We start from the raw sequence: 89,018 nt of genomic DNA, 5'->3' as shown, positions 1-89,018 counted from the left end.
TTGAGATAACCTCTCTTTTTAAAGAGGGGTTAGGGGAGATTAATGAAAAGGGTGTTTGATTTATCTGAATGAAAAGACTGTTAAAAATCATCCTTTTTATACATATGCGACATGCGGTTATGTTTAGTCTTTAAATATTCTTCATTGAAAGGATTCAGGCCAACAGTCAGCGGTACGCGGTCAAGCACATTAATGCCTAAATCAGTCAGCGCCTTAATTTTCAGCGGATTGTTGGTAATTAAGCGCACTTCTTTGATTTGAAGGTGCTCCAGCATAATGCTGCACATATCGTATTTGCGCGCATCCGCAGGCAGGTTCAGCATTAAATTTGCATCCACTGTGTCGTGGCCTTGATCTTGCAGGGCATAAGCGCGGATTTTATTGGTTAAGCCAATGCCGCGGCCTTCTTGGCGCAAATATAGAATAACGCCTTGGCCAGCTTCATTAATCAGCTGCTGAGTGGCTTGCAGCTGCGGGCCGCAGTCACATTTTAAAGAAGCAAAAGCATCACCAGTTAAACATTCAGAGTGAATACGGACCAAAACGGGGCCTTCTGGCGGATTTTCTAAACCTTTTGAAAGTGCAACGTGTTCTTCACCAGTCTTAGGATCTTGAAATACTGAAATCTTAAATTCGCCAAATGCGGTTGGTAATCTTGAAGTAGCAACAAATTCTATAGGCACAGTCAAACCCAGACTTTTAGATTGTAAATTGGTTAAAGTATAGCGTAATGCTTGGACATTGGTAGAATTGCATTGATGATTTTATGCAGAACATTTTCTTTTTTGTAGAAAGCGCACAATAATAGTTGATAAATAGTCAGATTATTCAGGATAATCTCCTACACTCAACAAAACACCCGATTTTGAGTCAGACTCAAAATTGCATCGCTAGAAATATGGCTGATTGAAGGTGATACAATCTGATCTTATGATCGGATATCCATTTGACCTAGCTTAGGATTTGCCAGGCTTTAGAAGGCTTTGCCATATTATGCTGTATACAGAAATACCGTCTCACCGCCCAATTACATCACTGCTGGATCGTATTGATCATCCGCAGCAGCTCCGTTTGCTCGAACGCAATCAGCTTGAGCAGGTGGCGGATGAGTTGCGTCAATTTATTTTATATGCGGTAGGGCAGAGCGGCGGGCACTTCGGCGCGAATCTTGGGGTGATTGAACTCACTGTTGCTCTGCACTACAGCTTTAACACACCGGCAGACCGCTTAATTTGGGATGTCGGCCATCAGGCCTATCCGCATAAAGCATTGACGGGCCGCCGTGAACAGCTGGTGACGATCCGCGCAAAAGATGGCTTGGCAGCTTTCCCTGCACGGGAAGAGTCTGAGTTTGATACCTTTGGTGTAGGCCATTCTTCAACGGCTATTTCTGCGGGTTTAGGCATGGCTTTAGCGCGCCGTTATCAAAAAGATCCTTGTGAAGTTGTTGCAATTATTGGCGACGGCGCAATGACAGCAGGCATGGCTTTTGAAGCGATGAATGATGCGGTGGCTCACAATGCCGATTTAATTGTTGTCTTAAATGATAATGATATGTCGATTTCTCAAAGCACAGGCGGTTTTGCCAAGCATCTGGCGGCCATTTGGGGCAAGGGCGAATCGATTAATATTTCAGATGACGGCGAAGCCTATGTGCAGCCGCATCCTGAATGGACTTATAACTCGCGTTTGCACAGCGCAGCCACTGATGCGGCAGATAACGTATTTAAAGCCATTGGCTTTGACTATTTTGGCCCATTTGACGGTCACAATGTTGAACAGCTGGCGCAAGTTTTTGAAGCGGTTAAAAAACGTAAAGGCCCGCGTTTAGTACATGTTTATACCAAAAAGGGTAAGGGTTTTGCGCCTGCAGAAGCAGATCAGATCAAGTACCACGCGATCAGCAAAATAAATGCAGCGCCTGCAGCATCTGCTGCGCCTAAATACTCAGATGTATTTGGTGAGTGGTTATGTGATGAGGCGGCGCAAGATCAGCGCTTGCTGGCAATCACGCCTGCGATGTGTGAAGGCTCGGGTATGGTGAAGTTTGCTCAAACTTATCCAGAACGTTATTTTGATGTGGCCATCGCAGAGCAGCACGCTGTAACTTTAGCCGCAGGCATGGCTTGTGAAGGCCTGAAGCCGGTTGTTGCCATTTATTCAACATTCTTGCAGCGCGGTTATGACCAGCTCATTCATGATGTTGCTTTGCAAAATCTGGATGTGACTTTTGGCATCGACCGTGCAGGCTTAGTTGGTGAAGATGGCCCAACGCATGCTGGGGCTTATGATTATGCCTATATGCGCACCATTCCAAATATGGTGATCATGGCGCCGAAAGATGAAAATGAATGCCGCCAAATGCTGCACACTGCATATTTATATAAAGGTCCAGCAGCTGTCCGTTACCCTCGCGGCAATGGTTTAGGTGTGGCAATGCAAAGCCAATTGACTGAAATGAATATTGGTGAAGCAGAAGTGCTGGCTGAGCTGAATGCGGAGCAAGGCGAGTTTATTTCGATATTGGCATTTGGCAGCCGTGTACAGCAGGCTTTAGATGCAGCAAAAGCTTTTGCGCAGCAGCATGATATTGCTGTTCGTGTCGTGAATATGCGTTATGTTAAACCTTTGGATGAAGCATTGCTGAGCCAAATTGCAGACAGCACCGCATTATTTGTAACGGTTGAAGAGCATGCGGTCATGGGCGGTGCGGGCAGTGCGGTAAACGAATACTTAGCCAAGGCCGGAATTGTCAAACCCATGCTGAATTTGGGTTTAAGTGATGAGTTCCTGCATCAAGCCTCGCATGCCCAAATGCTTCAGCTGGCTGGACTGGATGCGCAAGGCATTGAAAAATCAGTAACTCATGCGTGGCAGAAAGTAATTCATATAGTGTCATAAACACTGAATTAACTTTAGAAACATTTTTTTCCCTAAAAGCCCATATATTTGCTAAAATATATGGGCTTTTATGCATTATTCTTTATCAGTATCTTCAAATTTGTAGTGGGTGTTCAATGGAACCTATGGTGGTGATGGCTGCGCGTGCGGCTCAATTAGTTGGTCAAGAGCTTTTAAAAGCGCATCAAAATCGTCATAAACTCGATTTGCAAGTTGAAGAAAAAGGCATCGATGGCCCTGTTACGCGTGTAGACCGCTACATCGAACAGCTTGCGATCGAAACGCTTCGTAAAAGCTATAAAAACCACAGCTTCCTTGGTGAAGAGTTTGGCTACCAAGAAGGTAAAGGTCACGATGCAGATTGGTGCTGGGTGATCGATCCGCTTGACGGCACTTTAAACTTTATTAATGGTTTCCCGCATTTCTGCGTATCAATCGCAGTTCAGCATAAAGGTGTAACTCAGCACGGCGTTATTTATGACCCTGTAAAAGATGAGCTGTTCTCTGCAAGCCGCGGCCGCGGTGCAATGCTGAACCAGCGCCGTATCCGTGTAAACGTTAAAGACAATCTAAGCAATACATTTATGGGTGTAGGCCATGCCTTCCGTAAAATCCGTAATGGCGAAGTTGTGTCTTATGCAAAAAATCACTTTGACTCTCTATTGAACGTAACTGAAGCTGGCGCACAATACCGCCGTGCAGGTTCTGCTGCATTAGATTTGGCTTATGTTGCTGCTGGCCGTTTAGATGGCTATTTCGAACTTGGCTTAAAGCCTTGGGACATTGCGGCTGGCGAGTTAATTGTGAAAGAAGCGGGCGGTACAGTTGTTGATGCGCGCGGCGGCTCAGACTCTATGGAGAACGGTCAAGTGATTGCATGCTCTATGAAAATGCTGAAACCGTTAATGCAAGCTGTAGTTCCAGCATGGGGCGAAGCTGCTAAATAATTCATCTCAAATTTGAGTGAAATGACCAAATGTTAAAAAAAGCCTTCAATAGAAGGCTTTTTTTGCAGATAAAAAACGTTGAAAGCCCCAGTTTATAAGCATTTATTATTTTTTTTAGGTGAATCTGAGTAAATTAGATGACTTTTCAAAAGATTCTGCTATAATCCGCCCACGCACTAAATTTCGTTCATTACCTGAACACTTTCTTTTCTATATTGTGTATGCGCGTCCGGTCCAAAGAGAGGACATTATTTCGCGCCCCACCCAATCGCTTAAGCGATTCCTTCAGGTTGCGGCTGTAATCATTTGTGCGTTATACGCATCGTCGTTCTCGGATCGCCGCTGATTCTATATTTTCAGCGATTATTGCTGTGCCGCTTTTTGCCGATGTCCAATAGACCATATATTTAATGGAGCACCCACATTAGGGTGAATATCTCTATGAGCAAAACTTTTGCTGATTTTTCTTTAGACGAGTCGCTACAAAAAGCACTTGAATCTCTTGGTTTTACTAATCCTACTCCAGTTCAGGAACAATCTATTCCTGCAGCTTTAGAAGGTAAAGACCTGCTTGTATCTAGCCAGACTGGTTCTGGTAAAACTGCTGCTTTCTTACTCCCTACGTTAAATGCTTTAGCTGGCCAAGAAACTCTTGTTCCATTTAAAGAGCGCATGAAAGCGGTAACTCAGCCGAATATCCTTGTAATTTCACCTACACGTGAACTTGCGCAGCAAGTATGCCAAGACGCAATTGCATTTGTTCGCCACATGAAAGGCGTGCGTGTTGCTGCGATCATGGGCGGCATGCCATTCGGTAAACAAATCCAGCAATTAAAAGGCGCGCAAGTTGTTGTTGCAACGCCAGGCCGTTTGCTTGACCTTGTTAACCGCCGTCAAATCAAATTAGACAATGTTGATTCTCTAATTGTTGACGAAGCAGACCGCATGCTTGACCTAGGCTTCTCTGAAGACCTGGAAGCGATTAGCGATCTTGCTGCGAACCGTAAGCAAACATTGATGTTCTCTGCAACATTTGCGCCGCGTATCATTACACTTGCAGAACGCATGATGAATGATCCTGAGCGTATTGCAATTGAAACAGGCCACTCTACAAACACAGACATCACTCAGACTTTGCACTGGACTGATGGCTTCGAACACAAGAAAAAACTTCTTACTCACTGGTTGAGCGAAGAAGATCTTGATCAAGCAGTTGTATTTGCTTCTACTCAAGAAGATACAGATATGCTGGCTGAAGAACTTGCAGAAGCAGGCCACTCAGTTGTAGCGCTTCACGGTGCGATGCCGCAAACTGTACGTAACCGCCGTTTACGCAGCATCCGTGAAGGCCGTGCAAAAATCTTAGTTGCAACTGACGTTGCAGCGCGCGGTCTAGACGTACCGACTATTTCTCACGTAATTAACTTCGGTCTTCCAATGAAGAACGAAGACTACGTACACCGTATTGGCCGTACTGGCCGTGCTGGCCGTACTGGTAAAGCGATTACTTTGGCGACTTACCGTGAACGCGGCAAGATCCGTGCGCTAGAAGATTACCTAGATGCTCGTTTAGAAGTATCTGAAATTGAAGGCCTTGAGCCATCTCCACCTCCAGCGCGCGGCAGCCGTGATGGCGGTCGTGGTCGCCGTGATGGCGGTCGTGGCGGTTTTGGCGGTGGTCGTCGTGATGGCGGTCGTCGTTTTGAAGGTGAATCAAACTTCAAACGCCGTGAAGGCGGTTTTGGTGACCGTCCGCAACGTTCTTTCGAAGATCGTCCACGCCGTGAGTTCAATGGTGAAGACCGTCCGCGCCGCGAATTCAACAATGACCGTCCACGCCGTGAATTCAATGGTGAAGACCGTCCGCGCCGCGAATTCAACAATGACCGTCCACGCCGTGAATTTAATGGTGAAGACCGTCCGCGCCGCGAGTTCAACAATGACCGTCCACGTCGTGAATTCAATGGTGAAGACCGTCCGCGCCGTGAATTCAACAATGACCGTCCACGTCGCGAAGGCGGCTTCGGTGATCGTCCTCGTTTTGACAATAATGATGACAACCGCGGTAACCGCGTAGATTACAAGCCGCGCCGTGAAGGTTCTTTCGGTGACCGTCCTAAGCGTGATTTTGGCGACCGTCCAGCGCGCCGTGAAGGTGGCTTTGGCGACCGTCCGCAGCGTTCTTTCGGTGATGACCGTCCAAAACGTTCTTTTGGCGATGACCGTCCAAAACGCACTTTTGGTGAAGACCGTCCACGCCGTGAAGGCGGAGACCGCGGCCGTAAATTCAATGATTAATTGAATTTCGTCTGAAATTGTAAAAACCGGTGCTTGCACCGGTTTTTTATTTGCATATTTCCAGTAAAATGTGTCATAAGTCATATTTTAAATACTAACTGATAAATATGTATAAACTAGAATCTAAATTCATGCATGGTTCATGGTCTGAGGTGCTGATGCCTTATATTGGTTTGCTGCTGCTGCTGAGCAACATCATCTATTATTGCTATAATTATTGGAGCTGATGCTGCAAATATTTGGTGTTTTCTATTTTTATTTATAAAAATTACAAAGTTAAAAGAATAAATTTAAAACACATTACAGTCAGAGGTAACATTCTGCAGCTGAATCCTTTATAGTATGCGTGCTGAAAAAATGCAGGAATAAGCTCAGCTATGAATAATCAAACACCTCTTGGGGCTCAATCACTGATTGAGGTGAAAAACCTGAGCTTTAAACGGGGCGAGCGGGTCATTTACGATAATGTCAGTTTAAACATTCGCCGTGGGCAGATCACTGCCATTATGGGGCCTTCTGGCACAGGGAAAACGACACTGCTGCGCTTAATTGGCGGTCAGCTGGTGCCAGATGCCGGTGAAGTGCTTTTGGATGGCAAAAATATTGGCAAGATGTCACGCCACGAATTATTTGCAGCTCGTGCCCGCATGGGGATGCTGTTTCAGAGCGGCGCGCTGTTTACAGATATGAGCGTATATGAAAATGTCGCTTTTCCAATACGTGCGCACACCAAGCTTCCTGAGCATTTAATTTCAGAACTGGTTTCTTTAAAGCTTGAATCTGTTGGCTTGCGCGGTACAGAACAATTTATGCCTGCAGAGCTGTCAGGCGGGATGAACCGCCGTGTCGCATTGGCGCGTGCGATTGCCTTAGACCCAGAATTGATCATGTACGATGAGCCCTTTGCAGGCCAAGACCCGATTGTGATGGGGGTATTAACGCGCCTGATCCGCTCATTGCGTGAAGCTTTGGATTTAACCACGATTATTGTGTCGCATGACGTTGCTGAAACCCTGTCTATTGCTGATTATATTTATGTGGTTGCAGAAGGAAAAGTACAAGGTGAGGGCACACCTGCAGAACTGCGTGAACATGCATCGCCGTTTGTGCGCCAATTCCTGACGGGTTCTGTGGAAGGGCCGGTAGATTATCAATTCAGCCATCAGCCTTATTTGAATCAAGAGGTTCGTTCATGAATGCAATTGCCGCATTAGGTAGACGCGTTATTGAGCGTGTTCAGGGCATTGGTACAGCATTTATTATGCTGCTGCAAATTTTATGCTCACTGCCGACTTGGCTTGGCGTAAAGCTGTTTACTTATCAGATGTACCGTGTCGGTGTGCTGTCATTATTAATTATTAGTGTTTCTGGCTTATTCATTGGTTCGGTGCTTGGCCTGCAGATGTACAGTATTTTATCCACGTTCGGCAGTGAAGCGATGCTGGGTACAGCTGTTGCGCTGACATTGCTGCGTGAGCTTGCGCCAGTGGTTGCTGCCTTACTGTTTGCTGGCCGCGCCGGTTCTGCTTTGACTGCGGAAATTGGCTTAATGAAAGCCACTGAGCAGCTCTCCAGTATGGAAATGATTGGTGTTGATCCCTTAAAGCGCGTGATTTCACCGCGCTTATGGGCGGGTATTGTCAGTCTGCCGATGCTGTCGGTAATATTCGCAGCCGTTGGGATTATGGGCGGCAAGCTGGTGGGTGTTGATTTTCTGGGGGCAGATGAAGGCTCGTACTGGAGCGGCATTCAAAGCAGCGTACAGTTTTATAAAGATGTGCTGAACGGCACAATTATTAAGAGTTTTGTTTTTGCATTGATCTGTACTTGGATTGCGGTCTATCAGGGCTATGCCTGTGAGCCGACATCTGAAGGTATTGCAACAGCAACAACACGTACAGTGGTGTATTCATCACTTTGTGTTTTAGGTTTTGATTTCGTGTTGACTGCGGTCATGTTTGGAGGTGTTTAATGAAATCACGTGCAAGTGAGCTGGCAGTCGGCGTATTTGTAATCCTGTTTGGGATTGCATTATTTTTTATTGCAATGCGTGTCAGCGGTTTGGTTGGGTCAAATTTAAATGACCAATATCAAATGACCGCGACTTTTGACAATGTAAACGGTTTAAAGCCGCGCGCCAAAGTAACCATGAGCGGTGTGAAAATCGGTCAAGTCGAGAATATTACGCTTGATCCAGTTACCCGTTTGGCAACTGTATCTTTCGCCTTAGACGGCAAGCTGACAACTTTTAATGCAGAACAGCTGAAAGAAGTTGAGAAAAATGCTTTAGAAGAGCTGCGTTACAGTTCTGAGTTTACTGCAGCAGATGCAGCGCAACAAAAAGAAATGGAAAAGCAACTGTTGGCTAACATGAAGTCCATCACCAGTATTGATGAAGATGCTTATATCATGGTTGCAACCAATGGCTTGCTGGGTGAGAAGTATTTGAAAATCGTGCCAGGCGGCGGCTTGAACTATGTGAAGCGCGGTGAAAGTATTGGCAACACACAAGGCACGATGGATCTTGAAGATTTAATCAGTAAATTTATTACTGGCGGCGCAGGTAAATCTGGTGATGGTTCAGCGGCTGAACAGCCTGCCGAAGGTGAAACAGCAGATGAAGAAGTTTCATTTGCTGAGTAATTTAAAGAGGATAACCGTAGTGAATACTTTATTTAAACAGACGCTGACTGCTGGTATTTTATCGACCATGATTGCAGGCGCTGCGTTTGCGGCGCCGGATGAAGCGCCTCCAGCTTTTGTGAAAAAAGTAGCAGATGGGCTAATCATGCGCTTAAAAGCGGATCATGCAAAATTGCAGAATAATCCTGCGGCAGTAAAAGCCATTGTGCGTCAAAACCTAGACCCTTATGTTGATGCGCCAGCTTTTGCCCGCATTGTGATGGGGACATATGCGACCAATCAATACAGCACTGCGGCGCAGCGCGCTAAGTTTGAGGCAAACTTCCGTGAAACGCTGATTGAAAACTATGGTTCGGCATTCGCTAAATTTACCAATCAGACTTATACCATCCGTCCTTATAAAGCGACGGGCAGCAAGAACCCTGTGGTGACTATCGACTTTAATAATAATGGCGAGAAAATTCCAGTGTCTTTCCAGCTGGCTGATAAAGGTTCACAATGGAAAATCCGCAACATTAACGTGTCAGGCATTGATCTGGGCTTACAGTTCCGCAACCAGTTTACAGCGACTGTAAAACGTAATGGCGGCAATTTGGATAAAGCAATCGCAAACTTCAAGCCTGATGCTGAAGCTGCGGTTGAAAAGAAAAAATAAAGCAGGATAGGCATGATTCAGTTCACTGAACAGGAACTGCGGGTTTCTGGGAAAATTGATTACAGCAATGCTGAGCAATTTTATGCAGCAGGCTTAAAAGAAATTCAGCGGCAGCAGCAGTTTCCGCTGACCGTGAATTTATCTGAGCTTGAGCATGGAAGCACTTTGGCGCTGGCAGTATTGGTGCGCTGGCTGCGTCAGACACCCAATGCTCAAGGTCTGCAGTTCAAAGCGGTGCCTGAAAAAATGATGAAGATTATTCAGTCCTGCCATTTGGAGCATGATTTAAAAATCATCTGAAATCGAATGCAATAAAAAAGCGCCTGATGGCGCTTTTTTATTGGGGTAAACTCCTCCCTTTGATAAAGGGAGGCTGGGAGGGATTTTATCAAATCCATTTTTTCCATCTGAAGTAAATGAGCGGGCCAATTAAGAAGGCGATTAAAATAAAACTGACCACCATAAAGCTTGTTGTGCCGTGCGCAAAAGGCAGAACATCGGTGTTCATGCCGTAAATACTGGCAATCAGCATCGGCGGGGCAAGCATGCTTGGCAAAATGGAGAATCGGCGGATCGTGTCATTTTGTTCGGTGTTAATAAAGCCTGATGTGGTATCGAGTAAGAATCGCACTTTTTGGAATAAGAAGGCATCGTGTTCGACCAGTGAGCGCACATCTTCACTCAGCTCGCGGATGTCTGCATCATATATATGGCTGCCCAAGGCGCGCGGACGCGACAAGAAAGTGAGTACACGGCGCAAGTCAATCAGACAAAGCTGCGCTTTTCCCAGCATGTCTTCTAATTGTGCTAAGCGGGTAATCATGTCATCCAGATCTAAAATCATTTCGCGATGACGGTTGTTCAATACTTCTGTGGAATACTTTTCCAAGTCCTTGTGGATATCTTCCAAGATATCCGCAAGTTCATCTAATTTTGCTTCCAGCAGGCCAAGCAGAATCCAAGTGGGTTCTTTATAGTCAATTTCATAGTCATTGCGGCGGGCGCGGGCGCGAAAAGCGCGGAATGCTACGAGCTTTTCGCCGCGCAGGGTAAACAGGCGCTCTTTATGTAAAATAAAGGCAACCGTTTGTACTGTCGCTAGAATGCTGGAACTTTCTTCTGTTTCGGTATCGACCTGAAAGTTTTTATTTTTCGTTAAAAAATATGTGCTGATATGCAAAATGCCGTCATCATCACGGTAGAATCGTGCCGAAGATGAAATATCTTCTAATGATTTTAGCGTAGGCATGTTTTGGCCATAGGCATCTAAAATCCATTGCTGCTCTTCTTGTGAGGGCGCAATCAGATCCAGCCAGACCAACTCAGGATGAAGATCAAAATCGCCATTAATAGTGGCGTCTTCTAAGCTACCGCGCTCTGTGGCGTAAAAGGCTTCAAGCATGCCGTCTTTTTCTCCCTTGCGCAGTAAGTGTGATTGAATGCGTGTATTTTAGACAAGGATTTTAAGAAATACACTGCTCGAATGTTTATTTTATTAAAAAAACACCGCGAAGTTTAGTTTAGCGGTGTGACAGATTAATAACAGGGCGGTAAATGATGAAATCTATAGCAATATTTTGCGGTTCGGCTTTAGGAACAGATCCAATTTTTGCAGAAACGGCGCAAATCGTAGGTCAGCAGCTGGCTGAAAATCGGATCACGCTGGTTTATGGCGGCGGCCGTTCAGGCCTAATGGGTATTGTGGCAGACAGCGCTTTGCAGGCAGGCGGTCAAGTCATTGGCGTGATTCCTAAACAGCTGGTTGACCGTGAACTGGCGCATCCAAATTTAACCGAATTGTATGTTGTGGAAAATATGCATGAGCGTAAGACGAAGATGTCGGAGCTTTCTGATGGGTTTGTCGCTATTCCAGGCGGTGCAGGTACGCTAGAGGAAATTTTTGAGCAATGGACATGGGCGCAGCTGGGCATTCATTTAAAGCCTTGTGCATTTTTAAATGTCGAAGGCTTTTATGATGATTTGCTGAAGTTTATTCATTTCACGGCAGAAAAAGGCTTTACCCAAAGCAGATTTAGCCAAAGCTTAATTTGTTCTGCTAGTTTCTCAGAAATTTTGATTCAACTGCAAAGTTATACAGCGCCGCAGCCGAAATGGGGCATGGCGGCTGATCAGCAGGATTTGGTGAAGTAAAGATGAAAGTGATTACAGTGGCCGCGGGGATTGTGCTGAATGAACAGCAGCAGATGCTGGTGGTGCGTAAGCGTAATACCGCTTGCTTCATGCAAGTAGGCGGTAAACTTGAACCGAATGAGCTGCCAGAGCAGACGATTGTGCGGGAAATTGCTGAAGAAATTGGCTGTCAGGCTGAAATTCTGCATTATTTAGGGCGTTTTGAAACCCAGACTGCGAACGAGCCGGATCATCTGCTGGTGAGCTATGTTTATCATGTGGCGTTGGATCGCATGCCTGAGGTGCAGGCAGAGATTGCAGAAATGCGCTGGGTCGATTTAGATGACCAAGATACACTGCTTGCACCGCTGACGCGTGAAGTGGTGATTCCTTGGATTCAGCAGCAGTCTGCGGCTGTATAAAAGAAGCTTTAGCTTCTGTCGGCAGTTTTAAATCTGAGCAGCTGCCAAGCAAACAGCATGTACTTCTTGGCAGCCCAATTGCTCTAAACAATTTTTTAGAGCGTGAATGGAACTGCCAGTGGTCACGACATCATCCACGATCAGCACTTTGCGGTAACGTAAATTTGACGGCGGCGCCAATTGAAACTGTTGCTGAATATCTTCAATTCGTTCAAAACGGCTGAGCCCTTTTTGTGAGTGCTGTTTTAAGCGTTCCACTGGCTGCCAGATGGGTAGCTGCAAATGTTTTGACAGTGCTTTTGCCAGCAGCAGTGACTGATTGTAGCCGCGTTCGCATAAGCGCTCTGTGGAAATCGGCATTGGTACTATGGCTTGTACTTTAGGGTATTTCAGTGTTTGCAAGATACCTGAAAGTAAAGGTGTGTAATGCAGCTGCTGTTCGTATTTGAACTGGTGAATAATACGGTCGAGCGGATATGCATAGTCACAGGCAGCCAATATCTGCATTTCCTGACGCTGCACGCTTTGTCTCTGCCATGGCAGGTTTTGCCAGCAATCTAGGCAAACATGATGCTGATGCTGTGTATCTGCATGGCAAAGCTGGCAGGGCTGAAAACTGCGGAAAAAGCCCGCTGCCTGCTGCAGCAGTGTTTTAGACATAGGCATATCTCGGCGCTTCCGGCAGCCAGCGTTTCAGCAAGGCTTCTGCATTTTTAGGATGTTCTTTTAATATTTGCTGCGCAGCATAATGCGCTTGATTCAGCAGATGATCATCGCGTTCTAATTTAGCTACACGAAAGCCCATATCGCCTGTTTGCTTGGTGCCAAGCAGTTCACCGGGACCGCGTATTTCTAAATCTTTTTCCGCAATCATAAAGCCGTCATTGGTTTCACGCATGATACGTAAGCGTTCCTGCCCATTTTGCGACAGCGGGTTTTTATACAGCAGGGCACAGAAGCTGGCTTTTGCACCGCGTCCCACGCGCCCCCGCAGCTGATGCAGCTGAGATAAGCCTAGACGCTCTGCATTTTCAATTACCATGATGGATGCATTTGGGACATCCACACCCACTTCAATCACCGTAGTGGCTATCAGCAATTGCAGTTCATTGTCCTTAAACTGCTGCATTACAGCCTGCTTTTCATCGGCTTTCATTTTTCCATGCACCAGTCCGATATTCAGCTCGGGGAAGCGTTCTTTAATTTCGGTAAAGGTGGCTTCAGCAGCTTGCGCATCTAAAGTTTCGGACTGTTCGACCAAGGTGCAGACCCAATAGGCCTGTTTGCCTTCGGCGCAGTTGGTGGCAATGCGCTGCAGCACTTCTTCACGGCGGTCGAGCGGTATCGTCACAGTTTGAATTGGCGTACGGCCGGGCGGCAGTTCATCAATCACTGAGGTGTCTAAATCGCCATAAGCCGACATCGCTAGTGTGCGGGGAATAGGCGTGGCGGTCATCACCAGCTGATGCGGCGTCATGCCATTTAAGCCCTTATTGCGCAGCGCCAAACGCTGATCGACCCCAAAACGGTGCTGCTCATCAATAATCACTAGACCAAGTTTGGCAAAGGCGACATTGTCCTGAAACAGCGCATGGGTGCCGACCACTAAATTTGCGCTGCCATCCAGAATGCTTAGCTCGGCTGCGGCGCGGGCTTTGCCTTTTTGCTTGCCGGAGAGCCAAGACACGGTCAGGCCCAAAGGCTCAAACCATTTTTTAAAATTCAAATAATGCTGTTCAGCCAAAATTTCAGTGGGCGCCATCAGCGCCACCTGCCAGCCTTCTTCTAGGGCATGGCAGGCAGCCACGCCTGCCACCAAGGTTTTGCCCGCGCCGACATCGCCCTGCACTAGGCGCAGCATGGGTTTGTTCTGTTTTAAATCTTTGGCAATTTCTTTGGATACCCGTTTTTGCGCGCCTGTCATTTCAAAGGGCAGGCTGCTAAGCAGAGCTTTGGTGAAGGTCTTACTTGGGCTGAATGAAGGCGCTTCAATCTGCTGTATATAGGCGCGGCGGGTCAACAGGCTGACTTGATGCGCAACCAGTTCTTCAAAAATCAAACGCTGCTGGGCAGGGTGTGAGCCTTGCGTCAGCTGCAGCATATTGGCGTTTACAGGTGGATGATGAATATAGTCCAGCGCTTGTTTCAGCGCATAGCCGTTAGTCAGTTTTTGCGGCAACAGTTCAGGCAGATGATCGCTGTGATTTTCTAAAGCCTGCTTTACATATTCACGCAGTTTAGGCTGAGTCAGTCCATCAGTTGCAGGGTAAATGGCAGTCAGCTGTGTTTGCGGCAGCGGCGTATGTTCAGTGATCAGCTGCAGCTCAGGGTGGTACATCTCCAAGCCGCGTGCGCCGACACGCACTTCGCCAAAGATACGCAGGCGGGCGCCCATTTTCGCGCGGTCGGTAATGCCTTTATAAATGTGATAAAAACGTAAGGTAACTTTGCCTGTATCATCATCCAGCAGCACGGCCATCGATTTGCGTTTTCCTGGCGGAAAGTCGACACTTTTGACAATGCCTTCGAGCAAATAGCTGCGGCCAACGGTCAGCTGATTCATGGGTATAATAGTGCTGCGGTCTTCATAGTCACGCGGCAAATGAAACAGTAAGTCGTCGGTATTGAAAATATTCAGTTTTTCAAGCAATGCGGCAGCAGCGTTTCCTACGCCTTGCAGTTGGTGAACGGCAGCCATTTCCCCTCATGATGTTTTGGACAGATGTTAAGTCTGTGATTAGGTGCTAAATGCATATTTTATTTATAGGTTATGGTAAAACATCTCAGCGCGCTGCAAAACTGTTATTTGAGCAGGGCCACCAAATTACCACAATCAGCCGCAGCCCGAAAACCGATGTGTATGCCAATCATCTGATTCAGGATGTGCGTCAGCTGGATTTAAGCGCTATTGCGCCTGTAGATGCCGTTTATGTGCTGCTTGCGCCCGCACGTAACAGCAGTTTGAGTCCATTGCAGGCTTATCAGCAGACCTATGTGGATACTGTCCAGCCGATTATTCAGGCTTTAAAAAATCATCCGGTTCAAAAAATCATGGTGGTGTCTTCGACGCGGGTCTATGGTGAAAATGCAGGGGAGCGCGTGGATGATGACACCGTGCCAAACCCTATAGATGAACAAGGCAGGCTGCTGCTGCAGATGGAGCAGCTGTATCAAACTGCTTTTCCTGCAGCATGCGTGATTGTCCGTCCGACAGGGATTTATGGCGGATCATCTGCCCGAATGCAGAAGCTGGCAGAGACGACTAAAAGCTGCCTAAATATTCATTGGGCAAACCGCATTCACATTGATGATCTTGCAAGGTTCTTAGTGCACCTGCTTCACGTGGAACATGCAGAAAAATCATATATTTGCAGTAATAATAAGCCAGAACCATTGCATGAGCGGATTTTGGCAATTCAACGCTCATTAAGTTTGCCCGAGCTGGTGCTGGAAAGCGGCAGTGAAACGGGGAAACGGATTTTTGCGGAGCGGATGGTGGCGTGCGGGTTTGTGCTGAAACATGATGGCTGCTAGAAAGATCTTGCAGTACATGAGTTCAGTTGCCATTTTCGCGGCTGCACGATTTTATACTTTATGATGGCGATCATTAACTGATTGAGTACTGTGCAACTCTAAAGTGTAAAAAAGTGACTTTAAAAGCCAATGCTTTAAAGTGAGTATGCTTTTTGAGCGCCTGTTTAATTTAAATATTTGTTGTTATAGCAAATGATAAAACATGTATTTATTTATAAAATTATATTTTTAAGTGATTTTTTGAAAACCGGTTTTTTAAGCGTATTACAAGGAAAGCATCATGAGCCATCGTATTTTTTATTGTTTAAGCGTATTGGGGCTATTGAGCCTCAGTCATTTAAGCCATGCTAATCCAACCAATGGTTATTGCCAATCGGTAGATCCAAGTGTTTGCGGGTGGGGTGGAAATAGTGCTCCTGTGCAGCGGTATTGGTATGCGGCGATTGCTTATGATCCTGATACTCAGATATGGGGGTATGCTTATGCAACAAATCCTGATTTAGCCAAACTAACGGCAACAAAAACATGCAGGGAGATTGAGACAGAAGAACCAAGAAGCTTTTTGGCTAAACGCACATCATGTGGAAAAAAAGTTGCAAGCGCCATTGGGTATACAACGCAGGATGCACCAATAGTAGTGACGAAGGGGGAACTTGAAAATGGCAAAATACAAATGAATTTAAGATATGGCAAAGGCGGCCAGCACAATTTTTGGGGGCAGAGAGCATATTCTGAGCAGAATATTAAAGATGCTGCAATGGATGCCTGTATCAATAAGTATAAATTGTCGAATTGTAAAATTGTTTATGAGAGAAATTTATCTGTGATTGTTAATTAAGCTGTGATTGACAGCATATCCCCTTGGATCTGCTGTTATATGGGTAATAAAAAAAGCGGCTTTAAAATAAGCCGCTTTTCAAAGCAGTCCGGATACATTTATTTCAAGATTATTTTTCTTTATTTCAAATATTTATCTGATTATCATAAAGATAAGTTTTTGAATCATAAGTATTGTGTTTATTGCTGATGATGCAAATTAAGAGGCATAAAAGACTTCATTGCAATACAAAGTATTTGAGTTAACACATACATGATGTCTTTGGCGATAATGTTTAACCGAATGGAGCAATCATGAGCGATGTTTTAAAGAAAATACCGACGCTCACATTCTGGGCTGCCTGTGTGGTCAGTGCTGCCAATATTGTTGCAGCGGTTGCAGGCTTTGGCGCTGCTCTAAAATGGCTGAGTTCTGTTTCCATTAACCCGTTGATCAGTGTAACCGCCGCTGTAGTTATCATGGGTTTTCTGGTGGTCAGCTGGATCAATTCTTTGATGGGCAACCATGCTGGAAAGCTGATTTACCTGATCAATATACTGGTTTCACCTTTCGGTTATCATGCTTTTGGTTTGCCATACTGGCTGGGTCTCAGTTTAGCATTTGCCCCTTACTTTTTGTATTTCGGTGCGGCATATCTAGTTGAGCAAACTGAAATGTTAATAAAAAAATGGAAAAAATAATGCTTACAATTCAGATGATTATTTATTTTATTGTCTGTATAACCTTAAGTTTCTGCGGTATTAAAAAATGGGTGAGGGAATATTAACCTATGAAAATGTTTAAAATTCAGATGGTTATTTGTTTAATGATCGTTATTGTCTGCGCATCTTTAAGTGTCTACAGCTTTAAAAAATGCGGATGGGGAATGTTCGCCTATGAAAATGCTTTTATTGCGGCAATCACAGGGGAATGCGCTCAGCAGCAGAATAAATCAAAAGATTAATGCTGTATGATGTTACTTGCTGGCAGCCCATAGATTATTCATATTTTTGATTCGGTTGTATAGTTTATATGATCATAAAAAGCCCGGCATCTGCTGCTATGCAGATGCCGGGCTTTTATTAAGGATCACAAGAAATTACTTCTTCTTGCGTTTCAGGCGTTTTTTCGCCTGTTCAGCAGCAACCTTATCCAGCGCTTCTTTCAGCTCATCATCACTGAATGTAGTAATGTGCTGCAGCATTTGCAGGGTTGCATCATCCAGTACGAGATTGGCGTATTGAGCAACATTTTGGAAGCTCTCATCAAAAACAATAGAGCCTTCTTCATTTTTGCCGATATAATTTTTTTCTGTCAGTACTTTCATAAAGCTTTGGAACAATGCCTTATCAAAAAATTCTGGCGAGTTAAACTCATACAGTACAGATAAGCGTTGGCCGACCAAATGGCTCAGCTCTTCCACTTGACGTGTTGAAATGTTGCCAGAACCGCGCTGAGTGATCAGTGTCAGTGTCATATAATAACGTTCAAGACTCTGCATTACAGGCGCAGCCAGTACAACCAGCTGATTGTGCTGTTCACTGTTCGGTGCTGGAGAAATCAAGTTCCCTTCAGCATCTTCAGTAATTAGCTTCGCTTGAATCAAGGCTTCTGCATAAGCGCAAATTTGATCTTTCAGCTCGTCATCTTTCCACTTGAGGAAGAGTTCAGCTTTCAAGAATGGATACAGTGTGCGGATCACATTGATTAAATCGCCGCGGCGGATAGAACCGTTATGCTCAACCAGCGCTGCAATCAGAGAAGGCAATACAAAAGCATGCAGAATGTTATTGCGGAAATACGTCAGCAATATTGCTTGATTATCTTCAATGGCAATAATATCGCCCAGCACATGATTTACGCGCTTAATCAGTTTGAGTTTCAGGCCATAGGCAATGATTTCTTTACCTGACAGCGGCGTGACTTGCATGCGTTCATCATACGGCAGAGCTGTCAGCAAGTTGCGGTAAGTGTCCAGCTGCTTGATGCAGATCTCTTCATCCAGCGTATGTTTCGCCGTAGCCAGCAAGATGAGAGACAGCAGCGATACAGGGTTAATCACGACTGCGCGGTTAATGTTTTCTAAAATCGCATGTGCCGAACTGTTGACTGCATCCGACACTTCCTGCGGCATGACGTCATCATTTTTTTCAATTTTGACCTGTTCAGCGCCGTGTTCTTTCAGAACGTCATTTAAGAACACAGGTTCGCCAAAGTTCACATGTACTTTGCCAAAGATACGTTCAATTTTACGTAAGGTTTTTACAATGCCTAAAATCGATTCGCCTTCTTTGGGCTTGCCGTTCATTTCACCGACATAGGTTGCGCCTTCCATTAAGCGTTCATAGCCAATATAGGTTGGCAGGAACACAATTGGTTTTGCGGGGTTGCGCAAATGGCTGTGTACGGTCATTGCCAGCATGCCGGTTTTAGGCGGAAGCAGGCGGCCAGTACGTGAACGGCCGCCTTCAATGAAGTATTCCAGCGGGGTGTTGCGTGACAGAATGCTGTATAGATATTCTTTGAATACTGTGGTGTATAAGCCATTGCCGCGGAAAGTGCGGCGAATGAAGAATGCGCCGCCGCCGCGCAGAATTTGTCCTACAAACGGCATGTTCAGGTTGTCGCCTGCAGCGATATACGGCACCATCAAGCCGCGTTTATAAATGACATAAGACAGCAGCAGATAGTCAATATGGCTGCGGTGACATGGCGTATAGACAATTTCATAGTCCTTTGCCAGTTCACGCACGGTACTGAAGTTATGCACTTCAACACCGTCATACAGCTGTGTCCATAAACGTGTCAAAGCAAGGTCGGCAAAACGAACAGTAGAGTGCGAATAGTCGGAAACGATTTCATTTAAATAGCCAATAGCGCGGTGTTCTGCTTCAACCATACTGATTTTGCTGCGGATACTTTCACGGCGGATTGCATCCTGCACATCGGCAGATTTAATTAAGCCATGCATTACATTGCGGCGGTCAGATAAATCAGGACCAAGCACCACTTCACGCTGACCGTCTAAATAGTCATTCAGGGAGCTGATGATATAGGTTGCAGGGGATAAATTCGGGTGTGTTTCTTTCGCAAAATTCACTAAGTCACGCAAAGATTGCGGCTCATGAAATTCGATATACGTTTGACGGCCATGCAGGCCAATGTTCATCAGCTGCTTCACGCGGCTAGGCGTAGACCACGTGTCTGTAAACAGCAGTTTAAGCCAAGAGTCTTCTTTCTCTGGATCACGGCCCCAAAGCAAAGTGACTGGGATCAGCTCAACATCTAAATCAGGCTGCTGTTCCAGCGCCTCAACCAGACGCAAAAGGCGTGGCGGAAAGGCATGCGGCGGCGGGTTCAGCAGGTTGTTTTCATCGCGGTGCTGCAAGAACAGCACAGATGCTTTTTCCGAGTGATTGCCAAGCGTCAGCGGGTCTAAAGCAGGCTGCAGTTTTAAACGGCGGGTTTCGCTGTCCACAATCAGAGCATTGCTTCGTGAATGTGTTTGCAGCACATAGCAGATGATTTTTTTTGCTGCCGGTTTTTCTTCTGCTGCTGCAGGCGGTTCAGTTGGAACTTCACCAAGAACATGCGGTGTTACCACGAGGTCAAGAAGCTTACTGGAAAGCTTGCGGTACATTTGACCAAAGCCACTCTTGGACATAAATACTCCTATTTCAATGAACCAGCCTGCATAAAATACAGGGGGAATGAATTTTGCATAATTCTATCGAAAAATAGTATGTCATTTTCCGACATATTGCAGGATTTTATCGTTAAAAAACGTATTTTTAGCAGTTACTTCCGAAGAATAATGTGACAAGCCAGTCAGTCAATCTCTAGGGTTTTGCTCTGAATTTATGGCAATATAAGATTATTACCCAGATTTTATTTTACCTGATTTCAGATGATCCCAGTCAAATAGGTTGTTTATGAATGCTTTAACACAAGAATTAGTAGAACTGCTGAGCTTGGAAAAGCTTGAAGAAAACATCTTTCGCGGTCAAAGCCGCAATTTGGTGGGCAAGCGTGTCTTTGGCGGTCAAGTCTTGGGGCAGGCGCTTCGCGCAGCCTCATATACGGCAAACCGTCCTGCGCATTCGCTGCATGCCTATTTCCTGTATGGCGGGGATGTTAACGCACCGATTATTTATGAAGTGGACCGTATTCGTGATGGGCGCAGCTTTGTCAGCCGTCAGGTGCGCGCCATTCAGCATGGCAAGACCATCTTTATGTGCATGGTGTCATTTGCAGATCAGGAAGAAGGCTTAAATTATCAGGTCGCAGAGCCTGAATATCCAGCTGTTGACGAATTGAAATCAGAAGCTGAGCTGAAAAAAATGATGGTTGAGTTTGTGCCTGAAAATGTGCGCGCTTCATTCATGCGTGACCGTCATGTGGAAATTCGCCCGATTGATCCGCAAAATCCGTTTCAGCCGCAGCCAGCTGCGCCATCGTATGCGCACTATATCCGTACGCATGACCGAATTGCCGATAGCGTAGATGATATTTCATTGCATCAGGCAATTGCTGCGTTCTATTCGGATTTCACGCTGATGACTACGGCATTGCGTCCGCATGGTTTGAGTTATTTATCACCTAGCTTGCAATGCGCGAGTATTGACCATGCCATGTATTTCCATAAACCATTCCGTGTAGATGATTGGATGCTGTATGACATGGATGCGACAGTCAGCTCAAATTCACGCGGTTTGAACTTCGGCCGTATGTGGCAGAACGGCGAATTGGTGTGCAGCACGACACAGGAAGGATTGATCCGTTTGCGTGAAATTGAAACACAATAAATAGATTTAAGATTCAACGTCAAAAAGCCGGATCATCTGATTCGGCTTTTTGACGCATTTTTCTCATTTTATAAGGCTGCAGCTGGATTGGGCTGAGAGAGATATCGGTTTTTATTGAGAAGAACTGGCTGATTTGTTCGAGATGAATCAATATTTGAATCTGGAATAGACCTTGTGTTTTACAGGGGAATAGCAGGTTTTTACATAAATAAATATCGAATCTTTCTGCTGTGCATGGCATAGTGCCTTGAAGTATGTCTTGAAAAAAATGACTCAGCTATGAGCTTAAATACCCAGATATTCATTGCGGCAATTCTTGGCGCCGCTTTCGGTTTTATTCTGAATCTTTATCCTGAAAGCAGTTTTTTTAATACCAGCCTCTATGGTTTAGGGCTAATGAGCAGTGTATTTGTCGGTTTGCTGAAAATGCTGCTGATTCCGCTGATCTTCAGCTCTATTGTGGTCGGTGTATCTAACTTGCAGGCAGGCGGGCAGCTGAGCAGAACATGGAAAATCACTTTAGCCTGCTGTGTAACCACAACGACTTTAGCCCTTATTTTAGGCTTGGCTTGCGCACACTTATTTGCAGTCGGCAAAGGTGTGGATATTGCGATGTTTCAAGATGCCATGGCGCAGCACCAGAGTCCAGATACTTTGACGCCGTCATCTTTCTTTACCAATTTTATTCAAAATACGCTGATTAATCCCTTCAAGGCTTTTGCAGAAGGCAATGTGCTGGCTGTGGTGGTTTTTGCTTTGCTCATTGGTGTGGCTTTGGTAAAAGGCGGTGAACAATTCCGCAGTGTGCGTAAACTCAGTCAGCAGTTTTTTGACATCATGATGCTGATGATCGGCTGGGTAATGAAGCTGGCGCCATTGGGGATTTTTGCTTTATTGGCCAAGCTGATTGCAACAGAAGACATTTCAGTGCTGAGCCGTTTAGCTGAATTTGCTGCTGTGGTAACAGGGACAACGATTTTCCATGGCGCAGTGGTGCTGCCGCTGCTGCTGTGGATTTTTGGCAAAATGAACCCGATCACCTTTTTTAAGGGGACGCGGGCAGCCTTGATTACAGCCTTTGCGACCAGTTCCAGCTCTGCAACCATGCCGCTGTCGATGAAATGCGCGCAGGAAAATTTAGGTGTGCGTCCGCAAACTGCAGGTTTTGTCATCCCGCTGGGCACGCAGCTGAATATGGATGGCACGGCATTGTATGAAGCCGCGGCAGCTTTATTTGTTGCCAATTTAATGGGGCTGGATCTGAGCTTGGGACAGCAATTAATTGTCTACGCTACAGCGATGATTGCCTCATTAGGCGCGCCGGGCATTCCGAGTGCGGGCATGGTGACCATGATTATGGTGCTGCAGTCTGTGGGCCTGCCAGCTGAAGCGATTGCGATATTGCTGCCGATTGACCGGCTGCTGGATACGGTGCGCACAGTGGTGAATGTGCAGGGCGATATGATGATCAGTGTCGTGGTGGACCGCCATACGCGTGATTGTGATCTTCCCGCTTCGTCAGAGCCATAACACATCGGTAAATAAAAAAAGCAGGCCAATGGGCCTGCTTTTTTTATTTAAATGGATCTTAAAACTTTTTATGCTGCGACTTTTGGCAGTGCGTGTTTTGCGGCAGGGGATTGATCTAAATAAGCAATCGCATCTTCAGTTTTCGCTTCATGTACAGGGTCATACCATGGCATGAGGTAGCCTAGCTGCTGCGAAACCAGCCATAACGGGTGAGGCATCATTTGGTTGTCTTTTTGCGCAATACGCGCCCATTCACGCCAAATCCAAGGTTTGTACACAGCTGGCTTGATTGAGGCAAAGCGCGGGTCTTGTCCTAAAATATGCGCTGCGCCATCTGTCCATAGGCCAATGACTGCTACAATTACCAATAAGCTTTGATAATAGCGGGAAATGTAGCCGCCGCCTAAATGACGGTATAAATCAAATGCCACAGTACGGTGTTCAATTTCTTCTGCGCCATGCCATTTGACTAAATCCAGCATATTGGGATCTGCGCCTAAGCGTTCCCATTCCTTGTTATAAAGGACATACTTGCCCAGTACGCAGGTCATATGTTCGACGGTTGCAATAATCCCCAGACGGAATAAGTCCCACTGATGCTCAAGTATTTTGGGCACTTCGTATCCCATGGGCTGATCAGCCAATGCTTTGTTGAATAAGAAATCCATGATTTTTAAATTGCGGCTGACATCAATGCTGCGGACTGTTAAATATTCATTATTTGCAGAATTATGCGCCTGTGCATGCATAGCTTCTTGGCGGATAAAGGCGCGTACATCTTCTGCTAATTTTTCATCGGTAATTTTGGGTAAAACTTTGTTGTACAGACGGCAAAACCAAAATTCGCCTGCAGGTAAAATCATATTAATTTCATTAATAAAATAGCTGATAAAAGGCTGATTTGGAATCCAGTCAACGGGGGTATCCTGCCATTCAAATTTTACTTTGCGCGGTTTAATGCTGTAGCTGATCGAAGAGCCTATTTTTGAATTTTTGAGGCGGGAGAGTAATTTCATCTGACTGTCCTTATTTTAATTTTTGTGAAAATATGCACATTTATATAAAGTCAGTATGAAAAAAATATCCTGTATTGTAATTAGCAATACAGGACATTTGGTTGTCATAAAATGATAATTATTGTCAGACAATTTGACCTATCAGCAGTTAAGGCCGCTCTTTCGGCTGTTTGTCTGCAGATTCTTCAGTATTTGATGCCTCATCAGTTTCATGCAGTTCAGCGCTATTCAGCTCTTCGCTGTCAAAATCTGCATCAAAATCATCTGCTTCTGCATCTGGAATGCTTGCCAAATCAAACTCTGCAGCTTGTTCCAGCGTGAAGTTAAGGCGGCCGCCCATGATGCTGGCCAATTCTTCCAAACCTTGCTTATTTAAAGAAGAGAAGGTCTGAATGGAGAACTGAAGCTTCATTTTTTTCAGCTGCGCTTTGACTTCTTGCAGCGCTTTAGAGGCAGGGCCGCGGTTTAATTTATCTGATTTGGTCAGCAGCACATGCACGAACAATTTGCGTGAATATGCCCATTCCAGCATCATGACGTCAAAGTGCTGCAGCGGGTGGCGAATGTCCATGAGCAGAACAAGGCCTTGCAGGCTTTCACGGTGAATCAGGTAATTTTCGAGTTCTTTTTGCCAAACAATTTTCATCGCTTCAGGTACGGCCGCATAGCCATAACCCGGCAAATCGACCAAACGCTGGTCTGGATTGCCCAAGCTGAAAAAGTTGATCATTTGGGTGCGGCCAGGGCGTTTTGATGCGCGGGCCAATTGCTTTTGATTGGTTAAGGCATTAATTGCGCTAGATTTTCCTGCATTTGAGCGGCCGGCAAAAGCGATTTCATAGCCTGTATCTTCAACGCATAAATTCAGCTTTGGCGCGCTCATTAAGAATTCAGCTTTACGCAGCCAGTTTAATGCGCGTACAGAGTATTCAGTAATAGCTGGATCGACTTTTTTTTCGTAGCTGATCTTTTGCTTAGGCGCATGAGCTACCTTACTGTTTCTAGATTTTCCTCTGTGCTGATGCATAACTCGACTTCAATGACTGATTTACAAGCAGCCATTATAAAGGAACTCGTTCGGGCAAGCGAACTTTGATCTGAAAGATGCGCTGATCGAATGGAAAATGGGCGCGGTCACATCATAGATTGATCATTTGAATGGGAGACTGCGTAGTGTATTTTGATGAGGGCGGGGTGCTGAGGACATCTCCTAAGCTGTATTGGTCAAGGCTGTGATAAAACTGCTCCATCGCCTGATCTAAAATGCCTTTTAAACCGCAATTGCTGCGTAACACGCAGGGAGGCGTATTGCATTCCACAATCGGATTTTCACGCTGTAAAATCCGGACAATTTCACCAAGACGAAGCGTGAGTGCCTGAGGGTTAAGGCGAATGCCGCCGCCTTTGCCGCGGGCGGTAATCAGCCAGTCCTGTTTTCCCATAAAATGCACAATTTTCACTAAATGATTTTGCGATACGCACAGATCTTCGGCAATTTCCGCAATTGTATACGGCAGCGCTTTGGGCTGAGCGATATACATCAGAACACGTAAGGCATAATCGGTGAATTTATTCAGCTGCATGATAATACTGTAAGTGTAGGAGAAATAAATAAGGGTTAGTCTAGCATAACTAAACTAACCCTATTTTATTTCAAGCGGACGGGAGAGTTAGTGTTTTACACCGCCTGTGCCGAAAGCTTCACTGTGGATATTGGCCGCAGGAATGCCGCGGGCAATTAAAGCTTTCTGCTGTTCAGCCATAAATGGCATTGGACCGCAGAGGTAGTAATCTGCATTGACTGGCAAGATTGCAGTATCCATGCTGCCTAAGTCTAGACGGCCAGCAATGTCATAATCTTCACCTAATTTGTCACTGGCATGAGGGAACTCATACGCAGTAAAAGTGCTAAGGCGCGGATATTTTGCTTTCAAATCCTGAATGTGTTTATGCATAGCATGCACTTGTTTGCTGCGGCATGCATGGATAAAGGTCACAGGCTGCGGCATGTCTAAAGTGACCAGCTGATTCAGCATTGCAATCATCGGAGTTAAGCCAACGCCGCCGCTGATGAAGACATTGCGTTTATTTGGATCAATGAGATAGAAGTTGCCTGTTGGCGCAGATACTTCAATTTCTGAACCGGTCTCTAAGCCATGCAGCGTATTGGATACCCAGCCTGCAACCAAATCACCTTTTTGGTCTTCACGTTTCACGGAGATGCGTAAATAGTTGGTTTGCGGACTGGTAGACAGCGTATATTGACGCGGCTGTTTTAAACCCAGTTCATCAACCAATACACGTACTGAGATGTACTGGCCTGCTTCATATTTTGGTAAATCGCCGCCATCGGAAGGCTCAAGGTAGAATGAGGTGATTTCATCGCTTTCAACCACTTTTTTCGCAATTTTGAAATTGCGCCAGCCTAACCAGCTGCCTTTAGTTTGCTGATGCTGCTCATAAATCGCTTTTTCAGTGCTGATAAACAAATCTGCTAATTGTCCGTATGCTGCCGCCCAAGCTGCAATTAATGGATCTTCCATTGAAATGCTTAAGACTTCACTGATCGAGTGCAGCAAGTTTTCACCGACAATATTATAGTCCGGCGCTTGAATGTTAAGACTCACATGTTTGTGCGCAATTAATTCTACAACCGGTAAAAGTACAGACGGATCTTCAATATTTTCAGCATAGGCCAATACAGCGCCTGCCAAGGCTTGTGCCTGAGCGCCGCTGCGCTGATGCCCCATGTTAAAGGTTTCTTTAAGGTCAGGATTATTGCCCAACATGCGGTTATAGAAGTAACCCGTCAGCGCGACACCATTTTCACGTAGAACAGGAACAGTCGCTTTTACTAGGTCAATTTGCTGCGGAGTCATAGCTGATCTCTCATGGCTGTTATTTATAAGATGTATTTAAAATACATGTTTAAAAATATATTTGCAATACATGTTTTAGCAAAAACCATAAAAAAATTATGGAATATAAAAATATTCCATAATTTTGTACTTTTTGATTGGGCTTTTAGATTATTTTTTGCCGAAGAGAGAACCTAAGAGTCCACGGACAATTTTCTGTCCAGTTGAACCGCCAAGGCTGCGTGCGGCACTCTTGGCAAAGGTGCCAACGGTATCCTGAATCAGCTTTTCACGCTGTTTGGCTGCACGTTCAGCTTCTTTTTGCTGTTCGCGGACAATGCGCTCTTGTTCACGTGCCTGCTGTTTTTCTAAAGCTGCTTGGTCTTTGGCGTGCTGTTTGGCTCGGGCTTCCTGTTCTTTGGCTTGAGCTTTATCTTGTTCAGCTTGAGCGGCCTGCTGGTTACGGTCTGTCACTTTTTGCTGCAGCATTTCAAAAGCGCTCTCGCGGTCTGCTGCCTGATCATAAATGCCAGCAACAATACTTTGCGCCATGAGGGTTTTACGTTCATCTAAACTGATAGGCTCAAATGCTGAGTGCGGCGGCATAATCCAGCCGCGTTCGACCATTTGCGGTGTACCTTGCTCATCGAGGCAGCTGATAAGCGCCTCTCCGACACCCAGTTCGGTAATCGCTTGATCGACTTTAAATTCAGGGTTGGCGCGGAAAGTATCGGCTGCAGTTTTTACTGCTTTTTGATCTTTTGGAGTAAAGGCGCGTAGTGCGTGTTGTACGCGGTTACCCAGTTGTCCCAAAACACTTTCAGGTAAATCGAGTGGGTTTTGTGTGACAAAATAAATCCCGACGCCTTTAGAGCGGATCAAGCGCACCACCTGTTCAATTTTTTCCTGTAGTGCAGGACTGGCATTATCAAACAGCAAATGTGCTTCATCAAAGAAGAAAACCATTTTTGGCTTATCCATATCGCCAACTTCTGGTAGGCGTTCAAATAACTCAGAGAGCATCCACAGTAAGAACGTTGCATACAGTTTTGGCGTGTTCATCAGCTTGTCGGCAGCCAGTAAATTGATGTTGCCACGACCTTCGGCATCGGTTTGAATGAAATCCATAATATCTAAGGCGGGTTCGCCAAAAAACTTGTCTCCGCCCTGATCAGCCAGCGCCAGTAGATTGCGCTGAATTGCCCCTAAACTTGCGGGTGAAAGATTGCCATACTCGGTTTTAAATTCGGCTGCATGTTCGCTGACATGGCTGATTAACGCTTTGAGATCTTTAAAGTCGAGTAGCAATAAACCTTGGTCATCAGCAATACGGAAGATGGCAGATAACACACCTTCTTGTGTGTCATTCAGTTTGAGCATACGGGCAAGTAATAGTGGACCAATTTCAGAAATCGTAGTGCGAATCGGGTGACCTTGTTCACCAAATAAATCCCAAAACACCACGGGAGACGCGGCAAAAGGTACGGCAGCAATATTTAAACTTTGTATGCGCGCATCAAATTTAGCATTGCTTGCGCCAGCTTTGGCTAGGCTAGAAACATCCCCTTTGGCGTCGGCTAAAAATACTGGCACACCAATGCGTGAAAAGCTTTCTGCTAAAACTTTTAAGGTCACGGTTTTACCCGTGCCTGTCGCGCCAGCTATTAAGCCATGACGGTTGGCAAATTGAGAATGTAAAACCACGTCTTGTGTGGTGTCTTGGGTTTTCTTCGCAATAACAATTGGTGTGCCCATGGCTTGTCCTGTAATTATTCGAGTTGCTGTTTTTTCATTTGTTGTAACGCATTTTCTATATCTTGAATTAAATCCTGAGCATGTTCCAGTCCTATGCAGAAACGGACCAGCAAACCTTGTTGTAAATGTGTATGTTCAAGCACCCGCATATCTTTTAAGTTATATAGCATCACGAGACTGACAGGGCCGCCCCAGCTAAAGCCCAGTTTAAATAGCGTCAGAGCATCACAGAAATTGCGGATATCCTGCAGCGTATATTCAGGCTTAAAAATAACGCTGACTAAGCCTGCGCTATGGCCTTCGGTGCAAATTTCTTTCCAATACCGATGACCTGCAGAGTCTGCATTGGCTGGATGTAAAACTTGTACGAAATCAGGCTGCAACTTTAGCCAGTCCAGCAGCTGCAGCGCGCTTTTAGACTGATGCTCATAACGCAGCTGCATAGAAGGCAGGCTGCGCTGTATTTGAGCTGTATCATCCCCCGAAATTGAAATGCCTTGAATGGCATGCATGCGGAACAACTGATGATGCAGTTTTTGATCACGCGTCACGACAGAACCCATTAAAATGTCGCCGCCGCCGCTTGGATATTTGGTCAGCGCATGTACGGTCATGTCGACACTTAAATGTTCAGCGCCAAAGTCAAAGGCATTAAATGCCAGTCCCGCCCCCCAAGTATTATCCAGTGCTGTCAGTATATTGTGCGCTTGGGCTTTTTTGACCAGCGCAGTTAAATCCGGGAATTCTAAAGTAACGGAGCCTGCTGCTTCCAGCCAGATCAGTTTCGCTTTTTCAGAGGGAATAAAAGTAGCAGCATCAATTGGGCTGTAAACTTTGACTTGAATGCCATAGCGTGTTTCTAAATTGCGCAAATGCTCCATGTTTGGACCGTAAATATTATCTGCAACCCAAACTTCATCACCATGGCTTAAAAAGCATGAATTTACCAAATTGATAGCAGACAGTCCGCTAGGGGCAAGCAAGGCATATTGGCCGCCTTCAATCTGCGCGATGCTGTCGCCTAAAGTAAATGTAGTCGGCGTGCCGTGAGTGCCATAGCTGTAGTCATACTCATCTGTCCAATGGCGATTAAATAGGGCATCGGTATGTTTAAAAATGATTGTAGATGCACGAAATAGGGGAGGCTGAACCGTTTCTATATATTGCGGCGCTTTTCGTGGTGCATGAATGAGTTGGGTTTGCGTATTTCGTTTCACGGTTAAGCTCTAAAATAGGGTCAAATATTGAATTGAGATTAAGGGATTAGGGAAAAATACACCACAATGTGTGCAAATTGTTTACTGGAAGTACTCTAGGGCAGAAGTTGGCTTCATTTTTGCAAAAACACGCTATATAAAGAAACAACAATAGGAGCGCGCATGAAGCCGCAGTTGAAAGTACATTATTTTCAGCATATTGCTGGAGAAGGTTTTGGAAGCTGTTACGACTATTTAAAAAGCCTTGATGCGAAGGTATCGGCAACAGAGTTTTTTGCGCTGCCTGTAGACCGGCCTTTGGATATAGATGCTTTGCCGCATGTTGATGAAGTGGATCTGCTGATTATTATGGGCGGTGAGATGAGCGTAAATGATGAGGCGAACTACCCTTGGCTGAAAATTGAAAAACGCTGGATACGCCGTTACTTGGCTATGGGGAAACCAGTGATTGGCATCTGTCTTGGCGGACAGCTGGTCGCAAATGCGCTTGGCGCTGCAGTCAGCCGAAGCCCATTTCAAGAGCGCGGCTGGCATAATGTGCGGAAATTGAATCATGTGCCTGAGGGGAGTTTTGATTTTCCTGCGGAGTTTCAGGTTATGCAGTGGCATAGCGAAACTTTTGATATTCCGAAAGGCGCTGTGCATTTAGCGGAAAATCAGGTTTGCCGCAATCAAATGTATCAAATTGGCAATCATGTCCTATGCTTTCAATTTCATCCTGAAATTACACAGGATGCTTTAAAGCTGTTTTTAGCAAATGATGAAGATGCTGCAATATTCTCAGGTCAATATGTACAGCCTCAATCCGTTTTAAAATGCTCCAGTAAGGATAAATTTATTGAAGGAAATCAATTGCTAAATCAGGCCATAGCCTATGTTTTGCAAAGATCGGCATAAGGCTGGCGTTGAAAGCGGCTTGTATGCGAAATATATAGAAAAACACAATAAAAAGGCATTTTAGATTTGCTTATGCATTAAACAGTAGCTATAATGAGCGACCCTTTAATGAAAGGGGGTTGGCTGCGAGTAAAGCAGTTAACATCGTGACAGTCGCGGCATCGATCGTGACCTTAGTGATAACTCACTGCTCTTGACACTTGCCTTTATTAGTGGGGTGAGATGCGTCAAGAGTGATTCTTTATATTTTTGGCTTGGAGTTTACTGGTATGTCTAACCAGAGAATTCGTATCCGTCTTAAGTCTTTTGATCACCGTTTAATTGATCAATCTTCTCAAGAAATCGTAGAAACAGCAAAACGTACTGGCGCGCAAGTTTGCGGTCCAATTCCAATGCCTACACGCATTGAACGTTTTAACGTTTTAACATCACCGCACGTAAACAAAGATGCTCGTGACCAATACGAGATCCGTACTTACAAACGTTTGATCGACATCGTTCAGCCTACAGACAAAACTGTAGATGCATTGATGAAGTTGGATCTTGCAGCTGGTGTTGATGTTCAGATCGCATTGGGTTAAGGCTTTAGGTTAATTAACGAATTATAAAAGTTAATTAAGCCGCTTTTTTAGAGGTTAATGCACATGGCTATTGGTTTAGTCGGTCGCAAGTGCGGTATGACACGTATCTTTACAGATGCTGGTGTTTCTGTACCTGTTACAGTGATTGAGGTTGATCCTAACCGCATCACTCAAATCAAAACGCTTGAAACTGATGGTTATCAAGCAATTCAAATCACTACTGGTGAACGTCGCGAATCTCGCGTAACTAACGCTCAGAAAGGCCACTTCGCGAAAGCGGGTGTTGCTGCTGGCCGTCTAGTTCAAGAATTCCGCGCTACAGAAGCTGATCTTGAAGGTCGTGAAGTTGGCGCTACGCTAACTGTTGACATGTTCACAGTTGGTCAAATCGTTGACGTAACTGGTACGTCTAAAGGTAAGGGTTTCCAAGGCGGTGTTAAGCGCTGGAACTTCCGTACTCAAGACGCTACTCACGGTAACTCTGTATCTCACCGTGTTTTAGGTTCTACAGGTCAAAACCAGACTCCTGGTCGCGTATTCAAAGGCAAAAAAATGGCTGGCCATTTAGGTGCTGAACGCGTAACTACACAGGGTCTTGAAATCGTTGCTATCGACACAGAACGTTCAGTTCTAGTTGTTAAAGGCGCGGTTCCTGGTGCTACTGGTGGCGACGTAACTGTTCGTCCTACTATCAAGGCCTGAGGGGAAATAACGTGAATTTAAATACTGTTTCCGGCTCTGCTGTTGAATTGTCTGAAGTTGCGTTTGGTCGTGACTTTAACGAAGCTCTTGTTCACCAAGTTGTTACAGCTTATTTAGCTGGCGGCCGTCAAGGTTCAAAAGCTCAAAAATCACGCGCAGACGTTGCTGGCGGCGGCAAAAAGCCATTCCGTCAAAAAGGTACTGGCCGCGCTCGTGCTGGTTCTATTCGTAGCCCAATCTGGGTTGGCGGCGGTAAAACTTTTGCTGCTCGTCCACAAGACTGGTCTCAAAAAGTGAACCGCAAAATGTACCGCGGTGCAATGCAATGTATCCTGGCTGAACTTGTTCGCCAAGACCGTCTTGTATTGGTTGAAGAGTTTGCTGTAGCTGCTCCAAAAACTAAAGACTTGCTTGCTAAGCTTAACGACTTAAACGCAACTCGTGCGTTGATCGTTACAGATGCTGTTGATGAAAACTTGTATCTTGCTGCTCGCAACCTTCCGCACGTAGATGTGGTTGATGCTGCTGCAATCGATCCTGTTAGCTTGATCGCGTTTGATAAAGTTGTTATGTCTGTAGCTGCTGCTAAGAAAATTGAGGTAGAACTCGGATGAACAACGAACGTTTATATCAAGTCCTCAAAGGACCTGTTTTCTCAGAAAAAGCACAAGTTTTAGGCGAAACTGCTGGTGTTCAAGTGTTCAAAGTTGCACTAGATGCAAACAAACTTGAAATCAAAAAAGCTGTTGAGCAACTGTTTGGTGTTCAAGTTGTTAAAGTTAACACTACGATCACTAAAGGTAAAACAAAACGCTTTGGTAAAACATTAGGACGCCGTTCTGATGTTAAAAAAGCATACGTCACCCTGAAAGCTGGCCAAGATGTTGAAATGGCTGACTTGGGCGATACCGCTGAAAACGCAGCGGAATAAGGACGAAAATTATGCCGATTCAAAAATGTAAGCCAACGTCTCCAGGACGTCGCTTTGTAGAGAAAGTGGTTCATGATCACCTTCACAAAGGCGCTCCATACGCTCCGTTGGTTGAAGCTAAAAAACGTACTGGCGGCCGTAACAACAATGGTCACATTACTACACGTCACGTTGGTGGCGGTCATAAGCAGCACTACCGTCTAGTTGACTTCAAACGCAACAAAGATGGCATTCCTGCAACTGTAGAACGTATTGAATACGATCCTAACCGTACTTCTCATATTGCACTTGTGCTTTATGCAGACGGTGAGCGTCGCTATATCATTGCTCCTAAAGGCCTTCGCGCTGGCGATAAAGTACAATCTGGTAACGATGCTCCAATCCGTCCAGGTAACTGCTTGCCGCTTCGCAATATGCCAATCGGTTCTACTCTTCACAACATCGAATTGAAAATCGGTAAAGGCGCTCAATTAGTGCGTTCTGCTGGTACTTCAGCTCAGTTGTTGGGTCGTGACGGTTCTTACGCAATCATTCGTCTACGTTCAGGCGAAATGCGTAAAGTACACGTTGAATGCCGCGCTGTGTTAGGTGAAGTATCTAACTCAGAAAGCAACCTTCGTTCACTTGGTAAAGCTGGTGCTGCTCGCTGGCGCGGCGTTCGTCCTACTGTTCGCGGTATGGCGATGAACCCGGTAGATCACCCGCACGGTGGTGGTGAAGGTCGTAACAAAGGTATTCAACCTGTAAGCCCATGGGGTCAAAAAGCTAAAGGGTACAAAACACGTACCAATAAGCGTACGACTAAGATGATCATTCGCGACCGTCGCGTTAAGTAACAAGTAAAGGAATCTGACAATGCCTCGTTCTCTGAAAAAAGGCCCATTCGTCGATGCGCACTTGTTCGCTAAGGTTGAAGCGGCTATCGCGGCTAATAACCGTAAGCCGATCAAAACTTGGTCGCGTCGTTCGATGATCTTACCGGATTTTGTTGGTCTAACAATTTCTGTACACAATGGCCGTAACCATGTTCCAGTAATCGTATCTGAACATATGGTTGGTCATAAATTAGGTGAATTCGCGCCAACTCGTACCTATCGTGGTCACGGTGTTGACAAGAAGTCTAAACGTTAATAGGTGCTATGATGGAAGTAACTGCTAAATTACGCGGTGCCGCTATCTCGGCACAAAAAGTTCGTTTGGTTGCAGACCTTATCCGCGGCAAATCTGTTGCGCATGCGCTTAACATTTTAACTTTCAGCAACAAAAAAGCTGCAGTTATTGTTAAGAAAGCATTAGAGTCTGCGATTGCAAACGCTGAACACAATAACAGTTTAGATGTGGACGATCTTAAAGTTTCTACGATCTACGTTGATGAAGGCACTAGCCTTAAGCGTATTTTGCCGCGTGCTAAAGGCCGTGCAGATCGTATTACTAAGCGTACTTGTCACATCACCGTTAAGGTAGGGGTTTGATATGGGTCAGAAGGTTCATCCAATCGGTATCCGCCTAGGTGTTGTGAAACGTCATAACGCTAACTGGTATGCGAATCCGAAACAATACGCTGAATACTTGCTTAAAGATTTGCAAGTTCGCGAGTTTTTAACTAAAAAACTTAAGAACGCAATGATCAGCAATATTCTTATCGAACGTCCTACAGGCGCTGCTAAAATTACAATTAGCACTGCTCGTCCTGGTATCGTTATCGGTAAAAAAGGCGAAGACATTGAGAAACTACAACGCGAATTAACAGCCATTATGGGTGTTCCTGCGCAAGTAAGCATCAACGAAATTGATCGCCCAGACTTAGACGCTCGCCTAGTTGCTGAAGCTATTGCTTCTCAATTAGAAAAACGCGTTATGTTCCGCCGCGCTATGAAGCGTGCGGTACAGAACTCTATGCGTGCTGGCGCTAAAGGTATCAAAGTTGAGGTTTCAGGCCGTCTAGGCGGTGCAGAAATCGCGCGTACTGAATGGTACCGTGAAGGCCGTGTGCCTTTGCATACTCTTCGTGCAGACATCGACTATGCTACTATGCGTGCTGAAACTACTTACGGTACGATCGGCGTTAAAGTATGGATCTTCCGCGGTGAGATCTTGGGCGGCATGAAACAAGTCATGAACCCAGCTCCAGCTGAAGAACGTCCAGCTAAACGTGGCCGTGGTCGTGGTGAAGGTCAAGAGCGTCGTGGTCGTCGCAATGATCGTTCTGCTGAAAAAGGAGAATAATCCATGTTGCAACCAAAACGTACTAAATTCCGTAAAGTGCAAAAAGGCCGTAACACTGGTCTTGCGCACCGTGGCAGCAAAGTATCTTTCGGTACAATCGCTCTTAAATCAGTTGAACGCGGTCGCATGACAGCGCGTCAAATTGAAGCAGCGCGTCGTACAATCAGCCGTCGTATTAAGCGTGGTGGTAAGATCTTTATCCGTGTTTTCCCGGACAAGCCAATTACTGAAAAACCATTAGAAGTTCGTATGGGTAAAGGTAAAGGTTCTGTGGAATACTGGGTTTGCGAAATCAAACCAGGTAAAGTCTTGTACGAAATTGATGGTGTTAACGAAGAATTGGCTACAGAAGCATTTAAGCTTGCTGCTGCTAAACTTCCGTTCAAAACCGCTATCGTTACTCGGACGGTGATGTAATGAAAACTAAAGATCTACGTGAAAAGTCGGTAGAAGAGTTGACAGCTTTGCTTGATGAGCAACAGCTAAACCAATTCCGTCTTCGTATGGCAAAAGCAACTGGTCAATTGGGTAAATCGCATGAAGTTGCGCTTACTCGCAAGACTATTGCTCGTATCAAGACCCTCCTTACCGAAAAACAGGGGAACGGACAATGAGTGAGCAAACAGTTCGCACGTTAACAGGCAAAGTAGTAAGCGACAAGATGGATAAGTCTATCGTTGTTCTTATTGAGCGCCGCGTTCAACACCCGTTGTATGGCAAATTAATCCGCCGTTCAACAAAATTACATGCTCATGATGAAAACAACACAGCTAAACTTGGCGATGTTGTAACAATCAAAGAATGCCGCCCAATGTCTAAAACTAAGTCTTGGACTTTAGTTTCAGTTATTGAAGCTGCAGCTGAGTAATTAACGTTCTTGTTGCATCATCGGTCAATTTCGAGTACTCTTTGAGCCTTTCGAAATTGCGACCGGTGATGCTCGGTTTTGGAGTAGGGCTATGATTCAGACCGAAACTATGCTCGACGTAGCAGACAACAGTGGTGCACGCCGCGTACAATGTATTAAAGTACTAGGTGGCTCACATCGTCGTTATGCTTCTGTTGGCGACATTATTAAAGTTACTGTAAAAGAAGCTATTCCTCGCGCACGTGTTAAAAAAGGTGACGTGATGAATGCTGTTGTTGTACGTACAAAATTCGGCATCCGCCGTCCAGATGGCTCTGTTATCCGTTTTGATGACAATGCAGCTGTTATTTTGAACAACAACAAGGCACCGATTGCAACTCGTATCTTTGGACCAGTGACTCGTGAACTTCGTACTGAACAGTTCATGAAAATTATTTCACTGGCTCCTGAAGTTCTATAAGAGGCAATCATGGCTAAGATTCAAAAAGGCGACCAAGTAATTGTGATCGCAGGTAAAGAAAAAGGCAAACAGGGCACAATCCTGTCTGTTTCTAATGACCGTGTTATGGTTGAAGGCCTTAACTTGGTTAAGAAGCATCAAAAGCCGAACCGTGCAACTGGTGCTGAAGGCGCTGTAGTTACACAGGAAGCTTCGCTTCACATCTCTAACGTGGCAATTTTTAATGCTACAACCCAAAAGGCTGACCGTGTTGGTTACCAAGTGATTGACGGCGTGAAAACTCGCGTATTCAAATCAAATGGTGAATCAGTGGCGGTAGCGAAGTAATAGGTTGAGAAGGCAATGGCCAGACTTAAAACGCGTTACAACGACGAACTTAAAGCTCAGTTACAAGAGACTTTAGCCGTTAAAAATGTGATGGATATTCCTCGCATTACTAAAATCACGATCAACATGGGTGTTGGCGCAGCTGCTGCTGACAAAAAACTCCTTGATGGTGCTCTTGCTGATATGCAAGCGATTGCTGGTCAAAAACCAGTTCTTACGTTAGCTCGTAAATCTATCGCTGGTTTCAAAATCCGTGATGGTTGGCCAATCGGCTGTAAAGTTACTTTACGCGGCGAACGCATGTACGAATTCTTAGACCGTCTGATCTCGATTGCGATCCCTCGTATCCGTGACTTCCGTGGTTTCTCTGCGAAATCATTTGACGGCCGCGGCAACTACTCAATGGGTCTTAAGGAACAAATCATGTTCCCTGAAATCGATTTTGATAAGATTGACCGTATTCGTGGTATGGATATTACCATTACTACGACTGCCCGCACTGATGACGAAGGCCGTGCGCTTATGCGTGCATTCGGCTTCCCGTTCAAATAAGAGGTCGATATGGCTAAGAAAAGTATGATTAATCGCGAATTGAAACGCGAAGCTACTGTTGCTAAATACGCTGCAAAACGTGCTGAATTAAAAGCAATTATTGCAAACGTAAATGCTAGCGACGAAGAGCGTTTCGAAGCGATGATGAAATTCCAAGCATTACCACGTAATGCGTCTCCAGTACGTCTACGTAACCGTTGCGGTTTAACTGGTCGTCCTCATGGTTACTTCCGTAAGTTCGGTCTAAGCCGTAACAAATTACGTGATACAGTAATGCAAGGCGATGTGCCGGGCGTTGTTAAGGCAAGCTGGTAAGGAGCACTATAAATGAGTATGCAAGATACCGTTGCCGACATGCTAACACGTGTTCGTAACGCGCAAATGGCTAAGAAACAAACTGTTTCTATGCCTAACTCTAAGTTGAAAGTTGCTATTGCAAACGTTCTTCAACAAGAGGGTTATATCGCTGATGTAGCTGTTGCTGACAATGAAGGCAAAGCGACTTTAACGATTACTTTAAAATATTTCGAAGGCAAACCAGTTATCGAAACTGTGAAACGCGTAAGCCGTCCAGGTCTACGTCAGTATCGCGGTAAAGATGCACTTCCGAGCGTTAAGCAAGGTTTAGGTATTGCAATTGTTTCTACAAGCAAAGGCATCATGACTGATCGCGCTGCACGTGCTGCAGGCGTTGGTGGTGAAGTTATTGCTTTTGTTTCTTAATAGGTGATTCCTCATGTCTCGTGTGGCTAAAGCCCCAGTAACTGTACCTAACGGTGTAACAGTTACTCAGAACGGCCGGCAGGTCGAAGTGAAAGGCACTAAAGGTACATTGTCTTTCAACCTGCATGCGCTGGTCGAGCTTAAACAGGAAGACGGTTCTCTAGCTGTTGCTCCAAAAGCTGAGTCGAAAGACGCTTGGATGCAAGCTGGTACTGCTCGCGCTGTGCTGAACAACCTTGTAAAAGGTGTTAGCGAAGGTTTCGAACGTAAGTTACAGCTTATCGGTGTTGGTTATAAAGCTGCGGTTAAAGGTAATGTTATTAACCTTAACCTTGGTTTCTCTCACCCGATCGACTACAACCTTCCTGAAGGTGTAACTGCTGAAACTCCAATTGCAACTGAAATCGTACTTAAGTCAGCTGACAAAGCTAAATTAGGTCAAGTTGCTGCGGAAATCCGCGGTTACCGTCCGCCAGAGCCTTATAAAGGTAAAGGTGTTCGTTATTCTGACGAAGTTGTACTTCGTAAAGAAGCTAAGAAGAAATAAGGCGCGAGGTTCTTATGAACGAAAAGAAACAATCCCGTTTGCGTCGTGCGAAAAGCACACGCTTGCACATTCGTGCATTGGGTGCGACTCGTTTGTGTGTAAACCGCACACCGCGTCACATCTATGCTCAAGTTATTTCAGCAGATGGTGGCAAAGTATTAGCGCAAGCTTCTACTTTAGACGCTACTTTACGTGCTGGTACAACTGGTAACGTTGAAGCAGCTCAGAAAGTAGGTGCTTTAATCGCAGAACGCGCTAAAGCAGCTGGTGTTACTAAAGTTGCATTTGACCGTTCTGGTTTCAAATATCATGGTCGTATCAAAGCCTTGGCTGATGCTGCTCGTGAAAACGGTTTGGAGTTCTAATCATGGCTAAAGTTGAACAAAACGAAGGTCTTGTAGAGAAGTTGGTAGCCGTTGACCGTGTTGCCAAAGTTGTTAAAGGTGGTCGTATCTTCTCTTTCACAGCATTAACTGTTGTGGGTGACGGTAATGGTCGCGTAGGTTTTGGTCGCGGTAAAGCTCGTGAAGTTCCAGCTGCTATTTCTAAAGCGCTTGAAGCTGCACGCCGCAACATGATTACTGTTGACCTTGTTAACGGTACTGTTCAGCACCCTATTAACGCTCGTCACGGTGCAAGCCGCGTTTACATGCAGCCTGCTTCTGAAGGTACTGGTGTAATTGCTGGCGGCGCTATGCGTGCAGTTCTAGAAGCTGTTGGCGTACGTAACGTATTAACTAAGTGTTATGGCTCTACAAATGCTGCTAACGTAGTAAACGCAACTTTCAACGGTTTGCGTGATATGACTTCTCCTGAGAAAGTCGCTGCGAAACGTGGTTTGACTGTAGAACAAATTCAAGGGTAATCAATCATGAAAACGATTAAAGTTACCCAGACTAAATCTGCATCGCACCGCTTGAAAAATCACAAGCTTAGCCTTAAAGGTTTACGTCTGCGTCGTATTGGTCATACTGTAGAAGTGCAAGATACGCCTTCTAACCGCGGTATGATCAACCAAGTTTACTATATGGTTAGTGTAGAGGAATAAGCCATGACTCTGCGTTTAAATACTATTGCACCTGCAGAAGGTGCTAAACGTGACAACCTTCGTCTAGGCCGTGGTATCGGTTCTGGCGTTGGTAAGACTGGCGGCCGCGGTGTCAAAGGTCAAAACTCACGTAAGAGCGGTGGTACACGTCCAGGCTTCGAAGGCGGTCAAACAGCGTTATACCGTCGTTTGCCTAAATTCGGTTTCACTAGCCAATTGGCTTTAAAAACTGCTGAAGTACGTTTATCAGAACTTTCTAAAGTTGAAGGCGACATCGTGTCTCTAGAAACTTTAAAAGCTGCTAACGTTGTACGTAAAGATATGATTCGTGCACGTATCGTACTTTCTGGTGAAATTACTCGTGCTTTCACTGTTCAAGGTGTTGCATTGACTAAAGGCGCTAAAGCTGCTGTTGAAGCTGCTGGCGGCAAAGTCGAGGAGTAATCCCCAGTGTCTATGTCTCCTAGCTCGTCAGGTCATGTCAACATGATGAAAGGTCAGCCTTTTCACGTGAAATACCGTGAAATTATCCGCCGAATGATGTTCCTCATCGGGGCGTTGCTGGTTTTTCGGCTAGGGGCGCATATTCCGGTACCGGGCATTAATAATGCTGCGCTTGAAAATCTCTTTAATGCAAACCAAGGCACGATCCTTGGTTTGTTTAATATGTTTTCGGGCGGCGCATTAGAGCGTATGTCCATTCTTGCTTTAGGCATCATGCCGTATATCTCTGCATCCATTATCGTGCAGCTGATGTCAACAGTGGTGCCTTCGCTCGAAGCTTTGAAAAAAGAAGGCGAGCAAGGCAAGCGGAAAATAAATCAGTACACGCGTCAAGGCACATTGTTTCTTGCACTTGTGCAAGCAATCGGTATGTGTGCAGGCCTGATTAGTCAAAATATTACTTTGTCTACAGGTATGGCATTTTATGTACCGGCCGTAACTTCTTTGGTTGCCGGCACAATGTTCTTAATGTGGCTGGGTGAGCAAATTACCGAGCGCGGAGTAGGAAATGGTATATCCATGATCATCTTCGCCGGTATTGTTGCAGGTTTGCCGAACTTAGTTCTGCAATCATTTACTTCAATTGACAATGGTCAATCAAGCTTGATTGGTCTGGCAGTTTTGGCTGTTCTGTCTATTGCAGTACTTGCAGCAATTGTTTTTATTGAGAAAGCGCAGCGTCGCATTCCAGTAAACTATGCCCAAAAGCAGCAAGGTCGTCGTGTATTTACTGCTCAGCAAACACATTTGCCATTGAAAATTAATATGGCGGGTGTCATCCCTGCAATTTTTGCAAGTTCATTGCTTTTGTTCCCAGCGAGCTTAGGTCAGTGGGTTGGCAGTGCAGATCCTGAAGCAGGTTTTATTAAGCGCGGTCTGCAAGACTTGGCACTCGTGTTGTCGCCTGGACAGCCAATGTATTTGGTACTCTTCGGCGCGTTAATTATCTTCTTCTGTTATTTCTATACTGCGCTAGTATTTAGCCCGAAAGAAGTTTCAGAGAATCTTAAGCGCAGCGGAGCATATGTACCGGGTATTCGACCAGGTGAGCAAACTGCTCGTTACTTAGATCATATTCTCAATCGTTTGACGTTTATCGGCGCGATTTATATCACAGTCATCTGTTTAATGCCGATGATTCTGCAAAGCTCGTTTGGCATTCCATTCAGCTTGGGCGGTACATCTTTACTGATTGTAGTGGTTGTTGTGATGGACTTTATGGCTCAGCTTCAAGCTCATCTGACTTCGCATCAATATGACGATCAATCGTTAATGAGAAAAACGACCGCTCATCCTAAGGGATAAGCGCACTTAGAGGTTTCATCATGAAAGTACAAGCTTCTGTAAAGAAAATTTGTGGTAGCTGTAAAGTTATCCGTCGTAATGGGGTTATTCGCGTAATTTGCAGCGCAGAACCTCGTCATAAGCAGCGTCAAGGTTAATCTGATCAAGACCTGTTGATTTCAGTAGGCTAATTAGGTTATTATCCGCCCCTCAAGATTTTTGTGGGGCGGTTGATTGTCTTAACTGCCTTTTTGGAGAAAATTGAATGGCTCGTATTGCCGGTGTAAACATTCCGGATAACAAGCATGCTGTTATCTCTCTAACGTACATCTTCGGTGTAGGCCGCCACACTGCTAAGAATATCTTAGCTGCTGTAGGTATCGCTACTACAACTAAGATCCGTGAATTAGATGACGCTCAGCTTGATGCGATTCGTGCAGAAGTTGCTAAGGTTCCGACCGAAGGTGACTTACGTCGCGAAATTTCCATGAACATTAAACGTTTAATGGATTTAGGCTGCTACCGCGGTCTTCGTCATCGTCGCAGCTTGCCTGTCCGCGGTCAACGCACCAAAACTAACGCACGTACCCGTAAAGGTCCGCGCAAACCTATTAAGAAATAAGATTTCTGGAAGCTAAAAGATGGCTAAAGATACTCGCACACGCAAGAAGGTCACTCGTACCGTCTCTGAAGGTGTTGCACACATTCACGCTTCTTTTAATAACACCATTGTGACTATTACCGATCGTCAAGGTAATGCACTGGCTTGGGCTACCTCTGGTGGACAAGGCTTCCGTGGATCACGTAAATCAACACCGTTTGCTGCTCAGGTAGCTGCTGAAGTTGCTGGTAAAGCTGCTTTAGATTACGGTTTGAAAAACTTGGACGTCCTTGTAAAAGGTCCTGGTCCAGGTCGTGAATCTGCGGTTCGTGCTTTAGGTGCAGTGGGTTATAAAATTAACAGCATTACCGATGTGACGCCAATCCCGCACAACGGTTGCCGTCCACCTAAAAAACGTCGCGTGTAAGGAGAAACATTCATGGCTCGTTATATTGGTCCAAAATGCAAACTCTCTCGCCGCGAAGGGACAGACCTGCAATTAAAATCTGGCGTTAAACCATTTGACGTCAAAACAAAAAAAGCTGCTAAAGCTCCTGGCCAACATGGCGGCGCTCGTGGCGGCAAACAATCTGAGTACTCACTACAATTACGTGAAAAACAAAAAGTACGTCGTATGTACGGTGTTTTAGAGCGTCAATTTAGTAACTACTACAAAGAAGCTGCTCGTGTTAAAGGCGCAACAGGTGAAAACTTGTTGAAATTGCTTGAAAGCCGTCTAGATAACGTTGTTTATCGCATGGGTTTTGGTTCTACACGTGCAGAAGCTCGTCAGCTTGTATCTCACCGTTCTATCACTTTAAATGGCCGCCGCGTGAACATCGCGTCTATCCAAGTTAAAGCTGGTGACGTGATTGCAGTTCACGAAGGCGCTAAACAGCAATTGCGTATCAAAAATGCAATTGAATTAGCTGCTCAACGTGGTCTTCCTTCTTGGATGGAAATTGACCATTCTAAATTGGAAGGTACATTTAAAGCTGCACCAGATCGTTCTGATTTACCTGCTGAAATCAACGAAAGCTTGATTGTAGAATTGTATTCTAAATAATCCTTGAGGTGGCAATAATGACGCGTACTGCAAATGAGTTTCTAACTCCGCAAGCGATTAAGGTCGAAGCGGCAAGCGGGACCTCGGCAAAAGTTATTCTAGAACCTTTAGAGCGTGGTTTTGGCCACACTCTTGGTAATGCTTTACGTCGCATCCTTCTTTCTTCTTTGCCTGGCGCTGCTGTGGTTGAAGTTGAAATTGAAGGTGTCGAACACGAGTACAGTACTTTGGAAGGCTTGCAGCAGGACATCGTCGAGCTCTTGCTGAACCTAAAAGGATTGTCTATTAAGCTGTTCGATCAAAATGAAGCTTATTTGACATTAGAGAAACAAGGTCCAGGCGACGTAACTGCGGCTGACCTTCGTTTACCTCACAATGTTGAAGTGGTTAACCCTGAACACTTGATCGGCACCCTAAGTGCTACAGGCAATCTTAAGATGCGCCTGAAAGTTGCTCAAGGCCGCGGCTACGAGACTTCTGACTCACGCTTCCCAGAAGGCGAAACTCGCCCAGTGGGTCGTTTACAGTTAGATGCTTCTTACAGCCCGATCAAACGCGTATCTTACACAGTTGAAAATGCTCGTGTAGAACAGCGTACTGACCTTGATAAACTGATCATTGATCTTGAAACAAATGGTACGGTTGATCCAGAAGAAGCAATCCGCAAAGCAGCGACAATTTTGCAGCAGCAAATTGCGATCTTTGTTGATCTTCAGAAAGATCAAGCGCCAGTTGCTCAAGAGCCTCGTGAAGAAGTTGATCCAATCTTGCTTCGTCCAGTAGATGATCTAGAGCTTACTGTTCGTTCTGCTAACTGTTTGAAAGCAGAAAATATTTACTACATTGGCGATCTTGTTCAGCGTACTGAAGTTGAGTTGTTAAAAACTCCTAACTTAGGTAAAAAATCGTTGACTGAGATTAAAGATGTTCTAGCTTCGAAAGGCTTGCAGCTTGGCATGCGTTTAGAAAACTGGCCACCAGCTAGTTTACGCATGGACGACCGCTTTGCCTATCGCAGCCGTTAATTAAGTAGGACTATCACCATGCGTCATCGTAATAGTGGTGTGAAATTAGGCCGTACAAGCAGCCACCGTAAGGCGTTGTTTCAAAACTTAACAAATGCTTTAGTAGAGCATGAGTTAATTAAAACAACTTTGCCTAAAGCGAAAGAACTTCGCCGCGTTGCTGAGCCTTTAATCACTTTAGCTAAAAACGATACTGTTGCAAACCGCCGTTTAGCGTTTGCTCGTACTCGTTCAGCAGCAACTGTTGGTAAATTATTTACCGTTCTTGGCCCTCGTTACAAAGAACGTAACGGCGGTTATCTACGTGTTCTTAAAGCGGGCTTCCGTGCAGGTGATGCTGCGCCGATGGCTTACGTTGAGCTAGTAGATCGCGAAGTTAAATAATTTCGAACGAGAACGACAATTGTTGTTCAAAAAGCCGGCTGACTCAGCCGGTTTTTTTATGCCTGTATAAAAAAATTGTCTGACAATTTAATCGTTTGTCCTTAAATGATACGTAATTTGTCTGAAATTATTCAACTTGACATTGTGTATTGTCAAATTTGTGTTTTAATAAAAATATAAAGCTGAGATAGGTTAAAAGAAGAACATGGAAAAACAAGTTGATATTCTTATTGTCGGTGCAGGCATTTCTGGACTAGGCATTGCTGCGCATTTATCGAAATCATGTCCGCACCGTTCATTTGAAATTATTGAACGCCGTGAGAGCTTTGGCGGTACGTGGGATTTTTTTAAATACCCAGGTATTCGTTCAGATTCAGATATGTCTACATTCGGTTTCAATTTTAAACCCTGGCGGAAGGCAAGTGTGCTTGCTGATGGCGCATCCATTAAAGGTTATTTGGGTGAGGTGGTTGAAGAATATAATTTGAAATCAAAAATTCATTTTCAGCACCGTGTTCTGAGTGCGAATTATGATTCTGCATCTCAGAAGTGGACTGTTGTGGTTGAAAATGCAGCAAAGAAAAAAGAAGCTTGGGTCGCAAATTTTGTATTAGGCTGTACAGGCTATTACAACTACGATCAAGGCTTCCAGCCAGATTTTCCAAATCAAAGCGAGTTTAAAGGCCAATTTATTCATCCGCAGCACTGGCCGGAAAACTTAGATTATCAAGGCAAGAAAGTCGTTATTATTGGCAGCGGCGCGACAGCAATTACCTTAGTGCCTGCGCTGGCTAAAGGCGGTGCAGGGCATGTGACTATGCTGCAGCGTTCACCGACATATATTGCTTCGATCCCGTCAGTGGATATGATTTATGACAAGATGCGTAAAGTGCTGCCTGAAGATGTAGCGTATAAGCTGACACGTGCGCGTAATATTGGCGTTCAGCGTGCGGTCTATGCTGTTGCGCAGAAGCAGCCTGAGCTGCTGCGTAAGTTTCTTTTGACTTCGATAAAAATGCAGCTGAAAGGCAAAGTAGACATGAAACACTTTACGCCTAAATATAATCCTTGGGATCAGCGTTTATGTGTTGTGCCTGATGGTGACCTATTTAAGATTTTACGTGAAGGCCGTGCCAGTGTTGAAACAGATCAGATTGAAAAATTCACTGCGGCTGGTGTTCAGTTAAAATCTGGTAAACATTTAGATGCCGATATTGTGGTTTCAGCGACTGGTTTAAATATTCAGATTCTCGGCGGCATTAAAGCAACGATTGACGGTAAGGCGCTGAATACTTCAGAGCATATGCTGTATCAAGGTATTATGGTCAGCGATGTGCCAAATATGGCCATGATTATTGGCTATATCAATGCGTCTTGGACATTGAAAGTGGATATTGCATCTGAATATATTTGCCGTCTGCTGAATTTTATGGACTCAAAAGGCTTTACAGAAGTTATTCCGAAGGGCGATGCTTCGCAGCTTGAGCAAGATACCGTGATGGGCAGCCTGTCTTCTGGCTATATTGCCCGCGCTGCTGATGTCATGCCTAAGCAAGGTAAAAGCGGTCCTTGGCGTGTAACCAATAATTACTTGGCAGACCGTAAGTCGCTGAAAAATGCCAGTTTTGAAGATGGTGTCCTGAAGTTTGGCAAAGGTGTATCTGCATCGGCGCCGAAACCGCGTTTAGTCTCTTAGATAATATTGAATATTTTATAAAAAAGGGCCTTCGGGCTCTTTTTTTACGCGTGAATTTAAATTCAGTTTTTTTGCTTTGCAAAACAGTTCATTTCATAGACTATGGGGTGGCAATTAAGGAAGATAAAATATGAATATTCACGTACAGCAATTCAAGCTGCCATATCAGCAGGGACATTTGCATGCGGTCTCTTGGCAGCATGCCAAAACAGATTTAACGCTTGCTCCGATTATTTTGATGCACGACTCTTTGGGCAGTACCGCACTGTGGCGCGATTTCCCCGCGCAGCTGGCGATACAGAGCGGACGTCAAGTTTATGCCTATGACCGCTATGGTTTTGGTTTATCTGCCCAAGCGCGGGCACCTTTAACGCTGGATTTTGTGCTGACTGAGGCAACCGATGCTTTTAAAGCGTTGCTGGAGTATTTTCAGTTCAGTCAGTTTATTGTTTTAGGACATAGTGTGGGCGGCGGAATGTCTGCTGTAATTGCGGCTGAATATCCGCAGCAATGCCAAGGGCTAATAACGATTGCGGCCCAGTATGAAGTAGAAGAACTGACGTTAAACGGTATTCGAGAAGCAAAGGTCGGTTTTCAGCAAGCTGAACAGCTGGAGCGTCTGGAGAAATATCATCCAGATAAAGCGCAGTGGGTGCTGGATGCATGGACTGAAACATGGCTTTCGCCTGAATTTAGACAATGGACTTTGGCATCAGTGCTGCATAAGGTAATTTGCCCATCTTTAATCATTCATGGCGAGCTGGATGAATATGGCAGTACAGCGCAGCCGCAGCAGCTTTTTAATGGTGTGGCTGGACAGGCGGAAATGCATATCTTAGAAGGTCTCCATCATATGCCGCACAAGGAGCAGCCAGAGCTGGTTCAAGCAATAATCTGCGAGTTCTTAGAAGAATTAGAATGCTGAATTAAAAAACGCCAATATCTTGGCGTTTTATTTTTAAAACTGTGTATTTAGAGTGAACGTGAAATTAGTTCTTTCATAATTTCATTGGTGCCTGCATAAATGCGGTTGGCGCGGTTGTCTAAATAAGCGCGTGCAATTGGATATTCCAGCATATAGCCATAACCGCCATGCAATTGCAGACATTCATCAACAACTTTTGAGAACATCTCCGAAATTTTATATTTGGCGGCCGCTGCTGCGTCGATTCCCAGTTGTTCTTCAAGCTGCAGCTCCATGCAGCGGTCTAAATAGGCGCGGCAAAAATCAATTTCGGTACGCAGTTCAGCCAATTTAAAGCGGCTATTTTGAAAAGTGCCGATAGGTTTGCCAAATGCTTTACGGTCTTTGGTATATTGCACTGTATGCGCAAATGCTGTTTCTGCCCCAGCTTGGCAAATGATTGCGACCAGCATGCGCTCCCAAGCCAGTTCTTTCATCAGCATCATAAAGCCCATGCCTTCCATGCCCAGCAGGTTTTCTTTAGGCACACGAACATTGTCAAAAAACAATTCGCAGGTGTCTTGGCCCTTCATGCCGATTTTATTTAAGGGTTTGCCTTTGCTGAAACCTGCACGGTCAGCTTCTACCATAATCAGTGACAGATTGGCAGAGCCTTTTTCACTGTTTCCTGTTTTGCAGACGACGATGGCCATATCGCATAAGTAGCCGTTGGTAATAAAAATTTTAGAGCCATTGATAATGTATTCATCGCCATCTAAAACGGCTGAAGTTCGGACTGCCTGTAAGTCTGATCCAGTACCAGGTTCAGTCATCGCAATGGCAGTCACTGTTTCACCGCTGGCCATTTTGGGCAGCCAGAACAGTTTTTGCTGTTCATTGCCGAAGTTATTAATGTAATTGGCTACAATATCGGAGTGCAGGGAGAAACCTGTTGCAGAATCCATAGCATAGGCTTGTTCTTCAATCAGAATCATGCTGTAAAGGCGGTCCACGCCAGAGCCGCCATAAGCCTCAGGCATCGTGCTGCACAGCAGTCCCATTTCACCTGCTTTATTCCAAAGATCACGGTCCACATGCTGCTGTTCCTCATAGCGGGCAATATTCGGGACAACTTCTTTTTCATAAAATTTACGCACGCTGTCGCGAAAAGCATCATGGTCAGCATTAAATAAAGTGCGCGGCAGCATATTGGGAATTGGGCGTATTGCTCCAGATTGCATTGAAATCCTCCTGATCTTGTTATTTTTACACTTTGAAATTAATCGAATGCAGAAAAGGGGACAATGTGCGGAACGATCAATTCCTTAAATTTTGCTGATGGATTTGGTCAATCCATGTAAATGGCTCGAACAACGCAGGTGGATCGGGTAAAATAGCGCAGTTCAATTTACCCTTGGGGAACGCTATGAGCGAAGAAATCAGCTTGGAAGAACGCAAAGTTATTTACCGTGCGCGCCGCGGTTTAAAAGAAATTGATGTTTATTTTGATCCCTATGTAAAAAATTATTATTTGCAGGCTGACGCATTTGAAAAAGAAATGTTTGCAGAACTGGTTGCACAAGAAGATCCAGATTTGCTTGACTGGTTTATGGAAGTGAGTGAGCCGCCGCGTCCAGAATTAAAAACATTTATTCAGAAGCTGAAACACTACGTTCATGGATAAGCGTGAGTTTCATTTAAAGCGCAGTTTGATGGCGCTGCTGTTTCAATTTGGCATATTTGCAATCTTTATGACCATTTTATATCAGCTGCTGCCAGTCGGGCTGTGGTGTGTATTTCTAGCTGCTGGCCTGATGATTTATGCGCTGTATTTTAGAAAAAAACCGCGTGTAAAAGGGCTGGAGTATTTGGATGGGCGCGATTGGACATTGACTTCAATGCATCAGACGCGCCGGGTCCAAATCAGCCATATCATCGATCATCAAGTTTATATTGTGGTGTATTTTCAGCATGCACGGGCCAAGCCAATTATTATTTGGTGCGATCAGCTGCCTTTAAAACAATGGAAAGCACTGAAAGTATTGGCTAAAATGATCTAATTGTTAGACATTTATTTAAACCCATAACAAAATAATTACAATAAAAATAATGAGTTGATTGCATTGAGCAAGTTTGTTGTCAGACAATTTGCTGAATAATTGGCAAAAAGTATGCATTGTCTGACAATTTTCTGCCCAGTTATTTTTTAGTCAATGTACATTAGCCCTACCAACAGCGAAATGAGGAGACCGTTATGGACTTTCCAACTTGGATGTTTCTGGTAGCTGCGATTGTTATGGCAATTGTAGTAGGACGACTGGGAACTGTGCTGAAGGATCGATTTGCACAAAATTAAGCGTGAAAACGCTTTACCGTTTAATAAGCAGCATGTGCTGAACCGTCGCAATGCTGCTTTTTTTTGCCTAAAATTTGGCAATCCTCATTTTTCAGTCAATTGCATAGCTTCAAAATAATGGCAAAGTGAACAATTGTTTTAGAGTAAATACTCTTTAAATCACAATTTGCTTCTGATATGTTTGTCGAGATGGACATAATCACAATTAAAGAGGACAGGAAAATGTCGAAGGTCCAAAAAATTTGCCAAGGTGCGGCTGCAGCAATAACAACAACATTACTCTTATCAGGCTGTTCGCAGGTGATTAAAACGGGTGCGAATGTTGCGCTTGGTTTTACAGAAAAGCACATTGTGCCGCCAATTTTGGCGATGGATGATGCTGAAATGGTCTGTAATACAGGCAATGCGCTGACCCCTGCCATTATGGCGACCAAAGATATGGGTGCCGACCCGACGCGTGTGGCTGTACTGATGTATTCAAGTGCAGGCATTTGCGCTGAACAAAAGGCGCTAGAAGCCGAACTTCGTTATTTACGCGCTTCAAAAGCCAATCAAGTGACTGAAGCGCAAGATGCCCGCATTGAACAAAAACGCTGGGCAGCTTTGGCCTCACAGCGTCAATATACAGGTTATCAGTTATTCAAAAACCGTTATGAAAAGAAATACAAAAAACCGCTAGGCGACAGCTGTCCAAAAATGAACAGCGATCTTGAGCAGACCGTTTATCTGTTAGGAATGCTCAGCGGTTTGCAGGCAATGACCAATGATATTAATTCTGGCGGCGCTGTAAATGTGCCTAAAGATATTGCTGCAGTGGTTGAACGCGGCATGGTGTGCTTAAACGATGAAAAATTCTGGGGCGCTCCAAATGCAACACGTGCAGTGATTTGGACTTTGCTGCCGGGTGCAGGGGATGGCAAGCCTGATCCGTATCAAACATTGAAACAATCGATGAAAATTGGCGAGCAAAAAGGTGTGCGGCTGTCACATGCCATGTATGCAGTCGCTGCGCAAGCCAGCGGCGATGATGCCAAAATGCGTGATGCGCTGAGAAGCTTTGCTCAAGCGCGCAGTGATGAAAAACCGGTGAATCCTCAATTTAAGCTGATTGATAATATAGCTGAGGTGATGGTCAAAGGTATTTCAGACCGTTATTGGACTGAGCATACTGGGGTGCGTACTGCAGATGACGGCATGACACAGTTCTGGGATGAAAGCAGCAATGCTTCAGATTTAGACGAGTTATTTGATGAGGGTGATGCAAAAGCTGAATAAATAAATGCTATTTATGCAGTTTGGTATTCAGTCATCAAGTTAAATACAGCAAGGGCGGATGCATGAAAGATCAATTTTTAATTCGAAAAATTGTTTTTTTGGCGGTAATCGCATCTATCTCTGCATGTATGCAGGTTTTTAAAGATGCATTCATCTACTGGCAAGATGGGCTGTTGGCAGAGTTTTGGAGGCTTTGGACAGCACATTGGGTTCATGTGGGATGGATGCATTATTTTTTAAACATTGCTGCGTTTATCTGCTTGCCGTTTATTTTTCCGAGGGTATCAATTTGGCATTTCACCGCCTTGCTCTTGCTGCTCCCGCCATTAATCAGTCTAAGTTTTTATTGGTTTTTACCGGATATAGAGGCATATGCAGGGCTGTCAGGTGTATTGCACGGGACTTATGCGGCCGTTGCCTGTGTGCATTTAATGTATAAGCGCGAGCGTAATTTTGCGGCATTTGTACTGCTGCTGATTTTGGCTAAGCTGGTATGGGAAAACACGGCAGGCAGTATGGATACTGCACAGCTCATAGGCAGTCCCGTCTTGGTGGAAGCGCATTTGCTGGGAGTGATTTGGGGGATTGTATTGGCAGGCGTGTATTTAGCTGGAAGCTATTTTATTCAAAATGAGTGACTGTGTTGACATTTATTTCCAAAAAGAAAATATATATTGTCATATTAATGCGATCCATAATCATGCAAATTGGAACTTAATAAAAATAGTTATACCGGAAAAGGATTTTTTCCGGAAATAAGGACAAGGCTAAAGCTGACTGCTGAACAGCCCAGTATAAAAATAGGATGATTCATGCAAAATGATCAAAAGAACAGATCTGGACTGGGTCTGTTAAGTTATATCTGGACAGAATGGATTTCGACTTTTGTCATTCTGATTTTACTGTTACTGACGCTGTTAATCGGTACTGGTGAAATGATCCATGGGCAGCTGCTCCGTATGGGGGAGCGTTTGTACGGTGACCCAGCCGCAGGTATGCAGTACTCTTTTTTAAGAGCTGAACCTGCCAAGCCTGAATGTGACCGCAGCCCGAATGTCGATGCGCTGGTGAAAACCCAAATGCAAGCCAATGCAGCCGATGAATTTGCTGATTTTTTTGGCACGGCATCTGAAAGTGACGTTCGTTCATCTATTTTAGCGGGTGTGCAGCAGTGTGAAGAAAAGTATCAGTTTTATGATAAAGCCATGCAGCATATGGAGAAGCATCCAAGTATTCGCGCCTATCGTAATTTTGAAACCAGCTTCTTCGGGATCTTTAAATTTGGTACTGAAAACCGCGCCATTTTATTGATTTTCATGGTGGTTCTAGCGGCAATTAGTGCGACACTGAAAATTCATCATATTGGTCTGCGCGGTCCTGCAACCAAAATGGATTATCGTATTTATAGCCTCATGATGAGCTTTGCGAATGGACTGTTAACTTACTCAAGTATCAGCCAATTCAATTCAGTGAGAAATTCCGGTGTTCCAATGACCGCCGAAACGGAACTGATTTATTGGATGTGGATGATTCTATTTTCAATCCTGACACTGATCAGTGTTTGGCAGCTGTTTAGTCCGCCGAAAAATGCTAAAGAAGGCGGCAGTCTTGGTTTTGCATTCTTAAGTGTGCCTTTATATGCGTATATGGCGTTGATTACGGGCATTGCCTTTATCTTCTTCATGGACTACCCGATGGGGCAAGGCATTTATTTAGGGCAGCTGGTTGAATTTTCAAGTATTTTTCTAAATCTGGCGCTATTCATTTGGGCTGGTATGCTGTTGAAGCAAACGCGTGTCGTAGATTTATTTTTGAATATTTTACGCCCATGGAACTTGGCTCCTGAGACTTTGACATGGCTGATCTTAATCGCAGCTGCCTTGCCTACGGCTTATACTGGCGCATCGGGTATTTTTGTAATTGCAGCAGGCGCGATTATTTATAAAGAAGTATGGAATGCAGGCGGACGCCGCCAATTTGCCTTGGCTGCAACGGCAATGTCCGGTTCGCTCGGGGTGGTTTTACGTCCATGTTTATTGATTGTAGTTGTCGCATCTCTTAATAAAGAAGTGACCACAGATCTGCTTTATCAATATGGTATTTATACGTTCTTGCTGACATCTACGATGTTTTTAATTGTGTCGTTATTTTTTGCAGAACATAAGTTCCGTATTGCTCCTGCTAATGTGGCAGCGCCGCAGTCAGGCCGCGCTTTTTTAGCCGTGATTCCTTATATTGTAATTTTCGTGCTGATCTGGATGTTCTATAAATATTTATTGAACACAGATTTAAATGAATTTACTGCACCAGTCATGATGCCTGTTATTTTACTGATGATTGTTTTAGTCGATAAATTGCGTCATCAGCCAGCACCTTTGCCAGCAGTAGGGCATTGGGATGAAACACTTTCAGCAAATTATCATGCGAATGCTGAGCCTGCTTCTGAAGGCGCAGCGGCACATACTGCAGCGAGTCCATCCCGTTCAACAGACGTATTGCGCCAGGTTGGTTTCTGGAAGTCGATGCATATTTCGACCAGTGAAACGGTTGGGCATATTGGCGCTTTGGTTATTCTGATGGCGCTTTCGGTAAGCGTTGGCGGATTGCTGGAACGTACTGAAGTCATGAGTTTCTTCCCGACAGATATCAGCAGTACTTTCTTGGTGATTACTCTGATTGTCGGGCTGATGGTCTTTGTGGGCATGATTATGGACCCGTTTGGCGCAGTCATTTTAATTTCTGCAACGGTTGCTCCTGTGGCGTACCAATACGGCATTCATCCTGTACATTTCTGGATGATTACACTCATTGGTTTTGAGCTGGGCTATGTTACGCCTCCAGTAGCTTTGAATCATCTCTTGGCCAGACAGTCGATAGGGGATGCAGAAGTCAATGAAGCGGATGCAGAAGTTCGTCACTTGTCGTTCTATTACCGCTATGAGCGCTGGATTCTGCCGCTGATTGTGCTGTTCCCGGCCATGCTGATCATTGCGTATCTGCCGTATTTCTTTAAGCTGTTCGGTTGGTATCATTAATTAAAATTGATGCGGAAATAAAAAAAGCACCTTCGGGTGCTTTTTTTATCACCTGAAGGATTATGAATGACGTTTGAGTTTGTTTTGAAACAGCGGGCTGCAAATCAGAATGGCAATTAAAATGAAAGTAAAACCGATTAAGCTGTAAAAGTCAGGTATTTCTTGCCAAATGAAAAAGCCCCAAACCCCAGCAAAAATAATTGCAATATAATTTACAGGGCCAATTTGACCTGCTGGCGCAATACGGTAAGCATTGGACATAAACAGCTGGCTGATAGTGGCTAACAGCCCTGCGCTGATGAGATAGGCCAGCTCTGTCCAGCTATAAGGCCGCCATAGCCACAGCATGGGGATCAAAGAAATCAGCGTGCCGAAGAAGCAGAAATAAAAGACGATACGCTCAGGCGGTTCGGTCGCTGTCAGAGCTCGGACAGTGACAAATGCCATGGCCGCGAGAAAACTGGCGGTCAATCCAATTAAAGACAGCTGGTTGAACATGCCTGAATCGGGTTTTGCCACGCAAAGCACACCCATTAAGCCAACAAAAGCGGCCAGCAGCATAGATTGAGTGATTTGCTCTTTTAAAAACAGCCATGCAATAAGCGGAATAAAAATAGGCGAAGAATAAGTAAATACCATGGCATTGGAAAGCTTGAGGTTTGCTATGGCATAGAAGAAGCCATACATTGCAATCAGCCCGGCAATAGAGCGCCAAGTATGCATCCAAATTTTTTCAGTTTTAAAAAAAGCAATGCCTTTTTGAAATATCAGCGGCAGAAAGATAAATAGGCCGACAAAATTACGGAAGAAGACGATTGTTGCATTATCAACGCTTTGAGAAGCGTAGCGAATGCAAACTCCCATGAGTGAAAACAGCAGAGCAGAAATAGTCAGCAGGCCAATTGCTTTGAGAATATTGGGGCTGGCGGCAGTGGTTTGCATAATCAAAAAGGCTAGAAAATCTGTAGATATTCTAGCCTAAATTTGTCTTAAGAAGATTTAGGGTGCTTCAGCCAGCTGCTGTTCAAGCAGTTTCAGCTGCTGTTCTTTCAATTTAATCAGCTGATCGGCATCGGCATGCTGAGCTTGTAAGATTTTTTCCTGTTCAGCCAGCTGCAGCTGCAGGTCCGCCAAACGGGCTTCTTCTTCTTTCGCTAATGAGGCATTTTGCGGAATAGGCGTGTTTAATATGTCTTCAGTGATCAAGGGCGCCGCGGCTGAGGCAGCAGAAACCTCATCTGCTTCAGCTTGTGCTGAAGAGGCCTGCGCAGGTACAGCTGCTGAGCTGGCAGCTGTTTGATTTGTGCTGATTTCTTCATATGCAGGAAGATCTTCATTGGCGGGTGCGGTCAGCCATTGAAAAGCAAAAAACAGCACCGCTGCTGCTGCACATAATCCGCCAATAATCCCAATTAAAAGCTTTGGGCTATTTCTTTGATCTTCTGACATACCTAGGACCTAATCTTGTGATTTTGGCTGGCGAGGCTTGAACTGAATCACACCAATTTCATCTGGAACAGCCGGAGTTTCCGGCTCTTCAATATGTGTTGGGCGGTTTTCACTATAACCGCAGTCGATACATTCAATCCAATCATCTTCACCAGAGGTCAGCATGACAACACGATCTAAAGCCTGACATTTTGGACATTTTGCGCCAGCAATGAATCGGCGTTTAATGGTCATCACACTTACCTTTTTTAAATGATTGAAAGGCCCATAGTGTAAGCGTTTTATGACGCTTTCGTCCAACCTTGATGACGCAGCAGTGCATCAATTTTCGGTTCGCGTCCACGGAATTTTACAAAAGCGTCGAGTGCAGCATCTTTTCCGCCGACGGCTAAAATCGCTTGTCGGAAATCTTTGCCAGTTTGAGTGTTAAAAATGCCTTCTTGCTCGAAACGGTCAAAGGCATCACTGGCTAAAACCTCAGCCCATTTGTATGAATAATAGCCAGCTGCGTAGCCGCCTGCGAAAATATGGCTAAAACCATGCTGGAAGCGGTTATAGGCAGCTGTTGGCGCAACCGAATATTGCTTTCGGATTTGATCCAGTTCAGCCTGAATTTGAGCTGCATTCAATGCTGGATTTTGGCTGTGAATATTTAAGTCAAATAAAGCAAATTCAATTTGGCGCAGAGTCTGCATGCCGGATTGGAAAAAACGCGCATTCAGCAAGGCCTGAAGCAAGTCGGCAGGCAAGGGCCGCTGTGTTTCAATATGCGCACTCAATAGATCTAAGCTGTCTGTATCCCAAGTCCAGAACTCCATAAACTGGCTAGGCAGTTCAACGGCATCCCATGCAACACCATGTGTGCCTGCCACAGAGATATTATCGACCTCTGTCAGCATGTGGTGCAGGCCATGGCCAAACTCATGGAACAGTGTGGTCACTTCATCATGTGTGAGCAATGCAGGCTGATCACCTACAGGCGGAGTAAAGTTGCAAACCATATAACAGATCGGTTTTTGCAGGCCATCCACGGTTTGCATGCGTGAACGGAAACCGCTCATCCATGCGCCGCCGCGTTTGCCTGAACGAGCATATAAATCAAAATAGAAGCCGCCAACCACAGTGCCTTGATCTTCCAGTTCAAAATAACGCGCATCGGTGTGCCAGACTGGCGCTTCACGTTCTACAACTTGAATGCCATACAGGCGGTTTACAATGCTGAAGAGGCCTTGCAGAATTTTAGGTGCAGGGAAATAAGGCTTTAATGCTTCTTGTGACAGGTTGAACTGCTGCATTTTTTGCTTTTCAGAATAGTAGGCAGTATCCCAAGGCTGTAATTCCTTGATACCGTCTTGAGCAGCAATGTCTTTTAGTTCTGCAATTTCTTTTTCTGCAGGCGTGCGGGCATGTTCTGCTAAGTCTGCCAGAAATTGACGTACGGTATCTACATCAGGCGCCATTTTGCTGGCTAGAGACAATTCTGCATAATTGCCAAAACCCAGCAGCTGTGCCATTTCTTGACGCAAGCTGAGAATTTCTTCCATTACTGGAGTATTGTCAAACTCAGGTGTATTGCTTTGCTCTGAGGCGCGGGTGGTATAAGCCTTGTAAATTTGCTCACGCAGTTCACGGTCTGCAGCATAGGTCATAATCGCTAAATAAGACGGAATATCGAGAGTCGCTGCCGGCTGCTGCAATTCACGCTGCTGACCGTATTGTTTGAGTAATTCTATACTGCTTTCTGGCAGGCCTTTGAGTTGATCGTCATTTAAAGGTAAGACAAAAGCTTGTGTCGCATCCAGCACATGGTTGGAAAAATCAGAGGAAAGCTGCGACAGGCGCGCTGAAATTTCTGCATAGCGTTTTTTTGCTTCACCTTCTAAAGCAACGCCTGACAGTTTGAAGTCACGCAGTGAAAGTTTAATTGCGCTTTGCTGCGCTGCTGGCAAAGTTTCAAATAATGAGCTGTCGTGTACATGCTGATAGGTTTGATAGAGAGCAGTGTGCTGGCCCAGCGCTGTGTAGTATTCGCTTAAAGACGGCAGCAATGCCTGATAAACCTCACGGGTTTCAGTATTGTTCATAACGGCATTCAGGTGTGACAGCACACCCCATGCTTCACTCATATTGTTTTCAAGTATGTCGATTTGTTCGAGCGTCTGCAGCTGTGCTTGAATGCTGTCAGGTACTGCGCTTAATGTATTTAAAAAATTTTGGCCTTGCTGAATCGCTTGCTGAATTTGTGTTTTTAGCTGATCTAAAGTGATTTGATCAAATTGCGGAACGGGTAAAGTTGCCTTGTTTAATGTCATTATTGAATGCCGTATAAATTTCCTATGTTATCTGTAGATTTAGGGGTTTGAGCAGAATAAATCAAGACTTGGCGCTATTTATTATTGATTGAGGGCTTTAGCGCATAGAGATTAAAAGCCTGCAATTTTGAACTGCAGGCTGTTTTGCTTAACAGTCAGGATCAATCACATAACTGGTTTGCGGGAATTTTTGCCATGCGCCAGTTGCTGCGCCATCAATGACTAATACGGAAATGATGCCCCAATCTAAGAGAACGCCTAACAATGTTGTCGGGTCAAAGGATTTTTTAGGAATAACGGTTGTGGTTTTACAGCCAGCTTTTTCAGCTTTTAGAACATAATTTTCCTTCTTTTTAAATGTGTAAACAGCGTTATTTTTGCCCATATATTCGTCATTGACATACAGTTTGGCGTCATTGTCATTACTGCGGATGTTTATGGTTTGGCTTGAACCATTGAACATCGTTGCACAGCCAGTACTGAAAAGCATAGATGCAACAAGCAGTGAAATAGACATTTTTTTCATATATTACCCCTAGTAAAGGTGCAAAAGATAACGATTTCAGATAATTAGTCAAGTGTTCTGTACGTATGAGTCAATAAAAAAGAGCGCCGGAGCGCTCTTTTTTAATCTGAAAAATTATTCAGTCTTGGCTTTCGCATTCGACTTTTTCTTTTTCAGCTTGGTCTTTTTCTTCACTTTATCTTTAGCCTTTGCTTCAGATTTTGCTGCAGATTTTTTAACAGGCTTTTTGCCGTAAGAGCTGGGCTGGTTTTTTGACTTTTTCTTTCGAATGGGACGTTCTCCATCAGTATTAGAGGTGCGCTCAGTATTCGATTTTGCATTCGCTCGGTCGGTGAAGACTTCTTCAGTTGTTTCACGGGCTGGTTTAGCAGTGCGCGGCGCTTTGCTGCGGATTGGGCGGCCGCCATGGCTCAGCTGCTGCAGCAGTTCAAAGTCAATTTTACGTTCTTCTAGGTTCACGCCTGCGACTTTGATTTTAACTTCATCACCTAGACTGAAGGTTTGTCCGCGGTTTTGACCAACAAGGCTTTGGCTTGCCTGATCAAAGACAAAGAAGTCATCGCCGAGTTGGCTGACATGAATCATCCCGTCTACGTATAAGTCTTTCAGTGTGACGAATAAGCCAAACTCAGCGACTGCAGAAATGCTGCCGACAAATTCTTCACCTAAATGCTGCTGCATATAGTGGCATTTCAGCCATGTGGTTACAGAGCGTGATGCTTCATCTGCACGGCGTTCAGTTGCAGAATAATGCTGGCCTGCGTCATCTAAAGAAGCGCCGGACAGCGGATATTTTTTATGGGTTAAGCTGGCTTTGATTGCGCGGTGCAGCAGCAAGTCAGGGTAACGGCGGATTGGAGAGGTGAAGTGTGTATATGCTTCATAGGCCAAACCATAATGGCCTGCATTGTTTGCGCCGTAATAAGCCTGCATCATTGAGCGGAGCAGCACAGCATGAATGCTTGGCGCATCAATACGGTCTTTGGTTGCTTCAATCACCGCTTGATAGTCTGCCTGAGTTGGCTGTTCAGGGAATTTCAAACCAAGAAGCTTTACAAAATCACGTACTTTTTGAATGCGTGAAAATTCTGGCGGCTCATGTACACGGTACAGCATCGGCACTTCATTTTTCAGCGCATATTCTGCAGCAGCGACGTTAGCCAGCAGCATGCATTCTTCAATCAGCTTATGCGCATCGTTACGTGTGCGCGGCAGAATTTCTTTAATGCCGCCAAGCTCATCGAAGGTCATATACGTTTCAACAGTTTCGAATTCCATTGCATGGCGTTCTGTACGAAGGCCTTTCAGCACATGGTACAGCTGGAACAATGTATTCAGCGATTTGCGCACATCACGGTTTTCAGGAACCGCAGTACTGTCGCCTTCGAAATACTGAGCCACTTGGTCATAGGTCAAGCGCGCTTGAGAATGCATGACGGAAGGGTAGAATTCATAACCTGTTACACGGCCTGCACGAGACAGTTTCAAGTCACAGACCATGCAGAGGCGGTCTACATTCGGGTTTAAAGAGCACAGGCCGTTTGACAGCGCTTCAGGCAGCATTGGCAATACAAAATGCGGGAAATAAACGGATGTGCCGCGCTCTTGCGCTTCATCATCCAAAGGCTTGCCAGTACGTACATAGTGGCTGACATCGGCAATAGCAACGACAACACGGTAACCGCCGCCAGGACGTTTTTCGGCATAGACCGCATCGTCAAAATCGCGGGCATCTTCACCGTCAATAGTAACCAGCGGCAAGTCGCGTAAATCGACACGGCCTTCACAGTCTTTAGCGGTCGGTTCTTTAAAGCTTTCGGCTTCCTTGATTACTTCTTCAGGAAACTCGTAAGGCAGGCCAAACTCTAAAATGGTTTGCGGAATAATAATTTCAGTATCGGCTTTGTCAGCCATCGACTGCACAATGTGGCCCGTTGCAAGATCGTCTTTATTTGGATAGTCATCAATAGCAACACGGACAAAGTCGCCTAATTTTACTTTGGCATGTTCAATCAGCTCTTTTTCTAAGGTAATCGGCTGATGCGCATTGGGATTGGATGGCTGAATAAAGTATTCGCCTTCATAAGAACAGACTTTGCCAATAATTTGTTTGACACGGTGCTCAACCACTTCGGTAATAAAGCCCCATGCTTTGCCTTTGCGGTCTACAGAGGTTTGGCGGACTTTAATGCGGTCGCCATTAAATACTTGGCGCAGCTCACGCTCTGGCAGCATCAGATCATCTGCGCCGTCGATATGCGCTGTACCCATGCCTTTAGCGTTGATATAGACCGTAGCATCGTGGGTCGGCTGTTCGGCTGCAATTTGGAACTTAAATCCGTCTTTCATGAGCTGGCCGTCACGCACCATTGCAATCAGGCGGTGGCTTAGCGCATCAATACTTTTCTGATCGGCAATTTCAAAATGCTCGACCAAGTCAGCATGCGACAGTGAACCGCGCTGTTCAATAATTTCTAAAATGAGCGTGCGGCTCGGAATCGGATTTTCGTAACGTTCGGCTTCAGCTTTTGCTTCAGGGTCGACCCAATTTTTCATAATGTCTTTGGCTTCATGTCAGAAGATAGGTTTAGCATAAGTCATGCGGCAGAAGACTGCACGTAAATGATTGCAATATTGTGTGTTTGGCATTCATTTTATGGCGTTTGCCGTTTTAATGGGCGCAAAGTTTTTATTTTTACAGCGATTGATGCAGGAAATTTGGGAAATTGTATAAAAAATATCTGATTGAACGAAAATATGAAAAAAAATAGGAAGCACCGCTTGCAGCCTAGGGGTTAAGTTTGTATTATGGCGGCACGTTACGGTGAGATGGGTGAGTGGCTGAAACCACATCCCTGCTAAGGATGCATACGGGCAACTGTATCGAGGGTTCGAATCCCTCTCTCACCGCCAACTTTACTTATGAAGCGCCCATAGCTCAGCTGGATAGAGCACTTGGCTACGAACTAAGGGGTCGGGAGTTCGAATCTCTCTGGGCGCACCAAGTAAGTAAACTGGAACATAACGCAGTCTGTTAAGACGACACAAGTAAGGCGCCCATAGCTCAGCTGGATAGAGCACTTGGCTACGAACTAAGGGGTCGGGAGTTCGAATCTCTCTGGGCGCACCAACTTGAACATTAAACCGCTTAATTGCGGTTTTTTTGTGCCTGAATTTTTATCAGCCTTTGGTCTTTGCGGTCATGTATCTCTTTTCAGTCCGCTGCGGCTGAAACGCTCATGCTGTTCTCAGCAGTGTTTTAAACTATTTTAGTCTTATTTCATTCCATCTATTTTTAATTTTGCTATTCCATTTGGCATGTGCTGATGCTTTTGATCAAGCTAACCGATGTTTTAGTTTCAGCTGCTGAGCGCAATAAAACAGATGGTAATAAACAGGGCCTCTAGTTTTTTTCTTGAGCCGATCTGCACCTTTAAATATTAACTCTCACTGTTTTGAATGCTGGTATAGGCAGCAGCTCTTATTGGCAGTGCATTTTGATTTGTGAAAAGTGTCAAAAATATGGATAAAAATAAAAATGGGTTGTTTCTTAGTAAGATAATGGCGCTTATGGGTAAATACTGCTCACTTGGTTAAATTTATATGAAAAAGCTCTTAACAAAAATTGAAAATTGCGTATAATGCCAACCATCAAGACATCGCGCCCATAGCTCAGCTGGATAGAGCACTTGGCTACGAACTAAGGGGTCGGGAGTTCGAATCTCTCTGGGCGCACCAACTTGATCAGACTTAAAAACCGCACATTGATGCGGTTTTTTTGCGTTTGAAATATCTAAAATAAGTCTAAATCTTAGCTTGCTTTTTGTTTTACTTTCAAACTGAATACCGTATTGCCGCCTAAGGCTGGAATCATTTCATGATAGGGCACACTGCGCATTGCGCGCAGTAAAAATGGCGCTTGATCATCTATTTTCATCGCACTGGTCATTTTCAGCAGTGCGCCTTGTTTGCAGGGTGTCAGTTCCATAGCGCCGCGCACATACTTCAGGTCGCCGCCATTGGCTGCAAAACTATTCTTCCAGTCGCTGCTAAAATTAAAACGCATTTTAAAATTAAAAGGGATATTAATAACGCCGAGTCCAACGGACACATTAAATTGCGCATCCATTTGTTTGGCATCTAGGTTGCGGATTTGCACACTTTTAATCTGATTTGGAAATAAACGCTGAAAAGCAGGCGGGCTTAACCATTTCTGCAGCTGAGCAGGGCTTTGTGCATAGTATTGGTAGCTGGTGCTGAAACGCATTTTTTCCATGCCGCGGGCATAGGGCATATTGCTGGCAGGCAAGACAAAACTGACCGGCTCTTGCGAAAGCTGACTGAGTTGAGCAATTTTTTGTTCTTCTGCTGGATCTAGACCTGAATGGGGTAAAGCGCCTGCACTGAGCTGCTGCGCTGCGGCGGGTTTAAAGCGCCGCTGCAGCGCTTCCAGTAAAAATGCGTTTGTACCTGCTGGAATGCCGAGTTTGGCATCTGGGATGGCATTTAAAATTTTACTGAATAAGAAGCCTTTGGGCTGATTTAAGTCCCCCCACTGGGTAATGGTCACTAGGGTTTGATTTGCACTGAGTTCAAACCATTCCAGTTTGCCAGCGCCATAGGGAATCGGTGCATCTAAAATCAAGGTTGAAATACTGTTGCCTTCTGCTTGATGCTGCATGATGACCGTTTCACGGAAATTCAATACTGGAATGGGAGCAGGCACATGCACATTGTATTTCACTTGGCTGATATTACCTTGCTTCTCAATGACTTTAGCCTGTTTTAGTGTCGGAAATAGTCCTGCATAGTTGGAGTAATTCAGCAGCAGACGGCTGACTTGACTGCTGGATGCTGGCAGGACGACAGATGCGCTGTAATATTTTCCGCTTACTTTTTTTGCTGCTGTGAAGGTTGGAAGCTGGATCTGCTGTGCAGGATGCGCATAAATTATAATGGTGTTGCCTGTCAGAGCTGCCAGCGCATGCGGATCTTGCTGAAAGTGGGCAAGTGCGCTGGGGATCTGCGGTGTCCATGCAGTCAGCTTGGCCTGAACGGGCAAAGACAGCAGTACGCAGGACAGCAGTAAAACGGATTTTATTTTAATTGGCTGCATCAAACTTCCTGTGGTGTGCATTTTCTTATTTGCTGGCAGTTGTAGCGTATTTTTTATGAAAAGAATAGCGCAGCTGTGTGTATTTATGACGGCAAAAAAGCATATGAATGACTATATCTGGTGTAATATCTAGCTCAATTTATATTTTGAAGTGCATGTGAAGATGTCAGAGATTAAACCCGCATTATCGCTGCGATACACCCTAAATTTAGAAGAGTCACAAGATGGCTTCGCTTTAGCAACCTTTGGCAAAAAGCAATTTACCCGTTTTATTACCCCGCTGATCAGTATCGGAATCATTATTTGGGGGATTTCATTGGGCTTTAGCGGCGTTGGCCGTTACTATGTTGCATTAGGTGTATTTTTCTTGGCGATGCAGCTGGTGATGCGCTATTGGTTCTTGCCGATGATGTTTAAACGCCAGTTTATCAAATATCAATTTGGTAAAAGTGAACAAGGCATTGATTTGTTCCAAGACCATGGTGAGCTTTTTGCCAATGAACGTAAAAATGTTTTCAACTATGCAGATGTTGCTGTGTTTGCCGCAGGCAAACTGACTTATATGCTGGAAATGAAAAACCGCACAGTGGTGATTATTCCCAAGCGCGCATTTGCAAGTCCTGCAGATCAAAGCATCTTTGAAAATACCTTTAAGAAAAAGTGAATATTGATTAAGTAAAAGGGAAGATCATGACGATACGTCCATCAAAAATTGTTTGTGTCGGCCGCAGTTATGCAGATCATGCAAAAGAACTGGGTAATGCTATTCCTGATCGTCCTGTTCTGTTTATTAAGCCGCCAAGTGCGCTGTCTGCATTAGATGCGGGTATTGAATGGAATCAGGCGCTGGGCAGCTGCCATTATGAATGCGAGCTGAGCTTGCGTATAGGTCAGACGCTCAAGGCGGAAACGGATCCGCAAAAGGCCTTGCAGGCGGTAGACGCCGTGACTTTAGGTCTGGATTTGACACTGCGCGATTTACAGGATGATTTGAAGAAAAAGGGTCAGCCTTGGGAACGTTCTAAAGCGTATGACGGTTCATGTATTTTGGCAGACTGGGTCGATGTTTCAGACGTTGTGAATGACTGGAATGATGTGCACTATACGCTGCATGTAAATGATGAGCTGCGTCAAAAAGGGGATACTGCGTTGCTGATTTTTGATGTCGGCACATTATTGGCGGAGATCAGCCAAGTCTTTACACTGGAAGCTGGCGACGTGGTGATGACGGGTACGCCTGCTGGTGTAGGGGCGCTGCATTCTGGTGAACAGCTGAAAATGACACTGCAAGGCAAAACCCAGCAATTTGTCTGGTCTGCTTTTGTCAAATAATGTATTGATGATCGAAAAGGACTGCACTTGCGGTCCTTTTTTATGTCTTGAGCTTAATGGTATTTAGTTGGCATGCATCTCTGTACTGTTCTGCATTTTGCGGAACTGATCAGGTGTGAAATGCATCCAGCGTTTAAACATATTAATAAAGGCCGATGCAATGGCATAGCCTAAATCCAGCGCAATATTTTCTACAGTCTTTGCTTCGTTCAGCATACTCATGGCTTTAATAACTTTGAGCCGCTGGCGCCATTCATGCAATGACATGCCCAGCTCTTTTTGGCATAAGCGGGCAAGGGTGCGTTCGGTCATATTGCCTATTTTTTTTGCTCAGCTCAGACATTGATGTTAAATCTGCGGGATGCTGATGCAGATGAGTCAAAATTTGCTGCAGCGCGGGATGCTCCGAATGCGGCAGATAGCTGCTGACCAATTTGGCTTGTTTCAGCTGATCCAGCAGCACTTGCAGCAGGCGCTGATGTTCAGCTGTCGGTTCATGGCTTGGCTGCTGCCGCAAATGTTCAAACAGCGCGGAAACCAAAGGTGAATTTAATAAAATACCAGCTTGTTTAGGCAATGCAGCGCACAAGCTTTCGTGTATATACAAAGTGCCGTGTGAAACCGAGGTACGGTTCAGCCCGCTATGCTGTAAATTGGGCGGCAGCCAAATGCCATAGGGCGGCGGCGTAATATAGTCAATCTGCGCAATATTGATTTCCATAATGCCTTTGAACGCATAAATAAACTCGCCCCACTCATGACCATGCTGGGGATAGACGGACTGCGCGGGATCATCTCGGAAGCTGATCCATAACGCGCTGGAAATTTGGTCATTTGTTGGCAGCTGCAAGCCTGTTTGGCGCTGCAGCGCAGATGATTTTCCCATAGCTCAAATTGCCTGAATAAAATGATAGCTTGTCTGTTTTACGTTATATCTCATATTTCTGCCAAGTTTATAGTAGCAGTCACTTTTGAATTTGAGCAATAGCCGTGGAACAGCGCAAAGCGCTGGATGTGCAGGCATCTGGCTGGATGATTTTATTGTGCATGATCTGGGGGATACAGCAGGCGGTGCTGAAATGGGCTGCGCCAGATATTTCTCCTGTCATGCAAATCGCGATCCGTTCAGGTTTGTCTGCGCTGCTGGTTTTGTCATTAATACCGCTGAACAAAGGTACGCATTTATATACGAAAGACTATTTGCTTCCCGGCATTTGGTTAGCCCTTTTATTTTCTGCTGAATTTATATTTGTCGCTGCGGCGCTGCGTTATACCACCGCGTCGCATACTGTTGTGCTGCTGTATACCGCCCCGATCTTTGTTGCCCTTGGACTGCATTGGAAATTGCCGGCAGAACGGCTGACACGGATTCAATGGGCAGGGATTTTCATTGCATTTTCAGGAATTGTATTGTCGTTTATAGGCCGTAAAGATCCGTTCAGCGCTGGAAATCAAGCCTTGCTGGGAGATTTTTTAGCACTGCTGGCAGGTGTAATATGGGCGCTGACGACCATTTCACTGCGCCTGACGCGGCTGAGCGATGCGCATCCGACACAGACCTTGTTTTATCAGCTGTTCGGCAGTTTTATTATTTTAATACCGATCGCATATTGGACTGGACAGACTGGACAGAGTGCAATTCACTGGGGTTTTGCCGCGGTCAGCAGCACTATTTTTAATGTGTTTATTATGTCCTTTTTCAGCTTGATGCTGTGGTTTTGGCTGCTGCGAAAATATTTAGCGAATAGCTTAGGCGTATTTTCATTTTTAACACCTATTTTTGGCATGATTTTCGGCGTGATCTTTTTAAATGAATGTATTGAGCTAAGTTTTATATTAGGTACTGCTTTGGTCATGGCGGGGGGGCGTGACGGTCAGCCTACATGGGCGGCTGAGAAAATGGCTCGGGCTGCAGACAGCAGTAAGCTAAGCTGCGGGTGTATTTTGAATGTGAAATTCAACATCAGATTCAAGTAGGTTCCAGGCCGGCAAAATGTTAAGGTAGCGCGGCATTTTTTAAGGATCAGCGCAGTGCAAGTTCGTCAGGCTTTAGATGCAAAAGCATCTTCTATTATGTTTGTGTTATGCATTTTTTGGGGACTGCAGCAGGTGGTTGTAAAACTGGCCGCTGCTGATATTGCGCCCATGATGCAAATGGCGCTGCGTTCAGGGCTGTCAGCTTTGCTGGTTTTTCCTTTAATTAAATTGGCGCAAGGTCAGTCATTGTGGTCTAAGCAATACCGCGTGCCCGGCGCTTTGGTTGGCTTATTGTTTGCTATTGAATTTTGCCTGCTGAGTGAAGCGCTGCGCTTAACCTCAGCATCTCATGCGGTGGTGCTGCTGTACACCGCGCCGATATTTGTGGCCTTGGGGCTGCACTGGAAATTGCCTGCTGAACATCTGACGTGGAAACAATGGAGCGGCATTCTTCTTGCTTTTTTCGGCATTGTCGTGACTTTTATGGGGCGAGGCGCAGAGGCTGTGGAGCAAGACCTTGGACAAATGATCTTAGGTGATCTGCTGGCTTTGGGGGCGGGCGTGTTTTGGGCGGCGACAACGATTGCGGTACGTCTGACCAATTTATCTGAAGCGCCCGCAACACAAACTTTGTTTTATCAGCTGTTTGGCGGTTTTGCTGTGCTGCTGCCGATGGCATTTCTATTGGGTCAAAGTCATGTCTACTGGACAGCAGTCACGATCAGCAGCCTGCTGTTTCATGCCTTATTGATTTCATTTGCCAGCTATCTGATTTGGTTTTGGCTGCTGAAACGCTATTTGGCTTCCCGCCTTGGCGTCTTTTCGTTTTTGACACCCTTGTTCGGCATAGCCTTTGGTGTGCTTATTTTAGATGAGCCTTTAGAGCAGGCATTTATCGCGGGCACGCTTATGGTCATGGCAGGCGTGCTGACTGTGAGTTTGGCGGGACGGAAAAAAGTTATTGAAAGCGCATAAAACCTTATGCTGTAAAAAAGCCTGCTGAACGCAGGCTTTTCTTTGAATGCATTATTTAGATTCTAAAATGGTGGAAAGCGGTATAGCCAGTTTGGCCGCCAGATAGTCGTCTGATTCAATCAGTGCAGGGCCAATTTTCTCCATCCAGACATCATCTGCATGGACATTGCCGATATCTTTTCTATGCGGCAGCGGATAGGGCAGCTGAGAATAAAAGCTCCAAAAATCGACTTGTGCCAAATTGCGTATCAGAACGTAGTTATTGTCATCGGTGCGCTTAATCAAGTTTTGTTTTTCCAGCATCTGCACGTAGTTTGGCCAGCGCCCGATTTCATCACGGCCCAGTACTTCCAGCGCCTCTGCTTCACTGACACTGCCGCCGACTTTCTGCTTATGATAAAACAGCTCCAGTAAATCCATCAGCATGATGACAGGATGGCGCTTACGCTCTTTGCTGGAGTCTGCATCAAATGCTGTGAGCGCGTAGCTGATTTCCACTCCCAGCAGTACAATATTCCAAGACAGGAAAATCCACAGCAGGAAAATAGGAACCGCGGCAAAAGCGCCGTATACGATTTCATAGCTGGTGAAGTTTGTCATAACAAAACCGAACAGATTTTTCAGCAGTTCGAAAACAGTGGCGCTGAATAAGCCTGCAATCAGGGCCGCTTTAATGGGCACTGTGCGGTTTGGAATGGTCCAATTTAAAATAAAAAAGCCAATGACAGTGAGTGAAAATGAAATGAGCCATAAAATAAATGCGCCATTCAGCTCATAGCCAGCAAAGTTATTGCTTAGGACATTCATCGATGCAACAGTTGATGAAATCACAAAAGCGCTGCCAAGAAGAATCGGGCCCAAAGAAATGATGGTCCAGTAGCGCATAAAGCCTAAAATGCCGCCGCGGGTTTCTTTTACACGCCAGATGCGGTTAAAGACAGTTTCAATACTGGTCAGCATCATGACTGTGGTAACAAAGAGGAACAAAATACCTATCACAGTTAAATTACTGGATTTGTCAGTAAAGGCATTCAGCGCTTTATCAAATGCAATGGTGGTTTTGGGCAGGAAATTGCTGTAGATCAGCAGTTGCAGCTGCTGTCTGGCAGGTTCCAGCGCACGGATGGACGAGATAATCACCAGAAAGACCGTCAGCATAGGCACAACGGCAAACAGTGTGGTGTACGTCAGAGAGCCTGCTTGCTCACGGCAGCGGTCTGCTTCAAAACGCCGAATAACGAATAAAACAAACTGAAACCATTTTTTATCATAAAAGGGCAGTTTTTTTAGAAAACCTGCTGTCATATTTCAAAGCCTCAATTCTTTTTAATCATCATTTTTAACTTTTCACTACTAAGCTTAACGAAAAAAATAGAAAAATACCGTATAGTTTAATTTTTACCTATTATTCATCAAAAATCATGCAACCTTATGTTTTAGTTCTGTATTACAGCAAGTATGGCTCAACCAAGGAAATGGCGCACCTGATTGCCAACGGCATTGAGGCAGAAGGCGTCAGGGTGAAAATCCGCACAGTGCCAAATTTGGCAACGGCTGTAGAGGTTGCAGCGCCGAGTATTCCGGCAGAGGGCGACATTTACTGCACATTAGATGAGCTGGCAAATTGTGCAGGCCTTGCACTGGGCTCACCGACACGTTTTGGCAATATGGCTTCTGAAATGAAGTATTTCCTCGATCAAACAACCAGCCTTTGGCTGAACGGCGCATTGCACGGCAAGCCAGCATGTGTATTTACTTCATCCGGTTCAATGCATGGCGGTCAGGAAAGCACTTTACTGACCATGCTCCCGCCGTTATTTCATCATGGCATGATGATTATGGGGTTAAGCAATGCTGTACCTGCGCTGTCAAATACTAAAACTGGCGGGACACCTTATGGTGCAAGCCATGTCAGCGGGCCGCGCCATGATTTAGGGATTAGCCAAGATGAAAAAATTCTATGCGAAGCTCAAGGCGGACGGTTGGCAGAAGTGGTGAAAAAGCTGAGCGAAGCATTGTAAAAGGCTATTGATTGCATTTATAAGAGCAGGAAAATCAAATGGTTTGTCCTGCTTTTTTATTTGCTGTATAAATTTATATGTGTATTTATGCGAAAAAATCGCATTTTAATGTATATTGACTGAAAGATAACATGATCAAGAGTTCAATATGCATAAATATAAATGGACAAAATTTACAATACTTTTGCTTGTTACAGGGTGTTTAACAGCCTGCAGCAAACCGGCTGAGGATGAGAGGTCAGCGGCAGAAACTGTGCAGCAGCCGGCAGTGAGTGAACAAAGTACTGATTCCTTCAAGCTGGATGATATTCCGCTGTCTAAAGCCCAGTTAGGGGCATTTCCGTTTATAGGCATGCCGCAGGGGTATGAGGTATATAAGCCGCAGCATTCAGCTTTGGAAATTGTGCCGTATTGGACTGGGGCAAGTATTGAACAGATAGAAGGCAAAGTTTACAGCACAGGCATTAGACCGCTGCAGGGGCAGCAAGGCAGTTTTGATGCGATTCAGCGCAGTATAGAGTCCTATATTACGTCAGTTGGCGGACTCAGACTGACAAAGTCACAAATTCCGCTGGAGTGGGTTAAAGGCTTTGACAAAGACTATCTGTCTAATTTTTATGAGGGGATTGGTGGTATTTATGAGTACCCTGTGCATACTTATGTCATTCGCCAGCCTGAGCGGACAGTTTGGGTGCAGCTGACACAAAATAATACAGATAGTGCAGGTCTGCTGGTCAGTGAGTCTGCGGCTCTTCAGCATACGGCGGCTGTTCAGGATGCCTTTCCTTTTATCCAGCTGCCAAAGCATTATCAATACCGAGGGCAAAAAACAGCTGAAAATGAAAATGTGCCTGTATGGAATGGAAACACATGGCAGCTGCTTTCAGGCCGCTTATTTTCTGCTGGCATAGAGCCCAAGCAGAAAGAACAGGGCAGCGCATTGGAAATGACGCGCTATTTTCAAACTGCGATGCAAAACTTAGGTGCTCAAAAAGTGTCAGAGATGCATATTGCAGCTGAAAATTTGAGTCCAGAAATGAAAAAATTTATGGAAGATCATTATTATGCCACTGCGGGTTTGTACAGTGCTCCGCTGCATGTCTATGTTTTAGATAAAGACGGCCAAAAAGTCTGGTTCCAATATGCGGCTGGTTCGCAGGGCAGTGTAGGGCTATGGGTGCTTGCAGAAAAACAGCTTGATACGCTGGCTATGTCTGCTGCGAAATTAAAAGAGCAGCTGGATGAAAATAATAAAGTGAATATTCAGGTTAATTTTGACAGCAATAAAGCGTTGATTTTAGACAGCTCCAAAACGCAATTAGCAGAAGTCACAGCGCTGATGAAACAAGATCCAGCTTTAAAGCTGCATATCTATGGACATACAGACAGCACTGGCCAAGCACAGCAAAATTTAACATTATCTAATGCGCGTGCGCAGGCTGTAGTGAATGCCCTGATTGCACAAGGTATTGCAGCTGAGCGCTTAGATGCGCAAGGCTTTGGTGATCAAAAGCCTGTAGCTTCAAATGCTGATGAAGCAGGAAAAGCGCTGAACCGAAGAGTTGAGCTGGTGAAACAGTCCTAAATGGAGGTTATAAAAAGAACGCGTTATGCGCTCTTTTTATATTATTTCTCTGCGGGCTGATCCGCTTTTTCTTGCTGATGTTCAACAGCAAAACGGTGTTTGCAGGCCTTGCATTGATAATCTAAAAAAATGTTTTTATCGACAATTTCACCCGCTTTTTTACCAAAGCGGTGGCCTAAAAAGCCGCCTGTTATACCAATGCTGATTGCGCCGACAAAGGTGCCGATTGTACCGCCCATAATCACGCCTAAGGGGCCAGCTGTTACTCCGCCAATGGCTGCGCCAATCGAAGCGCCAGATGCAGCACCGCCTACTGTGCCGGCAGCCGTACCTGCACCGCTGAGCAGTACGCCGCCAATTTTTTGTAAATTTTGTTCATGATTGCGGACTTCAAGGTCTTCAGAGCCGCATTTCGGGCATTTTAGGGCTGGAGTGCCATTCATCATATCTTTGCTCATTTTAAATTCAGTCATTGCTGCGCCGATCAAGTCTTATGCGCCATGATCCGTGGCTTATCTATTTTATGCTGTGCTATTAAAGCAGTTTTTTACTCAGTTTTGCTGACTGGATATGTCAAATTTATACAGACTATTCTGGCATGCTAAATTAAATTCACAGCTAAAGTTGTTATAAAAAATGATTTCTGATGAAAAGTCATCTCAGTTATGGTGAACGGCATTGATATTTTTATTAAAAAATTGGAAGAACAATGAAAACAATTTGGGCTGCAGCTGCTGTGACATTAAGTTTGAGTTTGGCTGCTTGTGAGAAAAAAACTGTGTCTGGGGCAGAACAAAAAGCCGCTGCGCCAGCTGAACTGAAAACTTTAAATATTGGCTATCAGAAAGCTGCTTTAAAACTGATTGCGGCAAAACAGAATAAAATGTTTGAGCAGGCTTTTCCGAATGTCAAAATTGAATGGAAGGAGTTTCCTGCGGGGCCGCAGACTTTGGAAGCATTGAATGCTGGTTCAATTGATTTTGGCTATACTGGTGATACGCCAGTAATTTTTGCACTGTCAGGCAATAAGCCAATTCAATATTTGGCCTATGAAATCAACTTTAAAAATTCGCATAGTTTACTGGTGCCAAAAAACAGCGCTTTGCAGGATATTCAAGGCTTGAAGGGCAAGCGTATAGCCGTGACCAAAGGTTCAAGCGCGCATTATTTTCTCGCACAGATTTTAAAGCAGGCTGGTTTGAGCTGGCAGGATATTCAGCCAGTTTGGCTGACACCCGCAGATGCCCGGGCAGCTTTGGATAAGGGCTCAATTGATGCGTGGGCAGTATGGGACCCCTATTCGAGCGCTGCTGAGCTGAAAGGTGATAGCCGTGTATTGATTGATGCAGCTCAGCTGCCGCCAGCGTATAGTTTTTATCTCTCGTCTCCAGAGTTTTTAAAAGCACAGCCTGTAGCCGCGCATAAAATTATAGATATATTGAATACAACGGATGATTGGATTAATGCGCATCCTGCAGAGACGGTAAAAATTTTGGCAAAAAGCACGGGTTTAGAAACAGCTGTAGCGGAAAAGGTATTCAGCAAACGGGCATCGCCAGTGAAGACGAAGCTGTTGGATGAAGCTACACTGGCTGAGCAGCAAAAAATTGCAGATGTGTTTGCAGCGCTGAAATTGATTCCAAATTCTGTGGTGCTGAAAGAGCATGTATGGCAGGGGAAATAAGTTTTGGCATAGATTTAAATGATATAAAAAAGCGCCGTATTTGGCGCTTTTTTTTAACGGTATGAATTAGTCGCGGACAAATTCAACAGTACCGTTTGCCAGTGATTTCACACGAGCCAAAGATTCAACGCGGTAGCCTTTTTCAAGCAAGATGTCACGGCCAGGCTGGAATGATTTTTCAATCACAATGCCAATCCCAATAACAGAAGCTTCTGCCTGATGAATAAGGTCAGCAAGACCTAAAGCCGCTTGGCCATTTGCTAAAAAGTCATCAATTACAAGCACTTTGTCAGTTGAGTTGATGTGCTTTTTAGAAATCGCAATTGTACTTTCAGTTTGTTTAGTAAACGAAAACACTTTAGAGCGGTAAAGGTCATCTTTAAGCGTTAAAGATTGATATTTACGCGCAAAAATCACCGGAACGTCTAGTTCTAAACCTGCCATAACAGCAGGCGCAATACCTGACGCTTCAATGGTAATAATTTTTGTAATGCCCGCATCTTTAAATAGACGCGCAAATTCTTGGCCAATTTGCTGCATCATGACTGGATCAATTTGATGGTTTAGGAAAGAATCAACTTTCAGAACTTCTTCAGATAGAACGATGCCTTCAGCTAAGATTTTCTGTTCTAGTGCGTACACGGGAGAGTCCTCAAGGGCAGGTGCTAATTAAGCAAAAGCGTATTTTAAAAAGCACCGCGAAAATTGCAAGTGAAATTGTCTATTTCTCTTACTTCGTTGGCCCTTTATAGCCAGTCAGCAGTAAAGAGTATGATGATTTTTTGTCTAAATGGCTTACCTTCACCGGCAAGTAGTCCAATTTAGGCGCTAACCAGAATACCGTTTCACGGCCCGGTTTATCATGTTTCATGACAACTTTGACTGTATCGTAGCTGCCATTTGCTGTTTTAACGGTTTCATTGCCTTGTCGTACAAATTTACGGCTCTCTACTTCTTTTGCATCGGCAATCCGGTAGTTTGATTTTAAACCGCCATTTTTTAAGTCTTCACGGATTTGCAATTCTGCATTCAGCTCGTCCAGTACGCCGCTTTGCCAAGGGAAAGAGCGCGCTTTGTCATCTTTTTTCGTACTGATTACTTTTGAGCTTGGATTGAAATTTATGCTCATTGTATTGTTGTGAATCAGTACTTTGCTGGTACGGCTAAAGCTTTTAGAATTAATGGCATTATTATCAAAGCTGAATTTACTGGTTTCAGTCGCAGACGCCATGCCCGCTGCTTTGGCTGCAAATACATAGTTCCAGTTGTTGCCAGACTGGCTCAGTGTGCGTGTTGCAGAGCCGACATTTTTGCCGTTATAGCTGAATTGGTAGCTTGCTTGGAAAGGACTCATGGCAAACGCTTGGCTGGCAAAACTCGATAAGAGAACTGCAGCAGATACGCCAGCTGCGATGCCAAAAGTTTTCATCACATTTTTAGCCATCAGTATTTTTCCTTTTAGCCTTTAAAATTAAAGTGTTTGGAAGCAAGTTATAACCTGCTGTTAAAAATCATTATGAGCTTTGATTGTGGAGAAAGAAGCTTAAAAACAGCTGAAAATGTATATTTCCTGTTGCATTTATTCTCTTATTTCACTGAATTGCTGCTTATGCGCCTTTTTGTTTAATCTGCGTGACTTTATCTTCTTCACATTCGTCCGCAGGCATTTCGTCATCCCATGTTTCAATGCGTTCAGTCGATAATTTGCTGAACAGAGCGGCAATATTGACATTGCCAATCACCACCAGCTCAGCTTCACGCAGTACCGCATGATTGACATGTACTTTGTTGAGTGTATCTATAATTGAGCGGCTTTTGCCCAGCCAGCGGTTTAAATCTAAATGCAATAAATCATCTTTGACTTTAATGACCTTCAATTTTTCTAAAATCATGCCAAGCGGATCATCATTCAGCACTTTTTGATAGAAGAATAGGGCAAAGCGTACACCTAATTTATAAAAGATATTTGGATACTTTGCTTCAATCACTTTGGTGTCACTGATTTGCTCGAATACGATCAGCTGTGTGGTTTTATTCATTTCCATCAGCACCAGCTTCAAGTCTACAGACAGCGTAATATCTAAGCCGTTGTAGTTGAGTGTGGCATATAGGCGCAGCCAGTCATCGTGCAAATCTGCGTGCAAGTCTTTCAGCATTTTGACATTGTCGGTTACAAAACGCTGAAACGTAGCATTCAAAAAAACTTGTGAAAGGGGGAATTCACGCTCATCTTCAATAAATCCCTCAGCCCGTTGGTAAACTTGGCGGATTCGTTTGGAAATGTTGGAAATCAGCGTCTGCATGTTGAAAGAATCCCGGCAAATGAGCTTTTTGTTGAAGTGTATCTTGTCGCTTTATAGAAAAATACAGGTTTTCGTTCTTGCAGTTTAGCAAAAATCATTGCACCATTTTTAGGATTTTCCATGTACTGGCTTGTGCATGAAATATTTATGGATGCAAATCTCGTTTTTAAAAAAATATGAAAACTGTCTTACATCTTATAACGCTTTATAGCTTTTGGGGAACGCGGCAAATTGTCGTATTAATGTGATGCTGAATAAAATGACGTTTAAACCGCTGCGGCAAGAATGGTGGAAAGATCCAATTTTCGCCAGTGCTGTCGGCTTGGCTGCTGTTTTGCATATTTCTGTGCTGCTGGTGCAATTTACAATGCCGCAAGAGTCGTTTGAAACGACGAAAGAAATTGCAGTTAGCTTGCGTCCAAGTGATACCAAAATTGAGGAAGCTGACTTTTTAGCGCAGGCAGATCAGCAGGGATCAGGCAAGTTTCGAGAGCAGCACCGCATGTCTACCGATATGCCAGCGCCAATGGTTGATCAGGACAGCGGAGAAAAAGCGCAGCAGGCAATGGATAAGCTGCAGCAAAAGCGTGAGCTGAAATTTGAAGAAAAAATGCTGATGACGACTTTGAGCTGGCAAAAGCAGGCTGAAGAAAGTCAGCGCAAGAAACAGGCAGAAGAGCTGCAAAGCCAATACACAGCACAGACAGCCATGATTGCGAGTATTGAAGCGCAATATTTACAGCGCCAGCAAAACTTTAGCCGTCAGCAAAAAATTAAAACCATCGACGGTATTCAGGCGAAGCAGGATGACACCGCTGCTTATATGGAAAAATTCCGCCAAAAAGTAGAGTTTTACGGCAACCAGAACTATCCTGAACAGGCGCGTGCGCAAAATCTTGCGGGCGAAGTGCGCCTCATGGTGATTTTAAATCAAAGCGGCGGTATCCGCGCGATTCGTTTAATTGACAGTTCAGGGCATGCCATTTTAGATGAAGCAGCCAAAGCTTCGGTGCGTAAAGCTGCGCCTTTTAGTCCATTTGATGCAAAAATGAAAGATATTTCAGAGCTGCGTGTGGTGCGGACATGGCGTTTTGACCCTGCAGAAGCAGAATTTGAAGTGAAGTGATTAAACGCTGTTAAGCAGCGATGAACTCTTCAACCTGTATAATTTCATTCACATCTAAAGACCAAAATGTTGCCTGAATATACTTTTGCTGGGATGGTAGTGAGTAATCTAGATTGTTGTATTCTAGATTGAAAATATGTTCCCAGCTTTTTTCTATCGTTTGCTGTATTGATTTTGGCAGCTGATGAAAATGCGTGTTTTTTAGGTTGATTTGTTTTAATTGTTCCTCAAAATTATTTTCATCCAACTGATTTTGAGGAAGATATGCTTTCCATGCTAGTGGGAAATGCCATAAGTCAAAATCGGAAAGTAAAATCTCAGCTAAAGGTTTTTGAAATTTAATTCGGACTGCATGTGTTCCAGTTTCAAAATGCCCTTTTGCTCGAATATATGGACATTTTCTAATTTCTGAGCCCCATTGATACCATGCCCATATTGGAAAGCTGCCAGGTTGCTGGGATGGACCAATTCTGTTGTTCATCTGAGGAATTAACCATTGATATCCATGATCCCAGTCTGGTAGAAATGGTTCGGTGGCCTGTGGGAAATATACTTTTTCTTTTAAAATTTGCTGATAAATATCGTAGGGCTGAAATGTCCATAAAGTGACAAGGTTTTGGCTATCTTTTTTAATTTTCATATTTGGCGAAGTATCATATTTTTCATTCATTTATAGACTAAAAATTTACGCTTATCGATATGTTTGTTAAAAAAAAGCGAATCGAAGTTCGCTTTTTAAAAGGTTTTAATCTTGTTCTAAATAAGGATTGTCAAAGCCGAGCTTGGCTAAAATTTCAATTTCCAATGCTTCCATTTCTTCTGCATCTTCTTCTGAAGTTTCATGGTCATAACCCATTAAATGAAGTGTGCCGTGTACCAGCATATGCGTGAAATGCGTCAGCGGCGCTTTGTTTTGCTCAACGGCTTCGCGCAGCACCACAGGAATGCAAATGACCAAGTCGCCAATGGGAAAGGCATCCAAAAATTCAGCCATTTCATCTGGAATATCACTCGGAAAAGACAGCACATTGGTCGGTTTGTCTTTTTTACGGTATTCCAAATTCAATTTGTGGCTTTCATCATTGTCTACGCAGGCAATGCCCATTTCGCAGTCACTTTGCGTACCAATATGGCGTAAAGCGGTTTCGACAGCCTTTTTGATATAAGCGCGTTTCAAGTCCAATTCAGGCGCTTGAAAGTTTTGCTGCAGCGATAAGCTCAGTTTCAAAATGAATCCTTAAATATTTTAGTCCTGCGCATCAGCTTTGGCGTCATTGTCTGCAACAAGTGCTTCTTGGCGCGCTTTGCGTTCTGCACGGGCTTCAGCGCTGAGGCGCTGCTGCTCACAATCCCAGCCTTCATAAGCTTCTACAATTTTCTGCACTAGCTGATGACGGACGACATCGCGGGAGTGGAAGCGGGTAATGTGAATTTCTTTAACATTTTCCAGTACGCGCAATGAGTGCGCTAAACCGGATTGCTGACCGCGTGGCAAGTCAACCTGCGTCACGTCACCAGTAATGACGGCGCGGGAGCCAAAACCTAAACGGGTCAGGAACATTTTCATCTGTTCAGGTGTCGTATTTTGCGCTTCGTCTAAAATCACAAAAGAGTGGTTTAGAGTACGTCCGCGCATATAGGCCAAAGGCGCAACTTCAATCACTTGGCGCTCAATGAGTTTTGCTACTTTTTCAAAGCCGAGCATTTCATACAGGGCATCATACAGCGGGCGCAAATATGGATCGATCTTTTGCGTCAAGTCGCCTGGCAAGAAACCAAGTTTTTCACCTGCTTCAACTGCAGGGCGTACAAGTAAAATCCGCTGAATTTCGTTGCGTTCCAGCATGTCTACAGCAGCGGCAACAGCCAGATAAGTTTTACCTGTACCAGCTGGGCCAATACCGAAAGAGATATCGCTTTGCAAGATACGCTGCACATAGCGCTTTTGGTTGGCGCCACGCGGATTGATGCGGCCTTTGCGGGTTTGCAGATAGACATCTTCTAGACCGCTGTGTTCTTGGCCGTCAAAATCTTCTTGCAATTCACGGTCAGTCTGACTGCCTTGAATCATCATATGCAGCGTATCTGCGCTGATTTGCAGTGAGGTTTCAGACTCTTCATGCAAACTTTGCAAAAGCATTTCAGCCCGCTCAACTGCTTCTATAGTGCCGTCGATGTAAAACACATCACCGCGGTGCGAAATATTGACTTGTAAACGTTGTTCAATTTGCTTCAAGTGACCGTTGTAAGCACCGAGCATGCTTTGCAAACGGTCATTTGAAATCCCTGGAAAAGCTACTGTGCGCCGAATCTCTGCAGTCAAGTGAGTTCCTTATCAGACGTCGTTGTTATACGCCTTACATTACGCCACGTCAGGCTCAAGATTCAAGAGTTCACCGTAAACAAACTTCAACGTTTTAATATCGGTCACTTCAATCTCTGCAAAGCGGCCAATCCATGCAGGATCACCGATAAAGCTCACTAAACGAGTGTTGTCAGCAGTGCCGATTAACAGGTTTGGATCTTTATCAGATACAGACTCAATCAGCACGCGCTGAATTGTGCCGAGCATCGCATCAGTTTTATCAATGCTGGATTGTTTAATCCATTGCTGCACTTTTGCTAAACGCTCTTTTTTCACATCTTCAGAGATGTTGTCTTCAAGCTCAGCTGCAGGTGTGCCCGGACGTTTTGAATAAATGAAGCTGTATGAATGGTCGAAGTCCATATCTTGAATAAATTGATAGGTTTCTTCGAAGTTTTCATCGGTTTCGCCAGGGAAACCAATAATGAAATCTGAAGATAAATGCATATCTGGGCATACTTTGCGCAGTTTTGCAATTTTATCGATATAAACGTCAATGGTGTGGTTGCGCTTCATGGCTTGCAGCACGTCATTTGAACCGCTTTGTACAGGCAGGTGCAGATGAGAAACCATTTGCGGCAAGTCGCGGTAGCACTGAATCAAATCATCGTTGAATTCCAGCGGGTGCGACGTGGTATAGCGCAGGCGGCCAATCCCCGGAATTTCTGCAACCAAGCGCAGCAAGTCTGCAAAGGTGCAGATTTCGCCTTCAAAAGTTTCGCCGCGGTAGCCGTTGACGTTCTGGCCCAGCAATGAAATTTCACGTACGCCTTTTTCAGCTAAAGTTGCAATCTCAGCCAAGACATCATCTAAAGGGCGTGATACTTCTTCACCGCGTGTATATGGCACCACACAGAATGAACAGTATTTAGAACAGCCTTCCATAATTGAAACAAAAGCTTTGTAGCCTTCAACACGCGGTTCAGGCAAAAAGTCAAATTTTTCAATGTCAGGGAATGAAATATCCACCAGTTTGATTTTTTCTTTTTTCGGCTTTTCAATTTGCTCAAAATGCTGATCCAGCATTTGCGGCAAACGGTGCAGTGTTTGCGGGCCAAAAATCATGTCGACATAATTGGCGCGTTTTTGAATATTGTCGCCTTCTTGTGATGCCACGCAGCCGCCCACACCAATAATCAGGTCAGGGTTTTTGTCTTTCAGTTTGCGCCAGCGGCCCAATTCCGAGAACACTTTCTCTTGCGCTTTTTCACGGATAGAACAGGTATTCATCAGCAAAATGTCGGCATCTTTGGGATCTGTGGTCAGCACATAACCATGTGAGTCGCCTAAAAGATCTGCCATTCGATGACTGTCGTACTCATTCATCTGACACCCTTGCGTTTCGATGTACAGCTTTTTAACTGAACCATCGGTGGCTGGGGTGTGCTGTGGCTGGGTAACAGTGTTTTCTGAAGCAGCTTTGGCACCAGTAGGGATGAAGGTTTCAACCGTCATGCAGGCTCCTAGGGAATATCAGGAAGTCGCAGGCATCCAGATTTAGGCTGAATATTCAGCGCCTGAATTGGAATGCTGCAAAGGAATTTTAGAAAGGCGCATATTTTAGCAGGATTTCGATATAAACTTATAGTTTAAAATAAGTAATGCTGAATATTGATTTGTGAACCAAATATGTTTGAAAATTAATATTGTTTAATCATAAGGTTACACAACTCAACAATACTGTTGGTTTAGAATTATTAAACTGGCTGAAAAAGACGGATGAGCAGCGCTGAAAATGCGTTTGTCATCAGCGCGAAAAAATGCAAAACACAGAAGGCAAGTCAATGTTAAAAGACAAATTTAAAACGCATAAAATTTATCAATTGCTTGCTTTAAGTGTGGCATCGGCATGTGCTGTAAATGCAGCTCAGGCAGCCGATGCCGATTTTAACGAAGCGCTTAGGGCTGCCAATGCCAGCAATATTTCCGCGCTGCAGCAATATCAGTATTCGATGCAAAATGATGCGCTGGGCTATTACCCGGAATACTGGATTTTAAATAGCAGTTTGGCTTCACAGCCAGCAAGTCAAATCGTTAATTTTGCCCAGCGTTATCCGCAATCTGCGATGGCTGAAAAATTGGCAGCAGATTATGTTGAAGAAAAAGTAAAAATGGCGGATTTTTCCTCCGCGCAGCCTGTTTTGCCGTATGTGACGAATGCCGATCAGGCGGAAACCTGTGCAGTAGCTCAAGTGCGCGCTCAATCAGGCGATCCTTTGGTCTATGCAGAATTTAAAGATGTCTGGCTGACGACAAACTCACAGCCAGAATCTTGTACAGGTCTTGGCCGTATGATGCTGTCTAGCCCATTATTGACAGCCCAAGACCGTCAGCAGCGACTTTGGGGACAGCTGCGTGCTGGACAGTCAGGTCAAGCCATTGCGACAGCGCAAAGCATTGGAATGAACCTGAGTTTGGCGCAGCTGAACAGCATTCAGGCCAATCCAATTCAATATTTATGGACAGCGCCTAAAAACAGCAAAGAAGAGCAGGCTTATTTGGTCTATGCGGTGGGCCGTTTAGCGGATACAGACTTGGTTTCTGCCATGTCTGCTGCCCGTAAAGCTGTTGAAGGCGTGCCAGCCGATGTGCAAAAAGCCATTTACCGTGCAGTGGGCTATGTCGGCGGCACTACGGTGATGAAAAATAATTTTAACCGTGAAGTTTTAGATTTCTTAGATGCCAGCTATGGTTTGCCGTTCAGTCCAGAAGAAGCTGAAATTTATGCGCGCCAGGCCATCCGCTTTAATGGCTGGAACAGCCTGATTCGCGCAATTGACAGTATGAGCGTGACACAGCGTCAGGAAGACCGATGGCAGTATTGGCTGGCGCGTGCCTATGAGCAGCAGTCCGATTCAAAATCTAAGCGGGCGGCGGAAGAGATTTACCGCAAATTGGCCATAGGTGATGATTATCATAATTTATTGGCCAAAGACCGTCTTGGGCAAAAATATAATAACCTGCCTGCCAATACTTTACCGACCAATGCAGATGCGGTGCGTTTAAGCCAAGATATTCATTTCCGCCGCGCTTTTGCGCTGCGCAATATCAATGCGCCTGAAAATTATATTAACCGTGAATGGAACTGGGCAGTGCGTCAGGCGTATTTAAAGCATGATGACGGTTTAATTTTGGCAGCGGCGAAACGCGCAACAGACATGGGCTGGTATGACCGCGCAATTTACGCAGCAGACCGTACCAGCAAACAGCATAATTATACTTACCGTTATGCTATGCCGCATCAGGCTTATGTGGTGAGCCATAGTCAAAATGCAGGTATTGATCCAGCGTGGGCATATGGTCTGATGCGTCAGGAAAGCCGTTTTGTTTCACATGCGCGTTCGCATGTCGGCGCGGGCGGCTTGATGCAGATTATGCCGAATACAGCCAAGCTGGTCGCAAGACAAATGGGCGAAACCTATAATCCGGCAGCATTAACGGATATGAATACCAATATACGTTACGGCACATTCTATTTATCTATGATTCAAAGCCAGCTGAGCAATAGCCCAGTTCTGGCGACTGCAGGCTATAATGCAGGGCCAAACCGTGCGCGCCGCTGGCAGCCAGAGGGGCAGATAATCGCTGCAGACCAGTATACAGAATCAATTCCGCTGACAGAAACACGGGATTATGTGAAACATGTCATGACGAATGCTACGCATTACGGTATCTTATTGGGACAAGGGTCACAAACGATTGGCCAGCGGATGAATGCCATTCCGCTGCGCAGTCAATAAATAATCAGGCCTTAAGACGCTGAAATATATAAATTAGACATACACGGGGAAACAATTCATGCAGCTGTTAAGCAGATTACATGCTGAAAGGTTGTGTCTTGCAATGTGCTGTGCAGCAGGAAATTTCGTACTTTCTGCCGCTGCGCATGCATCCCCTCATGTAACTGGTTATGTCATGCATATACAGCTGGTGCCAGCCATCTGTTCATTAGATGCTTATAGCAGTAAAAAACGTAAATGCCTTGAAGGCTATTCGCTCAATATTGCAGGTTTATATCCAGAAGGTTTTCAGCAGCGAAACTGCACCACGGGCAGCTCTGCTGTTTTGCCGCCAATTCAGACTAAAGTTGTCGCACGGGTGATGCCGGATGAAAATGCTCGTCATCAGCTGTGGCGCACAGTCGGCGGCTGTGTGCCCATGCAGGCCAGTCAGTATTTTAGAACGATTATTAATTTTGCCGAAAAACTGAAAGTTCCTGAAGAGCTGACCAGTCAAGAAAACCATATTTTTCAGTCTTCTGTGCTGCGCAGTAAATTGCAGCGCTTGAATCCGAGACTGTCATCGCAAAGTTTTGAATTCATCTGTCAGCAATATGGCAGCGGCAGTATCTTAACAGAGATGAGAGTATGCTACAGAAGCGGCGGACAATACAAAGCATGCCCGGCATATGTGCAAAATGAATGCCCAGGCACCTTTACAATTAAAGGCGCTTTTTAGGCTTTAATCGGATTTTATTTATATTTCCTATCATACTTTTGTTGAAAAGCATTCTCTTTTCCATGCAACCGTCAAAAGATTGGAGTACAATCTTTGCCGTTTATGATTATTAAGATTAGATAGAACAGCTATTTAATCATTATGACCTTCCTCAATTGGAGATAATTACATGAAGCAAGCAGTTCGTGTTGCCGTTACTGGCGCAGCTGGTCAAATCGGTTATAGCTTATTATTCCGTATCGCAAGCGGTGAAATGTTGGGTAAAGACCAACCAGTTATCCTTCAATTATTAGAAATTCCAGTTGAGAAAGCTCAACAAGCGCTTAAAGGCGTAATGATGGAACTTGATGACTGCGCATTCCCTCTTTTAGAAGGCATGATCGGTACTGATGATCCTAAAGTTGCATTCAAAGATGCTGACTACGCTCTTCTTGTAGGTTCACGTCCACGCGGTCCTGGTATGGAACGTGCTGACCTTCTTAAAGTAAACGGTGAAATCTTCATCGGTCAAGGTAAAGCGCTTAACGAAGTTGCTAGCCGTGACGTTAAAGTTCTTGTTGTGGGTAACCCTGCGAACACGAACGCTTACATCGCAATGAAATCTGCTACAGATCTTCCTGCTAAAAACTTCACAGCAATGCTGCGTCTTGACCACAACCGTGCGTTGACTCAACTTGCTCAAAAAGCGGGTGTTGCAGTTTCTGACATCAAAACTATGACAGTTTGGGGTAACCACTCTCCAACAATGTATGCTGACTACCGTTTTGCTACAGTAAACGGCGAAAGCTTAAAAGACAAAATCAACGATGCTGCTTGGAACAAAGACGTATTCCTTCCAACTGTTGGTAAACGTGGCGCTGCAATCATCGAAGCGCGCGGTCTTTCTTCTGCTGCTTCTGCTGCAAACGCTGCAATCGACCATATGCGTGATTGGGCTCTTGGCACAAACGGCGAATGGGTAACTATGGGTATTCCTTCTGACGGTTCTTACGGTATCCCTGAAGGCGTAATGTTCGGTTTCCCTGTAACTTGCGAAAATGGCGAGTACAAAATCGTTCAAGGCCTTGAAATCGACGAATTCAGCCGTGAGCGTATCAACTTCACGCTTAACGAGCTTGAAGAAGAACGCGCAGCAGTTGCTGACATGATCAAATAATTTAATCTGTTAGATTAAATTAGAAAAAGCACTCCATTTGGGGTGCTTTTTTATTTTCTATTGTTCAAAAGTTTAAAACAAAAAATAACAACTGAAGCGGATGCTGTCACTGACAAAGGTTGAGTATCGGGTTAATTTAAACAGAGCAGAATGCTTCAGGAGAACACAATGTTTGATCAACAACCGACTTTGGAACTTTTCTTTGAACAGCTGGGGCTGGATGCAAGTGAGCAGGGCATAGAAAAGTTTCTTGAAACTCACCAATTGACCATGGATATTCCATTGCATGAGGCTGCATTTTGGAGCAAATCGCAGCGTGACTTTATTATCAGCCATTGGAAAAAAGATGATGAATGGGCCATGGTGGTCGATATCCTTAATGAACTGCTGCATAAAGAACATAAGCTTTCAGGCTCTTGTAAAATCTGAATACAATTTGAAACAACAAACCTAGCAATTGCGCTAGGTTTTTTTTGAATATCTTATAAGTTAATTCCATAATAAATGACAATTAAGCTGATAAGGAGACGAAGCTCATGAATAATAAACCTTCATTGGAACTTTTATTTTCACAGCTTGGCCTAGCAAACAGTCCAGCTGCAATAGAACTTTATGTCCGCACACATCAGTTGCCGGCCAATGTATCTTTACATGACGCGCCTTTTTGGAATAAAGCGCAGCGTTCGCTGCTCATTAGCCATCTTGTGCAAGATGATGATTGGGCTATTTGGGTCGATGAATTGAATCAGCAGCTTCATTTAGATGCTTACCGCCTTCAAATGGCTTAACCGTCTGTTGAACGGCGCAGCCGTTTATACATTCTGCGCATAAAAAAGCCTCAGCTGAATTTTCAACTGAGGCTTTTTATTTTTCATATCAATGCATACGGCTTTGCAAGATACCGCTGAACCAAACTTCATTTTTATATGCAGAGAAAGCATGGTGAGACTGCATAAGCTCTAAATCAAAAGCCTGCGTTTTACTGTATTTTGTCAGCCAGTGACGGGTAAGCGCAGGTTCTTGCTGCACAGCAGAAGCATAAGCCAGATAGAAGAAAATATCGCTGTGGCCTGCTTTGCTCATCGGTTTCATAATTTGCTGTGTAATCAGCGCATAGCGTGATTCTTTGGTCAGTTCAAAAAACACCATATAAGCTTTAGCCAAATGCAGTGATAGATTGATATATAAATCCATAGGCATTTCTTCAAATTCAATACGGCCTTGTTCCAGCAGAACGACAGCTTCTTTTAGAAAATATACCTGCTCTTGATGGTTGCTGCTTAGGGCAATTAATTGCAGTCTTAAGTCTGAGCGCTCAAGAGCAAGTTCAGGCGTATTGCCTTGCAAAAATAACTGATCAGTTTCACCAATACGCTGAATGATGTGTTTGGTGTTGTTACGCATTGGTATCATCCTCATCTAACAATGCAGTGTATATGAGGATGAATTTAAAAATTTAAAGCTTTACCAGATCGGGCTGCCGCTGCGCAGCCACGCAGTAATAGATAAGCGCTGATGTTTTGCTTGAATGACTTCATGCAGCAGGTCACTTTGGAAAATAGCAATCCGATTTGGCCTAGGGTGAATAATTTGCCATACGTCATTTTTATCTTGCAGTCTAAGCTGGCCGCCCCAATCGTCTTGCCATTCTTCATGCAGATAATACACAGTTGAAATAATACGGCCGTTTTTTCCTTGCGGATTATCACGGTGAAGGGCATAAAACTCACCTGCGTTGTAGCAGGCAAAATGTGCTTCAGCTTCTTGAATGCCCAAAAAAAACGCCTGATTCAGATGTGCTGAAAGGGCGTTTAAATATTGGATATGCTGTTGAGCTATATTCAGTTCTTCATTGAGCCAAAGAATGTGGTCGCTGCGGATATTGCTGATGACCCCATTTTGTATGGCAGCATTGCGGAATTGATTTAAATGTGACAGGCACTCTGCAGAAAGTGCATGTAAATAGTCAATTGGATAGGCATCGTTGATAATAGCGAAGCCATGTTGATCTAAATCATCTAAGATTTGATCAACATTCCAAGACTTTGGGAGTAGAACACCGTCCATAAACAAACCGTAATAAGAACAGAAAAAAGGTCAGCTATTCTAGAGCAAGATAAGCATCGGAATGAAACTATTTTTCATGCTAAAATAGGCGTTGATATCAGGAATTAATGAAACATGAATTACCGTCACCATTTCCACGCAGGCAACTTTGCCGATGTTATGAAGCACGTTTTATTGCTTCAGCTGCTGGCTCGGCTGAATGCAAAAGACAAACCATACCGTTATGTAGATACACATGGCGGCGCGGGCAAATATGACTTGTCGACCTCAGAAGCGCAGAAATCAGGTGAGTTTTTAAACGGTATTCATCGTCTTGTCAAACTGGATGATTCTATTACACGCAATGCGCCTGAAGGCGTACAGCAATACCTTAAAATTGTTGAAAAAATGCGCAGCAACTTTGGTAAAGGCGCATACCCTGGTTCGCCTTGGTTTGCGTTAGAAGGCATGCGTGAAACAGATAAAGCAACCATTTTTGAAATGCAGCGTGATGTATTCCAGCAATTGCGCCATAACATTTTTGATAAGCGCGCGGGTCTGCATGAGCGTGATGCCTATGAAGGCTTGCTGGGTGTTATTCCGCCTAAAGAAAAACGCGGTTTAGTGATGATTGACCCGCCGTACGAGCTTGAACGTAAAGACTTCCCGCAGCTGGTTGAGCTGCTGGTTGCTGCCTACAAAAAATGGCCGACAGGCGTATTTGCGGTTTGGTACCCAATCAAAGACCGTGCCATGATTGAACGCTTTGAGAAAAAAATGTACAAAACAGGTATCCGCCGTCAGCTGGTATGTGAAATTTGTGTATGGCCTGATGATACGCCTGTGGGTTTAAATGGCTGCGGTCTATTGGTGATTAATCCGCCTTGGAAGTTTTCTGAAGATGCAGATGAAGCATTGCAATGGCTATTCCCGCATTTACGGATGCAGGAAAATGGCGGTCACGCAGCAGTGCGCTGGCTGGTAGGCGAATAAGCCAGTTTAAAATTGAAATAATGTAAAATATAAGGTCATAGTTAGGATCGAAGAATGACAAATATAAATAAACCTGAACGGGAAACAGCTTCCAAAGAAGAAAGTGCTTTTGACGGCATAACTTTTGAGGTGGAAGAGGAAGAGCATACCCATGAAGGGCAGAAAGTCAAACGTCGTGGCATTTACTTGTGGCCGAACCTGATAACAACCGCAGCGCTGTTGTCAGGTTTCTACTCAATTATTGCAAGTATGAACGGTGAATATACACAAGCTGTTTATGCGATCTTTATCGCGGCTTTATTTGATGGCCTCGATGGGCGGGTAGCGCGTGCAATTGGTGCACAAAGCCCTTTTGGTGAACAGTTTGACTCTTTATCAGATTTATTGGCCTTTGGTGTTGCGCCCGCGATTTTGATGTATAGCTGGAGTCTAAATGATTTAGGCCGAATCGGTTTGGCTGCCTGCTTTGTTTATACTGCATGCGCGGCTTTCCGTTTGGCGCGTTTCAATGTCCAAATTGGTGTGGTCGATAAACGTTACTTTATTGGCGTGGCCAGCCCTTTGGCTGCGGTGATGATTATTTCGTTAGTATTGGTTGCACGGGATTTTCCGCAAGTTTTTGATTTGCAAAGTGCAGGCATACAAATTTTAAATGCAGCGGTTATTATTGCAGTTGGCCTGCTGATGATTTCAAATATCAAATACTATTCATTTAAAACAGTAGACCGCAAACGTGTACCGTTCGCAGTGCTGCCGATCATCGTATTTATCATGGCTGCGGTGACCTATAATATTCCAGTCGGTATTTTAGTGATTTCTATTATTTATGCGCTTTCAGGTTTTGTAACTACTTTTATGGCGAGTAGACAAGAAAAGGCATAACGTGATGAAAAGGAGCTTGATATGCAATTATTTCAAGATTTCTTTGATCAGTCCAAACAGCTGAATCAGGCTCCTTTTAACGCACAGCAAAAACTGCCATGCCATGGGCAAACACAAAAATATAAAATCATTCTGATTGGCCTCAAAATCCCAAACCTGCCGGCACCGCTTCATTATTTAAATTTTTTTGCACAAATAGGGCAACCGCAGCTGCCGCTGCTCCGCAACGAATATCTCATCTCCACTCATGCCTTAGATACTGTAAGCGTTATGTGCAGCAGCAGTCCTCATATGGCTGGGCAGCTGAACAGCTATTCATTAGATAAAGATTGTTTGATTACAGATAATGGATTTTATTTCGCAGACAGAGAGCAGATTCAACGCAGCGCTAAACATTTTGAGTTTAAGCGGTCAGATTCAGAATTGAGCTTTAAGCTGAATGCTGAGGAAACCAAGCTGGTCTCGTGTTTCAGTAAACTGCGTATGGGGCTGGCAGAGCATTGGAGCGCACTAAGCCGATGTGAAGGGGAAATCATTTATAAAGGGCAGCATATAGCAGTACAGCATCAGGGCGCGCTGGAGTTTGCACGCTCTTGGAACTTTCCTTATTTCCCGCTGGCTTATTACTGTATGCAAATAATTAATTTATCAAACAGGCAGCAGCTGATTTTTATGCACTTGCGGGATTCACTCAATCGAATATTGCAGTCTCGTATATATATCAAAGATCCAGAACAAAATTTAGCACAGCTCTATGATCAAGGTGTCATATTTAGGATTCATCGAGTTTATCCGCGCATTACTGCGCCAAATGGCCAAAAAATGTATTTGCCTAGAGAGTTTGAATGGCGCTTGCAAGCTGCTGGTATAAATTTATATTTACGCGGACAAAGCAGAGGGGATTTTAAATTTGGTTTGGGAGCGGGGTTCGCAGGAAGTTTTAGCTATAGCATTTGTTTGAACGGCGCTGAAGAAATAGGTGAAAGCGCTTATTGTGAATATATCGATTGCCGTGCGTTAAATTGGCAGGAACAGAATAAACAAGACAAGATCATGGATCAATTAGCAGAATCAGTGCCAATTTTTCTTAAAAAATGAATAAAAATGCGGTTTTTGCTGAATTAATAGACAGTTGATGCGCTTTTTTCAAAAAAAAAAGAAATAACGGTGTTTAGGGGGTTGTGTCTGTTTG

96 protein-coding genes, 4 tRNA genes and 2 pseudogenes are annotated in these 89,018 nt (G+C 44.6%); 71 read left to right on the top strand and 31 right to left on the bottom strand.

The annotated features are described in order from the left end of the window. Window positions 1-80: 80 nt before the first annotated feature. Window positions 81-683 (bottom strand): GTP cyclohydrolase II, encoded by a 603-nt coding sequence (gene ribA / locus D7V32_RS06505; protein WP_120402075.1) that lies wholly within the window; start codon window positions 681-683, stop codon window positions 81-83. A 310-nt stretch (window positions 684-993) separates the two neighbouring features. On the opposite strand from ribA, the gene dxs reads away from it, so the two are divergent. From dxs to D7V32_RS06465, 8 genes are all read left to right on the top strand, one after another. Next, complete coding sequence (dxs, locus tag D7V32_RS06500; protein WP_120402074.1) at window positions 994-2,901, top strand: 1-deoxy-D-xylulose-5-phosphate synthase; 1,908 nt, start codon at window positions 994-996, stop codon at window positions 2,899-2,901. Between the two features lie 116 nt (window positions 2,902-3,017). After that, window positions 3,018-3,848 carry an inositol monophosphatase family protein gene (locus D7V32_RS06495; RefSeq protein ID WP_120402073.1) on the top strand — a complete coding sequence of 277 codons (831 nt, stop codon included), beginning with the start codon at window positions 3,018-3,020 and terminating at the stop codon, window positions 3,846-3,848. 441 nt (window positions 3,849-4,289) lie between these two features. Next, window positions 4,290-6,146, top strand: coding sequence for a DEAD/DEAH box helicase (locus tag D7V32_RS06490; RefSeq protein ID WP_120402072.1), 1,857 nt, complete (start codon window positions 4,290-4,292; stop codon window positions 6,144-6,146). A 377-nt stretch (window positions 6,147-6,523) separates the two neighbouring features. Further along, the gene (locus tag D7V32_RS06485; RefSeq protein ID WP_120402071.1) at window positions 6,524-7,342 is read left to right on the top strand and encodes an ABC transporter ATP-binding protein; all 819 of its coding nucleotides are present in this window, start codon (window positions 6,524-6,526) and stop codon (window positions 7,340-7,342) included. Then, window positions 7,339-8,118: a lipid asymmetry maintenance ABC transporter permease subunit MlaE gene (mlaE, locus tag D7V32_RS06480; RefSeq protein WP_120402070.1), complete on the top strand. Its 780-nt coding sequence runs from the start codon at window positions 7,339-7,341 to the stop codon at window positions 8,116-8,118. Before D7V32_RS06485 ends, mlaE begins: the two co-directional genes overlap by 4 nt. Next, a complete protein-coding gene (gene mlaD / locus D7V32_RS06475) occupies window positions 8,118-8,789 on the top strand; it encodes an outer membrane lipid asymmetry maintenance protein MlaD (protein WP_120402069.1) in 672 nt (223 codons plus the stop codon). The genes mlaE and mlaD overlap by 1 nt, the downstream gene beginning before the upstream one ends. Window positions 8,790-8,808: 19 nt before the next feature. Further along, window positions 8,809-9,444, top strand: a complete 636-nt coding sequence (locus D7V32_RS06470; RefSeq protein WP_120402068.1) for an MlaC/ttg2D family ABC transporter substrate-binding protein — start codon at window positions 8,809-8,811, stop codon at window positions 9,442-9,444. A gap of 12 nt (window positions 9,445-9,456) precedes the next feature. After that, window positions 9,457-9,744, top strand: coding sequence for an STAS domain-containing protein (locus D7V32_RS06465; protein WP_120402067.1), 288 nt, complete (start codon window positions 9,457-9,459; stop codon window positions 9,742-9,744). An 88-nt stretch (window positions 9,745-9,832) separates the two neighbouring features. On the opposite strand, the gene D7V32_RS06460 is transcribed toward D7V32_RS06465, so the two are convergent. Continuing rightward, window positions 9,833-10,846 carry a CorA family divalent cation transporter gene (locus tag D7V32_RS06460; protein WP_120402066.1) on the bottom strand — a complete coding sequence of 338 codons (1,014 nt, stop codon included), beginning with the start codon at window positions 10,844-10,846 and terminating at the stop codon, window positions 9,833-9,835. 155 nt (window positions 10,847-11,001) lie between these two features. Between D7V32_RS06460 and D7V32_RS06455 the strand changes: the two genes are divergently transcribed. Further along, window positions 11,002-11,595 (top strand): LOG family protein, encoded by a 594-nt coding sequence (locus tag D7V32_RS06455; RefSeq protein ID WP_120402081.1) that lies wholly within the window; start codon window positions 11,002-11,004, stop codon window positions 11,593-11,595. Between the two features lie 2 nt (window positions 11,596-11,597). Further along, window positions 11,598-11,996, top strand: a complete 399-nt coding sequence (locus tag D7V32_RS06450) for an NUDIX hydrolase (RefSeq protein ID WP_120402065.1) — start codon at window positions 11,598-11,600, stop codon at window positions 11,994-11,996. A 27-nt stretch (window positions 11,997-12,023) separates the two neighbouring features. Here D7V32_RS06450 and D7V32_RS06445 read toward each other — a convergent pair whose 3' ends face one another. Together D7V32_RS06445 and recG are read right to left on the bottom strand one after the other, a co-directional pair. Beyond that, complete coding sequence (locus tag D7V32_RS06445) at window positions 12,024-12,662, bottom strand: ComF family protein (protein ID WP_120402064.1); 639 nt, start codon at window positions 12,660-12,662, stop codon at window positions 12,024-12,026. Next, window positions 12,649-14,694 (bottom strand): ATP-dependent DNA helicase RecG, encoded by a 2,046-nt coding sequence (gene recG, locus D7V32_RS06440; RefSeq protein ID WP_120402063.1) that lies wholly within the window; start codon window positions 14,692-14,694, stop codon window positions 12,649-12,651. Before recG ends, D7V32_RS06445 begins: the two co-directional genes overlap by 14 nt. 50 nt (window positions 14,695-14,744) lie before the next feature. On the opposite strand from recG, the gene D7V32_RS06435 reads away from it, so the two are divergent. The 3 genes from D7V32_RS06435 (at window position 14,745) to D7V32_RS06425 (ending at window position 17,048) form a co-directional block, all read left to right on the top strand. After that, entirely contained in the window at window positions 14,745-15,530 is a 786-nt protein-coding gene (locus D7V32_RS06435; protein WP_120402062.1) for an NAD(P)H-binding protein, read from the top strand. Between the two features lie 280 nt (window positions 15,531-15,810). Beyond that, window positions 15,811-16,368: a DUF4189 domain-containing protein gene (locus D7V32_RS06430; RefSeq protein WP_120402061.1), complete on the top strand. Its 558-nt coding sequence runs from the start codon at window positions 15,811-15,813 to the stop codon at window positions 16,366-16,368. A 293-nt stretch (window positions 16,369-16,661) separates the two neighbouring features. Beyond that, window positions 16,662-17,048, top strand: coding sequence for a hypothetical protein (locus D7V32_RS06425; RefSeq protein ID WP_120402060.1), 387 nt, complete (start codon window positions 16,662-16,664; stop codon window positions 17,046-17,048). Between the two features lie 398 nt (window positions 17,049-17,446). On the opposite strand, the gene plsB is transcribed toward D7V32_RS06425, so the two are convergent. After that, the gene (gene plsB, locus D7V32_RS06420; RefSeq protein ID WP_120402059.1) at window positions 17,447-20,011 is read right to left on the bottom strand and encodes a glycerol-3-phosphate 1-O-acyltransferase PlsB; all 2,565 of its coding nucleotides are present in this window, start codon (window positions 20,009-20,011) and stop codon (window positions 17,447-17,449) included. A 268-nt stretch (window positions 20,012-20,279) separates the two neighbouring features. Here plsB and D7V32_RS06415 point away from each other — a divergent pair, with 268 nt between their 5' ends. After that, window positions 20,280-21,152 carry an acyl-CoA thioesterase gene (locus D7V32_RS06415; protein ID WP_120402058.1) on the top strand — a complete coding sequence of 291 codons (873 nt, stop codon included), beginning with the start codon at window positions 20,280-20,282 and terminating at the stop codon, window positions 21,150-21,152. Window positions 21,153-21,431: 279 nt separating this feature from the next. Beyond that, window positions 21,432-22,682, top strand: coding sequence for a dicarboxylate/amino acid:cation symporter (locus D7V32_RS06405; RefSeq protein WP_120402056.1), 1,251 nt, complete (start codon window positions 21,432-21,434; stop codon window positions 22,680-22,682). Between the two features lie 68 nt (window positions 22,683-22,750). Here D7V32_RS06405 and D7V32_RS06400 read toward each other — a convergent pair whose 3' ends face one another. The 6 genes from D7V32_RS06400 to D7V32_RS06375 form a co-directional block, all read right to left on the bottom strand. After that, a complete protein-coding gene (locus D7V32_RS06400; protein ID WP_120402055.1) occupies window positions 22,751-23,698 on the bottom strand; it encodes a metal-dependent hydrolase in 948 nt (315 codons plus the stop codon). A 148-nt stretch (window positions 23,699-23,846) separates the two neighbouring features. Beyond that, window positions 23,847-24,725, bottom strand: a complete 879-nt coding sequence (gene yihA, locus D7V32_RS06395) for a ribosome biogenesis GTP-binding protein YihA/YsxC (protein WP_120402054.1) — start codon at window positions 24,723-24,725, stop codon at window positions 23,847-23,849. Between the two features lie 112 nt (window positions 24,726-24,837). Then, a complete protein-coding gene (locus D7V32_RS06390) occupies window positions 24,838-25,281 on the bottom strand; it encodes an RrF2 family transcriptional regulator (protein WP_120402053.1) in 444 nt (147 codons plus the stop codon). A gap of 87 nt (window positions 25,282-25,368) precedes the next feature. Beyond that, a complete protein-coding gene (gene hmpA / locus D7V32_RS06385) occupies window positions 25,369-26,577 on the bottom strand; it encodes an NO-inducible flavohemoprotein (RefSeq protein ID WP_106984027.1) in 1,209 nt (402 codons plus the stop codon). A gap of 150 nt (window positions 26,578-26,727) precedes the next feature. Next, window positions 26,728-28,311 (bottom strand): helicase HerA-like domain-containing protein, encoded by a 1,584-nt coding sequence (locus D7V32_RS06380; protein WP_120402052.1) that lies wholly within the window; start codon window positions 28,309-28,311, stop codon window positions 26,728-26,730. A 14-nt stretch (window positions 28,312-28,325) separates the two neighbouring features. Beyond that, entirely contained in the window at window positions 28,326-29,528 is a 1,203-nt protein-coding gene (locus D7V32_RS06375; protein ID WP_120402051.1) for a PLP-dependent transferase, read from the bottom strand. Between the two features lie 162 nt (window positions 29,529-29,690). On the opposite strand from D7V32_RS06375, the gene D7V32_RS06370 reads away from it, so the two are divergent. From D7V32_RS06370 to D7V32_RS06220, 31 genes and pseudogenes are all read left to right on the top strand, one after another. Then, a complete protein-coding gene (locus D7V32_RS06370; RefSeq protein ID WP_120402050.1) occupies window positions 29,691-30,425 on the top strand; it encodes a type 1 glutamine amidotransferase in 735 nt (244 codons plus the stop codon). A gap of 269 nt (window positions 30,426-30,694) precedes the next feature. Then, window positions 30,695-31,006 carry a 30S ribosomal protein S10 gene (rpsJ, locus tag D7V32_RS06365; RefSeq protein ID WP_004725677.1) on the top strand — a complete coding sequence of 104 codons (312 nt, stop codon included), beginning with the start codon at window positions 30,695-30,697 and terminating at the stop codon, window positions 31,004-31,006. Between the two features lie 63 nt (window positions 31,007-31,069). Next, window positions 31,070-31,708: a 50S ribosomal protein L3 gene (gene rplC, locus D7V32_RS06360; protein WP_120402049.1), complete on the top strand. Its 639-nt coding sequence runs from the start codon at window positions 31,070-31,072 to the stop codon at window positions 31,706-31,708. Window positions 31,709-31,719: 11 nt separating this feature from the next. Continuing rightward, on the top strand, window positions 31,720-32,322 hold the full coding sequence (rplD, locus tag D7V32_RS06355) for a 50S ribosomal protein L4 (RefSeq protein ID WP_120402048.1): 603 nt from the start codon (window positions 31,720-31,722) through the stop codon (window positions 32,320-32,322). Then, the gene (gene rplW, locus D7V32_RS06350) at window positions 32,319-32,639 is read left to right on the top strand and encodes a 50S ribosomal protein L23 (RefSeq protein ID WP_120402047.1); all 321 of its coding nucleotides are present in this window, start codon (window positions 32,319-32,321) and stop codon (window positions 32,637-32,639) included. Before rplD ends, rplW begins: the two co-directional genes overlap by 4 nt. A gap of 11 nt (window positions 32,640-32,650) precedes the next feature. Next, window positions 32,651-33,475 carry a 50S ribosomal protein L2 gene (gene rplB, locus D7V32_RS06345; RefSeq protein WP_120402046.1) on the top strand — a complete coding sequence of 275 codons (825 nt, stop codon included), beginning with the start codon at window positions 32,651-32,653 and terminating at the stop codon, window positions 33,473-33,475. A gap of 19 nt (window positions 33,476-33,494) precedes the next feature. After that, window positions 33,495-33,770, top strand: a complete 276-nt coding sequence (gene rpsS / locus D7V32_RS06340; RefSeq protein ID WP_004281508.1) for a 30S ribosomal protein S19 — start codon at window positions 33,495-33,497, stop codon at window positions 33,768-33,770. A gap of 11 nt (window positions 33,771-33,781) precedes the next feature. Continuing rightward, on the top strand, window positions 33,782-34,111 hold the full coding sequence (rplV, locus tag D7V32_RS06335) for a 50S ribosomal protein L22 (protein WP_120402045.1): 330 nt from the start codon (window positions 33,782-33,784) through the stop codon (window positions 34,109-34,111). A 1-nt stretch (window position 34,112) separates the two neighbouring features. Continuing rightward, window positions 34,113-34,926, top strand: a pseudogene (gene rpsC / locus D7V32_RS06330) (30S ribosomal protein S3); the annotation flags it as partial. After that, window positions 34,869-35,282, top strand: a complete 414-nt coding sequence (gene rplP, locus D7V32_RS06325; RefSeq protein ID WP_120402043.1) for a 50S ribosomal protein L16 — start codon at window positions 34,869-34,871, stop codon at window positions 35,280-35,282. The pseudogene rpsC and the gene rplP, both read left to right, overlap by 58 nt. Then, complete coding sequence (rpmC, locus tag D7V32_RS06320) at window positions 35,282-35,479, top strand: 50S ribosomal protein L29 (RefSeq protein ID WP_004650482.1); 198 nt, start codon at window positions 35,282-35,284, stop codon at window positions 35,477-35,479. Before rplP ends, rpmC begins: the two co-directional genes overlap by 1 nt. Continuing rightward, window positions 35,476-35,733 (top strand): 30S ribosomal protein S17, encoded by a 258-nt coding sequence (gene rpsQ, locus D7V32_RS06315; protein ID WP_120402042.1) that lies wholly within the window; start codon window positions 35,476-35,478, stop codon window positions 35,731-35,733. The genes rpmC and rpsQ overlap by 4 nt, the downstream gene beginning before the upstream one ends. Before the next feature lie 91 nt (window positions 35,734-35,824). Then, a complete protein-coding gene (gene rplN / locus D7V32_RS06310; RefSeq protein WP_001982634.1) occupies window positions 35,825-36,193 on the top strand; it encodes a 50S ribosomal protein L14 in 369 nt (122 codons plus the stop codon). Between the two features lie 9 nt (window positions 36,194-36,202). Beyond that, the gene (rplX, locus tag D7V32_RS06305) at window positions 36,203-36,520 is read left to right on the top strand and encodes a 50S ribosomal protein L24 (protein WP_120402041.1); all 318 of its coding nucleotides are present in this window, start codon (window positions 36,203-36,205) and stop codon (window positions 36,518-36,520) included. A 15-nt stretch (window positions 36,521-36,535) separates the two neighbouring features. Further along, complete coding sequence (rplE, locus tag D7V32_RS06300) at window positions 36,536-37,072, top strand: 50S ribosomal protein L5 (RefSeq protein WP_004691311.1); 537 nt, start codon at window positions 36,536-36,538, stop codon at window positions 37,070-37,072. Window positions 37,073-37,081: 9 nt separating this feature from the next. Next, complete coding sequence (gene rpsN / locus D7V32_RS06295) at window positions 37,082-37,387, top strand: 30S ribosomal protein S14 (protein WP_087527386.1); 306 nt, start codon at window positions 37,082-37,084, stop codon at window positions 37,385-37,387. 12 nt (window positions 37,388-37,399) lie between these two features. Then, window positions 37,400-37,795: a 30S ribosomal protein S8 gene (rpsH, locus tag D7V32_RS06290; protein ID WP_120402040.1), complete on the top strand. Its 396-nt coding sequence runs from the start codon at window positions 37,400-37,402 to the stop codon at window positions 37,793-37,795. A 13-nt stretch (window positions 37,796-37,808) separates the two neighbouring features. After that, window positions 37,809-38,342, top strand: a complete 534-nt coding sequence (gene rplF / locus D7V32_RS06285; protein ID WP_120402039.1) for a 50S ribosomal protein L6 — start codon at window positions 37,809-37,811, stop codon at window positions 38,340-38,342. A gap of 14 nt (window positions 38,343-38,356) precedes the next feature. Then, window positions 38,357-38,707 carry a 50S ribosomal protein L18 gene (rplR, locus tag D7V32_RS06280; RefSeq protein WP_004281497.1) on the top strand — a complete coding sequence of 117 codons (351 nt, stop codon included), beginning with the start codon at window positions 38,357-38,359 and terminating at the stop codon, window positions 38,705-38,707. A gap of 2 nt (window positions 38,708-38,709) precedes the next feature. Next, on the top strand, window positions 38,710-39,207 hold the full coding sequence (gene rpsE, locus D7V32_RS06275; protein ID WP_004691304.1) for a 30S ribosomal protein S5: 498 nt from the start codon (window positions 38,710-38,712) through the stop codon (window positions 39,205-39,207). 6 nt (window positions 39,208-39,213) lie between these two features. Continuing rightward, on the top strand, window positions 39,214-39,390 hold the full coding sequence (rpmD, locus tag D7V32_RS06270) for a 50S ribosomal protein L30 (protein ID WP_120402038.1): 177 nt from the start codon (window positions 39,214-39,216) through the stop codon (window positions 39,388-39,390). A 3-nt stretch (window positions 39,391-39,393) separates the two neighbouring features. Further along, on the top strand, window positions 39,394-39,834 hold the full coding sequence (rplO, locus tag D7V32_RS06265; RefSeq protein ID WP_120402037.1) for a 50S ribosomal protein L15: 441 nt from the start codon (window positions 39,394-39,396) through the stop codon (window positions 39,832-39,834). A 45-nt stretch (window positions 39,835-39,879) separates the two neighbouring features. After that, window positions 39,880-41,199: a preprotein translocase subunit SecY gene (secY, locus tag D7V32_RS06260; protein ID WP_171407594.1), complete on the top strand. Its 1,320-nt coding sequence runs from the start codon at window positions 39,880-39,882 to the stop codon at window positions 41,197-41,199. Between the two features lie 20 nt (window positions 41,200-41,219). Next, the gene (gene rpmJ, locus D7V32_RS06255; RefSeq protein ID WP_000867907.1) at window positions 41,220-41,336 is read left to right on the top strand and encodes a 50S ribosomal protein L36; all 117 of its coding nucleotides are present in this window, start codon (window positions 41,220-41,222) and stop codon (window positions 41,334-41,336) included. 107 nt (window positions 41,337-41,443) lie between these two features. Beyond that, entirely contained in the window at window positions 41,444-41,800 is a 357-nt protein-coding gene (gene rpsM / locus D7V32_RS06250) for a 30S ribosomal protein S13 (protein WP_086189595.1), read from the top strand. A gap of 19 nt (window positions 41,801-41,819) precedes the next feature. Beyond that, a complete protein-coding gene (gene rpsK, locus D7V32_RS06245; protein ID WP_001040166.1) occupies window positions 41,820-42,206 on the top strand; it encodes a 30S ribosomal protein S11 in 387 nt (128 codons plus the stop codon). A gap of 12 nt (window positions 42,207-42,218) precedes the next feature. Further along, window positions 42,219-42,845 (top strand): 30S ribosomal protein S4, encoded by a 627-nt coding sequence (rpsD, locus tag D7V32_RS06240; protein WP_120402035.1) that lies wholly within the window; start codon window positions 42,219-42,221, stop codon window positions 42,843-42,845. A 17-nt stretch (window positions 42,846-42,862) separates the two neighbouring features. Next, window positions 42,863-43,870, top strand: a complete 1,008-nt coding sequence (locus tag D7V32_RS06235) for a DNA-directed RNA polymerase subunit alpha (RefSeq protein ID WP_034587449.1) — start codon at window positions 42,863-42,865, stop codon at window positions 43,868-43,870. Between the two features lie 18 nt (window positions 43,871-43,888). Beyond that, window positions 43,889-44,254, top strand: coding sequence for a 50S ribosomal protein L17 (rplQ, locus tag D7V32_RS06230; protein ID WP_004641032.1), 366 nt, complete (start codon window positions 43,889-43,891; stop codon window positions 44,252-44,254). A gap of 205 nt (window positions 44,255-44,459) precedes the next feature. After that, window positions 44,460-45,950 carry a flavin-containing monooxygenase gene (locus D7V32_RS06225; protein WP_120402034.1) on the top strand — a complete coding sequence of 497 codons (1,491 nt, stop codon included), beginning with the start codon at window positions 44,460-44,462 and terminating at the stop codon, window positions 45,948-45,950. A gap of 130 nt (window positions 45,951-46,080) precedes the next feature. After that, complete coding sequence (locus D7V32_RS06220; protein WP_120402033.1) at window positions 46,081-46,875, top strand: alpha/beta fold hydrolase; 795 nt, start codon at window positions 46,081-46,083, stop codon at window positions 46,873-46,875. A gap of 47 nt (window positions 46,876-46,922) precedes the next feature. On the opposite strand, the gene D7V32_RS06215 is transcribed toward D7V32_RS06220, so the two are convergent. Continuing rightward, window positions 46,923-48,095, bottom strand: coding sequence for an acyl-CoA dehydrogenase family protein (locus D7V32_RS06215; RefSeq protein ID WP_120402032.1), 1,173 nt, complete (start codon window positions 48,093-48,095; stop codon window positions 46,923-46,925). Window positions 48,096-48,280: 185 nt separating this feature from the next. Between D7V32_RS06215 and D7V32_RS06210 the strand changes: the two genes are divergently transcribed. The 5 genes from D7V32_RS06210 to D7V32_RS06190 all read left to right on the top strand — a co-directional run bounded on the left by D7V32_RS06210 (window position 48,281) and on the right by D7V32_RS06190 (window position 53,520). Beyond that, window positions 48,281-48,538 (top strand): FAD assembly factor SdhE, encoded by a 258-nt coding sequence (locus tag D7V32_RS06210; protein WP_120402031.1) that lies wholly within the window; start codon window positions 48,281-48,283, stop codon window positions 48,536-48,538. Beyond that, window positions 48,531-48,914 carry a hypothetical protein gene (locus D7V32_RS06205; protein WP_120402030.1) on the top strand — a complete coding sequence of 128 codons (384 nt, stop codon included), beginning with the start codon at window positions 48,531-48,533 and terminating at the stop codon, window positions 48,912-48,914. The genes D7V32_RS06210 and D7V32_RS06205 overlap by 8 nt, the downstream gene beginning before the upstream one ends. 518 nt (window positions 48,915-49,432) lie before the next feature. Then, window positions 49,433-50,485: a hypothetical protein gene (locus D7V32_RS06200; protein WP_120402029.1), complete on the top strand. Its 1,053-nt coding sequence runs from the start codon at window positions 49,433-49,435 to the stop codon at window positions 50,483-50,485. A gap of 62 nt (window positions 50,486-50,547) precedes the next feature. Next, window positions 50,548-51,123 (top strand): rhombosortase, encoded by a 576-nt coding sequence (gene rrtA, locus D7V32_RS06195; RefSeq protein WP_120402028.1) that lies wholly within the window; start codon window positions 50,548-50,550, stop codon window positions 51,121-51,123. 174 nt (window positions 51,124-51,297) lie between these two features. Then, window positions 51,298-53,520, top strand: coding sequence for a TRAP transporter large permease subunit (locus D7V32_RS06190; RefSeq protein ID WP_120402027.1), 2,223 nt, complete (start codon window positions 51,298-51,300; stop codon window positions 53,518-53,520). 60 nt (window positions 53,521-53,580) lie between these two features. Here the strand turns inward: D7V32_RS06190 and D7V32_RS06185 are convergent, their stop codons facing one another. The 6 genes from D7V32_RS06185 to rnr form a co-directional block, all read right to left on the bottom strand. Then, entirely contained in the window at window positions 53,581-54,462 is an 882-nt protein-coding gene (locus tag D7V32_RS06185) for a DMT family transporter (RefSeq protein WP_120402026.1), read from the bottom strand. A gap of 57 nt (window positions 54,463-54,519) precedes the next feature. Continuing rightward, on the bottom strand, window positions 54,520-54,969 hold the full coding sequence (locus D7V32_RS06180) for a hypothetical protein (RefSeq protein WP_120402025.1): 450 nt from the start codon (window positions 54,967-54,969) through the stop codon (window positions 54,520-54,522). Window positions 54,970-54,978: 9 nt separating this feature from the next. Further along, entirely contained in the window at window positions 54,979-55,197 is a 219-nt protein-coding gene (locus D7V32_RS06175; protein WP_171407593.1) for a YheV family putative zinc ribbon protein, read from the bottom strand. Window positions 55,198-55,250: 53 nt separating this feature from the next. Next, window positions 55,251-57,281, bottom strand: a complete 2,031-nt coding sequence (locus tag D7V32_RS06170; protein ID WP_120402023.1) for a M3 family metallopeptidase — start codon at window positions 57,279-57,281, stop codon at window positions 55,251-55,253. Between the two features lie 148 nt (window positions 57,282-57,429). After that, a complete protein-coding gene (locus D7V32_RS06165; RefSeq protein WP_120402080.1) occupies window positions 57,430-57,771 on the bottom strand; it encodes a hypothetical protein in 342 nt (113 codons plus the stop codon). Between the two features lie 150 nt (window positions 57,772-57,921). Next, window positions 57,922-60,366, bottom strand: coding sequence for a ribonuclease R (gene rnr, locus D7V32_RS06160; RefSeq protein WP_213072544.1), 2,445 nt, complete (start codon window positions 60,364-60,366; stop codon window positions 57,922-57,924). A 264-nt stretch (window positions 60,367-60,630) separates the two neighbouring features. On the opposite strand from rnr, the gene D7V32_RS06155 reads away from it, so the two are divergent. From D7V32_RS06155 to D7V32_RS06140, 4 genes are all read left to right on the top strand, one after another. After that, window positions 60,631-60,720, top strand: a tRNA-Ser gene (locus D7V32_RS06155). Between the two features lie 14 nt (window positions 60,721-60,734). After that, window positions 60,735-60,811 (top strand) — tRNA-Arg (locus D7V32_RS06150). Window positions 60,812-60,860: 49 nt separating this feature from the next. Next, window positions 60,861-60,937: transfer RNA gene (locus tag D7V32_RS06145), tRNA-Arg, on the top strand. Window positions 60,938-61,468: 531 nt separating this feature from the next. Further along, window positions 61,469-61,545: transfer RNA gene (locus D7V32_RS06140), tRNA-Arg, on the top strand. Window positions 61,546-61,618: 73 nt separating this feature from the next. Here D7V32_RS06140 and D7V32_RS06135 read toward each other — a convergent pair. Continuing rightward, window positions 61,619-62,923 carry an SRPBCC family protein gene (locus D7V32_RS06135; RefSeq protein WP_120402021.1) on the bottom strand — a complete coding sequence of 435 codons (1,305 nt, stop codon included), beginning with the start codon at window positions 62,921-62,923 and terminating at the stop codon, window positions 61,619-61,621. Window positions 62,924-63,086: 163 nt separating this feature from the next. Between D7V32_RS06135 and D7V32_RS06130 the strand changes: the two genes are divergently transcribed. Together D7V32_RS06130 and D7V32_RS06125 are read left to right on the top strand one after the other, a co-directional pair. Beyond that, on the top strand, window positions 63,087-63,587 hold the full coding sequence (locus D7V32_RS06130) for a hypothetical protein (RefSeq protein WP_120402020.1): 501 nt from the start codon (window positions 63,087-63,089) through the stop codon (window positions 63,585-63,587). A 26-nt stretch (window positions 63,588-63,613) separates the two neighbouring features. Beyond that, a complete protein-coding gene (locus D7V32_RS06125) occupies window positions 63,614-64,255 on the top strand; it encodes a fumarylacetoacetate hydrolase family protein (RefSeq protein WP_120402019.1) in 642 nt (213 codons plus the stop codon). Window positions 64,256-64,318: 63 nt separating this feature from the next. Here D7V32_RS06125 and D7V32_RS06120 read toward each other — a convergent pair. Continuing rightward, a pseudogene (locus tag D7V32_RS06120) lies at window positions 64,319-65,141 on the bottom strand (AraC family transcriptional regulator). Window positions 65,142-65,245: 104 nt separating this feature from the next. Here D7V32_RS06120 and D7V32_RS06115 point away from each other — a divergent pair. Together D7V32_RS06115 and D7V32_RS06110 are read left to right on the top strand one after the other, a co-directional pair. Beyond that, window positions 65,246-66,232: a DMT family transporter gene (locus D7V32_RS06115; RefSeq protein ID WP_171407591.1), complete on the top strand. Its 987-nt coding sequence runs from the start codon at window positions 65,246-65,248 to the stop codon at window positions 66,230-66,232. A 54-nt stretch (window positions 66,233-66,286) separates the two neighbouring features. Then, entirely contained in the window at window positions 66,287-67,207 is a 921-nt protein-coding gene (locus D7V32_RS06110; protein WP_120402018.1) for a DMT family transporter, read from the top strand. 51 nt (window positions 67,208-67,258) lie between these two features. On the opposite strand, the gene D7V32_RS06105 is transcribed toward D7V32_RS06110, so the two are convergent. After that, entirely contained in the window at window positions 67,259-68,512 is a 1,254-nt protein-coding gene (locus D7V32_RS06105; protein ID WP_120402017.1) for a YihY family inner membrane protein, read from the bottom strand. A 116-nt stretch (window positions 68,513-68,628) separates the two neighbouring features. Between D7V32_RS06105 and wrbA the strand changes: the two genes are divergently transcribed. Next, window positions 68,629-69,228 (top strand): NAD(P)H:quinone oxidoreductase, encoded by a 600-nt coding sequence (gene wrbA, locus D7V32_RS06100; protein ID WP_120402016.1) that lies wholly within the window; start codon window positions 68,629-68,631, stop codon window positions 69,226-69,228. A 268-nt stretch (window positions 69,229-69,496) separates the two neighbouring features. After that, a complete protein-coding gene (locus D7V32_RS06095) occupies window positions 69,497-70,813 on the top strand; it encodes an OmpA family protein (RefSeq protein WP_171407590.1) in 1,317 nt (438 codons plus the stop codon). A 41-nt stretch (window positions 70,814-70,854) separates the two neighbouring features. On the opposite strand, the gene D7V32_RS06090 is transcribed toward D7V32_RS06095, so the two are convergent. Then, window positions 70,855-71,286, bottom strand: coding sequence for a hypothetical protein (locus tag D7V32_RS06090; protein ID WP_407641538.1), 432 nt, complete (start codon window positions 71,284-71,286; stop codon window positions 70,855-70,857). Between the two features lie 236 nt (window positions 71,287-71,522). Between D7V32_RS06090 and D7V32_RS06085 the strand changes: the two genes are divergently transcribed. Beyond that, window positions 71,523-72,497, top strand: a complete 975-nt coding sequence (locus D7V32_RS06085; RefSeq protein WP_120402014.1) for an aliphatic sulfonate ABC transporter substrate-binding protein — start codon at window positions 71,523-71,525, stop codon at window positions 72,495-72,497. A 66-nt stretch (window positions 72,498-72,563) separates the two neighbouring features. Here D7V32_RS06085 and D7V32_RS06080 read toward each other — a convergent pair whose 3' ends face one another. The 3 genes from D7V32_RS06080 to D7V32_RS06070 form a co-directional block, all read right to left on the bottom strand. After that, window positions 72,564-73,139 (bottom strand): xanthine phosphoribosyltransferase, encoded by a 576-nt coding sequence (locus D7V32_RS06080; RefSeq protein ID WP_120402013.1) that lies wholly within the window; start codon window positions 73,137-73,139, stop codon window positions 72,564-72,566. 88 nt (window positions 73,140-73,227) lie between these two features. Beyond that, window positions 73,228-73,941 carry a DUF3108 domain-containing protein gene (locus tag D7V32_RS06075; RefSeq protein WP_120402012.1) on the bottom strand — a complete coding sequence of 238 codons (714 nt, stop codon included), beginning with the start codon at window positions 73,939-73,941 and terminating at the stop codon, window positions 73,228-73,230. Between the two features lie 163 nt (window positions 73,942-74,104). Continuing rightward, window positions 74,105-74,800 carry a hypothetical protein gene (locus D7V32_RS06070; protein ID WP_120402011.1) on the bottom strand — a complete coding sequence of 232 codons (696 nt, stop codon included), beginning with the start codon at window positions 74,798-74,800 and terminating at the stop codon, window positions 74,105-74,107. Between the two features lie 247 nt (window positions 74,801-75,047). Between D7V32_RS06070 and D7V32_RS06065 the strand changes: the two genes are divergently transcribed. After that, a complete protein-coding gene (locus tag D7V32_RS06065; RefSeq protein ID WP_171407589.1) occupies window positions 75,048-75,926 on the top strand; it encodes an energy transducer TonB in 879 nt (292 codons plus the stop codon). Window positions 75,927-75,936: 10 nt separating this feature from the next. On the opposite strand, the gene D7V32_RS06060 is transcribed toward D7V32_RS06065, so the two are convergent. The 4 genes from D7V32_RS06060 to miaB all read right to left on the bottom strand — a co-directional run bounded on the left by D7V32_RS06060 (window position 75,937) and on the right by miaB (window position 79,746). After that, entirely contained in the window at window positions 75,937-76,596 is a 660-nt protein-coding gene (locus D7V32_RS06060) for a DUF3841 domain-containing protein (protein WP_120402010.1), read from the bottom strand. Window positions 76,597-76,671: 75 nt separating this feature from the next. Continuing rightward, entirely contained in the window at window positions 76,672-77,154 is a 483-nt protein-coding gene (gene ybeY, locus D7V32_RS06055) for an rRNA maturation RNase YbeY (protein WP_120402009.1), read from the bottom strand. A gap of 18 nt (window positions 77,155-77,172) precedes the next feature. Next, on the bottom strand, window positions 77,173-78,249 hold the full coding sequence (locus tag D7V32_RS06050; RefSeq protein ID WP_120402008.1) for a PhoH family protein: 1,077 nt from the start codon (window positions 78,247-78,249) through the stop codon (window positions 77,173-77,175). 39 nt (window positions 78,250-78,288) lie between these two features. Continuing rightward, complete coding sequence (miaB, locus tag D7V32_RS06045) at window positions 78,289-79,746, bottom strand: tRNA (N6-isopentenyl adenosine(37)-C2)-methylthiotransferase MiaB (RefSeq protein ID WP_120402007.1); 1,458 nt, start codon at window positions 79,744-79,746, stop codon at window positions 78,289-78,291. A gap of 305 nt (window positions 79,747-80,051) precedes the next feature. On the opposite strand from miaB, the gene D7V32_RS06040 reads away from it, so the two are divergent. The 5 genes from D7V32_RS06040 to D7V32_RS06020 all read left to right on the top strand — a co-directional run bounded on the left by D7V32_RS06040 (window position 80,052) and on the right by D7V32_RS06020 (window position 84,693). Next, complete coding sequence (locus tag D7V32_RS06040) at window positions 80,052-82,031, top strand: lytic transglycosylase domain-containing protein (protein WP_407641537.1); 1,980 nt, start codon at window positions 80,052-80,054, stop codon at window positions 82,029-82,031. Window positions 82,032-82,089: 58 nt separating this feature from the next. Continuing rightward, window positions 82,090-82,749: a ribonuclease T2 family protein gene (locus tag D7V32_RS06035; RefSeq protein ID WP_456049259.1), complete on the top strand. Its 660-nt coding sequence runs from the start codon at window positions 82,090-82,092 to the stop codon at window positions 82,747-82,749. Between the two features lie 169 nt (window positions 82,750-82,918). After that, entirely contained in the window at window positions 82,919-83,905 is a 987-nt protein-coding gene (locus D7V32_RS06030) for a malate dehydrogenase (protein WP_067762865.1), read from the top strand. A 168-nt stretch (window positions 83,906-84,073) separates the two neighbouring features. Then, complete coding sequence (locus D7V32_RS06025) at window positions 84,074-84,334, top strand: DUF2789 family protein (protein WP_120402005.1); 261 nt, start codon at window positions 84,074-84,076, stop codon at window positions 84,332-84,334. Window positions 84,335-84,441: 107 nt separating this feature from the next. Then, window positions 84,442-84,693, top strand: a complete 252-nt coding sequence (locus D7V32_RS06020) for a DUF2789 family protein (protein ID WP_120402004.1) — start codon at window positions 84,442-84,444, stop codon at window positions 84,691-84,693. An 88-nt stretch (window positions 84,694-84,781) separates the two neighbouring features. On the opposite strand, the gene D7V32_RS06015 is transcribed toward D7V32_RS06020, so the two are convergent. Further along, window positions 84,782-85,309 carry a hypothetical protein gene (locus D7V32_RS06015; protein ID WP_120402003.1) on the bottom strand — a complete coding sequence of 176 codons (528 nt, stop codon included), beginning with the start codon at window positions 85,307-85,309 and terminating at the stop codon, window positions 84,782-84,784. A gap of 60 nt (window positions 85,310-85,369) precedes the next feature. Further along, entirely contained in the window at window positions 85,370-85,972 is a 603-nt protein-coding gene (locus D7V32_RS06010; protein WP_120402002.1) for a 2OG-Fe(II) oxygenase, read from the bottom strand. Between the two features lie 114 nt (window positions 85,973-86,086). Here D7V32_RS06010 and D7V32_RS06005 point away from each other — a divergent pair, with 114 nt between their 5' ends. The 3 genes from D7V32_RS06005 to D7V32_RS05995 are packed head-to-tail and all read left to right on the top strand — an operon-like array spanning window position 86,087 to window position 88,924. Next, window positions 86,087-86,944 carry a 23S rRNA (adenine(2030)-N(6))-methyltransferase RlmJ gene (locus D7V32_RS06005; protein WP_120402001.1) on the top strand — a complete coding sequence of 286 codons (858 nt, stop codon included), beginning with the start codon at window positions 86,087-86,089 and terminating at the stop codon, window positions 86,942-86,944. Window positions 86,945-86,998: 54 nt separating this feature from the next. Beyond that, complete coding sequence (gene pssA, locus D7V32_RS06000) at window positions 86,999-87,826, top strand: CDP-diacylglycerol--serine O-phosphatidyltransferase (protein ID WP_120402000.1); 828 nt, start codon at window positions 86,999-87,001, stop codon at window positions 87,824-87,826. Window positions 87,827-87,847: 21 nt separating this feature from the next. After that, window positions 87,848-88,924: a DUF6670 family protein gene (locus D7V32_RS05995; RefSeq protein WP_120401999.1), complete on the top strand. Its 1,077-nt coding sequence runs from the start codon at window positions 87,848-87,850 to the stop codon at window positions 88,922-88,924. Window positions 88,925-89,018 lie beyond the last annotated feature (94 nt).

Origin of the sequence: Acinetobacter tianfuensis (genome assembly GCF_003611465.1) — a bacterium.
GTDB lineage: Bacteria > Pseudomonadota > Gammaproteobacteria > Pseudomonadales > Moraxellaceae > Acinetobacter > Acinetobacter tianfuensis.
This window is presented reverse-complemented; position numbering and strand designations above follow the sequence as displayed.

Coding starts and splice junctions, on each gene's coding strand:
- rpsH (WP_120402040.1), top strand. CDS start 37,400: ATGAGTATGCAAGATACCGTTGCCGACATGCTAACACGTGTTCGTAAC.
- D7V32_RS06415 (WP_120402058.1), top strand. CDS start 20,280: ATGAATGCTTTAACACAAGAATTAGTAGAACTGCTGAGCTTGGAAAAG.
- yihA (WP_120402054.1), bottom strand. CDS start 24,725: ATGCATCAGCACAGAGGAAAATCTAGAAACAGTAAGGTAGCTCATGCG.
- rpsE (WP_004691304.1), top strand. CDS start 38,710: ATGGCTAAAGTTGAACAAAACGAAGGTCTTGTAGAGAAGTTGGTAGCC.
- rrtA (WP_120402028.1), top strand. CDS start 50,548: ATGAAAGATCAATTTTTAATTCGAAAAATTGTTTTTTTGGCGGTAATC.
- D7V32_RS06485 (WP_120402071.1), top strand. CDS start 6,524: ATGAATAATCAAACACCTCTTGGGGCTCAATCACTGATTGAGGTGAAA.
- D7V32_RS06215 (WP_120402032.1), bottom strand. CDS start 48,095: ATGCAATCTGGAGCAATACGCCCAATTCCCAATATGCTGCCGCGCACT.
- rpsK (WP_001040166.1), top strand. CDS start 41,820: ATGGCTAAAGATACTCGCACACGCAAGAAGGTCACTCGTACCGTCTCT.
- rpmC (WP_004650482.1), top strand. CDS start 35,282: ATGAAAACTAAAGATCTACGTGAAAAGTCGGTAGAAGAGTTGACAGCT.
- D7V32_RS06060 (WP_120402010.1), bottom strand. CDS start 76,596: ATGAATGAAAAATATGATACTTCGCCAAATATGAAAATTAAAAAAGAT.
- rpsM (WP_086189595.1), top strand. CDS start 41,444: ATGGCTCGTATTGCCGGTGTAAACATTCCGGATAACAAGCATGCTGTT.
- D7V32_RS06020 (WP_120402004.1), top strand. CDS start 84,442: ATGAATAATAAACCTTCATTGGAACTTTTATTTTCACAGCTTGGCCTA.
- D7V32_RS06460 (WP_120402066.1), bottom strand. CDS start 10,846: ATGCTTGAAGCCTTTTACGCCACAGAGCGCGGTAGCTTAGAAGACGCC.
- D7V32_RS06225 (WP_120402034.1), top strand. CDS start 44,460: ATGGAAAAACAAGTTGATATTCTTATTGTCGGTGCAGGCATTTCTGGA.
- D7V32_RS06125 (WP_120402019.1), top strand. CDS start 63,614: ATGACGATACGTCCATCAAAAATTGTTTGTGTCGGCCGCAGTTATGCA.
- D7V32_RS06190 (WP_120402027.1), top strand. CDS start 51,298: ATGCAAAATGATCAAAAGAACAGATCTGGACTGGGTCTGTTAAGTTAT.
- plsB (WP_120402059.1), bottom strand. CDS start 20,011: ATGTCCAAGAGTGGCTTTGGTCAAATGTACCGCAAGCTTTCCAGTAAG.
- dxs (WP_120402074.1), top strand. CDS start 994: ATGCTGTATACAGAAATACCGTCTCACCGCCCAATTACATCACTGCTG.
- pssA (WP_120402000.1), top strand. CDS start 86,999: ATGACAAATATAAATAAACCTGAACGGGAAACAGCTTCCAAAGAAGAA.
- D7V32_RS06010 (WP_120402002.1), bottom strand. CDS start 85,972: ATGGACGGTGTTCTACTCCCAAAGTCTTGGAATGTTGATCAAATCTTA.
- D7V32_RS06025 (WP_120402005.1), top strand. CDS start 84,074: ATGTTTGATCAACAACCGACTTTGGAACTTTTCTTTGAACAGCTGGGG.
- rplC (WP_120402049.1), top strand. CDS start 31,070: ATGGCTATTGGTTTAGTCGGTCGCAAGTGCGGTATGACACGTATCTTT.
- D7V32_RS06425 (WP_120402060.1), top strand. CDS start 16,662: ATGAGCGATGTTTTAAAGAAAATACCGACGCTCACATTCTGGGCTGCC.
- mlaD (WP_120402069.1), top strand. CDS start 8,118: ATGAAATCACGTGCAAGTGAGCTGGCAGTCGGCGTATTTGTAATCCTG.
- D7V32_RS06370 (WP_120402050.1), top strand. CDS start 29,691: ATGAAGCCGCAGTTGAAAGTACATTATTTTCAGCATATTGCTGGAGAA.
- rplN (WP_001982634.1), top strand. CDS start 35,825: ATGATTCAGACCGAAACTATGCTCGACGTAGCAGACAACAGTGGTGCA.
- D7V32_RS06040 (WP_407641537.1), top strand. CDS start 80,052: ATGCAAAACACAGAAGGCAAGTCAATGTTAAAAGACAAATTTAAAACG.
- hmpA (WP_106984027.1), bottom strand. CDS start 26,577: ATGACTCCGCAGCAAATTGACCTAGTAAAAGCGACTGTTCCTGTTCTA.
- rpmJ (WP_000867907.1), top strand. CDS start 41,220: ATGAAAGTACAAGCTTCTGTAAAGAAAATTTGTGGTAGCTGTAAAGTT.
- D7V32_RS06005 (WP_120402001.1), top strand. CDS start 86,087: ATGAATTACCGTCACCATTTCCACGCAGGCAACTTTGCCGATGTTATG.
- D7V32_RS06135 (WP_120402021.1), bottom strand. CDS start 62,923: ATGCAGCCAATTAAAATAAAATCCGTTTTACTGCTGTCCTGCGTACTG.
- secY (WP_171407594.1), top strand. CDS start 39,880: ATGAAAGGTCAGCCTTTTCACGTGAAATACCGTGAAATTATCCGCCGA.
- D7V32_RS06495 (WP_120402073.1), top strand. CDS start 3,018: ATGGAACCTATGGTGGTGATGGCTGCGCGTGCGGCTCAATTAGTTGGT.
- D7V32_RS06130 (WP_120402020.1), top strand. CDS start 63,087: ATGTCAGAGATTAAACCCGCATTATCGCTGCGATACACCCTAAATTTA.
- rplW (WP_120402047.1), top strand. CDS start 32,319: ATGAACAACGAACGTTTATATCAAGTCCTCAAAGGACCTGTTTTCTCA.
- D7V32_RS06200 (WP_120402029.1), top strand. CDS start 49,433: ATGTCGAAGGTCCAAAAAATTTGCCAAGGTGCGGCTGCAGCAATAACA.
- D7V32_RS06380 (WP_120402052.1), bottom strand. CDS start 28,311: ATGGGCACACCAATTGTTATTGCGAAGAAAACCCAAGACACCACACAA.
- rplX (WP_120402041.1), top strand. CDS start 36,203: ATGGCTAAGATTCAAAAAGGCGACCAAGTAATTGTGATCGCAGGTAAA.
- D7V32_RS06085 (WP_120402014.1), top strand. CDS start 71,523: ATGAAAACAATTTGGGCTGCAGCTGCTGTGACATTAAGTTTGAGTTTG.
- D7V32_RS06165 (WP_120402080.1), bottom strand. CDS start 57,771: ATGCTTTTCAGTACTGGCTGTGCAACGATGTTCAATGGTTCAAGCCAA.
- D7V32_RS06065 (WP_171407589.1), top strand. CDS start 75,048: ATGCTGAATAAAATGACGTTTAAACCGCTGCGGCAAGAATGGTGGAAA.
- D7V32_RS06090 (WP_407641538.1), bottom strand. CDS start 71,286: ATGACTGAATTTAAAATGAGCAAAGATATGATGAATGGCACTCCAGCC.
- D7V32_RS06210 (WP_120402031.1), top strand. CDS start 48,281: ATGAGCGAAGAAATCAGCTTGGAAGAACGCAAAGTTATTTACCGTGCG.
- rpsQ (WP_120402042.1), top strand. CDS start 35,476: ATGAGTGAGCAAACAGTTCGCACGTTAACAGGCAAAGTAGTAAGCGAC.
- D7V32_RS06035 (WP_456049259.1), top strand. CDS start 82,090: ATGCAGCTGTTAAGCAGATTACATGCTGAAAGGTTGTGTCTTGCAATG.
- D7V32_RS06070 (WP_120402011.1), bottom strand. CDS start 74,800: ATGCAGACGCTGATTTCCAACATTTCCAAACGAATCCGCCAAGTTTAC.
- rpsD (WP_120402035.1), top strand. CDS start 42,219: ATGGCTCGTTATATTGGTCCAAAATGCAAACTCTCTCGCCGCGAAGGG.
- D7V32_RS06220 (WP_120402033.1), top strand. CDS start 46,081: ATGAATATTCACGTACAGCAATTCAAGCTGCCATATCAGCAGGGACAT.
- wrbA (WP_120402016.1), top strand. CDS start 68,629: ATGCAACCTTATGTTTTAGTTCTGTATTACAGCAAGTATGGCTCAACC.
- D7V32_RS06235 (WP_034587449.1), top strand. CDS start 42,863: ATGACGCGTACTGCAAATGAGTTTCTAACTCCGCAAGCGATTAAGGTC.
- D7V32_RS06445 (WP_120402064.1), bottom strand. CDS start 12,662: ATGCCTATGTCTAAAACACTGCTGCAGCAGGCAGCGGGCTTTTTCCGC.
- D7V32_RS06075 (WP_120402012.1), bottom strand. CDS start 73,941: ATGGCTAAAAATGTGATGAAAACTTTTGGCATCGCAGCTGGCGTATCT.
- D7V32_RS06015 (WP_120402003.1), bottom strand. CDS start 85,309: ATGCGTAACAACACCAAACACATCATTCAGCGTATTGGTGAAACTGAT.
- rpsS (WP_004281508.1), top strand. CDS start 33,495: ATGCCTCGTTCTCTGAAAAAAGGCCCATTCGTCGATGCGCACTTGTTC.
- miaB (WP_120402007.1), bottom strand. CDS start 79,746: ATGACGGTTGAAACCTTCATCCCTACTGGTGCCAAAGCTGCTTCAGAA.
- D7V32_RS06400 (WP_120402055.1), bottom strand. CDS start 23,698: ATGAAATTACTCTCCCGCCTCAAAAATTCAAAAATAGGCTCTTCGATC.
- D7V32_RS06405 (WP_120402056.1), top strand. CDS start 21,432: ATGAGCTTAAATACCCAGATATTCATTGCGGCAATTCTTGGCGCCGCT.
- recG (WP_120402063.1), bottom strand. CDS start 14,694: ATGGCTGCCGTTCACCAACTGCAAGGCGTAGGAAACGCTGCTGCCGCA.
- D7V32_RS06430 (WP_120402061.1), top strand. CDS start 15,811: ATGAGCCATCGTATTTTTTATTGTTTAAGCGTATTGGGGCTATTGAGC.
- rpmD (WP_120402038.1), top strand. CDS start 39,214: ATGAAAACGATTAAAGTTACCCAGACTAAATCTGCATCGCACCGCTTG.
- rplV (WP_120402045.1), top strand. CDS start 33,782: ATGGAAGTAACTGCTAAATTACGCGGTGCCGCTATCTCGGCACAAAAA.
- rplO (WP_120402037.1), top strand. CDS start 39,394: ATGACTCTGCGTTTAAATACTATTGCACCTGCAGAAGGTGCTAAACGT.
- D7V32_RS06030 (WP_067762865.1), top strand. CDS start 82,919: ATGAAGCAAGCAGTTCGTGTTGCCGTTACTGGCGCAGCTGGTCAAATC.
- D7V32_RS06180 (WP_120402025.1), bottom strand. CDS start 54,969: ATGTCAGAAGATCAAAGAAATAGCCCAAAGCTTTTAATTGGGATTATT.
- D7V32_RS06465 (WP_120402067.1), top strand. CDS start 9,457: ATGATTCAGTTCACTGAACAGGAACTGCGGGTTTCTGGGAAAATTGAT.
- D7V32_RS06205 (WP_120402030.1), top strand. CDS start 48,531: ATGGATAAGCGTGAGTTTCATTTAAAGCGCAGTTTGATGGCGCTGCTG.
- rplE (WP_004691311.1), top strand. CDS start 36,536: ATGGCCAGACTTAAAACGCGTTACAACGACGAACTTAAAGCTCAGTTA.
- rplB (WP_120402046.1), top strand. CDS start 32,651: ATGCCGATTCAAAAATGTAAGCCAACGTCTCCAGGACGTCGCTTTGTA.
- D7V32_RS06185 (WP_120402026.1), bottom strand. CDS start 54,462: ATGCAAACCACTGCCGCCAGCCCCAATATTCTCAAAGCAATTGGCCTG.
- D7V32_RS05995 (WP_120401999.1), top strand. CDS start 87,848: ATGCAATTATTTCAAGATTTCTTTGATCAGTCCAAACAGCTGAATCAG.
- D7V32_RS06490 (WP_120402072.1), top strand. CDS start 4,290: ATGAGCAAAACTTTTGCTGATTTTTCTTTAGACGAGTCGCTACAAAAA.
- rpsN (WP_087527386.1), top strand. CDS start 37,082: ATGGCTAAGAAAAGTATGATTAATCGCGAATTGAAACGCGAAGCTACT.
- D7V32_RS06435 (WP_120402062.1), top strand. CDS start 14,745: ATGCATATTTTATTTATAGGTTATGGTAAAACATCTCAGCGCGCTGCA.
- rplQ (WP_004641032.1), top strand. CDS start 43,889: ATGCGTCATCGTAATAGTGGTGTGAAATTAGGCCGTACAAGCAGCCAC.
- D7V32_RS06450 (WP_120402065.1), top strand. CDS start 11,598: ATGAAAGTGATTACAGTGGCCGCGGGGATTGTGCTGAATGAACAGCAG.
- rpsJ (WP_004725677.1), top strand. CDS start 30,695: ATGTCTAACCAGAGAATTCGTATCCGTCTTAAGTCTTTTGATCACCGT.
- D7V32_RS06170 (WP_120402023.1), bottom strand. CDS start 57,281: ATGACATTAAACAAGGCAACTTTACCCGTTCCGCAATTTGATCAAATC.
- D7V32_RS06390 (WP_120402053.1), bottom strand. CDS start 25,281: ATGCAGCTGAATAAATTCACCGATTATGCCTTACGTGTTCTGATGTAT.
- rplP (WP_120402043.1), top strand. CDS start 34,869: ATGTTGCAACCAAAACGTACTAAATTCCGTAAAGTGCAAAAAGGCCGT.
- D7V32_RS06455 (WP_120402081.1), top strand. CDS start 11,002: ATGAAATCTATAGCAATATTTTGCGGTTCGGCTTTAGGAACAGATCCA.
- mlaE (WP_120402070.1), top strand. CDS start 7,339: ATGAATGCAATTGCCGCATTAGGTAGACGCGTTATTGAGCGTGTTCAG.
- D7V32_RS06105 (WP_120402017.1), bottom strand. CDS start 68,512: ATGACAGCAGGTTTTCTAAAAAAACTGCCCTTTTATGATAAAAAATGG.
- rplR (WP_004281497.1), top strand. CDS start 38,357: ATGAACGAAAAGAAACAATCCCGTTTGCGTCGTGCGAAAAGCACACGC.
- rplF (WP_120402039.1), top strand. CDS start 37,809: ATGTCTCGTGTGGCTAAAGCCCCAGTAACTGTACCTAACGGTGTAACA.